General features: G+C 46.3%; 76 protein-coding genes, 9 tRNA genes and 12 rRNA genes (2 of these 97 cut by a window edge). 69 read left to right on the top strand and 28 right to left on the bottom strand.

The window, feature by feature from the left end; all coding sequences use genetic code 11:
- The 7 genes from gyrB to ACZ5V1_RS14710 form a co-directional block, all read left to right on the top strand.
- Nucleotides 1-431, top strand: the final stretch of a protein-coding gene (gene gyrB, locus ACZ5V1_RS14740; protein ID WP_464389475.1) for a DNA topoisomerase (ATP-hydrolyzing) subunit B. Its footprint begins 1,966 nt before the window's first position; the window shows 431 of its 2,397 coding nt (coding positions 1,967-2,397); the start codon falls outside the window, past its left edge; its stop codon occupies nucleotides 429-431.
- A 9-nt stretch (nucleotides 432-440) separates the two neighbouring features.
- Complete coding sequence (gene gyrA / locus ACZ5V1_RS14735; RefSeq protein ID WP_464389474.1) at nucleotides 441-2,879, top strand: DNA gyrase subunit A; 2,439 nt, start codon at nucleotides 441-443, stop codon at nucleotides 2,877-2,879.
- A gap of 3 nt (nucleotides 2,880-2,882) precedes the next feature.
- On the top strand, nucleotides 2,883-3,662 hold the full coding sequence (locus tag ACZ5V1_RS14730; protein WP_464389473.1) for a tetratricopeptide repeat protein: 780 nt from the start codon (nucleotides 2,883-2,885) through the stop codon (nucleotides 3,660-3,662).
- Between the two features lie 501 nt (nucleotides 3,663-4,163).
- On the top strand, nucleotides 4,164-4,664 hold the full coding sequence (gene def, locus ACZ5V1_RS14725) for a peptide deformylase (protein WP_464389472.1): 501 nt from the start codon (nucleotides 4,164-4,166) through the stop codon (nucleotides 4,662-4,664).
- Nucleotides 4,649-5,638, top strand: a complete 990-nt coding sequence (gene fmt, locus ACZ5V1_RS14720; RefSeq protein WP_464389471.1) for a methionyl-tRNA formyltransferase — start codon at nucleotides 4,649-4,651, stop codon at nucleotides 5,636-5,638. Before def ends, fmt begins: the two co-directional genes overlap by 16 nt.
- Nucleotides 5,639-5,651: 13 nt before the next feature.
- The gene (locus tag ACZ5V1_RS14715) at nucleotides 5,652-6,497 is read left to right on the top strand and encodes a DUF116 domain-containing protein (protein ID WP_464389470.1); all 846 of its coding nucleotides are present in this window, start codon (nucleotides 5,652-5,654) and stop codon (nucleotides 6,495-6,497) included.
- Nucleotides 6,498-6,531: 34 nt separating this feature from the next.
- Entirely contained in the window at nucleotides 6,532-7,860 is a 1,329-nt protein-coding gene (locus tag ACZ5V1_RS14710; RefSeq protein WP_464389469.1) for a transcription antitermination factor NusB, read from the top strand.
- 348 nt (nucleotides 7,861-8,208) lie between these two features.
- Here ACZ5V1_RS14710 and ACZ5V1_RS14705 read toward each other — a convergent pair whose 3' ends face one another.
- The 5 genes from ACZ5V1_RS14705 to queA all read right to left on the bottom strand — a co-directional run bounded on the left by ACZ5V1_RS14705 (nucleotide 8,209) and on the right by queA (nucleotide 12,076).
- Nucleotides 8,209-8,757: a 2-oxoacid:acceptor oxidoreductase family protein gene (locus ACZ5V1_RS14705; RefSeq protein WP_464389468.1), complete on the bottom strand. Its 549-nt coding sequence runs from the start codon at nucleotides 8,755-8,757 to the stop codon at nucleotides 8,209-8,211.
- 1 nt (nucleotide 8,758) lies between these two features.
- Nucleotides 8,759-9,517: a thiamine pyrophosphate-dependent enzyme gene (locus ACZ5V1_RS14700; protein ID WP_464389467.1), complete on the bottom strand. Its 759-nt coding sequence runs from the start codon at nucleotides 9,515-9,517 to the stop codon at nucleotides 8,759-8,761.
- 3 nt (nucleotides 9,518-9,520) lie between these two features.
- A complete protein-coding gene (locus ACZ5V1_RS14695) occupies nucleotides 9,521-10,582 on the bottom strand; it encodes a 3-methyl-2-oxobutanoate dehydrogenase subunit VorB (RefSeq protein WP_464389466.1) in 1,062 nt (353 codons plus the stop codon).
- 2 nt (nucleotides 10,583-10,584) lie between these two features.
- A complete protein-coding gene (locus tag ACZ5V1_RS14690; RefSeq protein ID WP_020001130.1) occupies nucleotides 10,585-10,812 on the bottom strand; it encodes a 4Fe-4S dicluster domain-containing protein in 228 nt (75 codons plus the stop codon).
- A gap of 145 nt (nucleotides 10,813-10,957) precedes the next feature.
- A complete protein-coding gene (queA, locus tag ACZ5V1_RS14685; RefSeq protein WP_464389465.1) occupies nucleotides 10,958-12,076 on the bottom strand; it encodes a tRNA preQ1(34) S-adenosylmethionine ribosyltransferase-isomerase QueA in 1,119 nt (372 codons plus the stop codon).
- Between the two features lie 155 nt (nucleotides 12,077-12,231).
- On the opposite strand from queA, the gene ACZ5V1_RS14680 reads away from it, so the two are divergent.
- From ACZ5V1_RS14680 to ACZ5V1_RS14650, 7 genes are all read left to right on the top strand, one after another.
- Nucleotides 12,232-12,801, top strand: a complete 570-nt coding sequence (locus ACZ5V1_RS14680; protein WP_464389464.1) for a hypothetical protein — start codon at nucleotides 12,232-12,234, stop codon at nucleotides 12,799-12,801.
- Entirely contained in the window at nucleotides 12,801-14,009 is a 1,209-nt protein-coding gene (gene coaBC / locus ACZ5V1_RS14675) for a bifunctional phosphopantothenoylcysteine decarboxylase/phosphopantothenate--cysteine ligase CoaBC (protein ID WP_464389463.1), read from the top strand. Before ACZ5V1_RS14680 ends, coaBC begins: the two co-directional genes overlap by 1 nt.
- On the top strand, nucleotides 13,991-14,839 hold the full coding sequence (locus tag ACZ5V1_RS14670) for a hypothetical protein (RefSeq protein ID WP_464389462.1): 849 nt from the start codon (nucleotides 13,991-13,993) through the stop codon (nucleotides 14,837-14,839). Before coaBC ends, ACZ5V1_RS14670 begins: the two co-directional genes overlap by 19 nt.
- 289 nt (nucleotides 14,840-15,128) lie before the next feature.
- Nucleotides 15,129-16,487, top strand: a complete 1,359-nt coding sequence (locus ACZ5V1_RS14665) for an NfeD family protein (RefSeq protein WP_464389461.1) — start codon at nucleotides 15,129-15,131, stop codon at nucleotides 16,485-16,487.
- 32 nt (nucleotides 16,488-16,519) lie between these two features.
- A complete protein-coding gene (locus ACZ5V1_RS14660) occupies nucleotides 16,520-17,281 on the top strand; it encodes a slipin family protein (RefSeq protein ID WP_464389460.1) in 762 nt (253 codons plus the stop codon).
- A gap of 71 nt (nucleotides 17,282-17,352) precedes the next feature.
- Nucleotides 17,353-18,360, top strand: a complete 1,008-nt coding sequence (locus tag ACZ5V1_RS14655; RefSeq protein WP_464389459.1) for an NAD-dependent epimerase — start codon at nucleotides 17,353-17,355, stop codon at nucleotides 18,358-18,360.
- Between the two features lie 346 nt (nucleotides 18,361-18,706).
- Complete coding sequence (locus tag ACZ5V1_RS14650) at nucleotides 18,707-19,486, top strand: ParA family protein (RefSeq protein ID WP_464389458.1); 780 nt, start codon at nucleotides 18,707-18,709, stop codon at nucleotides 19,484-19,486.
- 15 nt (nucleotides 19,487-19,501) lie between these two features.
- On the opposite strand, the gene ACZ5V1_RS14645 is transcribed toward ACZ5V1_RS14650, so the two are convergent.
- Complete coding sequence (locus tag ACZ5V1_RS14645; RefSeq protein WP_464389457.1) at nucleotides 19,502-19,942, bottom strand: hypothetical protein; 441 nt, start codon at nucleotides 19,940-19,942, stop codon at nucleotides 19,502-19,504.
- An 85-nt stretch (nucleotides 19,943-20,027) separates the two neighbouring features.
- Here ACZ5V1_RS14645 and ACZ5V1_RS14640 point away from each other — a divergent pair, with 85 nt between their 5' ends.
- From ACZ5V1_RS14640 to ACZ5V1_RS14570, 15 genes are all read left to right on the top strand, one after another.
- Nucleotides 20,028-20,921, top strand: a complete 894-nt coding sequence (locus ACZ5V1_RS14640) for a ParB/RepB/Spo0J family partition protein (RefSeq protein WP_464389456.1) — start codon at nucleotides 20,028-20,030, stop codon at nucleotides 20,919-20,921.
- 81 nt (nucleotides 20,922-21,002) lie between these two features.
- The gene (locus tag ACZ5V1_RS14635; protein WP_464389455.1) at nucleotides 21,003-22,016 is read left to right on the top strand and encodes a bifunctional heptose 7-phosphate kinase/heptose 1-phosphate adenyltransferase; all 1,014 of its coding nucleotides are present in this window, start codon (nucleotides 21,003-21,005) and stop codon (nucleotides 22,014-22,016) included.
- Between the two features lie 226 nt (nucleotides 22,017-22,242).
- The gene (locus ACZ5V1_RS14630) at nucleotides 22,243-22,629 is read left to right on the top strand and encodes a hypothetical protein (RefSeq protein WP_464389454.1); all 387 of its coding nucleotides are present in this window, start codon (nucleotides 22,243-22,245) and stop codon (nucleotides 22,627-22,629) included.
- Nucleotides 22,630-23,058: 429 nt separating this feature from the next.
- Nucleotides 23,059-24,600 (top strand): 16S ribosomal RNA (locus tag ACZ5V1_RS14625).
- A gap of 164 nt (nucleotides 24,601-24,764) precedes the next feature.
- A tRNA-Ile gene (locus tag ACZ5V1_RS14620) sits at nucleotides 24,765-24,841 on the top strand.
- An 11-nt stretch (nucleotides 24,842-24,852) separates the two neighbouring features.
- Nucleotides 24,853-24,928: transfer RNA gene (locus ACZ5V1_RS14615), tRNA-Ala, on the top strand.
- Between the two features lie 161 nt (nucleotides 24,929-25,089).
- A 23S ribosomal RNA gene (locus ACZ5V1_RS14610) occupies nucleotides 25,090-28,025 on the top strand.
- 115 nt (nucleotides 28,026-28,140) lie between these two features.
- Nucleotides 28,141-28,255, top strand: a 5S ribosomal RNA gene (gene rrf, locus ACZ5V1_RS14605).
- The 16S, 23S and 5S rRNA genes sit together here with 2 tRNA genes alongside, the layout of an rRNA operon.
- Before the next feature lie 1,064 nt (nucleotides 28,256-29,319).
- A complete protein-coding gene (locus ACZ5V1_RS14600; RefSeq protein WP_464389453.1) occupies nucleotides 29,320-29,841 on the top strand; it encodes a DUF2867 domain-containing protein in 522 nt (173 codons plus the stop codon).
- A 484-nt stretch (nucleotides 29,842-30,325) separates the two neighbouring features.
- A 16S ribosomal RNA gene (locus ACZ5V1_RS14595) occupies nucleotides 30,326-31,867 on the top strand.
- Nucleotides 31,868-32,031: 164 nt separating this feature from the next.
- Nucleotides 32,032-32,108 (top strand) — tRNA-Ile (locus ACZ5V1_RS14590).
- A gap of 11 nt (nucleotides 32,109-32,119) precedes the next feature.
- Nucleotides 32,120-32,195 (top strand) — tRNA-Ala (locus tag ACZ5V1_RS14585).
- Between the two features lie 161 nt (nucleotides 32,196-32,356).
- Nucleotides 32,357-35,292: ribosomal RNA gene (locus ACZ5V1_RS14580) — 23S ribosomal RNA — on the top strand.
- A gap of 115 nt (nucleotides 35,293-35,407) precedes the next feature.
- A 5S ribosomal RNA gene (gene rrf / locus ACZ5V1_RS14575) occupies nucleotides 35,408-35,522 on the top strand.
- Between the two features lie 837 nt (nucleotides 35,523-36,359).
- Nucleotides 36,360-36,569: a hypothetical protein gene (locus tag ACZ5V1_RS14570; protein ID WP_464389452.1), complete on the top strand. Its 210-nt coding sequence runs from the start codon at nucleotides 36,360-36,362 to the stop codon at nucleotides 36,567-36,569.
- 209 nt (nucleotides 36,570-36,778) lie between these two features.
- Here ACZ5V1_RS14570 and ACZ5V1_RS14565 read toward each other — a convergent pair whose 3' ends face one another.
- The gene (locus tag ACZ5V1_RS14565; protein WP_464389451.1) at nucleotides 36,779-39,202 is read right to left on the bottom strand and encodes a methyl-accepting chemotaxis protein; all 2,424 of its coding nucleotides are present in this window, start codon (nucleotides 39,200-39,202) and stop codon (nucleotides 36,779-36,781) included.
- Nucleotides 39,203-39,506: 304 nt separating this feature from the next.
- Here ACZ5V1_RS14565 and ACZ5V1_RS14560 point away from each other — a divergent pair, with 304 nt between their 5' ends.
- Nucleotides 39,507-41,234, top strand: coding sequence for a cation:proton antiporter (locus ACZ5V1_RS14560; RefSeq protein WP_464389450.1), 1,728 nt, complete (start codon nucleotides 39,507-39,509; stop codon nucleotides 41,232-41,234).
- Nucleotides 41,235-41,240: 6 nt separating this feature from the next.
- Here ACZ5V1_RS14560 and ACZ5V1_RS14555 read toward each other — a convergent pair whose 3' ends face one another.
- From ACZ5V1_RS14555 to ACZ5V1_RS14545, 3 genes are read right to left on the bottom strand one after another with little or no spacing between them, the layout of a single operon-like run.
- Complete coding sequence (locus ACZ5V1_RS14555; protein ID WP_464389449.1) at nucleotides 41,241-42,263, bottom strand: glycosyltransferase family 2 protein; 1,023 nt, start codon at nucleotides 42,261-42,263, stop codon at nucleotides 41,241-41,243.
- Between the two features lie 46 nt (nucleotides 42,264-42,309).
- Nucleotides 42,310-42,987 carry a DUF47 domain-containing protein gene (locus ACZ5V1_RS14550; RefSeq protein ID WP_464389448.1) on the bottom strand — a complete coding sequence of 226 codons (678 nt, stop codon included), beginning with the start codon at nucleotides 42,985-42,987 and terminating at the stop codon, nucleotides 42,310-42,312.
- Nucleotides 42,988-43,024: 37 nt separating this feature from the next.
- A complete protein-coding gene (locus ACZ5V1_RS14545) occupies nucleotides 43,025-44,260 on the bottom strand; it encodes an inorganic phosphate transporter (protein WP_464389447.1) in 1,236 nt (411 codons plus the stop codon).
- Nucleotides 44,261-44,422: 162 nt separating this feature from the next.
- On the opposite strand from ACZ5V1_RS14545, the gene ACZ5V1_RS14540 reads away from it, so the two are divergent.
- The 15 genes from ACZ5V1_RS14540 (at nucleotide 44,423) to ACZ5V1_RS14470 (ending at nucleotide 61,656) form a co-directional block, all read left to right on the top strand.
- Nucleotides 44,423-46,219, top strand: a complete 1,797-nt coding sequence (locus ACZ5V1_RS14540; RefSeq protein WP_464389446.1) for an ATP-binding protein — start codon at nucleotides 44,423-44,425, stop codon at nucleotides 46,217-46,219.
- Between the two features lie 450 nt (nucleotides 46,220-46,669).
- Nucleotides 46,670-47,428: an ABC transporter substrate-binding protein gene (locus ACZ5V1_RS14535; protein ID WP_464389445.1), complete on the top strand. Its 759-nt coding sequence runs from the start codon at nucleotides 46,670-46,672 to the stop codon at nucleotides 47,426-47,428.
- A gap of 136 nt (nucleotides 47,429-47,564) precedes the next feature.
- The gene (locus ACZ5V1_RS14530) at nucleotides 47,565-48,233 is read left to right on the top strand and encodes an amino acid ABC transporter permease (protein ID WP_160717807.1); all 669 of its coding nucleotides are present in this window, start codon (nucleotides 47,565-47,567) and stop codon (nucleotides 48,231-48,233) included.
- Between the two features lie 11 nt (nucleotides 48,234-48,244).
- A complete protein-coding gene (locus tag ACZ5V1_RS14525; RefSeq protein ID WP_464389444.1) occupies nucleotides 48,245-49,015 on the top strand; it encodes an amino acid ABC transporter ATP-binding protein in 771 nt (256 codons plus the stop codon).
- A gap of 53 nt (nucleotides 49,016-49,068) precedes the next feature.
- The gene (locus tag ACZ5V1_RS14520; protein ID WP_464391628.1) at nucleotides 49,069-49,683 is read left to right on the top strand and encodes an amino acid ABC transporter permease; all 615 of its coding nucleotides are present in this window, start codon (nucleotides 49,069-49,071) and stop codon (nucleotides 49,681-49,683) included.
- A gap of 773 nt (nucleotides 49,684-50,456) precedes the next feature.
- A 16S ribosomal RNA gene (locus ACZ5V1_RS14515) occupies nucleotides 50,457-51,998 on the top strand.
- A 165-nt stretch (nucleotides 51,999-52,163) separates the two neighbouring features.
- Nucleotides 52,164-52,240 (top strand) — tRNA-Ile (locus ACZ5V1_RS14510).
- An 11-nt stretch (nucleotides 52,241-52,251) separates the two neighbouring features.
- Nucleotides 52,252-52,327: transfer RNA gene (locus tag ACZ5V1_RS14505), tRNA-Ala, on the top strand.
- A gap of 161 nt (nucleotides 52,328-52,488) precedes the next feature.
- Nucleotides 52,489-55,424: ribosomal RNA gene (locus tag ACZ5V1_RS14500) — 23S ribosomal RNA — on the top strand.
- Between the two features lie 115 nt (nucleotides 55,425-55,539).
- A 5S ribosomal RNA gene (gene rrf / locus ACZ5V1_RS14495) occupies nucleotides 55,540-55,654 on the top strand.
- 1,583 nt (nucleotides 55,655-57,237) lie between these two features.
- Nucleotides 57,238-58,161 (top strand): ABC transporter substrate-binding protein, encoded by a 924-nt coding sequence (locus tag ACZ5V1_RS14490; RefSeq protein WP_464389443.1) that lies wholly within the window; start codon nucleotides 57,238-57,240, stop codon nucleotides 58,159-58,161.
- Nucleotides 58,162-59,232 carry a FecCD family ABC transporter permease gene (locus ACZ5V1_RS14485; RefSeq protein ID WP_464389442.1) on the top strand — a complete coding sequence of 357 codons (1,071 nt, stop codon included), beginning with the start codon at nucleotides 58,162-58,164 and terminating at the stop codon, nucleotides 59,230-59,232.
- Nucleotides 59,229-59,984, top strand: a complete 756-nt coding sequence (locus ACZ5V1_RS14480; protein WP_464389441.1) for an ABC transporter ATP-binding protein — start codon at nucleotides 59,229-59,231, stop codon at nucleotides 59,982-59,984. The genes ACZ5V1_RS14485 and ACZ5V1_RS14480 overlap by 4 nt, the downstream gene beginning before the upstream one ends.
- 23 nt (nucleotides 59,985-60,007) lie before the next feature.
- Complete coding sequence (locus ACZ5V1_RS14475) at nucleotides 60,008-60,616, top strand: FmdE family protein (protein WP_464389440.1); 609 nt, start codon at nucleotides 60,008-60,010, stop codon at nucleotides 60,614-60,616.
- 185 nt (nucleotides 60,617-60,801) lie between these two features.
- On the top strand, nucleotides 60,802-61,656 hold the full coding sequence (locus ACZ5V1_RS14470; RefSeq protein WP_464389439.1) for an alpha/beta fold hydrolase: 855 nt from the start codon (nucleotides 60,802-60,804) through the stop codon (nucleotides 61,654-61,656).
- A 137-nt stretch (nucleotides 61,657-61,793) separates the two neighbouring features.
- Here the strand turns inward: ACZ5V1_RS14470 and ACZ5V1_RS14465 are convergent, their stop codons facing one another.
- The gene (locus ACZ5V1_RS14465) at nucleotides 61,794-64,031 is read right to left on the bottom strand and encodes a vitamin B12-dependent ribonucleotide reductase (RefSeq protein WP_464389438.1); all 2,238 of its coding nucleotides are present in this window, start codon (nucleotides 64,029-64,031) and stop codon (nucleotides 61,794-61,796) included.
- Nucleotides 64,032-64,335: 304 nt separating this feature from the next.
- On the opposite strand from ACZ5V1_RS14465, the gene ACZ5V1_RS14460 reads away from it, so the two are divergent.
- Together ACZ5V1_RS14460 and ACZ5V1_RS14455 are read left to right on the top strand one after the other, a co-directional pair.
- On the top strand, nucleotides 64,336-65,532 hold the full coding sequence (locus ACZ5V1_RS14460) for an alginate O-acetyltransferase AlgX-related protein (RefSeq protein ID WP_464389437.1): 1,197 nt from the start codon (nucleotides 64,336-64,338) through the stop codon (nucleotides 65,530-65,532).
- A 270-nt stretch (nucleotides 65,533-65,802) separates the two neighbouring features.
- Nucleotides 65,803-66,090 carry an HU family DNA-binding protein gene (locus tag ACZ5V1_RS14455; RefSeq protein ID WP_160717641.1) on the top strand — a complete coding sequence of 96 codons (288 nt, stop codon included), beginning with the start codon at nucleotides 65,803-65,805 and terminating at the stop codon, nucleotides 66,088-66,090.
- A gap of 188 nt (nucleotides 66,091-66,278) precedes the next feature.
- Here ACZ5V1_RS14455 and ACZ5V1_RS14450 read toward each other — a convergent pair whose 3' ends face one another.
- Nucleotides 66,279-67,037: a TrmH family RNA methyltransferase gene (locus tag ACZ5V1_RS14450; protein ID WP_464389436.1), complete on the bottom strand. Its 759-nt coding sequence runs from the start codon at nucleotides 67,035-67,037 to the stop codon at nucleotides 66,279-66,281.
- A gap of 161 nt (nucleotides 67,038-67,198) precedes the next feature.
- Between ACZ5V1_RS14450 and ACZ5V1_RS14445 the strand changes: the two genes are divergently transcribed.
- Together ACZ5V1_RS14445 and ACZ5V1_RS14440 are read left to right on the top strand one after the other, a co-directional pair.
- Nucleotides 67,199-68,842, top strand: a complete 1,644-nt coding sequence (locus ACZ5V1_RS14445; protein ID WP_464389435.1) for a LysM peptidoglycan-binding domain-containing protein — start codon at nucleotides 67,199-67,201, stop codon at nucleotides 68,840-68,842.
- A gap of 142 nt (nucleotides 68,843-68,984) precedes the next feature.
- Nucleotides 68,985-71,813 carry an FAD-binding and (Fe-S)-binding domain-containing protein gene (locus ACZ5V1_RS14440; RefSeq protein ID WP_464389434.1) on the top strand — a complete coding sequence of 943 codons (2,829 nt, stop codon included), beginning with the start codon at nucleotides 68,985-68,987 and terminating at the stop codon, nucleotides 71,811-71,813.
- 494 nt (nucleotides 71,814-72,307) lie between these two features.
- Here ACZ5V1_RS14440 and pruA read toward each other — a convergent pair whose 3' ends face one another.
- The 4 genes from pruA to ACZ5V1_RS14420 all read right to left on the bottom strand — a co-directional run bounded on the left by pruA (nucleotide 72,308) and on the right by ACZ5V1_RS14420 (nucleotide 77,860).
- A complete protein-coding gene (pruA, locus tag ACZ5V1_RS14435; RefSeq protein ID WP_464389433.1) occupies nucleotides 72,308-75,319 on the bottom strand; it encodes an L-glutamate gamma-semialdehyde dehydrogenase in 3,012 nt (1,003 codons plus the stop codon).
- Nucleotides 75,320-75,716: 397 nt separating this feature from the next.
- A complete protein-coding gene (infA, locus tag ACZ5V1_RS14430; protein WP_160717631.1) occupies nucleotides 75,717-75,935 on the bottom strand; it encodes a translation initiation factor IF-1 in 219 nt (72 codons plus the stop codon).
- Nucleotides 75,936-76,069: 134 nt separating this feature from the next.
- Nucleotides 76,070-76,870: a prolipoprotein diacylglyceryl transferase gene (gene lgt / locus ACZ5V1_RS14425; RefSeq protein ID WP_464389432.1), complete on the bottom strand. Its 801-nt coding sequence runs from the start codon at nucleotides 76,868-76,870 to the stop codon at nucleotides 76,070-76,072.
- A gap of 66 nt (nucleotides 76,871-76,936) precedes the next feature.
- Nucleotides 76,937-77,860 carry a substrate-binding domain-containing protein gene (locus tag ACZ5V1_RS14420; protein WP_464389431.1) on the bottom strand — a complete coding sequence of 308 codons (924 nt, stop codon included), beginning with the start codon at nucleotides 77,858-77,860 and terminating at the stop codon, nucleotides 76,937-76,939.
- Nucleotides 77,861-78,145: 285 nt separating this feature from the next.
- Between ACZ5V1_RS14420 and der the strand changes: the two genes are divergently transcribed.
- Nucleotides 78,146-79,585, top strand: a complete 1,440-nt coding sequence (gene der / locus ACZ5V1_RS14415; protein ID WP_464389430.1) for a ribosome biogenesis GTPase Der — start codon at nucleotides 78,146-78,148, stop codon at nucleotides 79,583-79,585.
- A gap of 42 nt (nucleotides 79,586-79,627) precedes the next feature.
- Here the strand turns inward: der and ACZ5V1_RS14410 are convergent, their stop codons facing one another.
- Complete coding sequence (locus ACZ5V1_RS14410) at nucleotides 79,628-82,576, bottom strand: PAS domain S-box protein (RefSeq protein ID WP_464389429.1); 2,949 nt, start codon at nucleotides 82,574-82,576, stop codon at nucleotides 79,628-79,630.
- Between the two features lie 843 nt (nucleotides 82,577-83,419).
- On the opposite strand from ACZ5V1_RS14410, the gene ACZ5V1_RS14405 reads away from it, so the two are divergent.
- The 5 genes from ACZ5V1_RS14405 to rrf (ACZ5V1_RS14385) all read left to right on the top strand — a co-directional run bounded on the left by ACZ5V1_RS14405 (nucleotide 83,420) and on the right by rrf (ACZ5V1_RS14385) (nucleotide 88,616).
- Nucleotides 83,420-84,961: ribosomal RNA gene (locus ACZ5V1_RS14405) — 16S ribosomal RNA — on the top strand.
- Nucleotides 84,962-85,125: 164 nt separating this feature from the next.
- Nucleotides 85,126-85,202 (top strand) — tRNA-Ile (locus ACZ5V1_RS14400).
- An 11-nt stretch (nucleotides 85,203-85,213) separates the two neighbouring features.
- Nucleotides 85,214-85,289: transfer RNA gene (locus ACZ5V1_RS14395), tRNA-Ala, on the top strand.
- Nucleotides 85,290-85,450: 161 nt separating this feature from the next.
- A 23S ribosomal RNA gene (locus ACZ5V1_RS14390) occupies nucleotides 85,451-88,386 on the top strand.
- 115 nt (nucleotides 88,387-88,501) lie between these two features.
- Nucleotides 88,502-88,616 (top strand): 5S ribosomal RNA (gene rrf, locus ACZ5V1_RS14385).
- A gap of 1,209 nt (nucleotides 88,617-89,825) precedes the next feature.
- Here the strand turns inward: rrf (ACZ5V1_RS14385) and ACZ5V1_RS14380 are convergent.
- On the bottom strand, nucleotides 89,826-90,398 hold the full coding sequence (locus tag ACZ5V1_RS14380) for a hypothetical protein (RefSeq protein ID WP_464389428.1): 573 nt from the start codon (nucleotides 90,396-90,398) through the stop codon (nucleotides 89,826-89,828).
- A gap of 331 nt (nucleotides 90,399-90,729) precedes the next feature.
- Nucleotides 90,730-91,932: an FprA family A-type flavoprotein gene (locus ACZ5V1_RS14375; RefSeq protein WP_464389427.1), complete on the bottom strand. Its 1,203-nt coding sequence runs from the start codon at nucleotides 91,930-91,932 to the stop codon at nucleotides 90,730-90,732.
- 287 nt (nucleotides 91,933-92,219) lie between these two features.
- On the opposite strand from ACZ5V1_RS14375, the gene ACZ5V1_RS14370 reads away from it, so the two are divergent.
- Nucleotides 92,220-93,038 carry a rhodanese-like domain-containing protein gene (locus ACZ5V1_RS14370; protein ID WP_464389426.1) on the top strand — a complete coding sequence of 273 codons (819 nt, stop codon included), beginning with the start codon at nucleotides 92,220-92,222 and terminating at the stop codon, nucleotides 93,036-93,038.
- A 367-nt stretch (nucleotides 93,039-93,405) separates the two neighbouring features.
- Here ACZ5V1_RS14370 and ACZ5V1_RS14365 read toward each other — a convergent pair whose 3' ends face one another.
- The 4 genes from ACZ5V1_RS14365 to ACZ5V1_RS14350 all read right to left on the bottom strand — a co-directional run bounded on the left by ACZ5V1_RS14365 (nucleotide 93,406) and on the right by ACZ5V1_RS14350 (nucleotide 97,087).
- On the bottom strand, nucleotides 93,406-93,729 hold the full coding sequence (locus tag ACZ5V1_RS14365; RefSeq protein WP_464389425.1) for an AzlD domain-containing protein: 324 nt from the start codon (nucleotides 93,727-93,729) through the stop codon (nucleotides 93,406-93,408).
- Complete coding sequence (locus ACZ5V1_RS14360) at nucleotides 93,722-94,429, bottom strand: AzlC family ABC transporter permease (RefSeq protein WP_464389424.1); 708 nt, start codon at nucleotides 94,427-94,429, stop codon at nucleotides 93,722-93,724. Before ACZ5V1_RS14360 ends, ACZ5V1_RS14365 begins: the two co-directional genes overlap by 8 nt.
- Nucleotides 94,430-94,501: 72 nt before the next feature.
- On the bottom strand, nucleotides 94,502-96,289 hold the full coding sequence (locus ACZ5V1_RS14355) for a putative bifunctional diguanylate cyclase/phosphodiesterase (RefSeq protein ID WP_464389423.1): 1,788 nt from the start codon (nucleotides 96,287-96,289) through the stop codon (nucleotides 94,502-94,504).
- Between the two features lie 243 nt (nucleotides 96,290-96,532).
- Nucleotides 96,533-97,087 carry a tetratricopeptide repeat protein gene (locus ACZ5V1_RS14350; RefSeq protein ID WP_464389422.1) on the bottom strand — a complete coding sequence of 185 codons (555 nt, stop codon included), beginning with the start codon at nucleotides 97,085-97,087 and terminating at the stop codon, nucleotides 96,533-96,535.
- A 316-nt stretch (nucleotides 97,088-97,403) separates the two neighbouring features.
- On the opposite strand from ACZ5V1_RS14350, the gene flgB reads away from it, so the two are divergent.
- From flgB to ACZ5V1_RS14315, 7 genes are read left to right on the top strand one after another with little or no spacing between them, the layout of a single operon-like run.
- Nucleotides 97,404-97,814: a flagellar basal body rod protein FlgB gene (gene flgB, locus ACZ5V1_RS14345; protein ID WP_464384578.1), complete on the top strand. Its 411-nt coding sequence runs from the start codon at nucleotides 97,404-97,406 to the stop codon at nucleotides 97,812-97,814.
- Nucleotides 97,814-98,254, top strand: coding sequence for a flagellar basal body rod protein FlgC (gene flgC / locus ACZ5V1_RS14340; RefSeq protein WP_464389421.1), 441 nt, complete (start codon nucleotides 97,814-97,816; stop codon nucleotides 98,252-98,254). Before flgB ends, flgC begins: the two co-directional genes overlap by 1 nt.
- Nucleotides 98,255-98,278: 24 nt before the next feature.
- Nucleotides 98,279-98,605: a flagellar hook-basal body complex protein FliE gene (gene fliE / locus ACZ5V1_RS14335; RefSeq protein WP_160713927.1), complete on the top strand. Its 327-nt coding sequence runs from the start codon at nucleotides 98,279-98,281 to the stop codon at nucleotides 98,603-98,605.
- Nucleotides 98,606-98,654: 49 nt separating this feature from the next.
- Nucleotides 98,655-100,280, top strand: a complete 1,626-nt coding sequence (fliF, locus tag ACZ5V1_RS14330) for a flagellar basal-body MS-ring/collar protein FliF (RefSeq protein ID WP_464389420.1) — start codon at nucleotides 98,655-98,657, stop codon at nucleotides 100,278-100,280.
- 34 nt (nucleotides 100,281-100,314) lie between these two features.
- Nucleotides 100,315-101,265 carry a flagellar motor switch protein FliG gene (gene fliG, locus ACZ5V1_RS14325; RefSeq protein ID WP_371416021.1) on the top strand — a complete coding sequence of 317 codons (951 nt, stop codon included), beginning with the start codon at nucleotides 100,315-100,317 and terminating at the stop codon, nucleotides 101,263-101,265.
- Nucleotides 101,252-102,016, top strand: coding sequence for a FliH/SctL family protein (locus ACZ5V1_RS14320; RefSeq protein ID WP_464389419.1), 765 nt, complete (start codon nucleotides 101,252-101,254; stop codon nucleotides 102,014-102,016). Before fliG ends, ACZ5V1_RS14320 begins: the two co-directional genes overlap by 14 nt.
- Nucleotides 102,013-103,326 (top strand): FliI/YscN family ATPase, encoded by a 1,314-nt coding sequence (locus ACZ5V1_RS14315; RefSeq protein WP_464389418.1) that lies wholly within the window; start codon nucleotides 102,013-102,015, stop codon nucleotides 103,324-103,326. Before ACZ5V1_RS14320 ends, ACZ5V1_RS14315 begins: the two co-directional genes overlap by 4 nt.
- A 659-nt stretch (nucleotides 103,327-103,985) precedes the next feature.
- On the opposite strand, the gene ACZ5V1_RS14310 is transcribed toward ACZ5V1_RS14315, so the two are convergent.
- A tRNA-Arg gene (locus ACZ5V1_RS14310) sits at nucleotides 103,986-104,062 on the bottom strand.
- 471 nt (nucleotides 104,063-104,533) lie between these two features.
- Here ACZ5V1_RS14310 and ACZ5V1_RS14305 point away from each other — a divergent pair.
- The 4 genes from ACZ5V1_RS14305 to ACZ5V1_RS14290 are packed head-to-tail and all read left to right on the top strand — an operon-like array spanning nucleotide 104,534 to nucleotide 107,812.
- A complete protein-coding gene (locus tag ACZ5V1_RS14305; RefSeq protein ID WP_160713913.1) occupies nucleotides 104,534-105,097 on the top strand; it encodes a UbiX family flavin prenyltransferase in 564 nt (187 codons plus the stop codon).
- A gap of 29 nt (nucleotides 105,098-105,126) precedes the next feature.
- Nucleotides 105,127-105,846, top strand: a complete 720-nt coding sequence (locus tag ACZ5V1_RS14300) for a metal-dependent hydrolase (protein WP_373794566.1) — start codon at nucleotides 105,127-105,129, stop codon at nucleotides 105,844-105,846.
- 46 nt (nucleotides 105,847-105,892) lie between these two features.
- On the top strand, nucleotides 105,893-106,195 hold the full coding sequence (locus tag ACZ5V1_RS14295; RefSeq protein ID WP_464389417.1) for a GIY-YIG nuclease family protein: 303 nt from the start codon (nucleotides 105,893-105,895) through the stop codon (nucleotides 106,193-106,195).
- A gap of 18 nt (nucleotides 106,196-106,213) precedes the next feature.
- On the top strand, nucleotides 106,214-107,812 hold the full coding sequence (locus tag ACZ5V1_RS14290) for a DEAD/DEAH box helicase (protein WP_464389416.1): 1,599 nt from the start codon (nucleotides 106,214-106,216) through the stop codon (nucleotides 107,810-107,812).
- Nucleotides 107,813-108,031: 219 nt separating this feature from the next.
- On the opposite strand, the gene ACZ5V1_RS14285 is transcribed toward ACZ5V1_RS14290, so the two are convergent.
- From ACZ5V1_RS14285 to ACZ5V1_RS14270, 4 genes are all read right to left on the bottom strand, one after another.
- On the bottom strand, nucleotides 108,032-108,940 hold the full coding sequence (locus ACZ5V1_RS14285) for a DMT family transporter (protein ID WP_464389415.1): 909 nt from the start codon (nucleotides 108,938-108,940) through the stop codon (nucleotides 108,032-108,034).
- 289 nt (nucleotides 108,941-109,229) lie between these two features.
- Nucleotides 109,230-110,174, bottom strand: coding sequence for a DMT family transporter (locus ACZ5V1_RS14280; protein WP_464389414.1), 945 nt, complete (start codon nucleotides 110,172-110,174; stop codon nucleotides 109,230-109,232).
- A gap of 42 nt (nucleotides 110,175-110,216) precedes the next feature.
- Nucleotides 110,217-111,017, bottom strand: coding sequence for an ABC transporter permease (locus ACZ5V1_RS14275; protein WP_464389413.1), 801 nt, complete (start codon nucleotides 111,015-111,017; stop codon nucleotides 110,217-110,219).
- On the bottom strand, nucleotides 111,010-111,882 hold the full coding sequence (locus ACZ5V1_RS14270; protein ID WP_254060429.1) for an ABC transporter permease: 873 nt from the start codon (nucleotides 111,880-111,882) through the stop codon (nucleotides 111,010-111,012). Before ACZ5V1_RS14270 ends, ACZ5V1_RS14275 begins: the two co-directional genes overlap by 8 nt.
- A gap of 135 nt (nucleotides 111,883-112,017) precedes the next feature.
- Between ACZ5V1_RS14270 and murJ the strand changes: the two genes are divergently transcribed.
- Nucleotides 112,018-113,553 carry a murein biosynthesis integral membrane protein MurJ gene (gene murJ / locus ACZ5V1_RS14265; protein ID WP_464389412.1) on the top strand — a complete coding sequence of 512 codons (1,536 nt, stop codon included), beginning with the start codon at nucleotides 112,018-112,020 and terminating at the stop codon, nucleotides 113,551-113,553.
- 109 nt (nucleotides 113,554-113,662) lie between these two features.
- A protein-coding gene (locus ACZ5V1_RS14260; protein WP_464389411.1) for a hybrid sensor histidine kinase/response regulator crosses the window boundary here: on the top strand, nucleotides 113,663-115,343 show its 5' portion. Its footprint extends 1,103 nt past the window's final position; the window shows 1,681 of its 2,784 coding nt (coding positions 1-1,681); it begins with the start codon at nucleotides 113,663-113,665; its stop codon lies beyond the right edge, outside the window.

Raw genomic sequence — 115,343 nt, 5'->3', positions numbered from 1 at the left:
CCTTCCTCGTTTTTGAAGATTTGAACGGACACCGTACCCGTATCGGTACAGAGTTCTTCAACTCCAAAATGTACAAGATTCCGTACATTGCCTTTGACGATCTACGCAGCATGTGTGGTGGCTTAAACTTCACCTTACGTCGTAAAGACAATGTGTCCGAAGTGGATGACGTACTCGATCTGGTAGATACCGTTATGCAGGAAGCTCGCAAAGGGTTGAATGTACAGCGTTACAAAGGTCTTGGTGAGATGAACCCTGATCAGTTGTGGGAAACTACTATGAACCCGGAAAACCGTGTGTTCTTGCAGGTCACAATTGATGATGCGGAAGAAGCAAGTGAAACCTTTGAGAAACTCATGGGTGACAAAGTAGAGCCGCGCCGTGAATTTATTGAACGAAATGCGCTTAACGTGCAGGAACTGGATATTTAGGAGAGGTACGTGTCACTAGAACCGCAAATTACTATCGAAGAGGAACTCAAGAAAGCATATCTTGAGTATTCCCTCAGTGTTATTGTCGGCCGTGCTATTCCGGATGCCCGAGATGGTCTTAAGCCGGTACACAGACGTATTATGTATGCACAGCATGAGCTGGGCAACTCTTACGGCCGTGGCCATAAAAAATCTGCCCGTATCGTCGGTGACGTAATTGGTAAGTATCACCCGCATGGTGACTCTGCTGTTTACGATGCGTTGGTACGTATGGCGCAGCCGTTCGCAATGCGCGATCCGCTTGTTGACGGCCAGGGTAACTTTGGTTCCATCGACGGCGATGCCGCAGCGGCAATGCGTTACACTGAATCACGCATGTCCCGTCTTGCTGGTGAGTTCCTTAGCGATATCGAAAAAGAAACTGTCGAGTTCCGTGCGAACTACGATAACACTCTTCTCGAACCAAGTGTGCTACCTACCAAGGTGCCTAACTTACTGCTTAACGGTACTTCCGGTATTGCGGTTGGTATGGCTACCAACATCCCGCCACATAACCTTGGCGAATTGATTGGCGCACTCTTTCTTCTGCTTGAAGACCGAGACACCACCGTGTCCCAGCTTATGGAGCACGTAAAAGGCCCTGACTTCCCGACCGGCGGTTTCTGCTACGCGGGTAAAGGTCTTGTGGATGCATATAATACTGGTCGCGGTACTGTTAAAGTTCGCGGTAAGCTTGAAATTGAAGATCGCAAAAAAGGACTTCAGTCTCTCGTTATCAGAGAGATTCCTTACGCACTCAACAAGTCTTCACTGGTAGAAAAAATTGCTTCTCTCGTTAACGATCGCAAAATCGAAGGTATCACCGATCTTCGTGACGAATCTGACCGTAGAGGCATTCGTGTTGTTATCGACCTGAAGCGCGGTACTATTCCTGAGATTGTTATTAACTCCCTGTACAAGTTTACTCCGCTGGAAACTTCCTTCGGTATCAACATGCTGGCTGTTTATAACAACAAACCACAACTTCTTAACTTACGCACCGCGTTGCTTCACTTCCTTGATCACCGCCGCGAAGTTATTATTCGTCGTACACGCTACGATCTGCGTAAAGCAGAAGCACGCGCACACATTCTCGAAGGTCTGCGTATTGCACTCGATAACATTGATGAAGTGGTTAAAATTATTCGTGCATCTTCCAATGCACAGGATGCAAAACTTGCTCTTAAAGAACGTTTTGAACTTTCAGATGTTCAGGCACAGGCCATTCTTGATATGCGCCTCCAGCGTCTGACCAACCTTGAGCACGAAAAACTTCTTGAAGAATACACCGAGCTTCTGAAACTGATCGAATACCTCACATCTATTCTCGAAAACAGAGAAGTACTTCGTGGTGTTATTCGTGAAGAGCTTGAATATATTAATGAAAGATACACTACACCTCGTCGTACCGCTATTGAGTTCGATGAACTCGACGGTATTGAAATCGAAGATCTCATTCCTGACGATGACGTAGTAATTACCCTTTCCCGTCGTGGCTACATTAAGCGTACTACACTTGAAGTGTACCGCGCTCAGCGTCGTGGTGGTAAAGGTATTGCCGGACTGCATACAGGTGACGGAGACTTTGTTCAGGACTTCCTGACTACCTCCAACCATCAGCATCTGCTTCTCTTCAGCAACAAGGGACGTATGTTCCAGATGAAGGTGCATCAGGTTGCAGAAGGTTCCCGTACTGCGAAAGGCGTACATATCGCGAACTTGTTGCCGCTCGAAAACAGCGAGTGGATCACAACAGTTCTGTGCGTACGTGACTTTGAGCCGGATCGTTTCTTCCTCTTTGCTACCAAGAACGGCATGGTTAAGCGTTCCAGCGCTGAACTGTACAAGAAAAGCCGTCGAACCGGCATCATTGCTGTTGGTCTTAAAGAAAATGACGAACTGATCATGGTTCGTGAAGTTGACGACGGCTGTCAGACTGTTCTGACAACAGCATCCGGTATTGCTATTCGTTTCTCATGCACCGATGTTCGTGCAATGGGTCGTTCCGCAACCGGCGTAAAAGGTATTGCTCTCAAAGGCGAAGACAAGGTTGTAGCTTGTGTAACCCTGCGTGAAGATACTGATTGCGAAATCATGACTGTTGCAGAAAACGGCTACGGTAAACGTACCCGTATTGATCTTTACCGTATCCAGACTCGTGGCGGTAAAGGTATCATCAACTTCAAGGTAACACCGAAAACCGGTAAAGTGCTCGGCGCAATTCCGGTACTCCTTGAAGATGAACTGATTCTTTTGACTTCCGATAACAAAGTTATCCGCATGGGAGTTAAAGAAATTCGTTCTGTAGGTCGCGCAACACAGGGTGTACGTCTGGTTAATATGGCCAAAGGCGGACATGTTGTTGGGTTTGACCGTGTTCTTGAACAACAGCAGGACGATCAGGAATAGCGAATGAACCGAAGCGTTCTCTTGCTTCTTGTGATGGTAATCATCCTCATCTCCGGCTGCATGCAGTCGGAGACTGAGGATGAACTTTCCAGAGCTCGTAAAGCATTTATTAATAAAGAGTACACGGAAGCAGAGCGGTTTTATCAACGCTACCTGCGAGACAATTATGACGGTGCAGAACGCTGGAAGGTCTGGAATCGTCTTGTTGAAATTACCGGCACAGTTCGGGGAAATAAAAATAGAGCCATCGAGTTGCTCGATGCAATGTTGCTGGAATATTCAGGTGACTCCGTACGTTACAGACAAATTCTCATAAGCAAAGGGAATATGTTTATAGAGAGCGGGCTCTGGTCTGAAGCAACAGTAGCTTGGTCGCAGTTATTAAGTGCTCCTGAAGTTACAATCGATGAAGAAGCCACAGCCTACGCAAACCTCGGCAAAGCGTATCTTATGCGCGGTGATTACGGGCTGGCAGTGGATGCATTTAAAGATTGTCGCGAGCTTGAGTATAATAACCCTGAGCACAAACAATACTGTATTTACGACCTGTCACAGGCGTATGCCTATCTCGGTAATTATATTGAAGCAGAACAGAACCTGAATAATTTGTTGCAATATGAGGGCGTCGAAGTAACACTCATGGCGCGTGCTAAGTTGCTGCTTGCAGATATCTATGAACAGCAGGAAAAGCCGCGAAAGGCTATAACTCTGTTGCAGGAAATTCGCGATACCTACCCGAACCCGCGAGTCGTGGAGTTCAGGTTGAAGAATTTACAGAAATAAATTTACTGATTTAGGTAGATTTATTTTTTGCCTCCGGCGGGCAGAGGGGGAACCCCGTTTTTTAAAAAAACGAGGTTCCCCCTCTGCACTCCCCCTCCTGAAAAATAGTAAGGGGGGTGAGAGGATTGTCTATTTATTGAAAATATATTGCCTTTTGGAGAGCCTCCGAAGGGATACAGTACATACCTTTTCAGCGAGTAAAATCGTGCTTATGTTTAAAAGAGGTATGGCTATTAATAAAATGAATTGCTTTCGATAGCTAAAAAGAGCCTTCCCAATGAATTATGTTAGGAGTATTTCCTTCTATTACAGGATGTAACTCTAGTTATATTTATGGGGTCAAGGGGGCAGTGCTCCCTTGCGGGGGTGTTGGGGGCGGAGCCCTCCAGCCCGTCGGAGACGTCTTTTCCGTAGGCAAAAAGTTTTAGAGTGTTAAATTGTCTTTTTTGAAGACAGAGCATACAACCGTTCCGGTCGAAGAGAGACTGGGAGGAGATATATATGATTTGCGAAGTATTACATTACCCGGACAGCCGCCTTGCAGAAAAAAGCAAGCCTGTCGAAGAAGTTACCGAAGAAATTAGAGAGCTTGCTGCGAACATGGTTGAAACCATGTACGAAGAAGAGGGTGTTGGCCTTGCTGCACCGCAGGTTGGTGCGCTGCATCGTCTTGTTGTTATCGACGTATCCGGCCCTGAAGTTCGTAACGAATTGATGACACTTATTAATCCGGTTATTCTTTCTGCAGATGGCTCTTGTGATTCTGAAGAAGGGTGTCTGTCAGTTCCAGGTTACCGTACCAAGCTTAAGCGTTCAGAGACTGTAGTCGTTAAGGCGCAGGACTTGGAAGGTAATGACGTTACTATTGAAGCGGATGGCCTTCTTGCTATTTGTTTGCAGCATGAACTTGATCATCTTGATGGCGTGCTCTTTATCGATAAAATCAGCCGTCTTAAACGTTCCATGTACGACAAAAGAGTGAAGAAATGGCAGAAGCGGTAAGTAAACTTCGCGTTGTATACATGGGTACTCCTGAGTTAGCGGCAACAATTCTTGACCGTGTTTCTCAGTGGGATGGAGCTGAAGTTGTAGGCGTGTATTCACAGCCGGATCGTCCTTGCGGACGTGGTCAGGTGTGCAAGCCTTCTGCTGTAAAATCACTCGCCCTTGAAAAAGGCTTCGATATTTATCAGCCGTTGAATTTTAAAGAAGATGCGGATGTTGAGCAGCTTAAAGCACTCAAGCCGGATGTTCTTCTTGTTGCTGCGTATGGACTTATTCTTCCACAGCGTGTGCTTGATATTGCAACGCATGGCGCAATTAATGTTCATGCATCTTTGTTGCCTAAATATCGTGGCGCAGCGCCTATCCAACGCGCAATCATGAACTGTGATCCTGTCACAGGTATTACCATCATGCAGATGGAAAAGGGCTTGGACTCAGGGCCTATTCTGCTACAGCGTGCGCTTGCTATTGGCATTGACGATACAGCGGGCACCCTGCATGATGAACTTGCGGTGCTCGGCGGCGAATTGCTGGTTGAATCACTGCAAAAGCTTGTTGTTGGCGATTTGCACCCGAAAGTGCAGGATCATAATCGTTCTACCCATGCTGCAAAATTAGTTAAAGCAGACGGTCTGTTGGACTGGAGTAAATCTGCTTTGGAATTACATGCACATTTACGTGGTATTTCTCCTTGGCCGGGTGGATATTTTATCCTTGAACGTGCCGGTAAGAAGTCTATCCGTGTTGCTATTGAACCGGGTACAATCGGTCCTGATCTTGAAGAAGATGTTAAGCCGGGGACAGTACTTGGATTGCAGGATGACGCTATTGCTATCGCAACCGCTGACCGTACGTACTTAGTGCGTAAATTGCGTCCTGCGAATAAAAAAGTGATGGACGCCAAAGCATTTGCCTGCGGGTATCTTGCTCAGTGCGATGATGCAACCTGTTCAGGTGAAGGGCTTTGTTAAAATAAAGAAAAAAATGCTGTTTCATAAAAAAGATCTCGATAATCCAGAACGGTATTACGGAGCTCGTAAAAGGCTATTTATTGGCTTAATTACGGGCACTTCTGTTTTGCTGTGTGTAATTTTGCTTGCAGGCTGGATTATCCCGTTCATTGGTTTTTCTAATATTCATCCATCATTACCGTATATTTTCGGCCTTCTTTTCGGTTCGGCTATTTTTTGCATCAGCTGGGCAACCCTCGGGCTTGTTTTGCAGATTCTTAAAGGCAGAGCCGTGCTTGGAAGTGCTAAAATGCGTGGTTTGACGATTCGAATATTCCTGCCGTTAATGACGATGTTTGCCCGTTTGCTTGGCATACAAAAGTCCAAAGTTCGGCAGTCGTTTATCCGTGTGAATAATGAATTAGTGCGATCAGAGAACGGTAAGTTCGAAGCAAGCGATATTTTAATTCTTACGCCGCATTGTTTGCAGGCAAGCGACTGTTCGCTGCGCCTTTCCTACAATGTTGATAACTGTAAGCGCTGCGGGCGTTGTCCCGTGGCTATGCTGCTCAAATTACGTGATCATTACGGCGTAAAGTTTGCCATTGCGACAGGCGGCACAATCGCCCGTCGTATTGTGGTGAAAGAGCGACCAAAATTTATTATTGCCGTGGCATGTGAGCGCGATCTTACTTCTGGTATCCAAGATACATATCCGCTCCCTGTGTATGGCGTATTGAATGAACGTCCGTGCGGCCCGTGTCTTGATACAACCGTGCCGGAGCTTTCAATGGAACGCGCTTTGCGTATGTTCATCAATAATCCAGCGCCTCCGTTGCTTTTCGAAGCTGCATTCGGTCACGCTGATACAAAGTGTTAAAAGACACAACGAAAGAAATTTTCAAGGAATATATATGGTAAGACTTAAAGATTCAGCATTACCGCCAGCTCGTTCGGTTGCGCTTGAAGTTATCTCACAGGTTTTAGATAAAGGCCGCGACGTTCAGGCAGCGCTGGATTACCAGCTCAACAACCAGAAGATTACTGCACAGGACTCTGCTCTGTGTACAGAGCTGGTGTATGGATTTTTGCGCTACAAAGGGCGTATTGAAGCTCTTTTAGGATTGTTCCTGAAGGATGGTTCGAAACTGCCTAAAAAAGCCGCTAGTGTAATGGGGCTTGCAGCGTACGAAATGCTCTACCTTGACCGTATTCCTGTCTACGCATCCGTTGACTGGTGTGTAGGGTACGTAAAAAAACGTTTCTCATTAGGTCTCGGAAAACTGGCAAACGCTGTATTGCGTAACCTCGACCGTATGGGTGATAAAGTCCACGACATGGAATCGCTTCGTAAAGAAGGCATGTCAGACAACGCACTCTTGGCAGCATGGCATTCCATGCCTGAGTGGATTGTTACTTCATGGATGGATGCATACGGCGCAGAACGTACCCAGATTCTTCTCGCAAACGCTCAGAAGCATGCACCGCTCGGTATTCGCGTTAACCAGACATTTGAAGCCGGAATGGATCTCGTTAACGAGCTTTCAGACGACGGCAAAAGCACCAAGACTATTGGTTACGGTGTAATGTATCCAGCAGGTTCCCAGCCAGCAGAGCTGAAAACCATGATCAATGACGGTCTTGTTTCCCGTCAGTCCATGGCATCGCAGGAAGTTCTGCGCGAAGCTCTTCCGGAAACTTGGGATGGACCAGTTTGGGATTGTTGTTGCGGACGTGGTGGTAAAACCTACGCGCTGCTCGAACAAGATGTGGACGTTACTTTCGCTTCCGATACTTCACGCAAACGCCTTTTGGCTTTTCGCGAAGAAGCAGAGCGACTTGCAATGTATCCACCAGAATCCCTTCTTATGTCTGCTGCTGAGTCTCCAAAGAAAGGTTCTCCGTTTGAAGAAGAGCCGCCAGCGACCATTATTGCAGATGTACCATGCTCCGGTTTCGGTACTCTTTCTCGTCGTCCAGATGTGCGTTACCATCGCACAACCGAAGGTATTTCAGATCTCGTAGATGTTCAGAAAGCAATCATGGAGAACACATTCTCTGTCCTCAAAGAGGGCGGACTGCTCGTCTACATGACCTGCACAGTTAACCCAGACGAGAACGAAAAACAGGTTCAGGCATTCCTTGAACGTCATCCAGAAGCTACGCTCGAAAAAGAATGGAATACTCCAGACGATAGCGAGTACGGCGAATATTTCTACGTGGCGTTGTTGAGAAAGCCTTAGATAAATACTGGGTTGCCTCCGGCGGCTGGGCTGAAACTTTTGAAAAAGTTTCCCCCAGACCCCCTTCAAAACTTTTTAGTTTCGAGGTCTTTCTTTGTTTAAGATACCCTCGCGGCTTTTGCATCACTACCTTTCATAAAGACGAAAAGGGTGGAGTTAAAAACTCCACCCTTTTTTTATTCGCTAAAAAAGATATATACCTAATCGGGGTCAAGGGGACGCGTCCCCTTGTGGGATGCAAGGGCAAAGCCCTGCCCGCCGGAGGCAATAAAGTATTTGTCCATAAAAAAAGCCCTCACACCATTGGTGTGAGGGCTTCATTATTTCAAGCTAAGAAGTAAGGGTAACTTACTTCATCTGCTCTGCTACGTGATCCGCGCCAGCTTGAAGAGCTTCAGCGTTTTTAGGGATCAAGTGACCGTAGCGGGAGCTAATAACAGATTTAAGAGATTCTTTAACCTGTTCTAATGGCACACAGCCAGTTGCCTGCACGTATGCGCCGAGAGCAACCATGTTTGCCATACGAGTGTTACCGAGGCCATCGGCAATTTCGTTAGCTGGCACTGTGTAGGTTGTTACACGGTCTTCAGCTTTTGCTGCATCAACGAGTGAGGAGTTCAGAATTTGAATGCCGCCGTCGATGAGTTTAGGCTGAAATTTGTCGAGAGAAGGCTGGTTCATGATGATCAGAGCTTTAGGGCTCTGGATAATCGGGGAACCAATGTCGTCTGAAGAAATTACAACGGTGCAGTTTGCAGTACCGCCGCGCATTTCCGGACCGTAAACTGGGATGTAAGTAACTTCAGAGCCTGCTTCCATACCTGCATATGCGAGCAGGTTACCGATGAGCATAACGCCCTGACCACCGAAGCCGGCGATAATAACGTCCTGATACATGCTATTCCTCCCCGTCCTTGGTCACATCCTTGAATACTCCCAGAGGGAAGTAAGGAATCATTTCTTCAGTGATGCGAGTGTTTGCAGCGATTGGGTCCATTTTCCAGTTAGTAGGACATGCGGAGAGCATTTCTACAAAACCGAAGCCGGTGCCGTTAATCTGCATTTCAAACGCTTTTCGCAGAGCTTTTTTAGCGCGGCGAATGTTCTTAACAGAGTCAAGAGATACGCGTTCGCAGTAAGCTGTGCCGCCGAGACCACCGATGATTTCACTCATGCGGATAGCAAGGCCGTGTTCATCAGCAGAACGACCGTTAGGAGAAGTAGTGGTTTTCTGGCCTACGAGAGTTGTAGGAGCCATCTGACCACCAGTCATGCCGTATACGGTGTTGTTAACGAACACTACGGAGATTTTTTCGCCACGGTTAGCAGCATGAACAATCTCAGCAAGGCCGATAGAAGCCAAGTCGCCGTCACCCTGATAGGTGAAAACGAATTTGTCTTTATGTGCGCGTTTAAGGCCGGTTGCTACTGCAGGAGCACGACCGTGTGGTGCTTCAACTGCGTCTACATCAAGGTAGTTGTAGATAAATACGGAACAACCAATGGAGCCAACACAAAGGGTGTCGTCTACAAGGCCCATTTCTGTAAGCACTTCACCAACAAGGCGGTGTGCAACGCCGTGATGACAACCCGGGCAGTAATGCGTAGGGCGGTCAACCATGATTTCAGGTGCGTCGAAAACGAGTTTTTCAGACATTCCCTAGTCCTCCAAATACTTGATGATAGGTGCGAGGAAGTCATCGGAACCAGGGAGGTCGCCTGGCATGTGACCGTGGAATTCGGAATCTGCAATACCACGTACTGAAAGGCGTACGTCGTCTACCATCTGGCCGCAGTTCTGTTCAATAGTAAGGAAGCGTTTGCCTTTTTTAGCAAGATCGCGAAGTACTTCAGATGGGAACGGGTACAGAGTAAGAGGACGTACCAGACCAACTTTTTTTCCTTCGGAACGCAGGCGACGAACTGTAGATTTAACAATACGGCCAATGGAGCCGAATGCTACAATTACGAGATCTGCATCATCGCATTCGAAAACGTCTGCGCGTGCTTCTACCTGCATTGCTTCATACTTAGACTGAAGGTTGCGGTTCTGCCCAGCAAGTGCACCATCTTCGAGGAAGAGGGATTTGAGCAGACGTTTTTTGCGACCTTTTGCACCATCAATGCGCCAGTCTTCTGCGCCGTGGTTATCAGCAGCTTTCGGTTCCCAAGGGGTTACCGGTTCTTTCATCTGGCCAACAATAGCATCAGCGAGAACAAGAACAGGGTTACGGTATTTAAATGCGAGGTCGAATGCCTCGATCATCATATCGTAGCCTTCCTGACAGGTGCCTGGAGCGAGAACGAGGGTACGGTAATCACCGTGTCCGCCGCCTCGGGTAGACTGGAAGTAGTCACCCTGAGAAGAACCAATGTCTCCAAGACCCGGGCCACCACGGTTAACGTTAACAATAACACCTGGAAGCTCAGAGCCTGCCATGTAGGAAATAGCTTCCTGCATGAGAGATACGCCCGGAGAAGAAGAGGTGGTCATTGCACGCGCGCCGCCAGCAGCAGCACCGAGAAGCATGTTAGCTGCTGCAACTTCAGATTCAGCCTGAACAAATTCACCGTCGACAGTTGCCATTTCGGTAGAAAGAAATTCAGGAATATCGTTCTGTGGAGTAATAGGGTAGCCGAAGTAACAGGTACAACCAGCGGCAAGTGCGCCGCGGGACATCGCTTCGTTACCTTTAATGAAAATACGTTTTGTATCGGACATGGCTACTTCTCCTTTTTCTCTTCGCGATAGACCTTGATAACAAGGTCAGGGCAAATAAGCGCACAGGAAGTACAACCTGTACAGTTTTCCATGTCTTCTGCTTTTACCTCAGCCACTTTATACCCTTGCTGGTTAAAGCGGGAGGACTGGCAGATAATTTTCTTTGGGCAAACGGTAGAACAGAGCATGCAGCCCTTACACCGTTCTTCGCGGAATTCAACGCGCGCCATGTGTTCACCTCGACTTTATAAGTAAGATCAATATTTTGCCGTATGTTAGTTCGCAACGAACGGCTTGTTTATAGAGTAACGCGGACAATTATGTCAAAAGTGGGAGTGTATTACAATACCCATTATAATAAACATCTTCAAATGGTTAGAGAATCAGCATTGAATCCCCGTAACTGAATACGCGGAAGCCTTGTGATATGGCATCGGCGTACCCATCCAGAACGCGCTGCTTTGAAGCGAATGCGCTAATCATCATAAGCAACGTAGATTCCGGCAAATGGAAGTTAGTGATCATGTGATCCACAACATTGAATTTGTATCCGGGGTAGATAAAGATATTTGTCCACCCTTTGAACGGTGCAATGCTGCCTACTTCTCTAAAAGCGCCTTCCAATACACGGGAAGAGGTTGTTCCAACTGCGATAACTGGACGACCTTCTGCTTTTGCCTTGGCAATCTTTTGTGCAGTTTCTTCTGACAATTCAAGAAATTCTTTGTGCATCGCGTGTTCGCGAATATCATCACAACGCACTGGTGAGAAGGTTCCGTACCCAACGTACAGAGTTACTTCTGCCCATTCAATTCCGTTTTGTGAAAGCTGCTCACGCATTTCTTCAGTAAAGTGTAGACCGGCAGTTGGCGCAGCAACGGAACCAAGTTGGCTATCGTCTGCGTAAACTGTCTGATAGCGATCTTTATCCGCTGTGGTGTCCTCGCGTTTAATATACGGAGGCAGCGGCAGATGCCCTTGCTGTAAGAAATGGTCTTTCAGTTCACCACGCCAGTTTATGGTTGCTTCGCAACGTCCAAACTCAGCGGTTTCTGTGACTTCAACCCACAAATCATCGCCAAATTCTGCTTTGGTGCCTACTTTTACGCGTTTAGACATACGCATAAGGCCCTCAACAGTGGCGCTTTTCCACTCACCTTGCTCTACTGGTTTAACCAGCGGGAGCGGGGTAAGCATAAGAAATTCTACTTTACCGCCGGATGGACGGTTTCCGAACAGACGAGCAGGCAGCACTTTTGAGTTATTAACTACAAGTAATGCATTTTTTGGTAGATACTTACCAAGGTCTGAAAACATTGCTGCATGGTTCTCGCCGCTTTCTTTGTCGATAACAAATAAACGAGAACTGCCGCGCTTATCGGACGGATGTTGAGCTACCTGATCTTCAGGGAGCTCGTACGTATATGCTGAAAGCCTGAAATCATCAGGAATTGTCTGTAAATCTTTTTTGGTACAGTGGCTATCGCGTTCCATTATTAATAATCCATTCTCTGTTATTTAGGGATGGTGGAAAATTGCGGTTTATCTTGCATTGCGCTATTCATATCCCACGTAACATTATATACATGATGTGCACTCCATGTGCCTACACCTGAACTCTATAAGACTCAATCATAAAGGAGCGGCCAATGCGAGCCCGTCTATTTTTTTCCATCGTAGCTCTTTGCGTGATGCTATCCGGTTGTTCTCTTGCGAATAAATCCGGATCAGCGCAGCCTACAGGTGGAGCTCAAGCGCCAGTTGAATCTAAATTCATGTACTACAACTTCCCAGATGTTCGTGTTCCTACCGAGATGAAAGCTGATGAATCCGAGATGTTTGTTCATGGTATGGGTAACAAACAAACTGGTGTGCTAGTTTTTTCCGGTAATGTCGATTTTATGTCGCTTACAAATGCGATGATCACGACTATGCAGCAAGATGGATGGGAACTGCGTTTCCAGTTCGCCTCTCCGCGCACCTTACTGCTTTTTATCAAACCAACCCGTTTTGCTATTGTGAATATTACTGACACAAGCTCATTTAGTACTGATTTGGAAATTTGGGTTTCCCCGCGTCCAGAGCAGGATTCTATGACGATGGAAAAGCCACTTCCATTTATTGATATGCCTAAATCATCTTCAATGAGTACTCCAAGACCGAAAACTTCCGTAGCGCCGGTATCAGATATGCTGACTGAAGAAGGATTGGATAGCTAGTGAAACCACATACAGCTTTTACAGGCTTTCTTGGTAAGCGTATGCATATTGGTATCAGCGGTTCAATCGCTGCATATAAAGGGCTAGACTTACTTAGAATGTTTAAAGATAGCGGTGCAGATGTCGGAGTTACTCTTACAGATTCTGCCCAGCAGTTTATTACGCCCCTTAGCTATGAAGCTCTTGGGGCATCGCCTGTTTTTTCTAAAATGTATCCCGTGGGTGATGATGTTTTCGGGCATCTCATGCCGGGTGAAGCATGTCATGCCTTTGTAATCGCTCCTGCCTCTGCCACAACCCTTTCGCGTCTTGCTAACGGTCTGGCAGACGATATGCTTTCGTGTCAGGCATTAGCGTTTCCAGAGAAGTTGGTGATTGCACCAGCAATGAATCCACGCATGTGGCACAATGCAGCTACGCAGGAAAATGTAGAAAAGCTGCGTCGACGCGGGCATGTGATTGTTGAGCCGGGATGCGGACGCACCGCGTGCATGGAAGAAGGACAGGGGCGTTTAGCGCCTGTTGAAGATATCTATTTGCACGGACTTCGCGCCATGTCACCACAGGATATGGCTGGACAGACCGTTATGATTACGCTTGGGCCTACCCGTGAAAAATGGGACGGTGTGCGTTTTTGGTCTAATCCTTCATCCGGAACAATGGGTGCTTCTTTTGCTGTTGCCGCGTGGTTGCGTGGTGCAGATGTTCATGCAATATGCGGAGCTGGTACTCCGGAGTTGCCGTCTGCCATTACACGCCACGACGTAACCAGTGCTGCTGAAATGTACCAAGTTGCTGATTCCTTATGGAAAGATATGAACATTGGTGTGTTCACAGCAGCTGTTGCAGATTATGCTCCAGTGCCTTTTGGTGATTCTAAATTTAAAAAGGGTGGAGATGATCTCACTGTTTCCTTTACACGGACAGTAGATATTCTTAAAACCCTCGGCAATGCAAAGCGCGATGACCAGCGGGTTATCGGATTTGCAGCAGAGACTGACAACATTCATGAGAATGTTAAGAAGAAGCTTGTTGCAAAGAGCGCTGATATTGTTGTTGGAAATAATGTTGCTAAAAGTGGTTCCGGATTCGGATCTGCGACCAATGAAGTCTGTATTGCCGATCGAAACGGCAGGCAGGAAGATTGGCCAGTAGCCCCAAAACCGGAAGTTGCATGGAGAGTTTTTGATTGGCTGCTTCAACTGTAGTTCTTAGCGAACAAATACGTCCATGGCATAATGCCGGACTTCGCTTTCTTTTTGATGAGGATGGTTCCATTGCACAGGCAATGACTGACGCACAAGCAGCAGCTTCTGCACAGCCAGCGCCAGCTGTACAACCTGTCTCGTCTCCAGTTGCGCCTGCGCAGCAGGCACCACAGCAATACCAACAGACTACTCAACAGCAGCCAGCACCAAGGCAATCGCAACAACAGCCCCAGCAAAAGCCACAGGCGGCACCTTCTGCCCAAGCATCACAGCAGCGTCCGCAACGCCCTGCCCAGCAGGCACAACGTACGCCAGCGGTGCCACCGCGCGCCATGCCGTCTCTTGTTATTCATCCGACCAATAAATCGCCGGAAGAATGGCCGCAGCAGTGGCAGAATTATTGGAGCAAGGTTCAAATTCCAAGTCCGGTTGTTTGGACATATTGGGCTCTTGGCGACGATCTTTCAGGACATGCTGATCCGAAACGCCGTGAAGTGTTGAAAAAGCTTATTAGCAGTCTTAACCTTCCGCGCGGAACCAGTTCGTTCTGGCCAGTTGCAGCAAGTGGTGAAGTGGCAGATGATTTAACACCTGCACCGGAAATTTTTCTTGCAGGACTTAGACGTTTGCGACCGCGATATAGTGTTGTCTTCGGATCAAAAGCTTTAAAAAGCTTTATGCCGGATTCCACGTTGCGTCCGTATCTGTTTACACAGTTTCTCGGACACAGAGTTATCGCGCTGCCGGATGTTGATTACCTTGTTCGATCGCCAAATATGCTCGCACCTGTGTTTGCATATCTTCGAACTGCGATCCGATTGACAAAATAGCTGTAGGGATTTTTTCCTCGTGAGGAATTTCCCTCTTCTTTGTTATTCTGTTGTGAAGTGGTCAAATTAAAATACTGATCGCGGTTTTTCATTATTTAGTCATTCATTATGAACTCCCTCTTCTTTTTAAGAAGGGGGAGTTTTTTTGGGCGTGTTTCACGTGAAGCTTTTTTGTTATTTATAAAAAACAATTTATTTTTCTCCCATACTGGTATTATCTCGTAATAGAATTACTATTGTAATAGTTCTTAGGAATTATTCCTCTTTAGCTCCTATATAGGGGGTCAAAATGAGCCATTTGCGTTTTATTGCCATTATTAGCCTGTTTGCGGCGTTTTTAGCCTTTTTGCAAACAAACACTCTATCTGCTGAAGAAAAATCGCCCATAGAGACCTCTCAAAATGAGCAAAATTCTACTGTGAAAGTTTTGCATTACTCAATTGAGGGTGGAATCGGGCCAGCACAGGTAGAGTTAACTGAAAGCGTCCTACGTCAAGCCGAAACAGTAGGGGCTCAGTTTGTAGTGCTTCAGTTGGATACTCCGGGGGGTCTTGTGTCTTCCATGCGGGACATTGTAAAAGAAATGTTGAACTCATCCATTCCAGTTTTGGTTTGGGTTGGACCTCGTGGTTCCCGTGCTGCCAGTGCAGGTGTATTTATAGTCGCTGCTTCTTCGTTTGCAGGGATGGCTCCACAGACAACAATGGGAGCAGCGTCACCTGTTGATGTCGGAGGCAAAAATATTGATTCGACCATGAGCAAAAAAGTTGTGAATGATCTTGTCAGTCTTATTCGTACCGTAGCAGCAAGGCAAAACAGAAATTTAAATTGGTACGAAGATGCAGTGCGGAGCAGTACGACAATCACAAGCGAACGGGCAGCTACTGCCAGAGTTGTGGAAGTGGTTGCACCATCTGTACAGGATTTCCTTATTCAAGCCGGCAAGCACGGAATTGTATCACTTGATGGCACAGTACATTTTTCTCCAGATCAATTGGAGATAGTCGAATACGAACCAACATTCCGATACAATGTGCTGTCATGGCTTATTGATCCACAGATTGCGTACCTGCTGCTGCTTGCAGGCGTTGCCTGTCTTTTTATCGAATTTACACACGCCGGAGCTATGATTCCGGGAATTATCGGTGCATTTTGCTTACTTCTTGGCTTGTACGCCATGTCTATTCTTCCAACAAATATAGCAGGTCTTCTTCTTATCCTATTCAGTATTGTTCTTTTTGCTCTAGAAATCACAGTTACGAGCTACGGGTTGCTATCTATGGGAGGGGTAGCAGCGCTCCTTATTGGGTCATTGATTCTGTTCCCGGAAGAAGGCGGGCATATGGCGTTGCCAATCTCACTTATCCTCGGAACAACAGGATCTATTGCTGTAATTATGAGCGGGACTGCATATCTCGCAGCAAAAGCTTTGAGGAAAAAGCCAGCAAGTGGTCTGGAAACGATGATTGGTGAAAAAGCTGAAGTAATTTCGTGGAAAGGTACAAAAGGGAAAGTTTTTATATACGGAACTCTCTGGTCTGCAAAAGTAGAGAAAGAAAAATATCCTGATGGGCTTGAATTGGAAAACGGATCGCTTGTGATCGTTAAGTCCATTGACGGACTGACTGTGACCATTGATATCGAATAAATTTGGAAAATTAAAAGTAAACAGGAGAAGTTATGTATACGATTTCAGCGATAATTGGTGTTATTGTGGTCTTCTTAGTCCTGTCGATTCGAGTTTTGAACGAATACGAACGGGCAGTTGTTTTTCGTCTTGGCCGCGTTCTTCATTCCAAGGGGCCGGGGCTTATTATCCTCATTCCTGTGATTGACCGAATGATTCGTGTTTCTTTACGTGTATTAACTCTGGATGTTCCATCTCAGGACGTTATTACCCGTGATAACGTATCTGTTCAGGTAAGTGCGGTTGTATATTTTAAAGTTGTCGAACCTACAAAATCCATCATTGAAGTTGAAGATTTTCTCTTTGCTACATCACAGCTTGCCCAGACCACATTACGTAGTGTTTGTGGTGGTGCTGAGCTTGATGGGCTTTTGGCGCATCGCGAAAAGATGAATATGCAGATTCAGGATTTACTCGATAAACAGACCGCGCCTTGGGGTATTAAAGTTAACTCTGTTGAATTGAAACATATCGATTTGCCGCAGGAAATGCAGCGCGCTATGGCGAAACAGGCTGAGGCAGAGCGTGAGCGTAGAGCGAAAGTTATTAATGCAGAAGGTGAATATCAGGCAGCAACAAAGCTTTCCGAAGCCGCAGAAATTATTGCTCGCCATCCTCAGGCATTGCAGTTGCGCTATCTGCAAACCATGCAGGAAATGTCCAGCAATGCTGGGGCAACTCTGATTCCAATACCACTAGACATTGTGACCAAACTCATGCCACAAAAAGGCGTTGAACCAACTGACAATAAATAATTCTGAGCACAAGGACTACCAAGCCGGCAGCTCGGATTACATAAACATTACAGCACCGTTAGGAGCTTTGAATGCATATTCTTGTAACTGGAGCTGCCGGTTTTATCGGCTCTGCACTATCCCAGCGTTTTCTTGCTGCAGGTCATTCTGTGGTTGGTCTTGATAACTTGAACGATTACTACAGCGTTCAGTTAAAGAAAGATCGTATCGCCCCTCTCATTGCTAATCCAAATTTCCGCCACGCTAATTTTGATCTTGCCGATCGCGTATCAATGCGCGAGATGTTTGCCGCTGAAAAGTTTACCCATGTTGTAAACTTGGCGGGACAGGCTGGCGTTCGTTACTCAATCGAAAATCCAGATTCATATGTTGATGCTAACCTTGTTGGTTTTGGCAACATCCTCGAAGGTTGTCGTCATAACGGCGTTAAGCATCTTGTGTATGCATCATCCAGTTCAGTATATGGTTTGAATACAAACATGCCTTTTGATACCCATAAGGCCGTTAACCATCCGGTTAGCCTCTATGCTGCAAGCAAAAAAGCAAACGAGCTTATGGCGCACACCTATAGCCACCTTTACGGATTGCCTACAACCGGTCTTCGTTTCTTCACTGTGTATGGCCCATGGGGTCGTCCAGATATGGCGCTTTTCTTGTTCACTAAAGCTATCCTTGAAGGTAAGCCGATTAACGTGTTCAATCATGGTAAAATGAAACGTGACTTCACCTACATTGATGACATTGTAGAGGGCGTTGTTCGCGTTACAGACAGAACAGCTGCACCGAATCCTGAATGGGATAGCAATAATCCAGATCCTGCATCCAGTTCTGCTCCGTATCGTGTGTACAACATTGGTAACAACAACAGCGTAGAGCTTGGTCGATTCATCGAAGTTCTTGAAGAAAAGCTTGGCAAAAAAGCTGTTAAAAACATGATGGAAATGCAGCCTGGTGACGTAGCAGCTACCTATGCAAACGTTGATGATCTTATGAACGATGTAGGCTTTAAGCCGAATACACCAATTGAAAAAGGTGTTGGTGCTTTTGTGGATTGGTACCGCGAATACTACAAAGTTTAGTTCAACGTTTCACGTGAAACAGAAAAGCAGCTCTCAATTGAGGGCTGCTTTTTTTGTGCATGTACATTGTCACGATAAACCGTGTTTCACATGAAACATGAAAAAAGTTTAAATAAATTTTCTAATTAGTTTACCGTCGTGAATCTAGTATAACGGGGGAAATGAGATCTCTTTTACCTTCAAGGTTACATTGATGAGTGTTGACATAGACACAATAATTTAACTAGCAATGTAAAGTTACTACGCAGCGTTGTATTTAGAGAGGGTGGGACAGGGTGTTTTTGCGACGTTTCACGTGAAACATATTGCAAAATTATCCTACTTTAACTGTACAAGAGAGGTTCATGTGGCACGGATTATTGCTGTAGCTAACCAAAAAGGTGGAGTAGGTAAGACTACGACATCTGTAAACTTGGCAGCGTCTTTGGCTGTAATGGAAAAACGGGTTTTGCTCGTTGACTGTGACCCCCAAGCAAACGCGACAAGTGGGATCGGCCTTGATGCGGATAGTTTACCCAGCAATTTGTACCAAACCTTCTTTACACCAGAAAAAGCGTTGCACGCAATTTATCCTACTCGAACCCCGTATCTTTCCGTACTTCCTGCATCAACGGATTTGGTAGCTGTTGAGCTGGAACTGGTTGATAAGATGGGACGCGAATACTATCTGCAGGATGTACTTAACAACGTGGCCTCACGTTTTGATTACATCATTATTGATTGTCCGCCTTCACTTGGGCTTATTACCTTGAACGCTCTTTGTGCTGCGCAGGAAGTTCTTATTCCACTTCAGTGTGAATTTTATGCGTTGGAAGGTATCGTAAAATTATTGCAAACATATGAGCAGGTCAAAAAGCGTTTGAATACAAACCTCTCGCTTCTTGGTGTTGTGCTTACTATGTTTGATACGCGGAACAAGCTTTCTGCTCAGGTTAAAAATGAAGTAGAACGTTGTTTCCCGGAGCACGTTTTCAAGACGATTATTCCTCGAAACGTACGTCTTTCTGAAGCTCCAAGCTACGGAAAATCAATCATCCATTATGATATCAAATCAAAAGGCGCAGCAGCATATCTTGCACTTGCTAAAGAAGTAGCAATGCGAAATGCCCCTGCGCCTGTCAGATAGGTTTAGTCGAAGTAGCTATTCAGGATAGATACATTCCGGTTCACAAGATTCACCGGATTGTGTTGAAGCCTCAAGACAGATGTGATCTTTAAAATGCTTTTTACGCACTGTGCCACCACATTTTTCGCAATGAAAAACGAGCAGGCCGCTTAATGAAGCATTTGTGAGATGGAAGATTCTAGGTGTATCCTCTTCCCAGTTTTCAGACTTGGCACCACATGCTCTGCATGTAACTTTTGGGTTGAAAGGGTACTTAAAATCCCAGTAGTCTTTAAACGTCTGCCAGTCTTCAAGAGGTTCTTGATGAATCTCAGAAGCAGGTTTGTCCTGAGCCTGATCAAGAATCTCTGATATTTTTTTCCCAGCTTTTTTCCAAATTTCAGGGCTAAGCAATACGCCGTGCAGGTTACCTTTACTGTCGTAAAGCTGCTTAACATGGGTTTCATATTCTGACATTTCAGCCTCCAATAACGTGTCGATTTTTTGTGAGTGTGAATATCCAAGAGTCGTGTTCAAAAGACATATTGTCAAGGAGATATATATGGCGGGCGCACAGAGAGGGTTAGGTCGAGGGTTAGATGCACTGTTTAAAAATACAGAAACTGTAGAGGATAATGAAAGCCCGAATATGCTTCCATTACGTCTTCTTCAGGCTAATCCAAACCAGCCTAGAAAACAGTTTGATGATGCTGCGTTGGAAGATTTGGCAGCTTCAATTAGAGAAAAAGGTGTGCTTCAGCCATTGCTTGTTCGACCACGGATCGTAGGCGGCCAAAGTATCTATGAAATTGTTGCAGGCGAACGTAGATTCAGGGCAAGCCAGCTCGCGGGTATTCGCGAAGTCCCAGTAGTCATCCGTGAACTTGATGATATGGAGACATTGGCAATCGCGTTGATTGAAAATTTACAGCGTGAAGATTTAACACCGCTCGAAGAAGCAAAAGGTCTGCAAGAGTTAAAAGATCAGTTCAACCTTTCTCAGGAAGAGTTGGCTAAACAGGTTGGTAAAAGCCGTTCTGCCATTGCAAACACATTGCGTCTTCTACAGCTTCCAGATATGGCACAGAACGCGTTATCAACGGGAACTATTACAGCAGGGCACGCACGAGCCATTCTCTCCGTTGATGATGTTGCCCAAATCGATTTTCTTGGTATTATTGTCTCTCAAATGCTTACCGTGCGCGAAGCTGAAGCTTTAGCAGCTTCATGGAAGCAGCATAAGAGCTTTAAAGCTCTTGAAGAGGTAAAAAAAGAAAATCCGAAGGCTGAAAAGCCTGCGGTATTAAAAGAATTTCAAACCCGCTTAAGCAACCTTTTTTCCAGTAAAGTCATTATGAGCGGTACTGAGAAAAAGGGCAAAGTAACGTTGGCTTATAGTACAGAAGAAGAGCTTCACGAATTACTTAACAAGCTGGGTATAGAACAAGCAGGATAGCGCTGAACCTGTGGGCGCAATGCACATGTGACCACGTAAGGCAAAAATGACAGCGTCATTATTCTGGGGATGACATTATATATGGTAAATAAAGATACACTTGCAGGGCGCGTTGAAAGCTTTGCCGGATCAAAGGTACTTATCATCGGTGACATCATGATAGATGAGTACTTGATGGGTAGCGCAGATCGAATTTCGCCAGAAGCACCAGTCCCTGTTGTCCACGTCAGCAGCGACAGACATGTCCTTGGCGGAGCAGGTAACGTCGCTAAGAACGTTCGCACTCTGGGCGGTGCTCCAAAGATTATTACTGTTTCCGGTGCGGGAATGGGAGCTGACCTGTTGAACGCTTTGCTGGATTCAGAAGGGATCGAGCATGATATTCAGCAGATAGGGACTCGTAAAACAACCCGTAAGACACGAATTCTTGCGAGTAATCAGCAAATGATTCGTATCGACCGTGAAGATACTGCAACTATTTGTGGTGAAGATCTCGATAAGCTTATGGATCGGGTCGAAAGCTGCATTGCAGAGTATGAAGTAGTCATTGTTTCGGATTACGGTAAAGGCATAGTAAGTAGAGAGTTTATGGAGCGCTTGAGCTTTCTGTGCGACGCGCAGGAAAACCGGCCAAAGATTTTTGTCGATCCAAAAACTCGAAACTTCAAGTTGTACCAGAACGTATTTATTCTTACACCAAACTCCAAAGAGACAAGCGAAGGTGCAAATCTTCCAGTTGGGAGTCGTGAAGAAATTCTTGAAGCAGGACGCGAAATTTTCCGCCTTCTGGGATGTGACAAGCTCCTCACTACATTGGGACCGCTTGGTATGGCACTGTTTGATGATGACAATACAGTGTGGCATGTCCCAACAATGGCGCAGGAAGTATTCGATGTAACTGGTGCCGGTGATACTGTTATTGCCACAGCAGCCCTCGCGGTTGCAGCCGGTTGTACACTTGTTGATTCATGCGTACTTGCAAACTATGCAGCTGGTGTTGTCGTTGGGCATGTTGGAGCTGCGTCTGTAACGCCTGAACAGTTAATAGAAACAATTCATACTTTGCCTTTACCACCTGTTGAAAAATGGACTTAAATTATAGTTAAGTGTACTACTATTCTGGAACGTTAGTTCAGGGATATGTTTTATACTTATGTCGCAAAGCGGCATACTATCAGTTGATAGTCACAATAAGCATAAAAAAAGCCCGGAGTTTGTTCTCCGGGCTTTTTTTGGTACGCACATGAAGATGATAAGAATTCCATTAGTACGCACTATACTGTTATGCGTCTGTGCGCTGCTCATTACAGGGTGTGCATCAATGTCCAAGCTCAAAAATTATAGTGCTAATGAATTGTATAGAGGATATTTGGCGAAGGATAAGGTTATCCTCGCTCTTGATGGAAAGATCATTCATGTGGAAGGTAGAATAACTCGAATTGACCAGAGTAAGCTTAATGACATGTTTATAGAGCTTAATTCTCGAATTATTGTGATTCTGCGAAATGATGAGATCATTAAGATCTCAAAAATCGGATTAAAAAATGGCGATACTATAACAATCGTCGGTAATTTTGACGGTGAAGGCGTATTGTCTAAATGGCTTACGAACGCCGATAACAGAGTGCTTGTTATCGAAAACGCACAGATCATCGATAAAGACTGCTGGTATGATCTCGAAAACTTCGAAAACCCGCTGTTCTTTTAGAATAAATTGAATTTTTATTACTATATAAAAAATCTGTCATTATAAATAAAATCATACAGTTATCTGTTAGTGCTATGAGTTTTTAAGAAAAGAACACAAAAAATCTCAAAAACATGTTGACGAAGAGGGCTGGTTTACATAGAACCTCTCTCGCTGCAACGAAGCGGCCCGCACGGGTCGGAACGAAGCAGATTGTTCATTTTCAATTAACGACGCAAAATCGAAAGACAACTTCTTCGAATTTAAATTCAAAAAGAGGTTGACTCCCGAAGTGAGATAAGGCAAAACGCTTTTCGCACCTCGGAAGACAACTGGTCTTTTGTCGTCGCTTTGAAACTCTTTGACAATTAAATAGCGAATCGGATTGATTTAGAGATCAGCTAGCGTTGTTCGTTGCTTCGGTAACGGACAATTCAATACAGAATTATTAAACTGGAGAGTTTGATTCTGGCTCAGATTGAACGCTGGCGGCGTGCCTAACACATGCAAGTCGAACGCGAAAGTCTCTTCGGAGACGAGTAGAGTGGCGCACGGGTGAGTAACGCGTGGATAATCTACCTATTGGTACGGGACAACAGTTGGAAACGACTGCTAATACCGTATACGCTGGAAACGGGAAAGGGGGCCTCTTCTTGAAAGCTCTCGCCAGTAGATGAGTCCGCGTTTCATTAGCTAGACGGTGGGGTAACGGCCTACCGTGGCAACGATGAATAGCAGGCCTGAGAGGGTGGCCTGCCACACTGGGACTGGAACACGGCCCAGACTCCTACGGGAGGCAGCAGTGGGGAATATTGCGCAATGGACGAAAGTCTGACGCAGCGACGCCGCGTGGAGGATGAAGGTTTTCGGATCGTAAACTCCTGTCAAGAGGGAAGAAACCTATTAAGAATAATACTCTTAGTAATTGACGGTACCTCTAGAGGAAGCACCGGCTAATTCAGTGCCAGCAGCCGCGGTAATACTGAAGGTGCAAGCGTTAATCGGAATCACTGGGCGTAAAGCGCTCGTAGGTGGCTTTGTAAGTCAGATGTGAAAGCCCACGGCTCAACCGTGGAATTGCATTTGATACTGCATCGCTAGAGTATAGGAGAGGGAAGTGGAATTTCTGGTGTAGGAGTGAAATCCGTAGAGATCAGAAGGAACACCGGTGGCGAAGGCGACTTCCTGGACTATTACTGACACTGAGGAGCGAAAGCGTGGGGAGCAAACAGGATTAGATACCCTGGTAGTCCACGCCGTAAACGATGGGTACTAAGTGTCGGAGGCTTGACCTTCGGTGCTGTAGTTAACGCGTTAAGTACCCCGCCTGGGGAGTACGGTCGCAAGGCTGAAACTCAAAGAAATTGACGGGGGCCCGCACAAGCGGTGGAGTATGTGGTTTAATTCGATGCAACGCGAAGAACCTTACCCAGGCTTGACATCCTGCGAATGTCCTAGAAATTAGACAGTGCCCTTCGGGGAATGCAGTGACAGGTGCTGCATGGCTGTCGTCAGCTCGTGCCGTGAGGTGTTGGGTTAAGTCCCGCAACGAGCGCAACCCCTATCCTTAGTTGCCATCAAGTAATGTTGGGCACTCTAGGGAGACTGCCCGGGTTAACCGGGAGGAAGGTGGGGACGACGTCAAGTCATCATGGCCCTTACGCCTGGGGCTACACACGTACTACAATGGTGCATACAAAGGGTTGCGATACCGTGAGGTGGAGCTAATCCCATAAAGTGCATCCCAGTCCGGATAGGAGTCTGCAACTCGACTCCTTGAAGTCGGAATCGCTAGTAATCCTGGATCAGCATGCCAGGGTGAATGCGTTCCCGGGCCTTGTACACACCGCCCGTCACACCACGAAAGTTGGTTCTACCCGAAACCAGTGAGCTAACCAGCAATGGAGGCAGCTGTCTACGGTGGGGCTGATGATTGGGGTGAAGTCGTAACAAGGTAGCCGTAGGGGAACCTGCGGCTGGATCACCTCCTTTAAAGAAAAAAAATCCGATTCGCTATTTAATTGCAAAGAGTTTTGCGTTGACCAACTTATGGTCGCATGCTCTTTACAACTAAATGACACAGCAACTTCCTAATGAGGAAGACTGCTGTAACTAAAGTACCGCCGGCAGGCGATTCTTTTGTCATTAGGCTGAATGGGCCTGTAGCTCAGTTGGTTAGAGCGCACGCCTGATAAGCGTGAGGTCGGAAGTTCAAATCTTCCCAGGCCCACCATCTACCCAAGTGGGGGCGTAGCTCAGCTGGGAGAGCACCTGCCTTGCACGCAGGGGGTCAACGGTTCAATCCCGTTCGCCTCCACCATTTTGGTGGAACAGCTTACAGTTCTTTTACAAGTAAATTTTTGGTAGTGGTCATTACTTAAATGATAAGTAGTGGTAACAATCCAAGTATTATACTTGGCTGAAACCTTCGGGTTTCTGCTCTTTTACAATCGATAGGGACGGAAAAGAATGTCCGTAGAAAAATAAGTTATTAAGGGCAACTGGCGGATGCCTTGGCACTAGAAGGCGATGAAAGACGTGGTAGGCTGCGATATGCTATGGTGAGGAGCCAAACATCCTTTGACCCATAGATTTCTGAATGGGGAAACCCAGCGGGAGTTATGTCCCGTTATCTCTTTACTGAATACATAGGTTTAGAGAGGCTAACCGGGGGAAGTGAAACATCTCAGTACCCCGAGGAAAGGAAATCAAACGAGACTCTCTTAGTAGCGGCGAGCGAACGGGGAATAGCCCAAACCGTCATGTTTCGACATGGCGGGGTTGTAGGGCAGTCATCAAGTGATTCATTATTAGATAGGGGAACAAGCTGGGAAGCTTGACCGTAGAGGGTGAAAGTCCCGTACCTGAAGTCGAACATGACACTGACTGTTCCTGAGTACCGCGGAACACGAGAAACTCCGTGGGAATCTGGGAGGACCATCTTCCAAGGCTAAGTACTAACTAGTGACCGATAGTGAACCAGTACCGTGAGGGAAAGGTGAAAAGAACCCCTGTTAGGGGAGTGAAATAGAACCTGAAACCAGTTGCCTACAAGCTGTGGGAGCATCCTTGAGATGTGACCGCGTGCCTTTTGCATAATGAGTCAGCGAGTTAATCTACTGTGCAAGGTTAAGCGAAAGTGGAGCCGTAGCGAAAGCGAGTCTGATAAGGGCGACAAGTACAGTGGATTAGACCCGAAACCAGGTGATCTATCCATGAGCAGGTTGAAGCTCAGGTAAAACTGAGTGGAGGACCGAACCAGTATCGGTTGAAAACGATTTGGATGACTTGTGGATAGGGGTGAAAGGCCAATCAAACCTGGTGATAGCTGGTTCTCTCCGAAATATATTGAGGTATAGCCTCGAGGTAGTTTAACGGGGGTAGAGCACTGACAGGGCTAGGGGGCTCACCAGCTTACCAAACCCTATCAAACTCCGAATACCGTATAAATGATCCTCGGGAGTCAGACTGCGACTGAGAAGGGCCGTAGTCGAAAGGGAAACAGCCCAGACCGACAGCTAAGGCCTCCAAATCCATACTCAGTGGAAAAGGCGGTGGAATTTCCTAGACAGCCAGGAGGTTGGCTTAGAAGCAGCCATCCTTTAAAGAAAGCGTAATAGCTCACTGGTCTAGAGATTCTGCGCCGAAAATGTAACGGGGCTAAGTATGGTGCCGAAGCTTCGGATCAGCACTTTGTGCTGGTGGTAGGAGAGCGTTCTCTACTGGTTGAAGGTGTGCTGTGAAGCATGCTGGACGGTAGAGAAGTGATTATGCTGACATGAGTAACGATAAGATGGGTGAGAAACCCATCCGCCGTAAGCCCAAGGTTTCCGGGGTAAAGGTAATCTGCCCCGGGTTAGTCGGCCCCTAAGGCGAGGCTGAAAAGCGTAGTCGATGGGAAACAGGTTAATATTCCTGTACTTGTATAGATGTGCGATGGAGGGACGGAGTAGGATAGACACGCTGGCTGTTGGAATAGCCAGTGCAAGTGCGTAGGGTTGAGGTATAGGCAAATCCGTACCTCTACATGCCTGAGACACGATGCGGAGTTCGCAAGAACGTAAGGTGTTGAGTCCATGCTTCCAAGAAAAGCTTCTAAGTTTAGTCTATGCAAACCGTACCGCAAACCGACTCAGGTGGGCGGGATGAGTAATCCAAGGCGCTCGAGAGAACTGTAGTTAAGGAATTCGGCAAAATGACCCCGTAACTTCGGGATAAGGGGTGCTCCTTGTTGTTAGTTTCCTCGCGAAGCAAAGCAACGGAGAGCCGCAGAGAAATGGCGGTGGCGACTGTTTACTAAAAACATAGGTCTATGCAAAGTCGTAAGACGACGTATATGGACTGACGCCTGCCCGGTGCCGGAAGGTTAAGGGGAGTTGTTAGCTTCGGCGAAGCAGCGAACCGAAGCCCCGGTAAACGGCGGCCGTAACTATAACGGTCCTAAGGTAGCGAAATTCCTTGTCGGGTAAGTTCCGACCTGCACGAATGGCGTAACGATCTCCGCACTGTCTCAACTACAGACTCGGTGAAATTGAATTCGCGGTGAAAATGCCGTGTACCCGCAGCAAGACGGAAAGACCCTGTGCACCTTTACTATAGCTTGACATTGGGTTTTGGGCTAGCATGTGTAGGATAGGTGGGAGGCTTTGAAGCAGGCACGCCAGTGTTTGTGGAGCCAACCTTGAAATACCACCCTTGCTAGTCTAAGGCTCTAATCCTCTACCGTTATCCGGTTAGGAAACAGTGTCTGGTGGGTAGTTTGACTGGGGCGGTCGCCTCCTAAAGAGTAACGGAGGCATACAAAGGTTCGCTCAGACTGATTGGAAACCAGTCGTTGAGTGCAAACGCATAAGCGAGCTTGACTGTAAGAGAGACATCTCGAGCAGGAACGAAAGTTGGTGTTAGTGATCCGGTGGTTCCGCATGGAAGGGCCATCGCTCATTGGATAAAAGGTACGCCGGGGATAACAGGCTGATCGCGCCCAAGAGTTCACATCGACGGCGCGGTTTGGCACCTCGATGTCGGCTCATCACATCCTGGGGCTGAAGCAGGTCCCAAGGGTACGGCTGTTCGCCGTTTAAAGTGGTACGCGAGCTGGGTTTAAAACGTCGTGAGACAGTTTGGTCCCTATCTGCTGTGGGCGTAGGAGATTTGAAAGGAGTTGCCCCTAGTACGAGAGGACCGGGGTGAACGAACCTCTGGTGGGTCAGTTGTCGTGCCAACGGCATAGCTGAGTAGCTACGTTCGGAAGGGATAACCGCTGAAAGCATCTAAGCGGGAAGCCTCACTTAAGATAAGATCTCCCTCTCATTTATGAGCTAAAGGACCCTGGTAGACCACCAGGTTGATAGGCTGGGTGTGTAAGGGCAGTGATGCCTTCAGCTAACCAGTACTAATAGTCCGTGAGCCTTATTTTTCTACACTAAATCATTCTTTTCCTCCCTATTAGATTAATATTTTAGGGTTCGTCCTTTGACGTGGCAGTAAGGTAAATATTACCGCCTTTCCAAAGCACTGACCCGACATATTTTTCTTGGTGGCCATGGAGGTTGGGGTATACCCGATCCCATTCCGAACTCGGAAGTCAAGCCAACCATCGCCGATGATACTGCAGGGGAGCCTGTGGGAAAGTAGGTCGCTGCCAAGATTTATTTCAAAAAGCCCGTTAGCTTTATAGCTAACGGGCTTTTTCTGTTTGCATAACTAACCCTGCTTTCCCACAGGCGATAAGAGCCGCGGCGAAGCCGAAGAGCGCCCATCGGGCGCGAGGTTTGGTCCAAGGCGGAACGCCGCCAGCCAAACTATTCTATGACATCAGAAAGTGTTGATGCCTGTAGAGTGGAGCTTGGTTGATTCTTTGCTTTTCTCTTTGCTTTATTCTCCGCATTTCGTGTTTGAATAGGCAGTTGGGTTCTGATAATTGCATTTCAAGTTTTTTGGATTAAGAAGAAATTGATTACGTTGAGTTGTACGAAAGCCGTCTATCTTAAGATAGACGGCTTTTGTTGTTTTGATCTAGCTAGTATTGTTTTCATTTTTCAGTGCACAAGATGCTTCGGCTGTTTTGACTGATACCAAGTCCCAAGCTTTTCCTTTCCACGCTCCCGCGGGGGGACGGGAGATGCTAGCGCAGATCTAGCGTTGCATAAGCCATCCGTAATACTCGTTCCTCGCAAACGGCTGCCGCTACCTTTCCATTCCCCGAGCTTTAATGCGTGATCCCATGCGTCCTCTTTCTGAAATCATTCACGGAATGATCATGGTGGCACAGAATTTTTCCCAATAAAGTACTGAATACAAAAACAATGCCGTGAATAATCTCAGAAACGCAATATTTGAGTAGTAGGAGTGGGTGTAATCAGGGATGGTAGAGTCTTTCCTTTAATGTGGGAGATGAACACTTCAGATAGCATAACCATTTTTAGTTCTTTCCAGCTAACGCCTGCTGCTACCTCTCTATTTCCCGAGCTTAATATGTATGCAGGCATCGGTATCTCTTTCTTTCATGTCCCTCGGGACATCCACGGTGATTCAAAAGAAGCTCACTTTGCCTGATTAGGTAAAAAAACAAAGCTGAGAATAATGACTCAAACTCGAAAGGGGGAAGAAGGGAGACATATGTAATTGTCTAAATAGAAGTTGAAAGAGAAGTATCGCATTTCACAGTTGTTTGATGTATCAAATCGTAAACAAAAGCAGGGAGGTATCGTAATGAAAATTAAATCAAGCAACAAAAGTCCAGAGCGCTCAATAATCGCTAATCAGCTTTCAAGAGAGATTGATTATGTCGATTCATTTCAGGTGATAGTTCCTGATAAGAATGAATCAATTGATTATATAGCGACTTGCATTTTCTCATCACTGCCTGACTGGGGCGAAATGCTAATGGCTCTTCGCAATACTATTGTTAAACCATTTGGTCTTGAAGTTTCTGACGCTCGTCCGGAACGTATTAATGATCCAGAAGTGCAATACGAGATAGGTGATAAGGCTGTATTGTTTCCGGTTGTTGATAGGAATGGTTCAGAGATCGTGATGGCCAAAGATGATACACATCTTGATTTCAAATGTTCTGTGCTAGCAGAGAAGGCGGCAAATGAATTATGTATAGTTAGTCTAACAACAATTGTTTCTTTTCATAATAGGTTTGGACGACTGTACTTCAGTTTAATAAAGCCATTTCACAAACTGCTCATAAAGCAATGTCTAAAGGGCTACCTGAAGAGTGTTTAATGCTGCAACTGAAGTTTAAATTTGCTGAGTTAATCATAACAACTCGGAAAATTCACTTTAGCTCTAACTAGTCATTACAATTAATCAAAATTAAATAGTTAGTTAAATTCTATTAAAACAATAGGTTAAGAGTGTTTTTGTAAAAAGAACACAAAAAATCTTAAAAACATGTTGACGAAGAGGGCTGGTTTACATAGAACCTCTCTCGCTGCAACGAAGCGGCCCGCACGGGTCGGAACGAAGCAGATTGTTCATTTTCAATTAACGACGCAAAATCGAAAGACAACTTCTTCGAATTTAAATTCAAAAAGAGGTTGACTCCCGAAGTGAGATAAGGCAAAACGCTTTTCGCACCTCGGAAGACAACTGGTCTTTTGTCGTCGCTTTGAAACTCTTTGACAATTAAATAGCGAATCGGATTGATTTAGAGATCAGCTAGCGTTGTTCGTTGCTTCGGTAACGGACAATTCAATACAGAATTATTAAACTGGAGAGTTTGATTCTGGCTCAGATTGAACGCTGGCGGCGTGCCTAACACATGCAAGTCGAACGCGAAAGTCTCTTCGGAGACGAGTAGAGTGGCGCACGGGTGAGTAACGCGTGGATAATCTACCTATTGGTACGGGACAACAGTTGGAAACGACTGCTAATACCGTATACGCTGGAAACGGGAAAGGGGGCCTCTTCTTGAAAGCTCTCGCCAGTAGATGAGTCCGCGTTTCATTAGCTAGACGGTGGGGTAACGGCCTACCGTGGCAACGATGAATAGCAGGCCTGAGAGGGTGGCCTGCCACACTGGGACTGGAACACGGCCCAGACTCCTACGGGAGGCAGCAGTGGGGAATATTGCGCAATGGACGAAAGTCTGACGCAGCGACGCCGCGTGGAGGATGAAGGTTTTCGGATCGTAAACTCCTGTCAAGAGGGAAGAAACCTATTAAGAATAATACTCTTAGTAATTGACGGTACCTCTAGAGGAAGCACCGGCTAATTCAGTGCCAGCAGCCGCGGTAATACTGAAGGTGCAAGCGTTAATCGGAATCACTGGGCGTAAAGCGCTCGTAGGTGGCTTTGTAAGTCAGATGTGAAAGCCCACGGCTCAACCGTGGAATTGCATTTGATACTGCATCGCTAGAGTATAGGAGAGGGAAGTGGAATTTCTGGTGTAGGAGTGAAATCCGTAGAGATCAGAAGGAACACCGGTGGCGAAGGCGACTTCCTGGACTATTACTGACACTGAGGAGCGAAAGCGTGGGGAGCAAACAGGATTAGATACCCTGGTAGTCCACGCCGTAAACGATGGGTACTAAGTGTCGGAGGCTTGACCTTCGGTGCTGTAGTTAACGCGTTAAGTACCCCGCCTGGGGAGTACGGTCGCAAGGCTGAAACTCAAAGAAATTGACGGGGGCCCGCACAAGCGGTGGAGTATGTGGTTTAATTCGATGCAACGCGAAGAACCTTACCCAGGCTTGACATCCTGCGAATGTCCTAGAAATTAGACAGTGCCCTTCGGGGAATGCAGTGACAGGTGCTGCATGGCTGTCGTCAGCTCGTGCCGTGAGGTGTTGGGTTAAGTCCCGCAACGAGCGCAACCCCTATCCTTAGTTGCCATCAAGTAATGTTGGGCACTCTAGGGAGACTGCCCGGGTTAACCGGGAGGAAGGTGGGGACGACGTCAAGTCATCATGGCCCTTACGCCTGGGGCTACACACGTACTACAATGGTGCATACAAAGGGTTGCGATACCGTGAGGTGGAGCTAATCCCATAAAGTGCATCCCAGTCCGGATAGGAGTCTGCAACTCGACTCCTTGAAGTCGGAATCGCTAGTAATCCTGGATCAGCATGCCAGGGTGAATGCGTTCCCGGGCCTTGTACACACCGCCCGTCACACCACGAAAGTTGGTTCTACCCGAAACCAGTGAGCTAACCAGCAATGGAGGCAGCTGTCTACGGTGGGGCTGATGATTGGGGTGAAGTCGTAACAAGGTAGCCGTAGGGGAACCTGCGGCTGGATCACCTCCTTTAAAGAAAAAAAATCCGATTCGCTATTTAATTGCAAAGAGTTTTGCGTTGACCAACTTATGGTCGCATGCTCTTTACAACTAAATGACACAGCAACTTCCTAATGAGGAAGACTGCTGTAACTAAAGTACCGCCGGCAGGCGATTCTTTTGTCATTAGGCTGAATGGGCCTGTAGCTCAGTTGGTTAGAGCGCACGCCTGATAAGCGTGAGGTCGGAAGTTCAAATCTTCCCAGGCCCACCATCTACCCAAGTGGGGGCGTAGCTCAGCTGGGAGAGCACCTGCCTTGCACGCAGGGGGTCAACGGTTCAATCCCGTTCGCCTCCACCATTTTGGTGGAACAGCATACAGTTCTTTTACAAGTAAATTTTTGGTAGTCGTCATTACTTAAATGATAAGTAGTGGTTACAATCCAAGTATTATACTTGGCTGAAACCTTCGGGTTTCTGCTCTTTTACAATCGATAGGGACGGAAAAGAATGTCCGTAGAAAAATAAGTTATTAAGGGCAACTGGCGGATGCCTTGGCACTAGAAGGCGATGAAAGACGTGGTAGGCTGCGATATGCTATGGTGAGGAGCCAAACATCCTTTGACCCATAGATTTCTGAATGGGGAAACCCAGCGGGAGTTATGTCCCGTTATCTCTTTACTGAATACATAGGTTTAGAGAGGCTAACCGGGGGAAGTGAAACATCTCAGTACCCCGAGGAAAGGAAATCAAACGAGACTCTCTTAGTAGCGGCGAGCGAACGGGGAATAGCCCAAACCGTCATGTTTCGACATGGCGGGGTTGTAGGGCAGTCATCAAGTGATTCATTATTAGATAGGGGAACAAGCTGGGAAGCTTGACCGTAGAGGGTGAAAGTCCCGTACCTGAAGTCGAACATGACACTGACTGTTCCTGAGTACCGCGGAACACGAGAAACTCCGTGGGAATCTGGGAGGACCATCTTCCAAGGCTAAGTACTAACTAGTGACCGATAGTGAACCAGTACCGTGAGGGAAAGGTGAAAAGAACCCCTGTTAGGGGAGTGAAATAGAACCTGAAACCAGTTGCCTACAAGCTGTGGGAGCATCCTTGAGATGTGACCGCGTGCCTTTTGCATAATGAGTCAGCGAGTTAATCTACTGTGCAAGGTTAAGCGAAAGTGGAGCCGTAGCGAAAGCGAGTCTGATAAGGGCGACAAGTACAGTGGATTAGACCCGAAACCAGGTGATCTATCCATGAGCAGGTTGAAGCTCAGGTAAAACTGAGTGGAGGACCGAACCAGTATCGGTTGAAAACGATTTGGATGACTTGTGGATAGGGGTGAAAGGCCAATCAAACCTGGTGATAGCTGGTTCTCTCCGAAATATATTGAGGTATAGCCTCGAGGTAGTTTAACGGGGGTAGAGCACTGACAGGGCTAGGGGGCTCACCAGCTTACCAAACCCTATCAAACTCCGAATACCGTATAAATGATCCTCGGGAGTCAGACTGCGACTGAGAAGGGCCGTAGTCGAAAGGGAAACAGCCCAGACCGACAGCTAAGGCCTCCAAATCCATACTCAGTGGAAAAGGCGGTGGAATTTCCTAGACAGCCAGGAGGTTGGCTTAGAAGCAGCCATCCTTTAAAGAAAGCGTAATAGCTCACTGGTCTAGAGATTCTGCGCCGAAAATGTAACGGGGCTAAGTATGGTGCCGAAGCTTCGGATCAGCACTTTGTGCTGGTGGTAGGAGAGCGTTCTCTACTGGTTGAAGGTGTGCTGTGAAGCATGCTGGACGGTAGAGAAGTGATTATGCTGACATGAGTAACGATAAGATGGGTGAGAAACCCATCCGCCGTAAGCCCAAGGTTTCCGGGGTAAAGGTAATCTGCCCCGGGTTAGTCGGCCCCTAAGGCGAGGCTGAAAAGCGTAGTCGATGGGAAACAGGTTAATATTCCTGTACTTGTATAGATGTGCGATGGAGGGACGGAGTAGGATAGACACGCTGGCTGTTGGAATAGCCAGTGCAAGTGCGTAGGGTTGAGGTATAGGCAAATCCGTACCTCTACATGCCTGAGACACGATGCGGAGTTCGCAAGAACGTAAGGTGTTGAGTCCATGCTTCCAAGAAAAGCTTCTAAGTTTAGTCTATGCAAACCGTACCGCAAACCGACTCAGGTGGGCGGGATGAGTAATCCAAGGCGCTCGAGAGAACTGTAGTTAAGGAATTCGGCAAAATGACCCCGTAACTTCGGGATAAGGGGTGCTCCTTGTTGTTAGTTTCCTCGCGAAACAAAGCAACGGAGAGCCGCAGAGAAATGGCGGTGGCGACTGTTTACTAAAAACATAGGTCTATGCAAAGTCGTAAGACGACGTATATGGACTGACGCCTGCCCGGTGCCGGAAGGTTAAGGGGAGTTGTTAGCTTCGGCGAAGCAGCGAACCGAAGCCCCGGTAAACGGCGGCCGTAACTATAACGGTCCTAAGGTAGCGAAATTCCTTGTCGGGTAAGTTCCGACCTGCACGAATGGCGTAACGATCTCCGCACTGTCTCAACTACAGACTCGGTGAAATTGAATTCGCGGTGAAAATGCCGTGTACCCGCAGCAAGACGGAAAGACCCTGTGCACCTTTACTATAGCTTGACATTGGGTTTTGGGCTAGCATGTGTAGGATAGGTGGGAGGCTTTGAAGCAGGCACGCCAGTGTTTGTGGAGCCAACCTTGAAATACCACCCTTGCTAGTCTAAGGCTCTAATCCTCTACCGTTATCCGGTTAGGAAACAGTGTCTGGTGGGTAGTTTGACTGGGGCGGTCGCCTCCTAAAGAGTAACGGAGGCATACAAAGGTTCGCTCAGACTGATTGGAAACCAGTCGTTGAGTGCAAACGCATAAGCGAGCTTGACTGTAAGAGAGACATCTCGAGCAGGAACGAAAGTTGGTGTTAGTGATCCGGTGGTTCCGCATGGAAGGGCCATCGCTCATTGGATAAAAGGTACGCCGGGGATAACAGGCTGATCGCGCCCAAGAGTTCACATCGACGGCGCGGTTTGGCACCTCGATGTCGGCTCATCACATCCTGGGGCTGAAGCAGGTCCCAAGGGTACGGCTGTTCGCCGTTTAAAGTGGTACGCGAGCTGGGTTTAAAACGTCGTGAGACAGTTTGGTCCCTATCTGCTGTGGGCGTAGGAGATTTGAAAGGAGTTGCCCCTAGTACGAGAGGACCGGGGTGAACGAACCTCTGGTGGGTCAGTTGTCGTGCCAACGGCATAGCTGAGTAGCTACGTTCGGAAGGGATAACCGCTGAAAGCATCTAAGCGGGAAGCCTCACTTAAGATAAGATCTCCCTCTCATTTATGAGCTAAAGGACCCTGGTAGACCACCAGGTTGATAGGCTGGGTGTGTAAGGGCAGTGATGCCTTCAGCTAACCAGTACTAATAGTCCGTGAGCCTTATTTTTCTACACTAAATCATTCTTTTCCTCCCTATTAGATTAATATTTTAGGGTTCGTCCTTTGACGTGGCAGTAAGGTAAATATTACCGCCTTTCCAAAGCACTGACCCGACATATTTTTCTTGGTGGCCATGGAGGTTGGGGTATACCCGATCCCATTCCGAACTCGGAAGTCAAGCCAACCATCGCCGATGATACTGCAGGGGAGCCTGTGGGAAAGTAGGTCGCTGCCAAGATTTATTTCAAAAAGCCCGTTAGCTTTATAGCTAACGGGCTTTTTCTGTTTGTATAGCTCAACCTACTTTCCCACAGGTGGTGAGCGCCTGCCAAGGCGCGAGGTTTGGTCTAAGGCGGTACGCCGCAAGCCAAACTATTCTATGAAATCAAAAAGTGTTGATGCCAGTAGAGTGGAGCTTGGTTGATTCTTTATCTTTGCTTGTCCGTGAATTTTTGAAAAGCCGTCTATCCTATGATAGACGGCTTTTGTTGTTTTAAGTGCACAAGATGATCCAGCTGTTTTGACTGATTCTGAGTCCCAAGCTTTTTCTTTCCACGCTCCCGCGAGGGGACGGGGTGAGCAAGCTCTCACCCCTTTCCATTCCCCGAGCTTTAACGCGTGCTCCCATACATCCTCTTTCCGTCAAGATTCTCGGAATATTCACGGTGACTCAAGAGAAGCTCGTTTTGCATCCTCAGGTACGAAAAACAATGCCGAGAATAATGACTCCAACCCGAAGGAGTAAATTAGAGGGAGTTCGTCCCATTTATGAAGATCCTTTGCGTGGTTGCTGTTCAAGATGTGTGTGATCGCTTCACAGTGTTAATAGTCATTGCAATGGCCGTTCGGAGCTAGAGAATGCCTGAAACCTCTCAACACCCCCCGCTTTAACACGTGATGCCATACGTCCATTTTCTAAGATTCGTAATTGAATGATTACGATGGGCAGCATTTTTCCAATGGAGTACTGAACACAAAAAACAATGCCGTGAATAATCTCAGAAACGCGATATTCGGGATAGTCGTAGAAGTGAGTGTCATCAGGGATGGTAGGGTGTTTCCTTTAATGAGGGAGATGAACTCACCAGTTAACATAACCATTTTTAGTTCTTTCCAGCTAGCGGCTGCTACTACCTCTCTATTTGCCGAGCTTAATACGCATGCAGGCATCGGTATCTCTTTCTTTCATAGCCCTCAGGATATCCACGGTGCCTCTAAATATGTTCACCTTGCCTACTCAAGTACTATAAAGATTATCTATAATACTGACTCCAAGTCGAAGTAACTGATGTGGAGAAGCGTCTTGTTTCTGAAGTTGTTATCGGGTGTGCTTCTAGCTCAAGGTGGGGCATTGTGCATGTTCTGGAAGCGTTGCATCCATTTCTATCCGATTTGATGAGGCACCCTTCTCGTCATATATTTAGTATTTAACTCCATCCATCAAGATGGCATTCACTTAATATAAAAAAAGGCAGACCGAGGTCTGCCTTTTCATTATTTCATAGCATAGATTATATTTCGTAACTCTTCGAAGGATGCCTTAACCTCCGTTATTCGTAGTGTCGCGCTTTGCATTGCGGTGTACGTTTCTTCGGCTATTGTTCCGATGTCGCTTGCAGTTCGAGCCACTTGCTCGGTTGCAGCCGATTGCTGTTCTGCTGCTGTTGCAATACCGGTAACCATTTGACTGGTAGATTCTGTCATGGTGCGGATTCCAGTAAGTGCTTCTTCTGTATCCTTGGCTCGCGCTACGTTGTTTCCAGCTTCAGTATCAACTTTTTTAATAGAAGCTGCACAATTTCTTGTTCCGTTTTGAATAGCGGTCACAGCCGAGTCAACCTCGCTGGTTGCAGACATGGTTTTCTCTGCCAGTTTTCGTACTTCGTCAGCAACTACAGAGAAGCCTCTTCCAGCTTCGCCAGCTCTTGCTGCTTCGATTGCAGCATTAAGAGCAAGAAGGTTGGTCTGGTCGGCAATGTCGTTGATGATTTCCATTACATTACCAATGCCATCGGCGTGCTCTGTAAGTTTGTCGATATCGTCACTCATAGTTGCAATAAGCTTCTGCAGCGAATGAATTGAGTGCATGGACTCCTGTACTATTCCTGCACCGTTATCTGCATTTTCTTTTGTAATTTGCGCTGTGTTAGCTGTTTGGCTTGAGTTGGAGGCAATCTCCTGCACAGTTGCACTTAATTCATCGATGGCTGTAATGGTTTCGAGAAGATATGCTTTTTGTTTTTCGGTTCGAGTATTAGATTCTTCAACATTTTCTGTGAGCAGACGTAAGATATCTTCTGTTTTGTCTGAAAGTGCATGGGCATGAGTGGCTGCAGTTTCAATTTCTTTTTTGTTCGCTTCCATTTCTTTCTGACGCGCTTTTAATTCTGATACGTTGTTCCAGAATGTAATGCCGCCGGTTACATTTCCTTCTGCGTCTAGCAATGGCACAACATCTATGACCAACTCATAATTTTTTCCAATTGCGTTAGTGTATGAGAAGTCTCTGTTGATACATGGTGCTTTATCCTTCATTACGTCGATCAGAATTACGTGGTGACTAGGATCATCAAAAAGGAATTTTGAAATGTTCCAGCCTGCAAAATCTTCAACATTGCCATTTCGACCCGTAATCTCAATCATGTAGTTGTTGCAGCTTTGTAATTCCATTTTTGCGTTAACAACTGCATATGGATTTTGAATACCGTTCAGAAGCCCCTGCATGAAGCTCATTTTATCCTGAAGTTCGCCAATGACTGTAACGTTCATATTTCGAAGAGAATCTGCAAGAGTGCCTAGCTCTGTTGTACTCTTAAAGGCGAGTTGGGCATTGAGGTTACCGTTTTCAATCTGACTTGCGTATTCGCCTATTTCGGCAAGCGGCTTCGTAACGAAAAATCTTGTGAGTAGGTACAATAGCAGACCAAGCGCAATGAGCAGCCCAGCACCTGCGTACTGCATGGCGATTGCGGTCTTATGAGAGCCTGCAGTAATTTCACTTTCAGCCTGAGTGGCGCATAAAATCCACTCATGTAGAATATTACCTTTTGAGATTGAAATTGGCTGTACGAGGTATTTGTACTTTTCTGAGGTGGCGTCTGTTGAAAAGAAGTTATCCTGCCCGCCCAGAATCTTTTGGATATAGCCGGTGTGATCTCCAAGGTCTTTTTTGAGGATCATGTCGGGATTTTTATGAGCAATAAAGATCCCTCTGGAGTCGATGAAAAAGAGCGAGCCGGTTTTTCCGATTTTTGAGTTATTGATAAACTTGTTCGTAAAGTAGTCCATTTGCGGCGCAAGAATAACACTGCCAACATGCTTGCTGTTGTCATAAACCGGAATTGATATAACAAAAATAGGATTACCACGAAGAATGCTCGGGTAGACCTGGCTAATGAAATACTCTTTTCCGGATCGGGATGCTTTAATAAATGAAAGCTGTGCGCCACCCTTGCCAATTGTTTTTCCGCCTACTGTATCAGTAAAGAATGTGCCGTCTTTAATGACACGGCTTTTTCCATTTACTGTGACAGAAAAGCTTTTTCCCTTGGGTAAATGCGCGGCAAGTGGAATGTTTTCATAAAAACCGTATTTATTGTGATAGGTTTGAAGATATTTTTGTGCTTTATCAACCAGCTCACTGTCTTCCGGATTTTTACATGCTTCTATTACAGTAGGCGACTTGGCCATGATCTGTGCAAGATTTATCTGCGCATTTGTCCAATCTTCTAATACATTGGCTACATGTTCGAGTGTTCGTCTGTTAGAAGTAGTGTTTTGAGCGAGTTCCGTCTCTTGTTGAGATCTTAAAAAGTAAGCACTTACTATAGATATAGACAATAATAAGATACAAAAGACGCACCCGATGTACCGAAATGCTAATGTTTTCCAAAAATTACCTTTCACTACACCCTCCATGAAAGACTTTTATAATACAGTTTTTAGTTATGTCCCATATTCACTAATGTAATTAATATAAGTATATTAGTGTCCTATGTCATATCGGCAGATGGACTGTTTTGTTAAGGGGAATGCAAGTAATACTTCCCAATTTGCTGTAAATACTTCCTTCGTGTGAAAGGTATAACATTGCTATTATCCTATAGCGTTGAGCAAATGTTGTGGTTCAACATATCCTTGGGACTCTTTTAAATCCCTACTAGTATGAGATGTTGGTAGGTTTAGAACTTTTTCGGTGGGATATTTTGCAAAGGGTTCCTTAATGGGTATAGCAACTGACCTTATTACCGTAATGCTTGCTGCGCTGTTGGGCGCTATTATTGCTCGTGCGCTGAAGCAGCCATATATTCTCGGCTATATCCTTGGTGGGATGCTTGTTGGTCCATACACTGCCGGTCCGACAGTTTCTGGTGACGGGCAACATAATATTGAGTTGCTTTCTAATATTGGCGTTGCGCTTTTGTTGTTTGCCTTGGGGCTGGACTTCACTTTGAAGAAACTGAAGCCGGTTCGAGTCATTGCTCTTATCGGAACTCCAACTCAGGTTGCCTTGACCATGGCGGCAGGGTGGGGAATTGCTTACTATGTTCTAGAGTGGACAAGCATTCAGGCTGTGTGGTTTGGCGCGTTCATGGCGTTTTCCAATACTATGATGATATTGAAGACACTTGAGAACCGTGGGCAAATGGGGACGTACATCAGCGCAATCATGGTCGGTATCCTCATCATGCAAGATATCTGTACTATTCCGCTGCTCGTTATCTTGCCTACACTGAGTATGGTGGGCGAAGGACTGCTTCCCGTTGCATGGGCGTTAGGGAAGGGAGCACTTTTTCTTGTAGCGATGTTTGTTTTAGGAACACGGCTTATTCCTTGGGTGCTCTCCATTGTTGCGAGTGCTCAATCGAGAGAGTTGTTTATGCTTGCCTGCTCTACAATTGGGCTTGGTGTCGGGTATGCTACCTTTTTGCTTGGGTTGTCTTTTCCTTTCGGTGCGTTTGTTGCAGGCGTGCTTATTAGTGAATCTGACTATGCGCGTCAGGCTCTGGGGGATATTGCCCCCATGCGCGATCTGTTCTGTATGCTTTTCTTTGCTTCAATAGGCATGCTCATTAATTTTGGATTCATCATCGAGAACATAATTCCAGTATTGGAGCTTACCGTTGCCATTATTCTTGTAAAAGGCTTCATCTTCTGGCTGGTAGCTACCATATTAAGAATACGTCAGCAGAAGGCGTTGATGATTGGTTTTGGGATGTATTCAATTGGTGAGTTGTCTTTTTTGCTGGCGAGTATTGCAGAGGAATCTCAAATCATAACGGATAAACAGTATTCGTTGATACTCGCGGCAGCCATATTAACAATGTTGCTCACTCCGTTGACGTTTAAGATTGCGCCTTTGGCGTACAAGCTATGTAAGAAAGCATTTCGTCTCGAAAACATCGAAACAGAATCCTATCAGGCTAGTGGTAGAAAAGATCATGTAATTATTGTGGGATCAGGACGGGTGGGGGTTGCTATTGCGAGTATTTTAACAGAATTCTTAATTCCGTTTGTGATGATCGAATATAATCTTCCGGCTTTTTTGGCCGCAAAACAGAAAGGGTATCCCATTATCTTTGGCGATGCCGCTGTACAGGAAGTGTATGACACTGCTGATCCAGCAGATGCTCAGCTGACTCTTGTGACAGCTCCGGCTACAACTGGTTGTTTTCCGCTTATTCAGAATATTCGTTCCAGATATTCGAATATGAAGATTATTGCGAGCGTGAACTCGGATGATCAGATTGAACAGTTAAAGGCGTGCGGTGTCGACGTGATGATTAATCCAATACTTGAAGCGAGTCTGGAAATGACAAGGCTTGCGCTGGAACATTTTGATGTCGAGGACAGGAATATTGGAAGCATGCTCTCAGCGTATCGAATTAAACAATACACTTCAGGGCAGTTGCTTCCGCAGATCGATGAGACGGAGGGAAATAGTTCGTAAATGCGGCTATGAGGCCAGAATATAATCTCTTCCAAGGGTATATCCCTTAGTTTTTAAAAATTCTTCAAGCTGATCGTTCGCATCATGTCCTGCAAGATACGCCACAGCAAAACAATGTTCCTGATCCAGAATTTCCCTGCCTGCCACACGCTTTCCATTTACAATGTTGCCTATCTTATTTGGGTCAACATCAATCCACCCCGTGATGACAACACCGCTTTGCTCAAGCAGAAGCGCACGGTTCCGGCTGGTTTTACTTGCGCCGATGACGTAAATCTTTCTGTCTGGTGAAACATTGTTATGAAGCCAGTCCGCAAGGTAGGGAGATTTCATTTTATAGAAGTTATCTGTTGTGCACTGTTCGCCGGTACGGGAAAGCCTGTTCGGGGGATCATTCCATACGACTAACGTGGACGGAAGCTTTGCAGCTTTGATTCCAAGGGACATCCAGCGGAGCCACAGTTCGTAATCTTCCGGTAAGTTGCCGGTTTTGTACCCCCCGAAACGTTCTACGAGTTCGGTTCGATACATGGTGCTGGGGTGTGCAAAAGGTGCTTCCTGAAAACGTCTCAGTCTAAGCTCTTCTGGCTCCAGGAGAGTATTCGTCCAATCCACGTAGCGGGCATATCCTGCCGCAGTATCTCTGTTACCACCAAATTCTACACGCGTACCTAAGATGCCTATCTCCGGATGTCCGTGCATGTAGGCAACTTGTTGTGCCAGACGTTCCGGCATGGAGTAGTCGTCAGCGTCCATGCGTGCGATGAGTCGAGCACGAACTTTGGACAGTCCTGCATTGGCAGCAGCGGCTACGCCGGAGTGCGGTATGGTGAAGCCCAGCACGCGTTCATCCTGCGCAACATATCCTTTGATGATCTCCAGTGTGAAATCTGTGGAGCCGTCATCAACGAGGATAAGTTCAAAGTCGCTGAATGTCTGAGCGAGAATGCTGTCTATAGCTGTGGCAAGAGTGTCTGCACCATTAAAAACGGGCATAACGACGGATACGGAGGGGGTATATGTATTCATAGAATAAAAAAATGCCTGCGATGCATGGCATCGCAGGCATTATGCTTTATCTAACGATCATAGCGCGCAGCATGTCGCTACAATTTTCAGAGTTGTGACTCATGTCGAAGAGACAATCTACAAACTTCATGAGCTGGTAGACTTCTTTAAAGTCACGATCGAGGTCATATAGTTCCGCCATGACGTTTTGTTTCATGCGGAATACGTTGCGCTGCTGTGCGCGGATGCCTCGGAAATGTTCTTTAGTCTTCTGGCGGTTTACAGCGACAGTACCTTGAACGAGGTCGATGGTTGCTTCAAGAGCTACCTTCAACATTTCAATGGTTTTAGCCACTTCGTACAGGTAATCAAGAAGAAGCTTCTGCATGTCTTCTTCAATTGCCAGACGGTGCATACCAAGCCAGTTCAATGCTTCCTGACCAGAGTCGAGGATGTTATCCTGACTGCGGGTGTAGTTGATGAACAGAGTCTTATCCACTGGCATAAACAGGCCATGCGGAAGGTGGTTACGGATATTACGTTTAATCTTATCCGCATGGTATTCAGCATCATCCACTTCTTGCTGCAGGGAATAGAATTCTCTGCAAGCGCCACCGGTAATGTAGCATTCCATGGATTCGTGAATAAGCCCCATGCCTTTCTCAATCTGCCCGTAGTGCTCGAGCAGTCCGCTCATCGGAGTGCGGTCGGATAACATTCCAAAGAATGGAACGCGAAATTTCATTGCAGTTTCCTCCTAAGAATCTAGCGGTAAAAAACTTTTAAAGAATCGTCCACTTAAGCAACTGGAAAATAACAATACTGCTCAGTGCTGCAATTGGCACTGTGAGTACCCAGTAGAGAACGATTTTAAATAAAATCTGAAAGTTGACGGTACCAAAACCGCGGGCCACACCAACACCTACAATTGAGCCAACAGAAGCATGTGTTGTAGAAACAGGCATGCCGAGGTTGGAAGCAATAAGTACAGTGGTTGCTGCGCCAAAATCTACGGCAAAGCCACGAGTGTTGTTAAGCGTGGTAATTTTGGTGCCTACGGTGTCCATAACTTTATAACCCAGAACTGAAATACCAAGAGTGATGCCTAGACCACCTATGATAAGCAGCCAAAGAGGAACCTCTGCAGTGCTGAGCAGTGCATGATCGCGTGCAATCATATAGATAGCAGCTACTGGACCGATAGCGTTTGCGACGTCGTTGGCGCCCTGAGAAACCGCAACGTAGCAGGAGGTGCCCACCTGCATTTTACGGAACAGTCCTTCAACAGCTTCAGATTCTTCGTCAACTTTTGGAATAAGTTTATGAATAAAGCTTCTGGCAATACACCAGAAAAATGCGGTAACAACAGGGGCAATGTAGGAAGCATCCCACCATGTAAGGTGCAGGTTCTTGCCGAATGGTGTCTTAAACAGGAAAGATAAGAACACCAAGGTACATGTAAGTGCAATCCAGAACGGAGCCCACTTGCGCGCTTGCATAAGCATTTGGCTTCGAAACAGGATTCGTTTGCGGATTGATGAGAAGATAAGTCCAGCAATTACAGCACCAAATAATGGTGATATAATCCAAGATAGAACAACAAAGCCCAGTGTGCCCCAGTTAACCACTTCCGGCCCGCCGACAACTATACCAAAGCCGAGGATAGACCCGACAATAGAATGAGTGGAAGAAACAGGAAGTGCTGTGAGCGTTGCAACGAGAACCCAGAGTCCTGCAGATAATAATGCTGCAAACATACCGACCATAAGAACCTTAGGGTCAGTAATCATTTCCGGGTTGATAATCCCTTTAGAAATTGTCTTGGTAACCTGAGCACCAAGAAAAACTGCGCCTGCGAAGTTAAGAACACCCGCAATAAGCACAGCTTGTTTGACAGTGATGGCTTTAGCACCAACTGCAGACGCCATTGAGTTAGCAACGTCGTTTGCACCAAGGTTGAACGCCATCATAAAACCGGCTAGTACAGCCAGTACAAGGAAAACAGTATATATATCCATACTTTTGGAGATTCCGAATGTTTTGTTTTCTTTCGCAGCAAACCGATACTTTTGAGTAAGCTGGAAAAGGCAACACTATTGTCAAAATCAATTCCGCACCGTACTGTCGCGATGTAACATAACAGCCATACAATTGCCACAATGTAGCGGATAATAAATACCATGAACAACTATTCCATCCGTAACAGACTCTTAACAGGAATGTTCCTGCTTTTAATGGTCGCGCTCATTCCTCCGTTTTACTATTTTGATTCGTCATTACGAACAGATATCCTTCGCGATGCCAAAGGTAGAGCGGTTACCTATCTAAATACGGTCGCGTGGACGACGCACGGAAATACTTTCACCAGCATACAGGAATTTGATGGCTGGCTAAAGGCGCTTTCTCGTCATCTGAATGTACGCGTGACCTACATTGCTGAAGGTAATGTCATTGCTGATACAAATGTTCCGTATGCTGAAATTTCTCAGTTGCCTTCTCACGCCAATAGACCGGAAGTGCTCACGGCACTGAGCGGTAAAACGGGTGTTGAAGTGCGTTATTCCACTACAATCCGTAAAGATTTAATCTATGCAGCGCAAATTGAAGAAGCTCAGGGAATTATTCCTGCTGGCGTATTGCGTGTTGCTATTCCGGCATCTTCGGCAAGCGAGCGCTTAAACAGGCTCGAAGCGGGGATGATATGGGTATTTATTTTCACCACGTTCGGCACGGTTCTTTTCGGATACCTTGTTACAAGGCCATTCCTTATTTCTATCCGACGGCTGGCAAGTACAGCACAATCAATCGGACTTGGTCAGTATCAGCGGCGAATTCGAACATATCCGGGGACGGAGTTTGAACCTCTAGTCACTGCTATTAACGACATGGCGCAGAATATCGAAATGCATCTGCGGATGGTTGTTGATCAGAAGAACCGTCTGGAAGCTGTGTTTGACGGGATGACGGAAGGCGTTATGGTGCTGGATGAACGCGGTAGGATTCATTCCTGCAATACGGCGTTTATTACCATGTTGCGTTGTATGGATGGTTGTGAAGGCAGAAGTGTTATCGAAGCCACAATGCAGCCGGACTTGCAGCAGGCAGTGGATGACATTCTGGCATCTCCTATTCCTAAAAATGCTAATCTGGTTCTGGAATTACCGGATTCAGTCTATCTTTCTGTGAACCTTGTACCGTTCCGTGACCGTCAGGAAGCCCGAAAAATGGTTCTGGTGTTCCATGATGTGAGTGAGCGTGAGCAACTGGAGCGGGTACGCCGTGACTTTGTGGCAAACGTTTCCCATGAGCTTAAGACACCGCTTACGAGTATTAAGGGATACGCAGAGACGTTGATTGATGCGCCAGAGGCTCCGCACTCCACAGCGGTGAAGTTTCTCAATACGATTTTACGTAACGCTGACCATATGACCAAAATGGTGAACTCGTTACTTGTTCTTGCTCGTTCCCAGCATAATAAAGATAGCAGTCAGCTTACAGCTGTCGATGGCTGTGGAGTTGTAGAAGAGACTGTGCGCGATATGCTGCCAGCGGCTTTTGAAAAGAATATTACGCTTCAAGATCATGTTGAAAAGGATGATATCGACGTTATTGCGGATGCTGACGGGCTGGGTGAGGTGCTTCGTAACCTTATAGATAACGCCATTAAGTACAGTCCTCGGGACTCAACCGTCTCTGTCGGTTTGCATTTACGCGATGGGTTGGCATCTTTTAGCGTGCGTGATGAAGGTTCAGGTATTCCAGCAGAGAGTCAGAGCAGGATTTTCGAAAGATTCTACAGGCTCGAAAATGAAGAATCTCCAGTGGCGAAAGATGGAAGTGCCGGACTCGGGCTTGCCATTTGTCGCAGGATCATTCGGTCTTATGGTGGTGACATCTGGGTTGAATCCCCAGTAAATTCCACCGAGGGCACCGGAGCTGCCTTTATATTTACGTTAAAGAAAGCATATCGCAGATAACATGCTAATCTAATTAAAAGTACCGCTAACCGCCGAGTTATATAACTCGGCGGTTTTTCTTTGTGCAGTAAGAGGCACTGCCTAAAATAAATGCGAGGGTAAAAACGCTAAAAGTGTTGCCAGTAGCGGATCAAGTGCATAAAAGGGGGCAGCGCAACCTTTGGGGTAGTGCTCTTATTGAATGTGTAAGCACGAATTCTTCTTCGTGGAGACGCTGCCTTGTGTGCAGGTCGGTCACGAGCTCAGTTCAAAAACGAGTGTAAGAGTTTGAAATGAATACTACATCTCAATAATCGCAAAAGGTTGTTTTTGCAAAATTGTTCATTTCGTAGTTGCGGGTAAACCCAGTTTCTGCTAGCCAAGGTAGTTGTGGGTTATTGGGGATAGCAAATGATTTCAGAATGTCATTTGCGTATATTGCTTACCTGTCTTGCTAGAAGGATGAACAAAATGCTTAGAACAACACGTGTGCTTATCACAGCACTTGGTTTGGTTTTACTGTTCGGCACAGGAGCGTTTGCAGAAAAAACGTACATTAACGGTATTGATGCAAACTACCCTCCTTTTGCTTATGTTGACAAAAATGGTGAGCCTGCTGGCTTTGATGTTGATTCCTTAAACTGGATCGCCAAAAAGCTTGGTTTTAAAGTTGAGCATCGCCCTATGGAATGGTCAACCATCGTACAGAGCGTTCTCTCAAATAAAATTGATATGGTTTACTCCGGTATGACTATTACTCCGGAACGCGCTGCTAAAGTAAATTTCTCAGAGCCTTACTACTCTGTTGCAAACGTCTACGCTGTTAAAAAAGGTTCCGGCCTTACTGTAGACAAGATACAGCACGATAAAGTACGTCTCGGTGTGCAGACTGGCACCCCGCAGGTAGAATGGCTTAAAAAGCATATGGACAAAGAAGGTTGGAACTTTACTATGAAGTTCTATGACTCTGCTCCACTTGCATTTCAGGATGTCATGAACGGTCGTATTCAGGGTGTAGCAATGGATGCTGCTCCTGTTAATGATGCAATCGGTCGTGGGCTGCCGCTTGTTGTAATCGACACTTTCGGTGATCATGAAGATTTCGGTGTTGCTATCAATAAAGATAATGCAGAACTTCGCGATCTCATCAATAAAGGTATCAAACTGCTGAAAGCTGACCCTTACTGGGAAGTTCTCAAAGAAAAGCATCTTAAAGGTGGCAACCACTAATCAGGTTGTTGCTCAGTTTTAAAGATACATTTCGGCTGAGGGCGTGTTCCATTAAAACGCTCTCAGCCTTTTTTATTGCGTGCTGCAAGGCACACCTAAGGAGGAAGGACAGGCTTAATTGTTTGTCCGACATTGTATGCTAGAACAGTTAGCAGTAATATTAGACGCGCTGCCATACATTTTGGAAGGCGCGCTCGTGACGTTGGCGATAGTTGGCGGGGCTATGAGCCTCGGACTCGTCATGGGCATTCCTATGGCGGTTGGCTTGGTCTACGGGCCTCGTTTTGTTCGCTTGATTCTGGGATTATATGTGTGGTTTTTCCGTGGGGTGCCGATTCTGACACTCATGTTTCTTTTCTACTTCGGCATTTTCGATTTATTAGGGCTTAACTTATCTGCCCTTGCTGCCACATCGATTGTGTTGGGGATGACAAGTGCCGCCTACCAGTCACAAATTTTCAGAGGCTCTATCGAAGCCTTGCCGCAGGGACAGCTTAAAGCTTCCCGCGCTCTCGGTATGTCGGATATGCAAGGGGTTTGCACCGTCATTCTGCCGCAGGCGCTGCGTTTGTCTATTCCTGGATGGTCCAACGAATTTTCTATTATTCTTAAAGACTCTGCATTGGCCTACGTCGTAGGTGCTATGGATATGTTCACACGCACCCATTTCGTTGCGTCCAGAACTTACGAGCATCTCACGCTGTTTATTACCGCCGGTGTAATTTACTTTATTATTACTATGGTGGGCGTAAAGCTGCTGCTCACTCTTGAAAAGAAAGTCCGCATTCCGGGCTACACCACGTAAGGGATATACACATGCCAAGTAAGAACAATACCCCAATCCTGCAGATGCAAGACATCAGCAAGAATCTTAGCGGGAAAGAAATTTTACGATCTGTTTCTCTCGATATTAATCGAGGGGAGCTTAAGGTGCTCATCGGACCTTCCGGTGCGGGTAAATCTACCTTTTTGCAGTGTATCAACTATCTGCTTATGCCGGAAAAGGGACAGATTGTTCTTGAAGACAGAATTGTAGACACCAACAGCAAGAAAGAGCTGTACGGTTACCGCCAGCAGGTAGGTATGATCTTTCAGGACTTCAACCTCTTCGATCACCTTAGCGCTATAGACAACGTTTCCATAGCGTTGCGTAAAGTAAAAGGCATGAGCAAGAAGCAGGCTATGGAAATTGCCAGGAAAGAGCTCGACCGTGTAGGTCTTTCCGACAAAGGTGATTTATATCCTGCGGAGCTTTCCGGTGGCCAGAAGCAGCGTGTGGCAATTGCCCGTGCGCTTGCAATGGAGCCAAAAGTTCTCTTGCTGGACGAGCCTACATCCGCGCTTGATCCGGAATTAGTAGGTGAAGTTCTTTCTGTTATCCGTGATCTGGCAAAAGAAGGTCTTACCATGATCATGGCGACCCACCAGATGGATTTTGCACGAGCATTAGCAGATGAAATTGTATTTATGCAGCAGGGCGAGATTATTGAACGTGGTTCTCCGGCATCGCTTCTTAAAGAAGGTTCCGGCACTCGTACTGCTGACTTCTGTAATAAGCTGTCCGATATGTGCGAGGAGCTTGACTAGTGGATCCGTTTTATACTGAACAATTGCTCCCTGCAGTAAACAGGGGGCTGGTCATGAGTGTTATGCTCATCGTGCCATCTGCTATAATGGGCCAGCTGCTCGGCATTGGTGTTGGCTGTTGTCGTGTATTCGGCAATAGATTTGTACAAATGCTGATGAACTTCTACACTTCGCTCTTCCGTGGTGTCCCGCTTATGGTGCAGCTTTTTATCCTATATTATGGACTGCCAAAGGTCGGTATCTACTTAGAACCGGAATACGCAGCCATTGCAGGTTTTACGCTGTGTAGCGGGGCGTACAACTCGGAGTACATCCGTGGTGCATTGCTTTCTATCCGTGACGGGCAGCTTAAAGCTGCATCGGCATTAGGTATGAGCAAGTTCCAGACTGTATTGTGGATAGTGGTTCCGCAAGCATTCCGCAGAGCTTTACCGGGGTGTGGTAACGAAGTTATCTATCTAATTAAGTACTCATCCCTCGCCTACATCATTACATGTATCGAACTGACGGGTGAAGCGCGCGGCATTGCAGCGCACACATTCCGTTTCACAGAAGCATTTATGGTTGTAGGAGCATACTACTTGTTCCTCGTAACCATCGCAGGCTGGTTGTTGAAGAAATTCGAACAGCGTCTTTATATCCCGGGCTTTGGTGTCCTCAAGGGATAAATCGGACTATATAATGTTAGTAGAAAGGGTGAGCCGCTTCGGTTCACCCTTTTTTTTGAACTTCGGCGTGGTCTTAAGATCTTTTTTCCCGACAGGCGCGTTTGCCTTCGGCGACTCGTTTCACCATCTTTATCCGTAATCTTTCATTCTTCAAGAACGGCTAAAGTTCCGAGGGGCAAGGCACTCCCCTGCGCTCGCAAGGGGGACGCCCCCTTGACTGCGAATATGTTTTTAAAGGAGTCGGGGAACAAGTGAGAGCGTATAATTGTGGGAAGTCGTTCTGCGCCAAGGGGTAAGGCGGAAGTAGGGTAACGTTCTCTCAATATGAGTAAAAATTAATACAAAAAATCTAAAAAAGCTGTTGACGGCGGGGGGCAAAAGCCATAGAACCTCCTTCCTCGCTACGAAGAAGCAGTTCTTGAAGCGAGGAAAGTTCATTTCACAATCGGTAGTTACCCAAGTCGTAAAGCTCTTCAAAAAGGTTTTTTAAAAAACTTTTAAAAAGGGTTTGACAGCGGAGAGAGGAAAGCCTAAACACTCCCTCCACGCCGCGAGACAAGGGTTCGTCGCACAACGGAAGAAATTAAATTTCAGAAAGTTGTTGACAGCTTAGCGGCCGGGTGGCATAAACGCCAACTCGACACAAGGCTAACTAGCCAAGTGGAGCTTTTATTAAAAAGCTCTTTGACAATTAAATAGCGAATCGGATTGATTTAGAGATCAGCTAGCGTTGTTCGTTGCTTCGGTAACGGACAATTCAATACAGAATTATTAAACTGGAGAGTTTGATTCTGGCTCAGATTGAACGCTGGCGGCGTGCCTAACACATGCAAGTCGAACGCGAAAGTCTCTTCGGAGACGAGTAGAGTGGCGCACGGGTGAGTAACGCGTGGATAATCTACCTATTGGTACGGGACAACAGTTGGAAACGACTGCTAATACCGTATACGCTGGAAACGGGAAAGGGGGCCTCTTCTTGAAAGCTCTCGCCAGTAGATGAGTCCGCGTTTCATTAGCTAGACGGTGGGGTAACGGCCTACCGTGGCAACGATGAATAGCAGGCCTGAGAGGGTGGCCTGCCACACTGGGACTGGAACACGGCCCAGACTCCTACGGGAGGCAGCAGTGGGGAATATTGCGCAATGGACGAAAGTCTGACGCAGCGACGCCGCGTGGAGGATGAAGGTTTTCGGATCGTAAACTCCTGTCAAGAGGGAAGAAACCTATTAGGAATAATACTCCTAGTAATTGACGGTACCTCTAGAGGAAGCACCGGCTAATTCAGTGCCAGCAGCCGCGGTAATACTGAAGGTGCAAGCGTTAATCGGAATCACTGGGCGTAAAGCGCTCGTAGGTGGCTTTGTAAGTCAGATGTGAAAGCCCACGGCTCAACCGTGGAATTGCATTTGATACTGCATCGCTAGAGTATAGGAGAGGGAAGTGGAATTTCTGGTGTAGGAGTGAAATCCGTAGAGATCAGAAGGAACACCGGTGGCGAAGGCGACTTCCTGGACTATTACTGACACTGAGGAGCGAAAGCGTGGGGAGCAAACAGGATTAGATACCCTGGTAGTCCACGCCGTAAACGATGGGTACTAAGTGTCGGAGGCTTGACCTTCGGTGCTGTAGTTAACGCGTTAAGTACCCCGCCTGGGGAGTACGGTCGCAAGGCTGAAACTCAAAGAAATTGACGGGGGCCCGCACAAGCGGTGGAGTATGTGGTTTAATTCGATGCAACGCGAAGAACCTTACCCAGGCTTGACATCCTGCGAATGTCCTAGAAATTAGACAGTGCCCTTCGGGGAATGCAGTGACAGGTGCTGCATGGCTGTCGTCAGCTCGTGCCGTGAGGTGTTGGGTTAAGTCCCGCAACGAGCGCAACCCCTATCCTTAGTTGCCATCAAGTAATGTTGGGCACTCTAGGGAGACTGCCCGGGTTAACCGGGAGGAAGGTGGGGACGACGTCAAGTCATCATGGCCCTTACGCCTGGGGCTACACACGTACTACAATGGTGCATACAAAGGGTTGCGATACCGTGAGGTGGAGCTAATCCCATAAAGTGCATCCCAGTCCGGATAGGAGTCTGCAACTCGACTCCTTGAAGTCGGAATCGCTAGTAATCCTGGATCAGCATGCCAGGGTGAATGCGTTCCCGGGCCTTGTACACACCGCCCGTCACACCACGAAAGTTGGTTCTACCCGAAACCAGTGAGCTAACCAGCAATGGAGGCAGCTGTCTACGGTGGGGCTGATGATTGGGGTGAAGTCGTAACAAGGTAGCCGTAGGGGAACCTGCGGCTGGATCACCTCCTTTAAAGAAAAAAAATCCGATTCGCTATTTAATTGCAAAGAGTTTTGCGTTGACCAACTTATGGTCGCATGCTCTTTACAACTAAATGACACAGCAGCCTTTCTAATGAGGAAGATTGTTGTAACTAAAGTACCGCCGGCAGGCGATTCTTTTGTCATTAGGCTGAATGGGCCTGTAGCTCAGTTGGTTAGAGCGCACGCCTGATAAGCGTGAGGTCGGAAGTTCAAATCTTCCCAGGCCCACCATCTACCCAAGTGGGGGCGTAGCTCAGCTGGGAGAGCACCTGCCTTGCACGCAGGGGGTCAACGGTTCAATCCCGTTCGCCTCCACCATTTTGGTGGAACAGCATACAGTTCTTTTACAAGTAAATTTTTGGTAGTCGTCATTACTTAAATGATAAGTAGTGGTTACAATCCAAGTATTATACTTGGCTGAAACCTTCGGGTTTCTGCTCTTTTACAATCGATAGGGACGGAAAAGAATGTCCGTAGAAAAATAAGTTATTAAGGGCAACTGGCGGATGCCTTGGCACTAGAAGGCGATGAAAGACGTGGTAGGCTGCGATATGCTATGGTGAGGAGCCAAACATCCTTTGACCCATAGATTTCTGAATGGGGAAACCCAGCGGGAGTTATGTCCCGTTATCTCTTTACTGAATACATAGGTTTAGAGAGGCTAACCGGGGGAAGTGAAACATCTCAGTACCCCGAGGAAAGGAAATCAAACGAGACTCTCTTAGTAGCGGCGAGCGAACGGGGAATAGCCCAAACCGTCATGTTTCGACATGGCGGGGTTGTAGGGCAGTCATCAAGTGATTCATTATTAGATAGGGGAACAAGCTGGGAAGCTTGACCGTAGAGGGTGAAAGTCCCGTACCTGAAGTCGAACATGACACTGACTGTTCCTGAGTACCGCGGAACACGAGAAACTCCGTGGGAATCTGGGAGGACCATCTTCCAAGGCTAAGTACTAACTAGTGACCGATAGTGAACCAGTACCGTGAGGGAAAGGTGAAAAGAACCCCTGTTAGGGGAGTGAAATAGAACCTGAAACCAGTTGCCTACAAGCTGTGGGAGCATCCTTGAGATGTGACCGCGTGCCTTTTGCATAATGAGTCAGCGAGTTAATCTACTGTGCAAGGTTAAGCGAAAGTGGAGCCGTAGCGAAAGCGAGTCTGATAAGGGCGACAAGTACAGTGGATTAGACCCGAAACCAGGTGATCTATCCATGAGCAGGTTGAAGCTCAGGTAAAACTGAGTGGAGGACCGAACCAGTATCGGTTGAAAACGATTTGGATGACTTGTGGATAGGGGTGAAAGGCCAATCAAACCTGGTGATAGCTGGTTCTCTCCGAAATATATTGAGGTATAGCCTCGAGGTAGTTTAACGGGGGTAGAGCACTGACAGGGCTAGGGGGCTCACCAGCTTACCAAACCCTATCAAACTCCGAATACCGTATAAATGATCCTCGGGAGTCAGACTGCGACTGAGAAGGGCCGTAGTCGAAAGGGAAACAGCCCAGACCGACAGCTAAGGCCTCCAAATCCATACTCAGTGGAAAAGGCGGTGGAATTTCCTAGACAGCCAGGAGGTTGGCTTAGAAGCAGCCATCCTTTAAAGAAAGCGTAATAGCTCACTGGTCTAGAGATTCTGCGCCGAAAATGTAACGGGGCTAAGTATGGTGCCGAAGCTTCGGATCAGCACTTTGTGCTGGTGGTAGGAGAGCGTTCTCTACTGGTTGAAGGTGTGCTGTGAAGCATGCTGGACGGTAGAGAAGTGATTATGCTGACATGAGTAACGATAAGATGGGTGAGAAACCCATCCGCCGTAAGCCCAAGGTTTCCGGGGTAAAGGTAATCTGCCCCGGGTTAGTCGGCCCCTAAGGCGAGGCTGAAAAGCGTAGTCGATGGGAAACAGGTTAATATTCCTGTACTTGTATAGATGTGCGATGGAGGGACGGAGTAGGATAGACACGCTGGCTGTTGGAATAGCCAGTGCAAGTGCGTAGGGTTGAGGTATAGGCAAATCCGTACCTCTACATGCCTGAGACACGATGCGGAGTTCGCAAGAACGTAAGGTGTTGAGTCCATGCTTCCAAGAAAAGCTTCTAAGTTTAGTCTATGCAAACCGTACCGCAAACCGACTCAGGTGGGCGGGATGAGTAATCCAAGGCGCTCGAGAGAACTGTAGTTAAGGAATTCGGCAAAATGACCCCGTAACTTCGGGATAAGGGGTGCTCCTTGTTGTTAGTTTCCTCGCGAAACAAAGCAACGGAGAGCCGCAGAGAAATGGCGGTGGCGACTGTTTACTAAAAACATAGGTCTATGCAAAGTCGTAAGACGACGTATATGGACTGACGCCTGCCCGGTGCCGGAAGGTTAAGGGGAGTTGTTAGCTTCGGCGAAGCAGCGAACCGAAGCCCCGGTAAACGGCGGCCGTAACTATAACGGTCCTAAGGTAGCGAAATTCCTTGTCGGGTAAGTTCCGACCTGCACGAATGGCGTAACGATCTCCGCACTGTCTCAACTACAGACTCGGTGAAATTGAATTCGCGGTGAAAATGCCGTGTACCCGCAGCAAGACGGAAAGACCCTGTGCACCTTTACTATAGCTTGACATTGGGTTTTGGGCTAGCATGTGTAGGATAGGTGGGAGGCTTTGAAGCAGGCACGCCAGTGTTTGTGGAGCCAACCTTGAAATACCACCCTTGCTAGTCTAAGGCTCTAATCCTCTACCGTTATCCGGTTAGGAAACAGTGTCTGGTGGGTAGTTTGACTGGGGCGGTCGCCTCCTAAAGAGTAACGGAGGCATACAAAGGTTCGCTCAGACTGATTGGAAACCAGTCGTTGAGTGCAAACGCATAAGCGAGCTTGACTGTAAGAGAGACATCTCGAGCAGGAACGAAAGTTGGTGTTAGTGATCCGGTGGTTCCGCATGGAAGGGCCATCGCTCATTGGATAAAAGGTACGCCGGGGATAACAGGCTGATCGCGCCCAAGAGTTCACATCGACGGCGCGGTTTGGCACCTCGATGTCGGCTCATCACATCCTGGGGCTGAAGCAGGTCCCAAGGGTACGGCTGTTCGCCGTTTAAAGTGGTACGCGAGCTGGGTTTAAAACGTCGTGAGACAGTTTGGTCCCTATCTGCTGTGGGCGTAGGAGATTTGAAAGGAGTTGCCCCTAGTACGAGAGGACCGGGGTGAACGAACCTCTGGTGGGTCAGTTGTCGTGCCAACGGCATAGCTGAGTAGCTACGTTCGGAAGGGATAACCGCTGAAAGCATCTAAGCGGGAAGCCTCACTTAAGATAAGATCTCCCTCTCATTTATGAGCTAAAGGACCCTGGTAGACCACCAGGTTGATAGGCTGGGTGTGTAAGGGCAGTGATGCCTTCAGCTAACCAGTACTAATAGTCCGTGAGCCTTATTTTTCTACACTAAATCATTCTTTTCCTCCCTATTAGATTAATATTTTAGGGTTCGTCCTTTGACGTGGCAGTAAGGTAAATATTACCGCCTTTCCAAAGCACTGACCCGACATATTTTTCTTGGTGGCCATGGAGGTTGGGGTATACCCGATCCCATTCCGAACTCGGAAGTCAAGCCAACCATCGCCGATGATACTGCAGGGGAGCCTGTGGGAAAGTAGGTCGCTGCCAAGATTTATTTCAAAAAGCCCGTTAGCTTTATAGCTAACGGGCTTTTTCTGTTTGCATAACTAACCCTGCTTTCCCGCAGGCGATAAGAGCCGCGGCGAAGCCGAAGAGCGCCCATCGGGCGCGAGGTTTGGTCCAAGGCGGAACGCCGCCAGCCAAACTATTCTATGAAGTCAAAAAGTGTTGATGCCTGTAAAGCGGAGCTTGGTTGATTCTTTTGTATTCTTCTTCTCTTAATCTGCTTTCCTATCTTCGACCTTCGCTTAGTTTTTCTTTCCCTTTCATCTATCTTTTTCTGCTTTGCCCTCTCTCTTTATTTATGTTTTCTATGACTAAGTAGAGACACTTAGGTCGAAATATTCATATGTCTAACCTTTACTTTGTTTTCAGCTTTTCTGGCTGAAGAGGCTGTTGAGCTCAGACTATAGCTTTCCAGTTCACTGAATAAAGAAGAATGCATCCAGCTTGAATCTAAAGAAAGCCGTTTATCCTAAGATAGACGGCTTTTGTTGTTTTTATCTAGCTAGTATTGTTTGTATTTTTTAGTACACAAGATGCTTCGGCTGTTTTGGCTGATACTAAGTCCCAAGCTTTTCCTTTCCACGCTCCCGCGGGGGGACGGGAGATGCTAGCGCAGATCTCCCTTTCCATTCCCTCTGCGCTTTAACACGTGATGCCATGCGTCCTCTTTCTGAGACTATTCACGGAATGATCACGGTGGTGCAGCATTATTCCCTGTGCCATATTACGCACTAAAAACAATGCCGTGAATAATCCCAGAAACGCAATATTTGGGAGAGTCGTAGAAGTGGGTATCATCAGGGATGGTAGGGTGTTTTCTTTAATGAGGGCGATGAACACTTCAGATAGCATAAGCCATTTTTGGCTCTTTACAGCTAACGCCTGCCGCTACCTTTCTATTCCTTGAGCTTTAATGCGTGATCCCATTCGTTCTCTTTCCGTTATGATTCTTGGAATATTCACGGTGGCTCAAAACAAGTTCACTTTGCATGCTCAGGTACGAAAAACAATGCTGAGAATAATGACTCCAACTCGAAGGAGTGAATGGAGTGCGCTCTTTCTGTTTGACTATTCACGGAATAATTATGACGGAGCAGCATTTTTCCTATTGGGGTACTGAGCACTAAAACGAATGCCGTGAATAATCTCAGAAACGCAGAATGAGAGAGGGAGGTAGAAGTTATGTGGCATCCCTAATGACGAATTGGTCTTATCTCGTATCGTCTGAAGTGGCAGTTATATGCTTTCATTGCAACCACATGATTTCTTTATGTTACTTGACGAGCTTCGATGCTTTGTCTAGGTTTCTCGTGTTACGAATTGTTTTTTAGTAACAACTTAAGGGTGTTCATTTGGATTTTGTATGCAGCCAAAGGTGAGTAATGAAAATATTGATACATAGTCTTATTTTTTCTTTGATGTTGATATCTTCCGCTTCGGGGAAAGAAGCAACTCGGCAGATAGTGGATGCCTTGGGACGAAATGTAGAAATACCGTCAAATAATGAGCGGGTTATTTGTTCTGGCTCTGGTTGCCTGCGATTGCTGACCTATCTTCAAGCAGAATCTATGGCTGTAGCTGTAGACGATATAGAACCACGAAAACGTAGGTATGAGGCTCGTCCATATGCTCTGGCTAACCCGCATTTTAAGACCATGCCGGTCTTTGGGGGATACCGCGGGCATGATAATCCGGAACTCATTTTGGCGTTGGAGCCGCAGCCTCAGGTTATTTTCAAAACGTATGCTTCCAGCATGGGATTTCCTCCTGAAGACTTACAAAACAAAACAGGCATTCCTGTAGTAACCCTTGATTACGGTAACCTTGGGAAAAAACGTCCGCAGCTGTATCAATCTCTTCGTACTATGGCAGACGTTATCGGCAAGCAGAAACGCGCGGAGGAGGTCATTGCATTCATTGAAAGCCAGATTTTCGATCTCAACAAGCGAACAGCAGATATTCCTGAGCAGGAACGTCCTTCCGTATTTATTGGTGGTGTCGCTTTTAAAGGACCACACGGGTACCAGTCTACAGAACCTGCGTATCCTCCGTTTGCTTTTGTAAGTGCGAATAACTTTGCCTTCAATGCAGGTGGTGTTGGCAAAGAGTTACAGCACTCTGCAATATCAAAAGAAAAAATTCTTGAGTGGGATCCGGAAATTCTTTTTCTCGATCTTTCAACTCTGCAGATGGGAGATAAGGCAGGGGGATTGTACGAACTGCAGACAGATCCATCATATCGTGCTCTGAATGCTGTAAAGAAAGGCAAAGTGTACGCTTTGCTTCCATATAACTGGTACAGTAGAAACTATGGCTCTATCCTTGCCAACGCATTTTATGTTGGAAAACTACTGTATCCAGAACGTTTTGTTGATGTGGACTCAGCTGTCAAAGCTGACGAAATATACAAATTTTTAGTTGGGAAAGATGTTTTTGAAGATATGAATACGATTTTCCATGGCATGGCCTATAAACCTGTTCCGGTGAATTAAATGCACATTTCAGAAGGACAGGTGCCTGTTGAGTATAATCGTTATATTGGTAGGAAGATGACGTTGGTTGTTACCTCTGTTGGGTTGTTGGCGATGGCGTTTGTTATTGCCATTTCTATGGGGGTTGCCAACTTATCCATAACAGAGGTTGTCAGTAGCCTACTAGGAGTTGATGTCGCCCGCAGGGTGGACATCATTATCTGGAACATCCGACTTCCTCAGGCTCTCACTGCTGTTGTTGCGGGAGGCGGGCTGGCAGTTTCAGGAGTTGTAATGCAGTCAATCCTGCGCAATCCGCTTGGGTCACCTTTTACTTTGGGGATATCTCATGCGGCTGCGTTTGGGGCTGCCTTTTCTGTGATGCTACTGAATGGCGGCATTATGGGGTCAACCAATGCAGATGCAATCACCATTACTAGTCCTTATCTAACTATTTCTTGTGCTTTTCTTTTCAGTCTGCTTGCTGCCGGTGTTGTCATATGCGTTTCTCGCCTGCGCGGGGCAACTCCTGAAGTTATGATACTGACCGGTGTCGCTATGGGGGCGTTGTTTACTGCAGGTACAATGTTTTTGCAATTTTTTGCAGATGATGTGCAACTGGCTGCAATGGTTTTCTGGACGTTTGGCGATACAGCTCGCGCTACGTGGTCTTCCTTGGCTGCCATTTCCCTTTTTGTGGTGGTTGTCGCAGGGTATTTTATGACCAATAGCTGGAATTACAATGCCATTGATGCAGGTGATGAAACTGCCAAGAGTCTCGGGGTGCGCGTTGACCGTGTACGAATCATAGGAATGGTGTTGTCCTCAATGCTTACGGCGCTGATAATTTCATTTCTGGGCATTATCGGTTTTGTAGGTCTGGTGGTGCCTCATATGGTACGGCGTGTTATTGGCTCAGATCATCGTTTTCTACTTCCGGCTTCCATTCTCATCGGTGGCTTGTTGCTTCTTGTCTCTGATACAATGGCGAGGCTTGTCCTTGCGCCGCATTTATTACCTGTTTCCGTACTAACGGCTTTTATGGGAGCTCCGGTCTTTTTGTATTTGATCATCAGGGGGCAGCACCGATGATTCTTTCTATTTCTGATGTCAATTTTAGATATGAGAGCGACTCTGTGCTTTCAGATGTGGGTTTTCAGTTGGCTGGAGGGGAATTGTTGGCAATCCTCGGCCCCAATGGAGTAGGCAAGACGACGCTGCTTAAGTGTATTAATGCCATTCACCGTCCGCACGCTGGGATGGTAATGGTCGAGAATCGTAATGTGCTTGCTATGCGTCCTGATGAGGTTGCATTGTGCGTCGGCTATGTAGCCCAGAAAAGCGAAACCGCTCAGCTGACGGTGTTCGACGCGGTGCTTATGGGGCGGAAGCCGCATATTCGTTGGAAAGCAAGCGAGCGTGATTTGAAAATTGTGGATTCCGCTATTCAGCGGCTTGGTATGCATAATTTATTGATGCGATATCTTGATCAGTTAAGTGGCGGTGAATTGCAAAAGGTTGCCATAGCCCGTGCCATGGTGCAGGAGCCTCGCTTATTACTTCTGGATGAACCGACCAGTTCTCTAGATTTGAAGAGCCAGATCGATATTCTTAGTATGCTTCGTCATGTAGTGAGCGATCATAATATTGGGGCGATAATGACAATGCATGACCTGAATCTTGCCTTGCGTTATGCGGACAATGTGTTGTTCCTTAAAGACGGGTGCATTTATTTTATAGGTTCGACCAATAGCGTGACACCGGAGGTGATTGAACATGTGTATGGTCTACCCGTTACCATGCATGTTGTGCAGGGGCACCCCGTGGTTGTGCCGACGAGTTAAACATAGAAACTGGGAGGATGACGGTGACCTGCTTTTTTACTGAAAAAACTATTGAAGATGTCATTGCTTTTCATGGACATAGTTGTCCTGGTCTGGCGATAGGCATACGAGTTTCTGAGTTAGCTTTACGTGAACTTGGTGATCCGAACAGTATTCAAATGGTTGCAGTGTCGGAAACGGATATGTGCGGGGTGGATGCTATTCAGTTTCTTACAGGGTGTACCTACGGAAAAGGAAATTTTGTCCACCGGGACTATGGAAAGATGGCCTTTTCGTTTTTTGACAGACTTTCCGGAAGAGGCTTTCGGGCGTTGCTGAAGCCCGAAGCAGGTGACGGTGTGTGGAGGCAGCTGAATGCCCTTATGGAGAGTGAGGATGATAACTCCGGGGAAGTTTATCAGCAACGCATTGATCAGCTGCGGCAGCAGTGGCAAGAACAACTGATGAGTCGTACGCTAGAAGAGTTGTTTAACATTACACCGTTGAAGAATGGAATGCCACGTCCCGCAGTGATTTTGAAGAATTTAGTTTGTGACTGTTGCGGTGAATCTGTAATGGAATCCCGTATCCGTCGTTTTAGCGGTAAGTTCGTCTGTATTCCATGCTTTGCAACAATGGAACAAAAAGTATGACGGGGTTGAAGTCATGTTGTTTCGTTTCGTGTAGTGGAAGATTATGTTTTCAAAAGTGTAAAGACTCATATGCATCAGCCTGTTAACTGAACTATAATTAGCCTGCCAATGACAATGTCGGTGTTGATGGTGTTGTTTGTCACTTGTACTAGCTAATTTGATTGGATGTTATCAGGGAGTAATGGATGTTTCACCCAAAGAGTTTTGTGCTGATTCATGGTGCTTGGCATGACCATCATTCTTGGGATCTTATCGTTCCTTTCCTCGAAAATGCTGGTCACCTAGTAACAGCACTTGATCTTCCCGGTGCTGGTGTAAATGCTAAGTACCCGTCTTCATATTTCCGTCGTCCATTTGATTTAGAGGCCTTTACAGCGGAGCATTCTCCTAATGCTAATGTGACGCAGAATGAAAGGACTGACGCAGTGATCGCAGCTGTTCGTGAGCTAAATGAAAAGAGTAGTTCTAAGGCTGTTCTTGTTGGGCATTCATTAGGTGGCTTGACTGTTTCCCATGTTGCTGAGGCAATTTCTGATGAACTTTCAGCAGTGGTGTATTGTTCAGCACTTATGCTGCCGTCGAACATGTTGCATACTCAGATGAATGCACATGAGACTATGGGTGGAAGATTAACACCGAATCTTCAGATCGGTGATCCTGTTAAGACGGGTGTAATGCGGTTTAACCCAAAGTCAGATGATCCTAATTACCGAGCCTTGGTTAAGGCAGCCTTTTATGCAGATGTGACCGAAGAACGATTTCAGTTGGCGCTGAGTTATCTAGCCACTGATGAACCAGTGCAGGTTACAACCATTCCATCTCCCATTACAAAGCAAAATTTTGGAAGAATTCCACGACACTTTATTCAATGTACTCAAGACAGAGCTATTCCATTGGCAGCCCAGCAGGAAATGGTTGATTTAGTGGATGCGGATATGAATAACGCAACAACCGTTTATCGTTTGGTGTCGAGTCATTCTCCTTTCTTTTCACATCCAGAGGAACTTGCTCAAGTTCTTAAAGAGATTGCGGAGTCTTAATTATACGGAGTAAGGGCTGTTCTTTGTTTTTCAGTCTTTACGTGATGAAAAAACAGTTGTTCCCAAGGCATAAAAAAAGCCGGTTGTTCTATGACAACCGGCTATATTTTTTATTTAAACATATTTGCTAGTTTTCACTATCCACACTTGGTGAACCCGCAACCATAGCATTTGTTGCAGCCTTCTTCGAAGACTAACTCATTACCGCATTCTGGACAAAGCTGCTTTGTGAGTCCGTTTGTGGCATGAACGGATATTGAAGATTTAAGGTAACGGTTCTCCAAAATCCATGCGATTGCATCTGGAATTGAGAGGAGTAACCCTTTCTTCTGAAATACTGGGTGTTCTCCACCAATGCCTTTGAGCTGACGAACGATATCGATCGGTTCGATACTAGCTCGAAGTGCTAACGATACCAATCTTCCGATAGCTTCAGCTTTAGCTGTGATGGATCGACCGGATTTACCGATGGTCGCGAACAGCTCAAATGGTCGACCATCAATTTCATTGATGGTCACGTAAAGCATGCCCATTCCTGTTTCAACTTTTTGAGTGAACCCGTAGACGATTTCAGGGCGGTCAACCTTAGGTCGTACCTGAGTAGACTCTTCTTCTTTCTTGGAACCTTCGGTGCAAAGAACTTGTGATTGCAGACTGCCATCACGGTATACGGTCACACCTTTGCAGCCTTGTTCATATGCCATCCAGTAGATGGAACGGATATCATCCACGGTTGCTTCTTTTGGTACGTTTACAGTCTTGGATACGGCGTTGTCTGTATACTTCTGGAATGCTGCCTGCATTTTTAGATGAGACTCAGCTTCGATGTCCATGGCGGTCACGTATACTTTACGAAGATCTTCCGGAAGATAATCAATATCTGCAATGGTGCCTTTTTCTGTGATCGAATCCATAAGCTTTTCTGAATAGCAACCTCGTTCTTCCAACGCAGCCTTGAAGAATGGGTTAGTCTCTACAAGCTTGTCACCATCCATGACATAGCGGGCGAAGGAGAGAGCAAAGAGCGGTTCGATACCTGAAGAACAGCCTGCCAGAATGGAAAGGGTGCCAGTAGGCGCGATAGTGGTAACGGTTGCGTTACGGTATGGTCCAAGATCTCGTTCGCCAAAAATTGAATCTTCGTATGCAGGGAATGCACCGCGTTCTTTTGCAAGCTGTTTGGATGCGGCTCTTCCTTCTGCTTGAATAAATTCCATGACCTTTTCAGCAAGATTGAGTGCTTCCTGACTATCGTAAGGAATATTCAACTGGAAAAGCATGTCTGCCCAACCCATGATACCGAGGCCGATTTTACGGTTGGTTGTTACCATTTCAGTAATTCGGTCAAGTGGGTAGCGCGATGCATCAATTACATTATCAAGAAAGCGCACAGCGAGATGGATGACGCGGCGAAGACGGTCCCAATCTACAGAAAGGATATTGCTGTCGTCTTGTTTCAACATCACATTCAGATTGATAGAGCCAAGGTTGCATGCTTCATATGGAAGCAAAGGCTGTTCACCGCATGGATTCGTTGATTCAATTTCTCCAAGCGCCGGTGTCGGGTTGTCGCGGTTAATGCGATCGAGGAATACGATGCCCGGGTCGCCTTTTTCCCATGCCTTCTGTACAAGAATTTCGAAGACTTCACGTGCGTTGAGTGTGCTGATGACATCTTGATTGTGCGGATCAATAAGGTCGTAATCTTCCCCGCTTTCCACGGCTTTCATAAAGTCTTCAGTGAGTGCTACAGAGAAGTTGAAGTTGTTAAATTCACCTTCACGTTCTTTTGCACGAATGAATTCCATAACATCAGGATGATCGATGCGAAGGATGCCCATGTTGGCACCGCGTCGTGTTCCACCCTGTTTGATTTGTTCGGTCGCTGTATTGAAAATACGCAGGAAAGAGACTGGGCCGGAGGCAACTCCGCCAGTTGATCCTACGCGTGAATCTTTAGGGCGCAAGCGGGAGAATGAAAATCCGGTACCGCCGCCTGATTTATGAATCATGGCTGCATGTTTTACTGCGTCAAAAATTTCTTCGATTGAATCACCAACGGGCAACACAAAGCAGGCTGCAAGCTGTCCAAGTGACGTACCAGCATTCATGAGTGTTGGAGAGTTGGGCAAAAATTCCATGTTGGCCATCATAGAATAGAAGTCTTTTGCCAAAACATCAGGAGAAACAGTGGTTTTTTCGTACTTGCTTTCTTCTGCGGCAATGGCAAATGCAACACGCCAGAATAATTTTGTCGCATCTTCGATAGGGTTACCGTCAAAATCTTTGCGGTAATAACGTCTTGCTAAAACAATTTCGGCGTTTTCATTAACTTCTAGGGACTCAATATCAGCTGGGATTTGCTGTTCAACCATGTTCGCTCGCACCTTATTGTGTATTATACGTTTATTTCTGACAAAGTCGTAATTGCTAATAGTAATTATATTAATTAACGCAAAGTTGCCATATAAAAATGATAATTAAAGGACAGTACACTTTTTTACAAAAAAAGACCTTAAAATAAAATTGTTTGAGCTTTCAGTATAGCGATTTGCTAATCAGTGTTCACCAAACAAAGTGCTGATTCTTATATTCAGACGATGACGTTTGACGGAAACTCTATGACCGCTTAGGGTTAAAGTTGGTTGCAAAACCAAACTCAGCTCATGGAAGGTAAGAATGTTAAAACAAGTTTTGATTGGTGTTGTCTGTGCAGTTGTTTTTTCTGCGACACTCGCTGTGTATGGAATATTTGATGTGCATATCATTGCATACGCATTGGCTATTTGGGCTGTGGCGTGCATTTTCATGCGCGGAAATAACGCATTGTATATTACTGGTGCATTTGTGCTGGCTACTTTTGTTGTATGGGGCGGTGTCACTGTAAGCGGCTTTGCTGAAAAGAACGCGGCAACTCCGGAACAATATCTTGCAGAATATAATCCAAGCTTAGCGTTTTACACCTTTGCTCCTGATAGGCAGGTGCAGATGGAGCAACGCGCAGGTTTGCTGGCGCGTGTAGATCCGAGAATCGCACCAGTTGCTCGAGAGATTGTTTTTGTGACTGATAAAAATGGACTCCGTAATTCAAACGGAGTGAGTAACCCTGATGTGTTGTTGATTGGTGGTGGTTTTGTTGTCGGCAACGGAAATACGCAGTCATCTTTAGTCAGCGATATTTTGCAGCAACAGTATGATGTTGCTGCGTACAACGTCGGAACCCCGGGTTCTCTTGATGAACAGGCTTTGTTGGCTTTGACGTTAGTTAAAGAACAAGGTCTTGTTAAGAATGGCATTCTTTTCGTGTTTGAAGGCGAGGATTTTAAGCATTTTAGTTCAGAAGTGCATTACCCGCTTAAACGTGTCACAAAATACTTGGGTAATAATGACCTTGGTCGACTTTTACGAGAGTACAGGGACGGATTCTTAGCAAACAGTGCGGATCAGTCCGGTGTTGTCACATATCCAATCGGCGCACGAAGCATGGCGTTTTCAGAAGCATATGTTTCGGAAACTCTTGCTACTACATATGAAGCAGATCCAAAATTAGAAGAATTACTTGCGTCTCTTAGTGATAACGCAGGACTTATAAATACTGTCGTCTTTGTTCCTACCAAGTTGCGGGTTTATGCCAATTTGTTGGGTGGAGATGTGCCACAGATACCTGAGTCTCCAAAGTTAGCAGCTCTGCGAGCCATGACTGAGAAGCATTCATTTAAGGTGTACGATTTGACTCCGCATCTTCAGGCAAAAGCAATTGTTGAATGGGGACGTCGTAAAGAACTTATATGGTGGACAGATGATGTTTATTGGAATGAATCAGGAGCTAACGTTGCTGCTGAACTGGTAAACGAATTGCTGAAGGGCAATATGTAGCATTTGAAATGGAATATATGAGTGAAGTTCTATTTTTGATGATCGACTGCTTACATATAAAAGAAAAATAAGAGTAAAAAAAACCGCGTTAAATTCCTGTGAAACAGGAACAAACGCGGTTTTTTGAGAAATATAACGAAAAAATTCAATTTTAGCACAATTCTATCTCAGAAATGATTGACATAAACGCCTTATATCTGCATAGAATCAAAGCTATACATTACAAAGGCTTGTCTAGGGGGAGAACCATTTCGCAAGGAGGATACTCTCATGCTGACAAAAGCTGAGTTTGTTGTAGCTCTTAAAGACACCCTGCCGGAAGTTTTCGAAACTAAAGTTAGTGCAGAAAAAGCGTATGACGCATTTTGCAAAGTATTAACTAAAGGCGTCGTAAGTGAACAGGGTGTTCGCCTTCCAAATGTTGGTGCATTTTCTGTTTACGACCGTGCTGAACGTACCGGACGTAACCCGCAGACTGGTCAGCCTATGACCATTCCAGCTCGCAAAGTTGTGAAATTTTCACCAGCTAAAGCGTTGATGGACAGCGTCAACAAGTAGATTGTAACCCAAAGGGCCGTCAGTTTTGGCGGCCTTTTGACTTCTTTTCCATCCTTCCTGTATTCTCTTCAAATTGTTGCAAATCCGCATGAAATCACGACTTGCAGCATTTCTCTTCAGTTTGTGTACTTATAAAAAACAGTACCGCTCAGCATAAATAATCCTTTTACAATACAGTGTATTGTAGATTAATCACAACTTGCAGCATAAAATTGAGAAAGCATCATGGCACCAGCTTGCGCTACGTTAAGCGAATCGAAGCCATGAGCCATAGGGATGAACAGAGATACATCCAGTCGCTTGGCGACATTCGGGCGGATACCTTTTTCTTCGTTTCCTAATACTAAAATTGCTGGCGTGTGTAATTTGGCTTTAAACAAATTTTCTGCGCCTTCTTTTGATTCTGCACCGTACACAAAATAACCCATCTCTTTTGCAAGTTCTAATGTGCGAGAAATATTAGTGGCTTTTGCAACTGCCAGTTTGCCAAGTGCACCGGCAGAAACTTTTGCAGCTGCTGCGCCCAGAAATGAAGCATTGTGTTTAGGAACAATCATACCGCCAGCGCCGATTCCATAAACGGTACGAGCGAGTGTTCCCGCGTTACCTGGATCCTGAACTTGGTCCAGAACAACAACAAGTGGTAATTCTGCTTCCAATGCTTCCGTGAGAACTTCTTCTTCAGACTTAAAGCCTGCTTTAAATATTTTTGCGATAACGCCCTGATGGTTCCCTTCGAACAATTTGTTCAAAGTAGGGTCCTGTACAAACATAAAACGAATTTTGTTTTTTTTGCACAGATCAGTAATTTTTGTGATTTCCGGCCCGCGCTTATCTTTACGGATGAGCACGGAGTCAACTTGCTCTGGTGAAGACGCAAGTTGTTCGGCTACCGGTTTTACGCCAGGAAGGATGCCATCGGTGTTTTCGTCGTAATTGTCGCTCATAATTATATATCCTGAAAAAATCGCTAAATAGATGTAAGATTCTTTGTAACTGATGATTGCCTTGTACTCTCGTATAGGGTAGGTGGCATATCATTATTAGGGTGAAATACCTGTCTAAAACTAGTCTTGCAATAGCTACACCCCCGCTAAATGGAAAATAGATGCAGAAAAACTCTGATACTCACAAAATGACTTTCCAAAAGATTCTTCTTTTGTGCCTTGCGTGCATGCTGCTTGGAGCATGTGCACCTAAACCGAGCAAGAGCACGGCCACACTGCCAGTTCTTATTCCGGATGAACCTACCATGATTTCAGAGCTTGTAGAGCTTGAAGTCGGTGGTGAACCGGCAGATGAAGTTGTGGATGTGCAGGTACCGCCTGCAGATGACGCAGAGCCATTGTCCAGTGATGAGATTGAAGCGCTTGAAACTCGCCTTAACATCGATATTGAGATGGATGAGAGTGATCGTAAGGTCGTTGAGCAATATTTCAAGTATTTCACTCACAGAGGTCGCAAAACATTCCAGCGCTACCTAGCCCGTTGTGGCATGTTGCTTCCACATGCAACGGAGATTTTTAAAGAAAAAGGTCTGCCAGAAGAAATAGTATATCTGGCCTTCGTTGAAAGTGGATTCAATGCAAAAGCATACTCCCGTGTTGGGGCTGCTGGTGTATGGCAGTTTATGCCTTACACAGGTAGAGTCTATGGTTTACACCAGAACTGGTGGATTGACGAGCGACGCGATCCCTACAAATCCGCATCTGCCGCCGCAGATTATCTTCTAAAATTATATAACGACTTCGGGGACTGGTACCTCGCTATTGCTGCATACAATGCAGGTGAGGGCAAGATTGGTCGTGCTATTAAAAAAACCGGCGCAGAAAGCTTTTTTGAATTAACACAAAAAAACCACAAGCTGAGCTACCGAGCAAGACTCCGCAAAGAAACTAAGCATTATGTTCCTAAGTTTCTTGCTGTCGTGAAGATCATGCGTAACCTTGAGAAACTCGGTTTTGAACCTGTTAACGAGATCCCTTGTGAAAACGTCACACCAATTAAGGTAAAGGGCGGTACGGATCTACTTGCTCTTTCCAATGATCTTAATCTTAAATGGCGTGCATTTTCTGACATGAACACTGCGTTCCGTCGTCAGGTAAGCCCTCCAGACTATGTGTCGACTGTTTATGTTCCATCGAATAAAGCCGCTAAGGCTACTGCCTTCCTTGAAAGTGATAAATCCCGACCATATGCTGGTTGGCTTGCTTACAAGGTTCGTAAAGGCGATTCATGGTACCGTATTGGTCGAAGACATGGTGTACCGATTTCGGTACTTAAAAAGATCAACAACCGCAGAAGTAATCTGCTGAGACCGGGACAGCGCTTAATGATTCCCGGCAGTAACTCTACTCAAGTTGCATGGCGCAGCCCGCGTGCTAAAACCCGTGCAATTGCGCAGAAACGCGGCAATTACATCGTTCAGAAGGGTGATACCTTGTATGATATCTCCCGCGCGACTGGTGTGAGTGTAAAAACACTCCTGTCAGCAAACGGATTACGTTCCGCTAAGCGACTTCGTGCCGGTAACAAACTGTACATCCCGAACCAGTCTAAGGCTACTGTTGCTAAGAGATCATCTAGCAAGAAAAGTACTAAGACTGTAGCGTATCAGGTTCGCAGAGGTGAATCTGTATGGACGATCGCGAAAAAGTTTGGCGTATCATATAAAGATGTTCTCCGTTGGAACAGACTGAGCAAACGCTCTATTCTTCGTCCTGGTGATAATCTGAAAATTTACGCGAACTAGTAACAACACATTCCTTTGGAATTCTAAGCCCCCGCTTTCTGCGGGGGCTTTTTTTGTAATGATAGTAAAATTTTCATTTATTGCAGTGGGCGGTAATGCTACTGTGCTCATACTATTTGAAAACTAAGTAGGAGTACGCGCCATGCATGTAACGCCGCATACAGCTTTTTATAATGACTTACTGTCTGTAATTCCAAAACAAAGAATTTATAAAGATCCGTTACAGGTTCTGGCGTATGGAACTGACGCCAGCTTTTACCGCCTTATTCCAAAAATGGTTGTAGATGCCGAATCTGAAGAAGAAGTGCTGCATATACTCAAACTAGCGGATACCCATAGGGTGGCCGTAACGTTTCGCGCTGCGGGAACCAGTCTTTCCGGTCAGGGTATATCGGATTCAGTTCTGGTACGAATCGGTGACTCTTGGAGAAATTACCGCATCACAGAAAATGCGACTCGTTTTATTGTTCAACCGGGGCTTATCGGTAGTCAGGCGAACAGGGCTTTACTGCCGTTCGGCAGAAAAATCGGTCCGGATCCTGCGTCGATTGATAGCGCAAAAATTGGTGGTATTGTTGCCAACAACGCCTCCGGTATGTGTTGTGGCGTAGCAGAAAACAGCTACAAAACTCTTCATAGTATGCGCCTTGCCATGTATGACGGTACATTGCTCGATACTGCGTGTGAAAATAGCAAAAAAGCTTTCGCTGAAAAGCATCCGGAAGTGGTGAAAGGGCTTGAGGATATTCGTGAACGCGTAATGGCAGATAAAGGTTTGTCCGGCCTCATTTCCAAAAAATTCAAAATTAAAAACACCACAGGTTACAGCCTGAACGCGATCGTTGATTTTGATGATCCGTACGAAATTTTACAGCACCTCATGGTTGGTTCTGAAGGTTCGCTAGGATTTATATCAGAAGTCACCTACCGAACAGTTATTGAACCTAAATACAAAGCTACCACGCTTGCGATGTTCCCGAGCTTGCAGGATGCGTGTCTTGCAACAATGGAATTGAAAAAGCAGCCTGTATCGGCTGTAGAGCTTATGGACGAACGTTCGTTACGCTCCGTAAGTGATAAGCCGGGGATGCCGGATTCAATTAAAGATATCGCCAAAGGCACGACGTCACTATTAATTGAAACTGCTTCAAATGATCCATTTGAAATCGAAAAGCAGGTGCTGGCAATTGTCGCGTCTATCGACCATATTAATAAGCTTGAGCCTGTGGAATTTTGCCATGATCCAATTCAGTGTGCGAAATTCTGGGCAGTGCGCAAAGGTTTGTTCCCAGCCGTTGGTGCCGTTCGTGATACAGGAACCACGGTTATTATTGAAGACGTAGCCTTCCCGCCGGAAAGCTTTGCAGAAGGCGTAGCGCGTCTTGATGAGTTGCTGAAAAAGTACAAGTACGATTTGGCAATTATGTTTGGTCACGCGCTGGAAGGAAACTTGCATTTTGTTTTTACACAGGACTTCAACATAGCGTCAGAAATTGACCGGTACCAAGGTTTTATGGATGAAGTTTGTACGATGGTAGCAACCGAGTACAAAGGTTCGCTTAAAGCAGAACACGGAACAGGGCGTAACATGGCGCCGTTCGTAGAGCTAGAGTGGGGCAAGCAGGCGCATGATCTTATGCGTGAGCTTAAAGAACTGCTCGATCCATATAACTTGTTGAACCCGGGTGTAATCATTAACGACGATCCGCGTGCGCATCTGACAGCACTCAAACCGTTGCCAGCCGCTCATGATATTGTTGATAAATGTATTGAGTGTGGATTCTGTGAACCAATCTGTCCGTCAGCAAACGTAACGTTTACGCCGCGCCAACGAATTACAAGTTTGCGCGAATTACATCGACTTAAAGATATTCCGGAAGAACAGCATCGGCTTAAAAAAATGTGGGCAGAGTTCAACTACCTTGCCATGGAAACCTGTGCGACAGACGGGTTGTGTCATACCCGTTGTCCTGTAGATATTAATACAGGAAGCATGATTAAGGACTTACGTGCAGAAAAGGCATCCTCTTTTGCAAACACCGCAGCGGATTGGGTAGGGCGCAATTTCAGCACTGTCGCAAAAGGCGTGCAAGGAGCACTTACAGGTGCAAACCTAGCGCACCGCCTGCTCGGCACCCGCGTAATGGATTCTGGAGCAAACGTACTTCGTGTTGTTTCCATGAAAAAAATTCCGCTTTGGAACAAAGAGATGCCAACAAGCGCTGGCCCGATTAATCCTGTGCCGATCAATGACGGAAATCCGGACAAGGTTGTGTACTTCCCAAGCTGCATAAGCAGAACAATGGGACCTTCAAAGGGTGATCCTGAAACAACAGATATTCCGCAGAAAACAATTCAGCTCCTTTTAAAAGCTGGATACGAAGTTCTGTTCCCGTCTAACATGAAGAATCTTTGCTGTGGTCAGGCGTTTGCTTCAAAAGGCTACACCGCACAAGGCGAAACGAAGTCGAAAGAGCTTTCCGATGCACTGCTGGATAGTTCAGAAAATGGCAAATATCCCGTTCTCTGCGACACCAGTCCGTGTCTGCATCGTATGCTCGATCATATGGACAAGCGTCTTACGCTCTACGATCCAATTCGTTTCTGTTTGGAATGCTTGCCGGAAAAACTCGAGTTCGTAAAACTTCCTCGTAAAGTGGCGATTCATCCAACATGTACTGTGCGTGAAATGAATCTAGTAGAGCCGCTCGTACAGCTTGCAAATATGTGTGCAGAAAAAGTTGTGCTTCCTGAAGACGTATACTGTTGCGGCTTCGCCGGTGACAGAGGCTTCTCGTTCCCAGAACTTAACAAAGCAGCACTAGCAGATCTACCTAAGCAAGTTGAAGATTGTGACGAAGCCTACTCAACAAGCAGAACATGTGAAGTCGGACTTAGCCTACACTCCGGTCTCAAGTACCGGAACATTATGTATCTGGTTGATGATGCGACAGTAGTAAAAAAAGGATAGTGAAGCGGGAGTGCCTGCGGCGCTCTTTTGAACGTGTTTTGCCTGCGGCGCTTTTTATTTTCTTTTTGGGTTTTTTATGCCTTCGGCGAGCAAGGGCTCCGCCCTGCACCCGCAAGGGGGAATCCCCCTTGACCCATTTAGCGAGGGGCGCACGTTAAGTGAATGAATCACGGCTTAATGAAGAAATATAAGGAGGATGCCCCGCTTGGGTCATCCTCCTTTGTTGTTTTTGAAATAATTTGAGTAAATAAAAAGGGTTGGCACTACTGGTGCCAACCCTTTTGTGTTTATTTAGTAACGTATGAGGCTACTGTATGGAGGAAAACCTTCTTACACCATAACCTCAGGGTAGTGGTGCATAGCCGCGTGAAAACATATTCAACGGGCTTACCTCGCAGTTAAAAGTTTTTGGAGAGTCCAGAGAACCTTGTTTCAACAAGGTTCTTTGGCCGCCGGAGGCAAGCCCCGCAGGGTTGCCAAAGGCACAGCACACACTAAATCCAGTCATCATCCTCTTCGATAGGCGCGAAGCCACGGCGCATGGTGTTTTCTGTAACCACACGCGGATCGAGGAATTGAAGGAGATAGTCTGGGCCACCGGTTTTGGAGCCGACGCCGGACATTTTGAACCCACCGAACGGCTGACGTTCAACGAGAGCGCCAGTGTTGTTGCGGTTGAGGTAAAGGTTGCCGACGCGGAATTCTTTCCGTGCTTGTTCGAGATGCTCTGGTGAACGGGAGAACACGCCGCCTGTGAGGGCAAAGCGAGTACCGTTTGCAATATCGAGTGCTTCATCGAAGGATGCTGCACGCAGAATTGCGAGCACAGGCCCGAAGATTTCCTCTTGTGCGATACGGTCATCCGGCTTGATGTCACCTACGATGGTTAATGGAACGTAGGCACCTTCTGTTGGATGATCTTCACGCTTGAGAAGGATTGTTCCTTCTTCTTCAGCGAGTTTGATGTAATCCATAACAGTTTTCTGACACGAAGCGTCTGCAAGAGGCCCCATGTAGTTTTCAGGATCTTCGGAACGACCGATTTTGATGTCCTGACATGCTTTGACGAGCCGCTCAATGAAACGATCGTAGATCGGGTCGAGAACGATAACGCGTGAACATGCGGAACATTTTTGTCCTTGGAAAGCAAAGGCAGAGTAGACCACATGCAACACTGCTTCATCGAGGTCGGCATCGTCATCAATGATGATGGCGTTTTTGCCGCCCATTTCAGCGATAACGCGCTTGCACTGGAACTGGTTTGGCTGAACTACAGATGCTTTGTTCTGGATGCGTAAGCCAACTTCCATGGAACCTGTGAAACAGATCATGGATACTTTTGGATGCTCGATGAGATAGTCACCCATGACGGAGCTTCGACCCGGGCAGTAGTTGAATACGCCATCCGGCAGTCCGGCTTCACGGAAGATTTCTACAAGGTTGTAGCCAACTCGTGATGATATGGATGCAGGTTTGTAGACGACAGGGTTACCTGTCACGATGGCAGCGGAGCACATGCCGATTGCGATTGCAAACGGGAAGTTCCATGGTGAGATAACAGCTGCAACACCTTTTGGTTGGTAGAAGAGCTGGTTGTGTTCACCCGGAGCACGTCCCATTTTGCGCGGCTTGTCGAGACGCAGCATTTCGCGGGCATAGTATTCGAGGAAGTCGATACCTTCGCCGACATCATGGAATGCCTGATCCCATTGCTTGCCAATTTCTAGAACCTGCCATGCTGACAGTTCGTATTGACGCTCGCGAGCAAGCTCTGCGGCTTTAAGCAGGCATTCTGCACGCTCTTTTGCTGGCGTATTACGCCATGTGAGAAATGCTTTGTCTGCGGCTTCGAGTGCTGCATCAATTTCTTCTGTTCCAGCCTGACAGACGTCAGCAAGTTTTTCTGTGTAGTCAGCCGGGTTTGTTGTCGGGATAACGTCGTCAGTAATAACTTCTTTGCCGTTAATGTAGAGCGGAATAATGCCGCCTGCTTCACTGCGTATTTTGCTGATAGCATTCGGGAACGCGGTGCGGCAGCGTGGAATTGTAAAGTCGATCATGGCGTCGTTTTTAAAGACTGGCAGACCGTCTACAAGTTCTTCCGGCTTAGGTTCAGGGCGTGCGGCTAGTTCACGATCCAGTGATATTTGTGGATTTTCAAGAAGGCGTGTGACTTCCGCACCGTCTGCAAAGGACTGGCGAAGGAAAGATTCGTTCGCGGTGTTTTCGAGAAGACGACGCACAAGATACGCCATACCCGGGATAATATCACCGTACGGGCAGTAAAGGCGTACACGACCTGCTACTTTGAGCAGACCTTTACGAACAGGTTCTGCCATGCCGTAGAGTACTTGGAACTCGTACCGTTCTTCAGGTACGTTCATGGAGTTTGCCATTTCCATTGTGGCAGAGATGGAGCGAATGTTATGGGAACCACAGGCAAAGTATACGATGTCGTGGTTTTCGAGCAGAATCTTAGCAACACGTTCGAATGCAATGTCAGATTCCGGCTTGTACATCCACACTGGGAAGTCCCAGTTGTTTTGCTTAGCCAGTACCGATTCCATATCCCAGTATGCGCCTTTTACCAGACGGACTGCGATAGGAAGCTGTTCTGTACGTGCCCATTGAACAAGCTGTTCAGCGTCATGTTCTGTGCTGCGTAAGTATGCCTGTAATACGATAGAAAGATGTGGATAATGGCGGAATTCCTGAGCGCTACGTAAACGACGGTACAGCTCTAGAGTAATTTCGCGGTATTTGAGCGATTCCATATCAATGCACAGGAATGCACCCATTTCAATAACTTTACGGTAAACAGGCTCAAGGCGTTTGTAGATGCCTTGGACAGAGCCTTCAATATCAACAGGTTTTGCCTGAGAATAGAGTGCAGAAGGTTTAATAGATACGTTAACTTTTGGTGTGTATCCCCAGTCCATGTTTCCATCGCCGCCCTTGCCGGCGTGTGCTTTCCATTTAGACTGCTCTTCAGCGATTGCATCAAGTACTTCAAGGTAACCGTCACGGTATGCGTCAGCTTCTTCTTCGCTCACGGTTGCTTCACCGAGTAAGTCGACCGTAAAGGTAAAGCCTTCCTTGCGTAGCTTTGCAAGCCCCTTCACTGCTTCTTTGGTGTTTTGACCAACAATAAATTGGCGTCCCATGTTCTCAATGTTGGAGCGGATGGTTTTTTCCATAATTTTAGCGGTAAGTTTACCGCCAAAACTTGCTTTGCCTGCACCCCATTTAAGAACGGATGGAACTTCGTGGTCATCACCGGAGAAGTATTCGCGAATATGCCGAGACAGCGACTCCGAAGTGTTCAGATAAGGAAATACGTCTACAAAACGGAATAGCTGAACTTTGAAGTCTTCATTCTTCATAGCCCAGTCCATGACTTTACCGGTCCACCATCCCTTATTAAAAATGGATGGTGCCTCGCCACTGATGCTGGTGAAGAACTCTTTACCCCGTTCAACAATCTTCGCCTCTAGCTGTGTATCCATTCAGGCCTCCTGAAGTGTACAAGTTATCAATCGATAGATTTTTCACTCTGTATTGCTCGAACCTGTTAATCTACCACCTTTATTTTATGTATAGTTATAAAAAACGTTGTACAGTCTTAGCAAAATAGTGGCAAGCATCTGTGCGAATTTACAATATAATCTTACGAAAGAAGCTGGATATGGGGGATGGGGAAGCTGGTTGTTTACACAACTCTCAAAAGCAGAAGCATTATTTTTGCAGGCGTTACTACAGTTCGTTGAATATAAAAAAAGCGGCGTGCAAAAGCACACCGCTTTAGAATACAACTCTACATTGAACGTACTGTAGTTAACATTCGCGTATTGTAAAAATTACAACGCGTGGGAACAATGCATGACATGTGAAGTGGCAAGAATTTTATTTACTGCGGTAAACAATCCGCCCTCTGGTAAGATCGTATGGAGAAAGCTCCACTTTAACCGTATCTCCAGGCAGAATACGAATATAATATTTACGCATTTTACCAGAAATATGAGCAAGCACCTTGTGGCCGTTGCTCAGCTCTACTTTAAACATTGCATTAGGTAATGCTTCCTGCACTGTGCCATCAACTTCAATGGCCTCTTCCTTAGCCATGATTCCTCCATATAAAACAGTTGGTAATATGAATCTTTACAGTAAAAATTCTTTTTATTGCTACTATGCGTGGATAGCGACAAATATACCCTGCTGTCAATGGGGGAAACGGCTTTAACTTATCTGCAACGTTATTATTTTCTATCCGTAGGATATTGATTTCGTTTGTAAGCAAGCGAAAGAAGATAGAAACCAAAAAGCACCATAGGCACGCATAGCAGCATTCCCATAGTGAGCCAGTTGAAGGCGATAAAGCCTAGCTGCGGGTCTGGTTCGCGGAAAAATTCTACAATAAAACGGAACAGTCCGTAGAAAATGAGAAATAATCCCGAAACAGCGCGGGTTGGGCGAGGTTTAGCAGAAAATCCCCACAGGATGATGAACAGCAGTATGCCTTCCAACCCTGCTTCGTACAGCTGGGATGGATGGCGCGGCAGTGGGCCGCCACCGGGAAAAACCATTCCTGTTGCTGCGTCTGTTGTTCTGCCCCATAGCTCTGCGTTGATGAAGTTACCCATTCTTCCGAAAAATAATCCCGGAGGAACCATGGGCGCAAAAAAGTCGCCTATTTCAAAGAGTGTCATTTTGTTTTTACGGGCAAAAAGTCCGAAACAAATGATGACGCCGAGTAAGCCGCCGTGGAACGACATACCGCCGTTCCATATTGCGAATATCTGTTGAGGGTTGGAAATGTAGAACGGCAAATCGTAAAAAAGTACGTAGCCGAGCCTGCCGCCGAGTACAACGCCGAGCACGCAAAATGTGACTAAGTCGTCGACCATTTCCGCGCTCCAGACGTTCGTTGGCTTGGAGGCACGATATCTGCCTAGCAGCCATGCGGACAGGAATCCGAAAAGGTACATCAGGCCGTACCAGTGTATACTGAGTGGGCCGATAGAAAAGACCGTCGGGTCTATGATTGGGTATGTAAGCATATATGTCTCCGTAACAGTATGATGCTTTACTGGTCGAGATTTATTGCGTCAATATTTGTTCGGCAGTTATTCAGGTGCCCCGGATTCGCCAGGATAAATGACGCTTGCGGAGCGTTTTAGATCATACCCGCCAAGCTTTTCAGCGTGTGCTATTATCCGTGGATCACGTAACAGGCTGATGAATGCCTGAATGTTTTTGTCGAAATAGCGGGATTTCGGAATGATGAGATCATACCGTTCCCACTGCACTGGGATAAAATCAAGGTTCAGTGAACGCGCAACTGCACGAATACCAAGCCCTGCATCTGCATTACCGTTGATGATTTCAAATCCTACATCAATATGGCGAGCCACACAGTTGTCGTATCCGGGAATGGTTTTACCTTCCGCTCCTGCTGCGGCTAGTTCTGCATCAAAAAGCAGTCTGGTGCCTGTGCCGGCGGTACGGTTAACAACAGTAACGTTACCGGAAGCGATATCTTTGGTACTTTTAATTTTTTTTGGATTTCCCTTCGCAACAATATATCCCTGTTCGCGAAAGGAAAAGTTTACAACCGCAGGTGGTTCCTGCATTTCATTTTGGGTAAAGGAGAAGTTGTAGTCACTCTCGTCTCTATCCATAAGATGGCTTGTGGCGATATGTGCTGCGCCGTTGTGCACTGCGCGGATTCCGCCAAGGCTGCCGAGATTGCAGAACGCGGCATAGGAGCCTTCGTTTTCCTGCATGTAAATTTTCATAGCGTAATCAACAAGCATGTCATTACTGCCTGCGATAATGAGTGTTTTTTCCATAGCAGAGTTTGTAGGCACGTGCTCAGGAAAGTTCATAGTGCGGGCTTCAACCCACTGTTCCACAAGGTGTGCGGGAAACAGCCATTTCCCGGTAGCTTTGGTGGCCGGTAAATTTTTTTCAGAGATGAGCGTGTAGATCATCTTTTCGTTTACACCAAGGTATAGCGCAACTTCTTTCGTGGATAAGAGCTTCTTCATGGGGGAATCCTCCGCAGTTATTATTAGAGAACTGTAGTTGATGTGTCTGTAGAAAATCAACCAAACAACTATTTTTCCCCGTATCATGTTTTATATTGCGAGTAAGTTTGATATCAGCTTACTTGCATACTACAAACTATTAAGGTATTGCCTCTTGCCTTCTTGTGTATTCTATAGATTGAAGGCATCACCTGCCGCAGACCTCTGTCATTGTCTGCTAACTATTGAATACTAAGCACCTAGGCGGACCAAGCTCCGCTATCCTATATTTTTTCGGAAACAATCATGACTTTCAAAATCGCACTTATCGGACGCCCAAACGTGGGTAAGTCCACTCTTTTTAACAGACTCATTCGTAGTAACCGTGCAATCACCCATGACCGTCCGGGCGTTACCCGTGACCGTATGGAAGGCTTTGTACGCCGTGAAGGCGAAGAATGGACCGTCATCGACACCGGTGGTGTAACTCTGGATGAAAACCAGGTCACAGCTGCTCAGGGTCCTAATGAACTTCGTGGTTTCGAAGAAGAAATTCTCCGCGGCGTAAATGAAGCACTTGGTGAATGTGAAGCACTTTGTCTTGTTGTAGACGGCCGTGACGGCCTGATGCCATTTGATAGACGCCTTGCAAGTTTTGCACGTAAAACAGGGTTGCCTGTTCTGCTGGCTGTTAACAAAGTAGATGGTGGCGAGCTGGAAGAAGAGTTCACCGCGGAATTCCATGAACTTGGTTTCCCGATGATCGCTATTTCCGGTGAACATGGCTTCCAGATGCGTACTTTCGAACTCATGCTTCGTGAGATGCTTCCAATTGGTAAAGCCGACGATGAAGACGAAGATACAGAAGAACTTTCTGAAGAATTCGGAGACGAATTTGTACCGCCGGAAGATTACGTGCAGCTCGGTCTTAAGATCGCAATGCTCGGTCGTCCTAACGCTGGTAAGTCATCTCTCATCAACGCACTCACTAAATCAGAGCGCATGATTGTTTCTGACGTTGCGGGTACAACCCGTGACTCCGTTGACGTTACCTATGACGCTGATGACAAGCGCTACACGTTTGTAGACACAGCAGGTGTTCGTCGACGTACCAAAATTACTGACACTGTTGAGCGCTACTCTGTAAACTCCTCTATCAAGTCAACGACTAAAGCAAACGTTACGTTGCTTGTTCTTGATGGCTCGGAAGGTGTTACCTCTCAGGACAAACGTCTTATGAAGCTGCTTGATGAGCGTAAAACTCCGTTTATGGTGCTCATCAACAAAGCTGACCTTGTTAACCCAAGGCAGATGCAGGAAGTACGTAAAGAATACAAGCACGAGCTTGCCTATTGCGGCCATGTGCCTGTTATTCACGTTTCCGCGCATACCCGTATGGGGCTGAAACAGATTCTTCCTTTGGCTCAGCAGATTTGGGATGAATGTTCAGTTCGCGTTCCAACAAGCGTACTTAACCGTACACTGGACGAGGTTCTTACTAAACACCAGCCGCCAGTTGTTAAACGTGTTCGTCCAAAATTCTTCTACATGACTCAGGCAGAAACTCTGCCGCCTACTTTCGTATTTTTCTGTAACGACCATGAACGCCTGAAAGAGCATTACATTCGTTACTTGGAAAAAGCGGTACGTAAGGCCTTTAAGATTGTTCACGCACCGATCAGGCTTAAGTTCCGCTCAAGCCATTCGAAGCGTACCTTCGCGAAGAAGAAAAAAACAAAACGCTAATAAAAAAAGCCCGCACAAACTGTGTGGGCTTTTTTTTTGTAACTATGCAACGCGGGTGTTGTCTGCTTTGCCTCGTAGCGCCGAAATGTGAGTAAGCAGCTCGCTGGGCTCTGTATTCGCTTTGAGAATAAGCGTATATTTGTCTACGTACTCTGGGTCCGTTGCGTATTCCTGACTGATAAACATGATAATGCGCGACGGTTCAAGTTGTTCAGCTTCTTCCATTTCCCTAATTTTTTTGGTCAGCCAAAAACTGTCCAGTGTCACGTATCCAGTATCTAGCAGGATAAGTTCAGGCTGGTACAGCTGCCGTGCATCAACGCCCTTCATGACGTCTTCAACCAGAATCGCTGTGTAGCCTTGTTGCTGTAGGTTGTTCAGTAAAAATTCTGTCTGATTAGTTTTTTTCGCGATGATGAGTGCGAGTCTGGATGTTAGCGAACTTTTTGTGACCGTGTAGTCTTGAACTGCAGGAAGCAGCTTGTTGCAAAGCTTTGCAAGTAATTCGTTTACCATGACAGGCTTGCGGAGCGATTCCACTTTAGGGTGGGTATACGTTGGCTCCCAGTATGAATGGGTTACTGTGTATAGTGTTGTTGTAAGCTGCTGGCAGTAGTTGCGGGTTTCATTTTCCGAAAGAGCTTCGAAAGCGCAGCCGCAGCTGATGATGACATCGTAAGAGTCTTGTACTTCGATCACATGCTTGCAGTACTCATCTTCAACGGGGCTGAATACGCAGGTTGCCCCTAGTCTGCTGAGAGTTTTTCCAATAAAATTAACTGTGTTGTGTTCGCAGTAGGTTAGCAAGACTGTTTTGTCTTTAAGCAACAAGTGAAGGTTGTCGCGCAGCGGGTAGCGGGTCGTAATGTTTACTTCGAGGGAAAATACATGAACATCTGCTGGGGTGACGTGTTGTTCCAGTTCAATGGAAAACATCTTAATCATGCGCTCGATAATTGCGAGACTCAGCTGCTGCCCTCTCTCTCCATAATATTCCGGCTGAGGTAACGTGGCTGTTTCTGGGATGACATCTTCATTTCTGACGGGATTTTTCTGGCCACAAACTTCAAAGACTATTTGCATTTGGTTATTCAGCACTTCACCCGCTGTGACGGTCATTGTTACAATGCCACCGTGTACTCGTTTGGCTGCGATATTAATCAAGTTACTGAGGACTTGTAGTGACTTTGAAAAATCGAACCAGATTTCTTGAGGAACAGCCGGATCAAGGTAAATACAGATGTCCGATTGCAGTTGCATAGCGCGAGAATACGTGGATGCATGAACTTGCCTGAGGAGCGTTTCAAGCTCAAAAGTTGCCCTTTCAAAAAAGATACTTCCTGTTTCCAGCAGAGCAAAGTCACGAATGTTCGTAATAAGTTCAGAAAGCAGCTCGTTATGAAATTGCAAATGTTCCATGTGGCGTTGCTGGATTTCGGTCGGCTGTGTTTCACTAAGAAGAATAAGTGATTGATTTAGTGCTTCGGCAAGAGGTTCAATTTCCTGCGTCAGCCCCATATAGAAATGATGCCTGTCTTTTGTAACTGTTTCAGCAGAGTTCTTTGCACGCTGTAATCCCTGTTCAGCAATTACGTGCTTTGTAACGTTGTAGAGCATAAATACAAGGGAAGAGCGGTTGGCATATTGTAAGTGTTTGATAACAGCTTCAATATGTTGCGAGCGTTTGCGAACTGAATTTAATCTGAGTCGTGCACGGAATACGTTGTTCGAATCAAACGGCGCATTGATAGATTGTCTGACATGGGCCATGCCTGTGATGACTCGTAGCTGATCCATACTGCTGAAAATTTCTTTGACCGGTATGCCGTAAAGATTTTTTTTGGCGCCACCTAGCAAGGTCGTTAGCTCTTCATTCCATTCAAGAATTCTTCCATCCAGATCACAGACAACAAGCGCAGTTGTACATGCTTCAAACAGAGCCGTATGCCTTTTATACTCTTCGCTTTGTATAAGCTCGTCACAATATGTAACAAGTTTTTGAGCGCCATTGCTGACTTCACTTATGAAAGAGTTCTCGGCAAGTTCCAGCATGACCTCTTTGTCTTTCCTTTTATCACCGGAAAATGATGTAAGGCACAGAATCGATTCGATTCCCTTTTTCGAAAGTTTGAGTGCCAGCCAGTATGTAATGAGAAAGCCGGGAAAGCAGAGAAGTAGCCATATGGAGAAAATGCCGAAAAGGTTGGGGGTCAGCGTTTTTGTGTATGCATATAGATAGAGCTGATTCATACCAATAGGTATGGCAAGATGCTCATGGTTGAAAAGAACAGAGTGAGAAATGCCCTGTATAGCGTCTTGTAACAGCGTAATTGGCTTGTTTATTGTTGTTCCAGAAAGGATGTCAGTAAATTTAGCATTCTCTTTGATAAGAATGCTGTACAGATTCCGATCGAGATCAATAGAATTTGTGAAAGAGGTGAAAGAAAAAATGCTACCTATAATCCCGACAATGCTTCCCTCGACTCGCAAGGCCTGAGTAATGCAAAGCAAATATTGGCCGGATGAGCTTTTATAGATGGAAAAGTTAGGAGAAGCAGTGGAATGGCGAAGGACATCTCTAACGTCCGTTGTGGTTTGCCCGAACGAAAAGATTTTGTTCGTCTTAATTGATTGGATAAAATAGATCTGATTGCGGTCGAAGTTGTGCACAGCGCTAATCCATTTCAGTATTGCGGGCTCATCATCCATCGACATAGCGTTAAGCAGGTCATTATCTTTCGCTAGATATTGAATGACGGCCTGCTGTTCTTCGATTTCATTGTTTAAATGAATGCTTAAAAGTTTAGATTTCTCAATACCCTTATCAATGAAATCTTGATGGTAATGAGACGCCTGCAAGTAGTAGCTTGCAAAGATAAAAAAACAGGAAAAGATGGCGAGAATGAGCAGTAACAGGGCGCTCCACCAGTAATATATAGAGTGCTTCTTAGAATAGAAGTTGACGGTGGTCTGTTTAAAAGGATTTTGCATTGTAGAGATTAGCCCCTTGTATACTAATGATATAACTGATGATTAATACACATTTTATTTTTACGGAATTAGAGATGAATGGAGGGGGCAGGTAAGGTAAGCAGCCAAAAGGCAGTTTGCACTATATAATGATACAAAAAGGGTGAACGCTTGGGGGTCTCCTTTTTTTTGATTTTCGGTTTGACGTCAAAGTGGTTGTTTTTGAAAGACGCTGGCCTTTGGCGACTCTCCGAGGGGCAGGCGGGATCTGCCCCCTGCACCCCCGCAAGGGGGACGCCCCCTTGACCGCGGGTATGTTTTTATGGGGAATGTATGGAAAGGGTAAATAGGGTGCATTGTGGTAAATCGTTCTGCGCCAAGGGTTGAGACGGAAGTAAGGTAACGCTCTCTCAATATGAGTAAAAATTAATGCAGAAAATCTAAAAAAGCTGTTGACGGCGGGGGGCAAAAGCCATAGAACCTCCTTCCTCGCTACGAAGAAGCAGTTCTTGAAGCGAGGAAAGTTCATTTCACAATCGGTAGTTACCCAAGTCGTAAGGCTCTTCAAAAAGGTTTTTTAAAAAACTTTTAAAAAGGGTTTGACAGCGGAAAGAGGAAAGCCTAAACACTCCCTCCACGCCGCGAGACAAGGGTTCGTCGCACAACGGAAGAAATTAAATTTCAGAAAGTTGTTGACAGCTTAGCGGCCGGGTGGCATAAGCGCCAACTCGACACAAGGCTAACGAGCCGAGTGGAGCTTTTATTAAAAAGCTCTTTGACAATTAAATAGCGAATCGGATTGATTTAGAGATCAGCTAGCGTTGTTCGTTGCTTCGGTAACGGACAATTCAATACAGAATTATTAAACTGGAGAGTTTGATTCTGGCTCAGATTGAACGCTGGCGGCGTGCCTAACACATGCAAGTCGAACGCGAAAGTCTCTTCGGAGACGAGTAGAGTGGCGCACGGGTGAGTAACGCGTGGATAATCTACCTATTGGTACGGGACAACAGTTGGAAACGACTGCTAATACCGTATACGCTGGAAACGGGAAAGGGGGCCTCTTCTTGAAAGCTCTCGCCAGTAGATGAGTCCGCGTTTCATTAGCTAGACGGTGGGGTAACGGCCTACCGTGGCAACGATGAATAGCAGGCCTGAGAGGGTGGCCTGCCACACTGGGACTGGAACACGGCCCAGACTCCTACGGGAGGCAGCAGTGGGGAATATTGCGCAATGGACGAAAGTCTGACGCAGCGACGCCGCGTGGAGGATGAAGGTTTTCGGATCGTAAACTCCTGTCAAGAGGGAAGAAACCTATTAAGAATAATACTCTTAGTAATTGACGGTACCTCTAGAGGAAGCACCGGCTAATTCAGTGCCAGCAGCCGCGGTAATACTGAAGGTGCAAGCGTTAATCGGAATCACTGGGCGTAAAGCGCTCGTAGGTGGCTTTGTAAGTCAGATGTGAAAGCCCACGGCTCAACCGTGGAATTGCATTTGATACTGCATCGCTAGAGTATAGGAGAGGGAAGTGGAATTTCTGGTGTAGGAGTGAAATCCGTAGAGATCAGAAGGAACACCGGTGGCGAAGGCGACTTCCTGGACTATTACTGACACTGAGGAGCGAAAGCGTGGGGAGCAAACAGGATTAGATACCCTGGTAGTCCACGCCGTAAACGATGGGTACTAAGTGTCGGAGGCTTGACCTTCGGTGCTGTAGTTAACGCGTTAAGTACCCCGCCTGGGGAGTACGGTCGCAAGGCTGAAACTCAAAGAAATTGACGGGGGCCCGCACAAGCGGTGGAGTATGTGGTTTAATTCGATGCAACGCGAAGAACCTTACCCAGGCTTGACATCCTGCGAATGTCCTAGAAATTAGACAGTGCCCTTCGGGGAATGCAGTGACAGGTGCTGCATGGCTGTCGTCAGCTCGTGCCGTGAGGTGTTGGGTTAAGTCCCGCAACGAGCGCAACCCCTATCCTTAGTTGCCATCAAGTAATGTTGGGCACTCTAGGGAGACTGCCCGGGTTAACCGGGAGGAAGGTGGGGACGACGTCAAGTCATCATGGCCCTTACGCCTGGGGCTACACACGTACTACAATGGTGCATACAAAGGGTTGCGATACCGTGAGGTGGAGCTAATCCCATAAAGTGCATCCCAGTCCGGATAGGAGTCTGCAACTCGACTCCTTGAAGTCGGAATCGCTAGTAATCCTGGATCAGCATGCCAGGGTGAATGCGTTCCCGGGCCTTGTACACACCGCCCGTCACACCACGAAAGTTGGTTCTACCCGAAACCAGTGAGCTAACCAGCAATGGAGGCAGCTGTCTACGGTGGGGCTGATGATTGGGGTGAAGTCGTAACAAGGTAGCCGTAGGGGAACCTGCGGCTGGATCACCTCCTTTAAAGAAAAAAAATCCGATTCGCTATTTAATTGCAAAGAGTTTTGCGTTGACCAACTTATGGTCGCATGCTCTTTACAACTAAATGACACAGCAACTTCCTAATGAGGAAGACTGCTGTAACTAAAGTACCGCCGGCAGGCGATTCTTTTGTCATTAGGCTGAATGGGCCTGTAGCTCAGTTGGTTAGAGCGCACGCCTGATAAGCGTGAGGTCGGAAGTTCAAATCTTCCCAGGCCCACCATCTACCCAAGTGGGGGCGTAGCTCAGCTGGGAGAGCACCTGCCTTGCACGCAGGGGGTCAACGGTTCAATCCCGTTCGCCTCCACCATTTTGGTGGAACAGCTTACAGTTCTTTTACAAGTAAATTTTTGGTAGTGGTCATTACTTAAATGATAAGTAGTGGTAACAATCCAAGTATTATACTTGGCTGAAACCTTCGGGTTTCTGCTCTTTTACAATCGATAGGGACGGAAAAGAATGTCCGTAGAAAAATAAGTTATTAAGGGCAACTGGCGGATGCCTTGGCACTAGAAGGCGATGAAAGACGTGGTAGGCTGCGATATGCTATGGTGAGGAGCCAAACATCCTTTGACCCATAGATTTCTGAATGGGGAAACCCAGCGGGAGTTATGTCCCGTTATCTCTTTACTGAATACATAGGTTTAGAGAGGCTAACCGGGGGAAGTGAAACATCTCAGTACCCCGAGGAAAGGAAATCAAACGAGACTCTCTTAGTAGCGGCGAGCGAACGGGGAATAGCCCAAACCGTCATGTTTCGACATGGCGGGGTTGTAGGGCAGTCATCAAGTGATTCATTATTAGATAGGGGAACAAGCTGGGAAGCTTGACCGTAGAGGGTGAAAGTCCCGTACCTGAAGTCGAACATGACACTGACTGTTCCTGAGTACCGCGGAACACGAGAAACTCCGTGGGAATCTGGGAGGACCATCTTCCAAGGCTAAGTACTAACTAGTGACCGATAGTGAACCAGTACCGTGAGGGAAAGGTGAAAAGAACCCCTGTTAGGGGAGTGAAATAGAACCTGAAACCAGTTGCCTACAAGCTGTGGGAGCATCCTTGAGATGTGACCGCGTGCCTTTTGCATAATGAGTCAGCGAGTTAATCTACTGTGCAAGGTTAAGCGAAAGTGGAGCCGTAGCGAAAGCGAGTCTGATAAGGGCGACAAGTACAGTGGATTAGACCCGAAACCAGGTGATCTATCCATGAGCAGGTTGAAGCTCAGGTAAAACTGAGTGGAGGACCGAACCAGTATCGGTTGAAAACGATTTGGATGACTTGTGGATAGGGGTGAAAGGCCAATCAAACCTGGTGATAGCTGGTTCTCTCCGAAATATATTGAGGTATAGCCTCGAGGTAGTTTAACGGGGGTAGAGCACTGACAGGGCTAGGGGGCTCACCAGCTTACCAAACCCTATCAAACTCCGAATACCGTATAAATGATCCTCGGGAGTCAGACTGCGACTGAGAAGGGCCGTAGTCGAAAGGGAAACAGCCCAGACCGACAGCTAAGGCCTCCAAATCCATACTCAGTGGAAAAGGCGGTGGAATTTCCTAGACAGCCAGGAGGTTGGCTTAGAAGCAGCCATCCTTTAAAGAAAGCGTAATAGCTCACTGGTCTAGAGATTCTGCGCCGAAAATGTAACGGGGCTAAGTATGGTGCCGAAGCTTCGGATCAGCACTTTGTGCTGGTGGTAGGAGAGCGTTCTCTACTGGTTGAAGGTGTGCTGTGAAGCATGCTGGACGGTAGAGAAGTGATTATGCTGACATGAGTAACGATAAGATGGGTGAGAAACCCATCCGCCGTAAGCCCAAGGTTTCCGGGGTAAAGGTAATCTGCCCCGGGTTAGTCGGCCCCTAAGGCGAGGCTGAAAAGCGTAGTCGATGGGAAACAGGTTAATATTCCTGTACTTGTATAGATGTGCGATGGAGGGACGGAGTAGGATAGACACGCTGGCTGTTGGAATAGCCAGTGCAAGTGCGTAGGGTTGAGGTATAGGCAAATCCGTACCTCTACATGCCTGAGACACGATGCGGAGTTCGCAAGAACGTAAGGTGTTGAGTCCATGCTTCCAAGAAAAGCTTCTAAGTTTAGTCTATGCAAACCGTACCGCAAACCGACTCAGGTGGGCGGGATGAGTAATCCAAGGCGCTCGAGAGAACTGTAGTTAAGGAATTCGGCAAAATGACCCCGTAACTTCGGGATAAGGGGTGCTCCTTGTTGTTAGTTTCCTCGCGAAGCAAAGCAACGGAGAGCCGCAGAGAAATGGCGGTGGCGACTGTTTACTAAAAACATAGGTCTATGCAAAGTCGTAAGACGACGTATATGGACTGACGCCTGCCCGGTGCCGGAAGGTTAAGGGGAGTTGTTAGCTTCGGCGAAGCAGCGAACCGAAGCCCCGGTAAACGGCGGCCGTAACTATAACGGTCCTAAGGTAGCGAAATTCCTTGTCGGGTAAGTTCCGACCTGCACGAATGGCGTAACGATCTCCGCACTGTCTCAACTACAGACTCGGTGAAATTGAATTCGCGGTGAAAATGCCGTGTACCCGCAGCAAGACGGAAAGACCCTGTGCACCTTTACTATAGCTTGACATTGGGTTTTGGGCTAGCATGTGTAGGATAGGTGGGAGGCTTTGAAGCAGGCACGCCAGTGTTTGTGGAGCCAACCTTGAAATACCACCCTTGCTAGTCTAAGGCTCTAATCCTCTACCGTTATCCGGTTAGGAAACAGTGTCTGGTGGGTAGTTTGACTGGGGCGGTCGCCTCCTAAAGAGTAACGGAGGCATACAAAGGTTCGCTCAGACTGATTGGAAACCAGTCGTTGAGTGCAAACGCATAAGCGAGCTTGACTGTAAGAGAGACATCTCGAGCAGGAACGAAAGTTGGTGTTAGTGATCCGGTGGTTCCGCATGGAAGGGCCATCGCTCATTGGATAAAAGGTACGCCGGGGATAACAGGCTGATCGCGCCCAAGAGTTCACATCGACGGCGCGGTTTGGCACCTCGATGTCGGCTCATCACATCCTGGGGCTGAAGCAGGTCCCAAGGGTACGGCTGTTCGCCGTTTAAAGTGGTACGCGAGCTGGGTTTAAAACGTCGTGAGACAGTTTGGTCCCTATCTGCTGTGGGCGTAGGAGATTTGAAAGGAGTTGCCCCTAGTACGAGAGGACCGGGGTGAACGAACCTCTGGTGGGTCAGTTGTCGTGCCAACGGCATAGCTGAGTAGCTACGTTCGGAAGGGATAACCGCTGAAAGCATCTAAGCGGGAAGCCTCACTTAAGATAAGATCTCCCTCTCATTTATGAGCTAAAGGACCCTGGTAGACCACCAGGTTGATAGGCTGGGTGTGTAAGGGCAGTGATGCCTTCAGCTAACCAGTACTAATAGTCCGTGAGCCTTATTTTTCTACACTAAATCATTCTTTTCCTCCCTATTAGATTAATATTTTAGGGTTCGTCCTTTGACGTGGCAGTAAGGTAAATATTACCGCCTTTCCAAAGCACTGACCCGACATATTTTTCTTGGTGGCCATGGAGGTTGGGGTATACCCGATCCCATTCCGAACTCGGAAGTCAAGCCAACCATCGCCGATGATACTGCAGGGGAGCCTGTGGGAAAGTAGGTCGCTGCCAAGATTTATTTCAAAAAGCCCGTTAGCTTTATAGCTAACGGGCTTTTTCTGTTTGTATAACTAAACCTGCTTTCCCGCAGGCGATAAGAGCCGCGGCGAAGCCGTGAGCTCCCGTAGGGGGCGAGGTTTGGTCCAAGGCGGTACGCCGCAAGCCAAACTATTCTATGAAGTCAAAAAGTGTTGATGCCTGTAAAGCGGAGCTTGGTTGATTCTTTTGTATTCTTCTTCTCTTAATCTGCTTTCCTATCTTCGACCTTCGCTTAGTTTTTCTTTCCCTTTCATCTATCTTTTTCTGCTTTGCCCTCTCTCTTTATTTATGTTTTCTATGACTAAGTAGAGACACTTAGGTCGAAATATTCATATGTCTAACCTTTACTTTGTTTTCAGCTTTTCTGGCTGAAGAGGCTGTTGAGCTCAGACTATAGCTTTCCAGTTCACTGAATAAAGAAAACATCTAGCTTGAATTTAAAGAAAGCCGTTTATCCTAAGATAGACGGCTTTTGTTGTTTTGATCTGGCTAGTACTGTTTGTAGTTTTTAGTGCACAAGATGCTTCGGCTGTTTTGACTGATACCAAGTCCCAAGCTTTCTCTTTCCACGCTCCCGCGGGGGGACGGGGTGAGCAAGCTCCCACCCCTTTCCATTCCCCGAGCTTAACTGCGCGATCCCATGCATCCTTTTTCTGAAATCATTCACGGAATGATCACGGTGGTGCAGCATTTTTCCCAGTGCGATATTACGCACTAAAAACAATGCCGTGAATAATCCCAGAAACACAATGTTTGGGATAGTCGTAAATAATTGGATGCCATTTGTGTATGATCTTTCTTTTCATCTAGTTCGTGGGACAAGGGATATAGAGCATAAGCCATTTTTAGCTCTTTCCAGTTAGCGGCTGTTACTATCTTTCAAGCCCTCGAATGCATAGCGCGATGTTTCCATTCGTCCTCTTTCCGTTATGATTCTTGAAATATTCACGGTGACTCAAATGAAGTTCGCTTTGCATGGTTAGGTACTAAAAACATGCCGAGAATAAATGCTTTTCATTTATGGAGATCCTTTGTCTAGTTGCTGTTTAAGCTGGAATGCTTTGTTGATTCCATAACCACGACCGTTAGTCTTTAATAGAACCTAAAAAAGCCCCGCATGCAGTGAAATGCATGGCGGGGCTTTGTCGTATGCTAATGACTAGGAACGGAGGTATTACATTAGCGCTACTTATTGATTTCTACGTAATAACGATTGGTTGCTTTAGGAACTGCTGGAAGTTTTTCTGTTGCCTGTGGAGTAAATGTAAGAACACGGATGATACTGGTAGGGCTCACAAGATGATCGAACATTTCTACGGTGTAGTCAGTTGCTTCAGTCAGGGAGTGTGCTTTGATGAAGTTGTTATACTGGTTAAATTCTCGTGTGGTGTTGGCAACATTCATGCTGTAGCTGTTTTTGAACCAGTTTTTGCCCCATTTGGCAACGCTGGTTCCACTAAGTGGTTTGAAGTAGTTGTTTGACACTGGAGCGGACATACGCTGGACAAATAGGATAGTCTCGCCGTCAGTGTATACTTTTGAATGCATTGAGCTGTGCGGGAACCGGCCACGAACTTCTGAATTTAATGGAATAGAAACTGAGAGCTGACCTACATTCTGAAAATCAGATGGAATGGTCACTGAATATGAGCCGTGCCCGATTGTTTTCGTTGGAGTGGTTGTTTCAGCTTGAGCTGATAATGCAAAAAAAGAGACGCAGAGGAGAGCGAGAACAAATTGTTTAATTACGGTATTCATAAAAACCTCACTTTTTTTCGTTTTGGTAGAGTATAAATAGCAGCCTATTGTTCTCTGAACATTCGCTATTTGTTTAAAATTCATCCCGAAAAATTGAGGAGGCTTCTATAAAATTGGACTACGTAGATTATCTGACTCTGTTGGACTCTTTTATGTACCCTTTTTGTTTCATTAATTTCTATTGTGTCCGCTAATATGAACTTTACACTCTGATTATACAGAGCATAAATTCTCAACGTGGATCATTGTATGCACTATGTGTAGAAAATAAAAAAAGCCGGTTATCCTGAGATAACCGGCTACAATTTATTATATCTAGTGTGTACTGAACTTAATCTTTTGCACAACCTGGATTGAACGCTAATGTTGCTTCCGCAATTTTGTGTCCATATTCAATACAGTCTTTAAGCTGTGCTTCGTCTGGTACAAATTTGATGCGCAATCCGTCGTCTACTCGTGTAATCTTCAGATCATCAAGCGTACTGTTGATCTGACGTACACCCTCGCCACCCCAACCATAGGAGCCAAAAGATGCACCAATTTTATTCTTAGGCTTGAGACCTGTTATGTAGTGCAGAAATGCTGCCATGCTTGGGATTACCCCGTTGTTGATGGTCGGGCTTCCCATGACTATGGTGCTGGCAGTAAGGAACTCTTCCATAATTGCACCGCGATGCCATGTTTTTAAATTGCAAAGCTGAATAGGAACATTTTTCTCTTCGATTCCCTGTGCAATGGCATGTGCCATGATTTCAGTGGACTTCCACTTAGTGTCATACACAACAAGCGCTTTTTTAGAATGCTTCTGACAACTCCACTTTGCGTATGCTTCAAGAATCTTGTCAGGATGGCTACGCCAGATGTATCCATGATCCGGAGCGATCATACGCAGATCTAAATCCATCGTATCCAAAGCACGTAATGTCTTTTTGATAAGCGGTGAAAGAAGGTTGAGGTTGTTTGCATAGAAGAATTGTGCACCCTTAAGCGGTTCTGCAATGTCTACCTCGTCATCAAAACGGTCATCTGACGCAATGTGTTGACCAAAGGCATCGTTAGAGAACAGAATACCGTCTTCTTTGAGGTAGGAGAACATTGAGTCCGGCCAGTGAAGCATGCGAGTCATAATGAACTGAACAGTTCTTTCGCCCAGTGAAATCTCGTTTCCGCTTTTCACTACTTCGAACGGCCAGCTTGCATCATGGAAATGGGCAATAATAGCTTCTTTCCCTGGGGCAGAACAGAAAATTTTCTCAGGCTTAATTGTGCTGATGATCTCAGGAAAGTTGCTGGAGTGGTCCGGTTCAACATGGTTCACAATCATGTAGTCGATTTTTGCAGGATCGATAATGTTGCGTATGCGAGCCCAGAACTGGTCACGGTGAGATTTTTTTACTCCATCAACCAGAGTCACTTTATCATCAATGATCAAATATGCGTTGTAACTTGTACCTGCATAGCCGCTTGAAGGTGGGATGTCCCGATCAACAGCGCCGACCCAGTAAATACCTTTTGCAAGTTTGATATCGTTCATTTTTTGACCCCTTATCTATTTCCACTTGAAATGAGATACTAAAAATTCTAAGAAAAAAGTTATTAATAGATTTAATTACTATTACTATTAAATAGTCTATCTTGTGATTATCGCGTTGCGACATTCTTTGCAAGATTAAACTTATTCTTTTCAGATTGTTAGTTGTTTTTTTGTGATTGATACTAGCTTGTTATCGTGTGAATGGGCTAGTGTGCCTGCTCTTAGCCAAGATTTCAGGCAGGTTTGTGAATATAATTACTCCCTAGTGGGCAGAAGAAGGACCGGAAATGGAAAAAGAATACCAAGATCTTACCGTCGACGAGGTAAGAGGCTTTATGGGTAACACCAGAGAGGAAAAATACCAGTTGGTGGATGTTCGTTTTCTTGATGAATACGAGGAAGACCATATCGCCGGAGCAATTCTGATTCCGGTTGGTGAAATTGAAGAACGTATTTCAGAACTTTCTCCAACTAAAGACACCATTGTTTACTGCTTGTCAGGCAAACGTTCGGTTGCTGCGTCTGTTTTTATTGGAACACACCCAGAGTTTGAAGGAAAAGTTTACAATATGCTCGGGGGCTATCTTGAGTGGGACGGGCATTACATCGAGGATATGCCTAACTTGAAAGTTTTTGATATGGAAGGCTCTGATGCGGATTTGTTATATCAGGCAATGAACTTGGAAAAAGGTGCGCATAAATTCTATGAACTTGTTTTGGAACAGTTCCCGAATGCTCCTTTTACTCCAGTAATGGAAACGCTTGTTAAAGCCGAAGAAGCACATGCTCATATGATTTACAAATTTTGGGAAAAGTCTCAGGACAACCCGCCTTCCTTTGAATCTGTATATGCCGCTCTTCCGGGAGATATCCTTGAAGGCGGACTTGACTTCGATGAGCTTGCAGAAAAGCTGATGCAGGAAGGTACTGAATGTCAAAATGTTGTTGAAATGGCTATGGCCATTGAATTTTCTGCATATGATTTGTATCGGAACATGGCACACTTGTATAAAGACTCTGTGATGGAAAAGCATTTTCTCTCACTTTGTCAGTCAGAAAAACAGCACATGCGCATTGCTGCCGAGGCATTGAATAACTGTAGATAATGTGCGGTTAAGAATACAAAAATCCCCTGTTACGAAGATGCGTAACAGGGGATTTTTTTACTTTTTATTGATTCGTACTAGTTGTGGGCTTTTTTTGCTGGCGAGCTTAGCTATCAATAATGATGCTGAAAGAATAAATGCAAGTGCAAGTGCAAGTTCCAAGAGGCCTCCAGTGGTTATATTTGGTAAAAGAGTTCGATGTTAAAAGAAGAACTCAGTTTGCCGTGGGAGCGAGGTTGGCTCCAATTTTTTTGTCGTTACGAAGAGCGGCAATGTTTTACAGTTTTAGCTTGGAGGCTTTTTTGTTTTTGCGCAATCTAAAGATGCAATTGTGCGTAAAAGTTTTTTAGAGCCCCCGGGCAGGCTGCTAGAACAAGTATTGCATCAAATACAATGTTCCCATTCCGGTAAGAATGGTGAAAAAAATATTTCGTGTTTTATATGCAACGAGTAAGGCAATGATTCCGGCCAGCAGGCGTTCCTTACCCTGTAAAGCGTCTACCATGCCTTCATGGTAGAAAATTGCTGGTGCGACAAGTGCCGCAAGCACTGACGCTGGAATGAACTTGAGAATATCTGTAAACTTGTCACTAAGCTTGAATCGATCAGCCGTGAGGATAAAAGAACCGCGCATAATTATAGTGGCGATACCGATGACGGAAATAACAATCCAGAACGTGCTATTACTCATGACATGCCCCTTTTCTTTTGCTGACAAAATATCCGGTAAAGATACCGGAGAATGCTCCGATCATGAGCCCCATATTGTACGGAAGCGAAACCGTAAGGATAGCAACAATCGCCGCGACAACTGCGGCAAGGGCGGACGGACGGTCAACAATGTTAGGCACGAGCAGCGCTAGAAATGTGAGTGGTACTGCGAAATCAAAAGACCATTCCGGAGGGATAAGCGAGCCGAAAAAAATGCCGCTTATTGTCGAAATCATCCACGTTACGTAGAGAGACGTACACGCACCGGCGAAGAAGGGGAGCTTTTGATGCTTGCTGCTCTTTTGTGTGAATTCCACAATGGAAACCGCGTACGCTTGATCAGATAACGTGTACGAGAGATATAGTCGCTGCCAAGGGCTTAACGGACCGAGGTGCGGCGTAATTGACGCACTGTACATGACAAAGCGTAGATTGATCATGATAGCTGTAGCCACGATAATGATGGCTGAACTGTTCTCTGTCATAAGCTGGGCAACGGACACCTGTGCGGCTCCGGCGAACATGAAAATTGTCATGAAAATGGCTTTGAGCGGAGAAATTCCGGCGGCAATTGTAACTACTCCAGTAAGCATGCCAAAGGGAACAATGCCCGGCATTACTGGAATGATGGTGCTTGCGCCGGTGAGGAAGGATTCTTTAGTAGAGCGAGTTGTTGACATCCCAGCAGGGTACTATCGTAACCGTCCTCTGTCGAATTCTTTTCACGTTACAAGTAGCTATGAAGAAAGGCGTTAACCTGCCTGCGGAAGGCATTTCTGGGGGGCTTGCATGGAATTGAGAAGGATTGGAAGCTCCTGCGGAGGTATTGGGCGCGAGAATAAATACCCTTGAGAAAAATCACATCCTGCCTCTAGCAGCATTATTCGCTGTTCCTCTTCTTCTACCCCTTCAGCTACAACGGTTAAGCCTAATGCGTGTGCAAGAGCAATTACTGCTTTTACTATTTCATAGTTTGCGGGATTTTTTTCCATGTCTGCAACAAAGCTTCTGTCGATTTTTAAATTGCTGATAGGAAATTGTTGCAGGTACATAAGTGAAGAGTAGCCGGTTCCGAAATCATCAATACATAATCCCACGCCTAATGCTCGTAACCTGCGCAGGGTAATATCTGCATAGTCTGGATTTTCCATAAGCATGGTTTCGGTTACCTCCAGACGAAGACAGTCTGGTGGTAGATTGGTTTTTTCAAGAATATTGGAAACAGTGTCTGTTAGCTCTAAGTCGGAAAGTTGGCGTGCAGAGAGGTTAACGTTCACTTTCAAATTCTTGAAAAGTGGATTGCTCTTGCGCCATCCTGCAAGTGTTGAACATGCTTCATGCAGTACCCATTCGCCAAGTTGCAGGATCAGCCCTGTTTCTTCTGCCAACGGAATAAATTTTGTCGGGGAAATGATGTTGCCCTGACTGTTTTTCCAGCGAACAAGTGCTTCAAAGCCTGTCATGGCACGCGTTACGGTATCTACAACAGGCTGGTATACGAGAAAGAACTCGTCATTAATAAGAGCATTGTGGAGATCAAGTTCCATGCTGATTAGCTTGAGTGCATTGGAGAAAATTTGTGAGTCGTAGACAGCAACTCCATCTGTTCCGTTGGAACGTCCGTGGTTGAGCGCTACATGTGCGTTTTGTAGATAACGTTCTGCTGTGTCTACTTCTGAATCACCGTGCATGACCCCAAAACTGGCAGACATATGAATCTGTTTACCGTTCCATAGGATGGGGCGTTTAATACGCTTGATGAGAGTTTCGATGGAGCGGTGTACGGATTGATGATCAGTGGTGTCTTCGTAGATCAGTACAAACTCATCACCGCCAATTCTGAAGACAGATTCAAAGCCGTATGTAGAAGAGCGGAGACGGTCTGCAAGTTTGCAGAGAATAGCGTCACCGGCGGCATGACCAAGGGAATCGTTAATGTTCTTGAAACGGTCGATGTCTATATAGATGACGGAAAAGTTCCAAAGATTTGCAGCTTTGGCACGAGTAATGGCTTTTTTTATTTTTTCTATGCACTTACAACGGTTAGGGAGTTTTGTAAGGCTGTCATGCCATGTGAAGTGGGTGAGTTGTTGTACAACACTACGATGTGCTGTGATGTCGTGACAAAAAGCTCGAATACCGCAATCGCAACCATCGATGTCTGATGCGCGGCTTGCTTCAAATTTCATCCAGCGTTTTTTGCTGTCCGGCAAGCGGATTTGGAATTCTGCACATGCGTAGTTTTCCCCCTCATCCATCTTGCGCCATAGGCCATGCCATAGGGGAAGGTGTTCTTCAATGAGGATGGCTTCCATGAATCGAGAGTTACGGTAAAAGTGCTTTGCTTCGTATCCACAGCATATTTCGCAGGCGTTGGAAACGACTTCCAGTGCTCCATCAGCGGAATACCAGAATTCCCACAGCGGTGAATGAAGGACCATGTCGCGGGCGGAGTCATTGGCGTAGAAGATGGGGCGGGTGCGCTGCGTGTTGTCTACGTGCTCTGCCTCGGTACTTGTTGGAACCGTAGCTCCTGCCATATCTAACTCCCTGTTGTATTTAGATTGAGCAGGATTAATCCCGTCTAACAGACTAATAAAACATACAAATGTTATATTAAATTACGCTAGTACACGGAATAAAAAAGAACAAGTGTGATGTGTAATATTCTTTAATCTACTTACACAGAAATGTATAACGAGGAAACCGATTAAAAAATAAGGCACCCTGTTCTGAGTCTAAACTCAGCACAGGGTGCCTTACAACTTTGTGGAGGAGGGGAGCTACGCAGCGATGTGCGTGAGTACTTCTTTTGTAGCCTTATGTTCAGGATCAAGGCGTAAAATTTCGTTGAATTCTGCAATAGACTCGTCTTTACGGTTTGTTGAAAAAAGACAAGTTGCATAAGAGAAACGCACTGCTGTGTCAGTTTCGTCTTCTTCCAAAGCGCGTGCAAAAGCAGGAAGAATTTCTTCAACGCGCTCGGTGCTGTAACCCTGCTGAAGAAGGCAGTTAAGAGCTACCTTATCTACTGGATTAATGGAGAGAGCTGTAAGGAAATGGGTAAAACTTTCATCGTGCTTACCCTGTTCCGCAAGAACAAGACCGATACCGGCATGTGCGCGGGCACTTTTTTCCATAGCGGCAGCTTTCATATAGAGTGATAACGCGCCGTCGTAGTCACCAGCAAAGATGCTGACTGCGGCAAGGCCAAGAAGCGGCTCAGAAGATTCGTTATTAAGCTCCATAGCACCTTCAAAACATTCAATAGCTTTAAGAGTGTCGCCTAACGCGAGATGGTATTCGCCAAGTACTTTTAATGTCTGGTAGTCGCTCATACGGGTATCCTTATTGAGTTTAGCTACATCCCCACAAATTCATACGATTAGGCGTGTAGGAAAAATAGTTCAGCTTTTGTGTTTCTGCAGGATATTCAGCAACTACCATGCCAAAATCTATATGCCTTTTCATTCTTAGGAGTGACAATTCTCTGTCACTCCGTTTCTTTTTTTGCAGAATAAAAATGACAAATTTATAAAAGATATAATAAAACTAATTATTTGCAAGTGTGGAACGCCTTTTGCTTTGTATTCAGTACTGTTGGCTCCCTGAACAAGGGAACTAGCGGGAAATTAGTGAAAAGGAGGATCCTGCATGAAAGGTTTATTTGAAACCCATACGTTGCTTAGTGCAAAGGTTATGGACATGCAGTTACAGCGTCAGAATGTTGTCATGAGTAACATGGCAAACCTCAAAACTCCGGGGTATCTCGCTCGCAGGGTTAATTTTGAGGAAGATTTACAGAAAGCGCTGAACATTGATGGTCGTGGAAAGATGACACGCACTTCAGGCAAGCATGTTCCTGCTTCCTTTGATCCGAAGAATTTCGGACCGGAATGGGAAAAAGCAATGCCACTGCGCGTTGTTCACGGTGAAGACCGTGTTGATATGGATAAAGAAATGGCTGTGATGGCTAAAAATACCATGCGCTACAACACACTGGCAACAGTAGTTAAAAGCAACTTTGAAGGTATGAAAAGCATCATCGCAAGCGGAGCTAAATAATGGATTTCATGACAGCACTCGATATCGGAGCTTCTGCGCTCAGTACAGAGCGTACAAGCATGAACGTTATTTCAATGAACCTTGCAAACGCAAAAACCACTCGCACTCCTGAAGGCGGTCCGTACCGACGTAAAACCGTTGTGTTGCAGGCAACTGAAGTTGACCATCCGTTCAGCAAGCAGATGCAGTCTGCAATGGATAGAGACTTACGCGGGGTACGAGTCAGTCAGGTCGCACAGGATTCACGCCCGCTTAAACAGGTTTATGAACCTGGGCATCCTGATGCAAATGAAGAAGGATATGTTTTTTATCCGGATATCAACGTAGTGGAAGAGATGGCTAATCTCATGACTGTACAGCGCAGTTACGAGGCAAACATTTCCTCAATGGATGCCGTAAAAACTATGTACAACAAAGCATTGGAGCTTGGCCGCGGTTAGGCGGGCAATGTTAGGGAGTAATCCATGTCTATTCAGAATATAGGAATGAAGGCGTACTCAGAAGCCTTAAACAGTTTTGCAGCTGGTAATAAAAAGGTGCAGCAGTCCACTGCATCTGAAGAAAAAACAACCACCTCTTTTATAGATACGGTTGAAGCATCTGTGAAAAAAGTAAACGACATGCAGCAGGAAAAATCTGTTATGGTCGAATCTTTTGCTTCAGGTGAGCAGCAAAACGTACACGAACTTATGATTACGTTGCAAAAAGCAAGTGTAGCTATGAACCTTACGTCCGCCGTACGTAACAAGGTTCTTAATGCTTACAACGAAATCAGCAAAATGCAGTTCTAATTCTTACTGTTATATCGCCTTTTATTAACTGTATTTTTCGGAGTAAATAATGTCCCCCATGTTAAACGATGCTGTCGATCGCACAAAAAATTTCTGGTCGAGTATTACCCTCTCGCAACGGGTATTTATCGGTGGTCTTGCGCTTACTGTACTCGGCGTGTTTTTCGCGTTGTTGTTCTGGCTGAATAAGCCGGACATGCAGTTGCTATACTCTAATCTTGCTCTTGAGGATGCGAATAGAATCGTTAAAGTTTTGCAGGCTGAAAAAGTTCCTTACAGTCTGGAAAACAACGGCTCCACCATTCTTGTGTCAGCAGATAAAGTATACGACATGCGTATTAAGATCGCCGGTGAAGGTGGTTTAACTGGGCAGGGCATTGGCTTCGAAGTCTTTGATGAAGTAAAAGTCGGGCAGACAGAATTTGTACAGAAAATTAACTACCAGCGCGCACTTCAGGGTGAACTGAGCCGTACCATTACGGAATTCCCTGCGGTAGAATCAGCCCGTGTGCATCTGGTAATCCCTCAGAAAAGCTTGTTCATTGAGGAAGAGCTGCCACCATCTGCTTCTGTTGTTTTGACCCTCGCAGAGGGACAAAAAATGTCCAATAAAGATGTTACGGCAGTCGTTAACCTCATGACCATGTCTGTTGAAGGTTTGGAAAAAGGTCGCGTATCCATCGCGGATACAAAGGGTACTGTGCTGTATCACCCTGAAGATGAAACTTCCATCGAGGGTATGACATCAACACAGTTCGACCATAAACAGACCATCCAGCGAAATCTGGAAATGCGCATTCAGGAACTCTTGTATCCTATCATTGGCGCAGGCAAGGTTATTGCGAAAGTTAACGCAGACCTTGATTTCAATCAGCGTACTATCCGTAAAGAGTTGTACGATCCAGACAGTGCCGTTATTCGTTCCGAGCAGAAAAGCGAAGAAACAACTCGCGGTAGTGCTAACCTTGAAGCGGGAACTCCTGATGCAAACTTCAGGGGTGATGGTATCGGCGGCAGCATAAGCCAGCAGGATTCTACTCGTGAAACATCTACCCTCAACTACGAAATCAACAAAGAAGAGCAGAACATCGTAACCCCTGTGGGGCAGGTGGATCGACTCAGTATTGCGGTTGTAGTTGACGGTATGTACGCAGCAAATGCAGAAACTGGTGAGATGGTATTTACACCGCGTACTGAAGAAGAAATGACTCGCATCAGAGAGTTGGTTTCCAACGCGGTAGGTTTTGAGACAGCTCGTGGTGACGCCATTGAAGTTTCCTGTATCGCTTTCGGTGAACTGAATGTAGAACGCGAACGCAGTCTTGCAGAAGTAATCGGGGACTATGCAATGCGCATGGGTAAGCCGATTCTTAACGCAGTACTCGTTTTTCTCTTCCTCCTTCTTATTGTTCGTCCAGTTATTCTCGCACTTATTCGACCTAAGGTTGAAGCAGGCGAGGTGATGGAAGGTCTTGAAGGACTTCCAATGGGCGAAGAGCGCATAGCGCTTATTGAAGGTGAAGAAGAGATTGATGCATTGGATGCACTGAAGAAGATTGAAGACATTAAGGCGCATGCATTACAGATTTCCGAACAGAACATGGAACAGGCTGTAGGCATCTTGAAGTCTTGGCTTAAAGATACCGGAGGGCAGAAAGTTGGCCACTCAGCTTAAAGGCGCGGAAAAAACCGCCGTATTACTCCTGGCGATGGGAGACAAGTTCACCGCCGAGACATTTAAACGTCTCGACCGTGCAGACATTGCTCAAATTTCAAAAGCTATGATGGAACTGGACACAGTTCCTAAAGAAGATGTCGAAGACATTTTACGTGAGTTTCACCATTCAATGATCGCGGGCAAAGAGATGATTTCCGGTGGCGAAGAAGCCACCCGTCGTATGCTCCTGAAAAACCTTGATAGCGAAACCGCCAAGTACATTATGGATACACTGGAGCTGGATAACGGTCCGGCACCGTTCCGTGAACTTGAAAACGTAAGTCCTCGTATTCTTGCTCAGATCCTGCGTAACGAACACCCGCAGACACTGGCACTTATTCTTGGTCACCTGCATTCAGATCAGGCAGCAGAGCTTATTCAGATGCTCCCTGCCGGAATCAGACCAGAGGTGCTTATGCGTCTTGCCCGTCTTGAAGCAGTACCGGAAGATATGCTTATGGCAGTAGACAAAGTGTTGCAGAGCCAGCTCATTGCAATGGGTGGCAAGGAAGGCAAGAAAGTGGGCGGCGTTGCTGCTGTTGCGGAAATCCTCAACGCAGTGGACCGTGCTACCGAAGAAGAAGTACTCGCAGAGATCGAAGAAGAATCTGTACAGATGGCAGAAGACATTCGAAACCTCATGTTCGTATTCGAAGACGTGGCAACACTGGACGGTCGTGGTATTCGCGAGCTGCTGAAAGAAGTATCCAACGAGGATATGACTATGGCACTCAAAGGTGCTTCCGACGATATGCAGGACGTATTCTTCAGCAACATGTCCGAGCGTGCGGCAACCATGATACGGGAAGATTTGGAGATCATGGGACCTACAAAGCTTTCCGACGTAGAGGGTTCACAGCAGACAATTGTAAAGATTGTACGCCGCCTCGAAATGGAAGGACGCATAGCCATCGGACGCGGAGGCAACGATGTCTTCATCTAACATTATCTCCGGCAATATTTTATCCGACACAGCTGCACCGAAAGGTGTGGCTGCGTGGGGTACCATTTTCACCGGTCCCGGTGCTTCTAACGAGCACACTCTGGAAGGCGTGGAAGGTTCACGTTCCCAGCAGTGGGATGACGCCACAGAAGCTGCCTACATGCAGCGGGTTCGTGAGCGTGCAGCCGAACGTGCTTCAAGCATTCTTGCTAAAGCGCGTGAAGAAGCAGCTTGGATTAAAGAAAAAGCACATCAGGAAGGCTACGAGCAAGGTTGCCAGCAGGCTCAGGAAGAGCTTGCAGCATTACAGCAGCAGCATGCGGATTCTGTATCCGGTGTTCTCGGTGCCATTCAGGGACAGTGCTCCAACATTTTTAATAATTGGCGCAGCGAGCTCGTAACTATTGTCCGCTCTGCTGTTGAACGTACTTGCGCAGTAGAGATGTCAGAAAACCGACAGGCATCTTTGGAAAAGCTTTTTGCAGAAGCTGTACAGGTTCTGGACGAGCGCAGACAGCTAGTTATTACCGTGCATCCAGATGACGAAGAGATGATTACCGGCATTGTTCAAAATGCTCAGAACCACTATAGCGGTCTGGAAGCATGGAACGTAAAATCTGATCCTACAATTGTTGCCGGTGGTATTCTTGTGGAAAGTCGTGATGGCATGGTGGACAACACCATCGTCAGTCGCAAACAGGCCGTAGACGAAATTTTAGATCAGCTTGTGATTCCAGAGGATCAGATATGATCGACCCGCGTGGTGCCCTTGAGTTGCTGACAAACTTAGAGCCGAACCAGTCTTTTGGTAAGGTGAACAAAGTTGTCGGTCTCATTGTAGAAGGGTGCGGAATCAAAGCTCCTTTAGGGTCCGTATGCCAGCTTATTCCTGAAGACGGCGCAGAGCAGATTCCGGCAGAGGTCGTAGGTTTTCGTGACGGCAACATTCTGTTCATGCCGTACGGTGATATGCGCGGCATTAAGCCGGGGTCACTTATCCGAAATTCAAGCCTGCCGCCGACTTTTCCTGTGGGCAATGACATGCTCGGCAAAGCGTTTGATGCGTTTGGCAATGAGCTTGGATCAGAAATGCCGATGCACACAGCAGAAGGCTACAAGCCGTTGTATGCATCACCACCTAACCCGCTTTCCCGTGCGCGCATTGTAGAGCCGCTGGACGTTGGAGTACGCTCCATCAACAGTCTCATCACATTGGGCAAAGGACAGCGTGTTGGTATTATGGCGGGTTCCGGTGTTGGTAAATCTACTCTTATGGGTATGATGGCTCGATACACTGAAGCTGATATTAACGTCATTGCGCTGATTGGCGAACGTGGGCGTGAGGTTCTGGAATTCATGGAAAAGGATTTAGGTCCTGAAGGGATGAAGCGCTCAGTACTTCTCGTGGCAACATCCGACCAATCACCGCTTGTACGTATGCGTGCCGCTTATGCTGCAACCGCAGTGGCAGAATTTTATCGTGATCAGGGCAAAAACGTTCTGCTCATGATGGACTCAGTAACCCGATTCGCAATGGCAGCTCGTGAAGTTGGTCTTGCAACGGGTGAACCGCCAACAACCAAGGGTTACACCCCAACAGTATTTACTCAGCTTCCAAAACTTTTGGAACGCGCAGGCAACAGCGATAAAGGCAGTATCACCGGAATCTATACCGTTCTTGTTGATGGTGATGATTTCAACGAGCCAATCGCTGATGCAGTTCGTTCAATCCTCGACGGACATATCGTTTTAACGCGTGATCTTGCGGATAACGGACATTATCCAGCAATCGACGTTTTACGTTCTGTCTCTCGTCTTCGTGGTGATATTTGTACCCGTGACGTTATCGAGGAAGGACAGTCTGTAACCAAGTTGCTGGCTGCCTATAAGAAAGTGGAAGATATGGTAAACATCGGTGCATATTCCCACGGATCAAACCCAGTGGTGGATAAAGCCATCGCAATGGTGCCGAAAGTAAACGAATTTTTGCAGCAACGGGTAGAAGATCCTTGTACTATCGAGGAATCCTATTCTCAGTTGCATACTTTAGTACAACAATAAATCGGAGCAGCCGAAAGCAACGGGAAGGGACGCCCGTACTCCAGCGCACTGTACGGCGATATGACAGTACGCATCGCTGACAGGCTGTTTTGTTTAATGCAGTACACATGAAAAAGGGTCGTGACATTATGTCACGGCCTTCTTTTTGTGGTTTTGATGTAATTTGCTTTGACCTAGCTTGCACTGTTTGGAGAGATTGCCAATTTTTTTCAAGGCTCGAAAGCTTGTACTACTAACTGGTCTGAAATATGAAATTTTGTTACATTCAAAAAAGATTTATGACTTTTGGGACTGATGCTTCCAATCGTAAGAAATTTGTTTTTCCGAAAGGTTTGAGTAGGATGCCAGCGAGTGATATGGAAATGCTGTGCTTAATTGGTGTGTTATGCTGATGTTTTTAATGATCACTCATTTCAGGTGAGAGCACTGTTGAGAACGCAACGTACCCTTGAGGACAAAGGTTTCTCGTAGAGAACTGAGTGGCTGTGGGAAAAAAATATGGACAGGATGAAATGAAAGCTTGATGTAAATGTAACATCTGTTACACTCGCGTAGTTGTAGAGAAAGAATTGTGCACAGAACTGTGCAGCAGGGCATAGATAATAAAAAATCCCCTTACAAAATTGCAAGGGGACTTTTCTTTGTGATGTCTCACAAAGTGGTGGGCTATACAGGAGTCGAACCTGTGGCCTCTGCCTCCGGAGGGCAGCGCTCTATCCAGCTGAGCTAATAGCCCGTGGGCGATTAAGTAGACTTGAGAGTCTATGATGTCAAGTTATATAACGTGTTGCCATGCCCTGTCAGCATAAAATGATGTAAAGTACGTAAACGAGAATGTCAGCGGGACATGAGGCTTTTGTGCCGTGAGAGGTCTGTTTGCAGGCACTCCATTGTGTCTCGATTTGTCTCGAATTGCATCATGAAAAAGCAGAAAGTCACATATTTGTTATTTAAGACTGTTCGAGCTACAAATATTTTGAACTTGTTACAACAAATAACAAAAAAAGAAATGAAATTTAACAAAATTGTATAAAACGTGAGAAAAAACCTTTTTAAAGATTATTTCTCTAGCACTCGTATAATTAGTTTGGTAAAGCCGCTTGCAAGACAATAATGCAAAGCAAATGGTCTTTGCTGTTAGTTTGTCTTGTCTGCGTTTTTTTAATGTTACACCGGAACAGAGATGCTCCGATAGTAAGTGAGAGTCATGAAAAAGATTGTTGTAGCCGTGACAGGCGCCAGTGGCATGCCACTGTCAGTTACGCTGCTCAAAGAACTCGCCGCCACTTCTCAGGCTGAAGTACATCTTATTGTATCTGATGCAGCTAAGACAGTCCTCGAGCTTGAGTCAGGGCTTACTCTCGATCATCTTACCTCCTATGCGCACTCTGTTTACTCACAACATGAATTCGGGGCAGCACCGGCAAGTGGCTCCTGGTTGCACGACGGTATGATTATTTGTCCGTGCTCTATGGCCTCTCTTGGCGCAATCGCCAACGGTATCGGTTCTAACCTTATACATAGAGCTGCTGATGTAACTTTGAAAGAACGTAGAAAGCTTATTCTTGTTCCTCGCGAGACACCGCTGAATCGTATACACTTGCAGAACATGCTCGCGGCCGATGAAGCAGGTGCGCTTATTATGCCACCTACTCCGGGCTTTTATTCAAAGCCTGAGACGATAGAAGATATTTGTACTCATCTGGTAGGTAGAATGCTTGATCATTTAGGCATCGAGCATGCTTTAGTTAAACGCTGGAACGGCATTTAGCCGCTTCAACTTTAGCCGGAGGAAAGCACATGCAGGAATTGCAATGGAATGGACACGCGAATTTTCAACTGAAAACTCCTTCAGCGACAATATTAATTGATCCGTTTTTTGAAGGAAATCCTTCTGCCGCCAGCACATGGCAGAATGCATCGAAACCGGATGCTGTATTTGTGACCCACGATCACGACGACCATACCGGTTCAACAGTTGAAATTTGTAAATCCACAGGTGCTAAGCTTGGTGCGATTGTCGGTACAGCTGATAAGTTAGTAGCGGCAGGCATTCCGCAGGAACAGGTTATTAATGGCATCGGTTTTAATATTGGTGGTACCATTGTGGTGGAAGGTGTGAGTGTGACCATGACACAAGCCTACCATTCCACAGAATCCGGTGCTCCTGTCGGGTATATTTTCCGACTGGACGACGGGTACACCGTATATCATGCCGGTGACACAGGAATTTTCTCAGGAATGGAATTATGGGGGCGATTGTATGACATCGATCTCGCCCTGCTGCCGATAGGTGGCGTGTTTACTATGGATGCAAAACAGGCGGCGCTCGCATGCAGTCTGCTTAAATGCAAAAGCGTGATGCCGATGCATTGGGGCACCTTCCCCGTCCTTGAACAGAACACAAAAGATTTTGCTTACCAGTTAAAGAATTATGCTCCGGATTGTCGCCTATACGATTTAAAACCGGGTGATACTTTGAAGCTTGAAAACACAACTGCTGCTGACTGTAAATGTTAGCAGAAGTCAGTGAATTGCATGGACTGGTATCGGGCAAGACAAAACGATGTCGAAAAAAACAAGTTGGGTAGTCTATCTTGTGCGATGTGCAGACGGTTCGCTCTACTGCGGCATAACAACCGATATGGACAGACGCCTTGGCGAACATAACTCGGGTAAAGGAGCAAAATATACACGCTCCAGACGCCCAGTTTCCCTGATTGCCAGCGCCTTTGTTCCGGATCGGAGCACAGCTTCTAAGATAGAATGTAACATAAAAAGACAGCCCTCCGGCAAGAAAGTAGATACTCTGAACAGGTGCGTCAGAGAGTACGCTTCTTCTGCAGCGCAGTCACAAGATGCCAGTTAGTGCATAAGGAATTTTATTATGGAAAGATGTATTTTTTCTGATCTCCCGTTGTCTCCGGAGTTATTGAAAGCAGTTGAAGACATGGGATTTGAAGAAGCATCTCCAATTCAGGCTTTGGCCATCCCGCCTCTTCTTGAAGGTAAGGACGTAATTGGTCAGGCTCAGACAGGTACGGGTAAAACCGCAGCGTTCGGTATTCCAGCTTTGGAAAAAGTCGACGTGCGTCAAAAATCTCCACAGGCAATCATTCTTTGCCCTACTCGTGAACTTGCTATTCAGGTTGCTACAGAGATTACTGAACTCGCTAAGCGTAAACGTGGCGTGTTTGTACTTCCTATTTACGGTGGCCAGCCAATTGATCGTCAGATTAAAGCTCTGCGTCGTGGTGTTCAGGTTATCGTAGGTACTCCTGGTCGTGTAATGGACCACATGAAACGTGGTACTATTTCCCTTCAGGAAATCAGCATGGCTGTTCTTGATGAAGCGGATGAAATGCTCGATATGGGCTTCCGTGATGACATCGAGTTCATCCTTGAACAGGTTCCGGAAAAAAGCCAGACTGTATTCTTCTCCGCTACCATGCGTGACGAGATTCTTTCTCTTGCTAAACGTTTTCTTACAGATCCTGAGTTCCTTAAAGTTACTCAGAAAGTTCTCACTGTTCCTAACATTGAGCAGATCTACTACGAAGTTCGTCCTTTCCAGAAAATGGATGCCCTTTGTCGTGTACTCGACGTATACAACCCTAAGCTCACAATCGTATTCTGCTCCACAAAACGTGGCGTAGACGAACTTACTGCGAACCTGCAGGGTCATGGTTATCAGGCAGACGGTCTGCACGGTAACTTGAACCAGACTCAGCGTGACCGGGTTATGAACCGTTTCCGTAAAGGTAACATCGAAGTGCTCGTTGCAACCGACGTAGCAGCTCGTGGTATCGACGTAGACGACGTTGAAGCAGTAGTTAACTACGATATCCCTAACGATGTAGAATACTACGTTCACCGTATCGGCCGTACAGGTCGTGCAGGTCGTATGGGTCGTGCGTTTACTTTTGTTTCCGGTAAAGAGTTCTGGAAGCTTCGCGATATCAAACGCTACACTAAAGCACGTATCGTACAGCACCAGGTTCCTACCATTGCTGACGTTGAAAATGCGAAATCAAGCAAACTGCTTGACGAAATTCGCGACAACATCAACAAGCACGAACTTGATCGTTACCTCACAATCGTTAATGACTTCATTCAGAACGAATTTGATGGCGACCTCACTACTACTGAGATGGCAGCAGCGCTGCTTAAAATTCTCATGCATCGTGAACTCGGTGACGCAATGCCGGAAGAGAAAAAATCCTTCGGCGACACTGGCGCACAGGCAGGCATGGTACGTCTGTTCATCAACGTTGGTCGCAAAAGCCGTATCGGCGCACGTGACATCGTAGGTGCAATCGCTGGTGAATCCGGTCTTCCTGGTAAAATGATTGGTGCAATCGATATTTACGATCGCTTCACCTTCGTTGAAGTTCCAGAAGACTACGCACAGGAAGTTCTTAACGTAATGAACGGCAACCAGATTCGCGGCAACAAATTGTTCGTTGAACCTGCTTCCCGTCGATAAGACTCCTAGCTATAGAAATAAGAAAGGCTGCCCGTTTGGGCAGCCTTTTTTTATGGTCTTTTGTCTGTGAGATGTCGCTGCATATTGTTGTTGAACAATGAGCAAGCGACTTTTTTTGTAAGATGTAATCCGCGGACAGCCTGACTTTTACATGGGAAACAGGGTGCGGATTAGTACAACAGAACCAGAATCGGTATGTCGTTCTGTCTGAATATTTTGTTACTGGCTTGTTGTTACTTTTAACTTCTTAGCTGGTGAGATTTGCGTCAGAATTACGCCGCCAAGAACAAGACCGGATGCCACAAACTGTGCTGTGGAGAGCCGATCTCCAAGAAACAAAAAGCCCATGAGCATGGTAAATACAGGAATAAGGTTGGTAAATCCGGAGGCTTGTCCTGCCGGTACTTTGCTTAATCCGTAGTTGTACATACCGTATGCGCCCATTGTTACAACGCTTGCAAGATAGAGAACGGCAATGGTTGCGTCCTGCGGGTATTCTGTCGGAAAGGCATCAGGGGTGAACATAAGCAGCGGCAGAAAGAAAATAGCTCCGACCCATGCCTGCAGCGCCGTAATAAACAGCGGTGAGTAACGGTTGGAAAGGTTTTTTGCCGTAATCATGTAGCCTGTTGCAGATACCATGGCGAGAGTTTCAAGCGTGTTGCCAAGCATCGGGTTCGGTGCGTTTTCTGTTGCTGATGCTCCCCATGAGAGCATTATGACGCCGAATGCCGCAAGAATAAATCCTGCCCATACGCGCAGAGCCAGTTTTTCTTTAAGAACAAAGAACGCGGCAATGGCTACAAACACTGGGAGTGTCGCAACAATCATTCCTGCCTGTGTGGCTGATGTATATTTGAGCGCGTATGCCTCGAAAAGAAAATACAGGCCGGGTTCACATACTGCCATGAAAATAAGCTGCTTCCAGTCCTCTCGTCGGACTTTAAGACCACGAAAATTCCTCCAGAGTACAAGAAAGAGTATGGATGCAATGATCATGCGTCCAAATACAACAGCAATAGGCGAAAAGCCTGTTACAGCAATCTTCATTGCGATGAATGAACTCGCCCACAGAACCATAGCACTGAAAAGTGACAAGGTAGGAAGAAGGTGGTCTTTAGTAAGCATTGTTTTGGAATCCTGAAAATAAAATCTGAAAGGAACTGCTACTGATCAACGAACAACGAACAACGAACAACGAACAATGGATGACGAATGACGGATGATCAAAGCACAGTTAGTCGCAGTCGGGAGAGGGGAATAGTAGAGCGATAGTCCTCATGGAGTACTGCTTTTTATTCACCCGACTCAGCCTCTGGAAAGGAGAAGTAGTAGCTGTCTGAAGAACTACTATAAGTTAGACACCATGTCAGTAGTCACTTTCTTCAGTGTTGTAAATCAGATTAGTAGCTGATTTTTATTGCTCTTCAAGTACGGGGATCAGCGGTGTTTCAACTGAAGAATTTTCTACTGTTTCTCTACTGCTTCGGCGCTGGCTCATCCAGACTCCGGCAAGAACAAGAATGCAGGCTGCGTACTGCAAGAGAGTGAGAGATTCAGAAAGAATCACGTGACCAAGTCCGATGGCAATGACCGGTATAAGATTGCCGTATGCTGAAGCTTGAGCCGCAGGAACATGACGCAGTCCGTAGTTATAGAAGAGATATGCCCCGAAGCTTACGGCGGTTCCAAGATACAGGATTGCCAACACAGCGTCGGGTTGCACGTTTACGGGAATGGTTTCTCCGGAAAGAAGGAGAATGGGGAAAAAGAAGACCGTTCCTATCCATGCTTGTAGTGCCGTTAGTGTGAATGCCGAATAAGAGGCGCAAAGGCGCTTTGCAGTCAAAATATATCCCGTAGCTGACAACATGGCCATCATTTCAAAAAAGTTCCCTAAAAGGGGGTTTGGAGCCGAATCAGTGGCAATGCTTTTCATGGAGAGAAGCGCCACGCCGCCAATGGCTGTAATAAATCCAGCCCAGACTATTTTGGGCTGTTTTTCTCGATAGAGTAGATATGATCCCACAGCCACAAAAATAGGAACAATGGAGCAGATCATCCCTGCTTGTGATGCGGAGGTGTATTTCAGTGCATGTGCTTCAAAGATGAAAAGCAGGCACGGCTCACAGAGCACCAAAAAAGCAAAAGTCTTCCAGTGTTCGCGAGGGATTTTTTTGATTTCGATTCGGCGCCATTGAGTCAGTAGAACAAGTGAGGCAATAGCCATACGGCAGGAGACCACAAGCATTGGTGAAAATGCGACAATGGCGAACTTCATCGCAACAAAAGAGCTCGCCCATAGCGTCATGGCAGCGCAAAGCGAGAGTTGCGGAAGAAGTGAAGGATGTTTGGTTAGCATGATGTCTGTATCGTATAGAAGGCTGAAGGCGGAGAGTGTTTTTTAGTACAGTCCTGCCCGTTGATAGAAGCGGCGTACGGAGAGTTCTACCAGAACGAACAGTACAACCGGAACAATCAGGAATATGAGCGTGAGCGCGCTTGCCATGGCTCTATCTGCCCCTGTGATAAACGGGAACAGGTAGCCGGTGAAGGAAGGCACAACGCCGCCGCCAATGAGGAATACGAGATAGTAATCTGAAAAGGCCACTAAAAAGACCACAGAACCACCCGCGATAATGCTTGGGAGCAGGAGTGGAAATGTTACATATCGTAGTTGCATCCATAAAGACGCACCGAGATTTTTTGCGCAGAGTTCATATTCTTCGTTGTATGCCTCAAAGCCTGAAATAAGGGCGCGAAGCATGAACGGGTAGCTGAAAATAGTCAAGATGAGCACAACCCCCGTAAAGGTATCTGCCAGAGAAAATTTGATGAATACGTGATGAATCCCCATAGAGAACGTCATGGCTGGAACGAGCGCAGGTGTAAGCAAAATTCCTTGCAACACATTCTTACCTGCAAAACGAACTCGCGCAAAATGGTAAGCAGGTAAAAGGCAGAGTATAAGCGTGCAGAATGTCGTCGCCAGTGAGTACAACACTGAAACGCCAAGGTGCAGCAGGATAGGGTTGCTATGCTGCCATACCGATTGCAACGCCTTGGTGGAATACTGTGTTGGAATAATATCCGGCCATGTCCAGCCGGGGGCGAATAAGGATATGACGAGCACCGCGGTGGGCCCGACGAAAAAGAGTATAAAAAACAAGAACAATAGTTTGTGGCGCAGGGTGGTTTTAGCCATGTATTTCCTCCGGACGTGTCTTTGCTACTGATCGCAGATAGAAGGTGAGAAAGACAATGGAGAATAGAAAGATACTGATGAGGATCGCCATGGCTTGCGGGCGATGGTACAGCTCTTTTCTAAAGTACATGTTGTACGCTTCAATGCTGAGCATGGCAGGCTGTGAGCCGCCGAGTAAAAACGGAATTTCAAATGCACCGAATCCGAAAAGGAAAAGGATGCAAAATGTTGAATGCAGAGCACCGCAGATGTGTGGGTACGTGACCGTGCGAAATGTGCGGAAATGTCCTGCTCCCAGCATGTAAGCTGTTTCCAGCAGACGCATATCCAGTCGTTTGAGTGAGGCATAGACCATGAGCAACGCAAATGGAATTTGCTTGTAGGTGTAGGCGATGATCATGCCCCAACCGTCTCCCCCGAATAATATAGATGGAAAATCCTGCGGTGTGGCGGTAACTCCCGCATGGAACATGGCAGACGAAACCAGCCCTGATTTTGCCCAGAAAAAGAAAACGATAAACCCTACCGCAAGGTGCGGCAGAATGAGGGGAATTTTGTAGATAACCCCCGCCTGCTGCAATACAGACGGCATTCGCCATAATCCGACAGCCAGAACGGTACCGATGGCCACAGAAAAGAGCGCAGCCAGTGCGCCGACTTTTATGGACAGAAGAAACGAACGCAGCATATAGGGTGTAAGCAACGCTTTGTAGCTGTCGAGTAGACCGCCTTCATAGGGAAACGGTAATCCCATTCCTAAAGATTGAAGAACAGCCAGTACTATTCCTCCGACAAAAAAAAGGAAAAAAGGAATGAGTAATGGTGATAAATAGCGTAAATTCAAAAATATAGACTGGTTAGGCATGAGGTTCCATTGCTGTAGATCATATGAATACTATATCTGCACGTTACAGGAATCGCGGCTAACGTACAATTTGAAGATAATCTCAGCAAATACTATATCATATCAAATAGTTTTACATCAAACATATAGGGCCATATGGAATCTCAATCGAACTCATGGACGAGCATTTCTCTTGCTGCCGCAGTCGTTTCTGCGGGTAGTTTTCTTTCGCGTATTGTTGGCTTGTTGCGCGATGTTATGATCGCGTCGTTGCTTGGTGCTGGGCCATTGGCGGATGCGTTGATTGTGGCGTTCCGTATTCCCAATCTCTTTAGAAAACTATTTGCAGAAGGTTCGCTCTCTTCCGCTGTCACGGCAACGGTGACACATGTTCGTGAGGTGGAAGGTGAAGCAAGGGCGGCATCACTTATCCGTACTTGTCTTTTGTGGACTGTCGGCATTTTCTCATTATTGTTGGTGCTGGCAGAATATGGAAGCAAGACGCTTGCAGCGGTATTAGCGCCGGGGTTGTTCATGTCTCCGGATGTTTTTGCTCATGCGAATGCTCTGCTGACTATGACGTTACCGTATCTTGTGTGCATCGGTCTGGTAGCGTTTTTGTCTGGCGTGCTGCATAGCCGTAAACATTTTCATGCACCTGCACTTGCCCCGCTGGTGCTGAATTGTACACTCGTTCTTGGCGCAAGCATCGCGTGGATTTGTTCCTTACCCGTTGCGGAAACCCTGTGTGTGTCGCTGGTCATCGGGGGTGCGCTACAGGTTCTTTTACAACTCATGTTTCTTCGGGGTGAAGCATTTTGGCGTGGCGCTTGGACATTGCGAGACGTTCATGCCCGTTCACTGGGAAAAACGCTCGTGCCCACAATTTTAAGCGGAGCGGTGTTTCAGCTCAGTGTTGTGTTGGTGACGATGCTTGCTTCGTTTCAGGCAAAAGGCACCATTGCTAAGCTCTATTTTGCGGACAGGCTTGTACAGTTTCCTTTGGGCTTAATTGGTGTAGCCATTGGCGTTGCGGTACTTCCAACGTTATCTTCTCTTGCTGTTTCTAACGACAGGCAAAAATATGGCGAGGTGTTGGCCTCTGCTCTGCAATTTACGGTATTCTTGTCTCTTCCTGCTGCTGTCGGGTTGTATGTTCTTGCGCATCCTGTTCTTCAATTTTTCTTTGAGCGCGGGGCGTTTTCAGCCTTAGATGCTGCTGCGGCCTCTGCCATGCTACAGGCATTTTCGTTGGGACTTCCGGCTTTTGCCATTACGCGTCCTTTGCTTAGTGGGTATTACGCAAAGCAAAACAGCCGTATTCCCTTGTTGGCGGGTGGATGTAATTTGATAGTGACTGTGTTGTCAGGTGCACTTTTTATGCAGGTTTGGGGCGGAGCAGGGCTTGCGCTTGCGGTGTCATGTGGTGGTTGGGTCAACTGCATTTTGTTGTATGTCCTGTTGCAACGTGAGGGCGTTTGTCTGGCTCAACCGAGCAGATGGAATTTTGTCTACGTCTTGATGAGTGTATTTGTAGGCATTGCTTGCTGGTGGGCGGTACCGTTCGGAATTGCCAGTTTGCTTTGCATTCCCGTGGTGGCTTTGGGCTATGTCGGATGTTTGTATGTTGGACGTAGTCCTGATGCTCAGCTTCTTTTTTCACTGGTGAAGAAAAAAGGTCGCAAGCGTTAGAAATGATTAATTTATAGATTGCTTAGAAAGTCTGGCTACGCTATTTTGAAAATAGTGTTAACGTTGTTTTTCTATATGCTTAGAAGCTCCATGACCAGGCGGTAGTGCAATGCTGAAGCGGATAATCAAGCTGCAGTTTTTTCCAGACAGCTACACCAAAAATTTTATTGCAGTCAGCATTCTTTTAACAGCAATATTTCTTATTGTTTTTAATATGTTGTACTACTTGTTTGCTATTGATCAGCGTATACAAAATTTTATTCAGAATCATACAGAACATGCGCAGATACTCTCGACTCACTTAGCGACTCCTTTAAAAGAAGGGCGACTGGAGCGGGCAGACAAGTTTATTCATGAAGAGCTCTCGCATAAAAGCACATCAGGGCTCTTTTTGTACGACGCAGATGGCACACTTATCTGTGGTTGCTATAAGAATAAAGACCATGAGGTGGTTCCGCCTCTTGATTCATCAGAGTATATTATCGAATTGCCCATCTACCATGCCGACTCCCATGTTGGTAAGCTTGTCTCAATTGTGACGTTTACCCCGTCGCATCAACATTTTCTTAATCTTTTTATCCCCTCTGTTTTTGCAAACATAGTCGCAAGTTCAATGGTCGTGCTCATGGTCATTTTGCTCATTGTTAAGACGTTGCTACGTCCGCTGCGCGAACTTTCTGAGACTGCCCGTAGAGTTCGGGAAGAGCAGACGTATTCATTGCGTGCAAAACGTGAAGGAATGGGCGAGCTGGCAGAGCTTACGGATTCATTCAACAGTATGCTTGATCATATTGAAGCGCACGATATGTTCCTGCATTCGGAAAGTCGTAATCTTGAGATAGAAGTGCTTGAGCGTACGCTGGAGCTTGAGAAGGCCACGAAAGAGGCTGAAACGGCAAATAGTGCAAAAAGTGAATTTATCGCCAGTGTAAGCCATGAACTGCGCACGCCGATGAATGCTATCCTCGGCATGACAAACATGCTTCAGACCACCGTACTGACCAATAAACAGCGTGAGTATGCAGAGATTATTGCCGCATCATCGCAAAGCCTGTTGCATCTGATTAACGGTGTGCTTGATCTTTCTAAATTGGAAGCGAAGAAGCTGGAAATAGAAGAAACAAATTTCATTCTGCGTGATGTGCTGGATGAACTCTCAATTATCTTCACCGAAAAAGTTGCTGTAAAAGAAATGGATTTGGTGGTGATTGTGGATGAGGGCGTACCGCCTGTCATGCGTGGTGATTCGTTCCGCTTAAAGCAGATTCTTTTGAACCTCGTGGGCAACGCGTTTAAGTTTACAGATCGCGGCGTTATTGAATTACGAGTGGGTATGAACGGTACTGTTACAAAACCTATTCAGATTCCACATGCCCGTGAAAATGATGAAGTGGTTCAACTTGCCTTTTCTGTAAAGGATAAGGGCATCGGCATTGCCAAAGAAGCGCAAGCAAAATTATTTGATACTTTTGTGCAGGCAGACGGTTCAACTTCCCGTCAGTACGGGGGCACCGGTCTGGGGCTTTCCATTGTGGCAGAGCTTGTATCTTTGATGAAAGGCTCCATTACTGTAGAAAGTACAATAGGGCGGGGCAGTACCTTCACCATAGTGCTGCCGTTTGCTGTGGCGGAAGATGAACGCAGTTACATTCTACCTGTGTTTACAGGCTGGCGTGTGTTGGTTCTTGAGCCGTCGATTGCTGCACGTGCCATGTGGCGAAATTTATTTGCAGAGCTGGACATGCTTGTTGTTGTACTTGGTACAGAGCGGCAAATGCTGTTGCAGCTTG

This window comes from Halodesulfovibrio oceani subsp. galateae (genome assembly GCF_055397225.1).
The sequence above is the reverse complement of the archived record's forward strand: the minus strand, read 5'-3'. Positions and strand labels throughout refer to the sequence as shown.

Bases quoted from the DNA above. Each gene is read 5' to 3' on its own strand.
- ACZ5V1_RS14730 (WP_464389473.1), top strand. From the start codon at position 2,883: ATGAACCGAAGCGTTCTCTTGCTTCTTGTGATGGTAATCATCCTCATC.
- def (WP_464389472.1), top strand. From the start codon at position 4,164: ATGATTTGCGAAGTATTACATTACCCGGACAGCCGCCTTGCAGAAAAA.
- fmt (WP_464389471.1), top strand. From the start codon at position 4,649: ATGGCAGAAGCGGTAAGTAAACTTCGCGTTGTATACATGGGTACTCCT.
- ACZ5V1_RS14715 (WP_464389470.1), top strand. From the start codon at position 5,652: ATGCTGTTTCATAAAAAAGATCTCGATAATCCAGAACGGTATTACGGA.
- ACZ5V1_RS14710 (WP_464389469.1), top strand. From the start codon at position 6,532: ATGGTAAGACTTAAAGATTCAGCATTACCGCCAGCTCGTTCGGTTGCG.
- ACZ5V1_RS14705 (WP_464389468.1), bottom strand. From the start codon at position 8,757: ATGTATCAGGACGTTATTATCGCCGGCTTCGGTGGTCAGGGCGTTATG.
- ACZ5V1_RS14700 (WP_464389467.1), bottom strand. From the start codon at position 9,517: ATGTCTGAAAAACTCGTTTTCGACGCACCTGAAATCATGGTTGACCGC.
- ACZ5V1_RS14695 (WP_464389466.1), bottom strand. From the start codon at position 10,582: ATGTCCGATACAAAACGTATTTTCATTAAAGGTAACGAAGCGATGTCC.
- ACZ5V1_RS14690 (WP_020001130.1), bottom strand. From the start codon at position 10,812: ATGGCGCGCGTTGAATTCCGCGAAGAACGGTGTAAGGGCTGCATGCTC.
- queA (WP_464389465.1), bottom strand. From the start codon at position 12,076: ATGGAACGCGATAGCCACTGTACCAAAAAAGATTTACAGACAATTCCT.
- ACZ5V1_RS14680 (WP_464389464.1), top strand. From the start codon at position 12,232: ATGCGAGCCCGTCTATTTTTTTCCATCGTAGCTCTTTGCGTGATGCTA.
- ACZ5V1_RS14665 (WP_464389461.1), top strand. From the start codon at position 15,129: ATGAGCCATTTGCGTTTTATTGCCATTATTAGCCTGTTTGCGGCGTTT.
- ACZ5V1_RS14660 (WP_464389460.1), top strand. From the start codon at position 16,520: ATGTATACGATTTCAGCGATAATTGGTGTTATTGTGGTCTTCTTAGTC.
- ACZ5V1_RS14655 (WP_464389459.1), top strand. From the start codon at position 17,353: ATGCATATTCTTGTAACTGGAGCTGCCGGTTTTATCGGCTCTGCACTA.
- ACZ5V1_RS14645 (WP_464389457.1), bottom strand. From the start codon at position 19,942: ATGTCAGAATATGAAACCCATGTTAAGCAGCTTTACGACAGTAAAGGT.
- ACZ5V1_RS14640 (WP_464389456.1), top strand. From the start codon at position 20,028: ATGGCGGGCGCACAGAGAGGGTTAGGTCGAGGGTTAGATGCACTGTTT.
- ACZ5V1_RS14635 (WP_464389455.1), top strand. From the start codon at position 21,003: ATGGTAAATAAAGATACACTTGCAGGGCGCGTTGAAAGCTTTGCCGGA.
- ACZ5V1_RS14630 (WP_464389454.1), top strand. From the start codon at position 22,243: ATGTCCAAGCTCAAAAATTATAGTGCTAATGAATTGTATAGAGGATAT.
- ACZ5V1_RS14600 (WP_464389453.1), top strand. From the start codon at position 29,320: ATGAAAATTAAATCAAGCAACAAAAGTCCAGAGCGCTCAATAATCGCT.
- ACZ5V1_RS14570 (WP_464389452.1), top strand. From the start codon at position 36,360: ATGAACTCACCAGTTAACATAACCATTTTTAGTTCTTTCCAGCTAGCG.
- ACZ5V1_RS14565 (WP_464389451.1), bottom strand. From the start codon at position 39,202: ATGGAGGGTGTAGTGAAAGGTAATTTTTGGAAAACATTAGCATTTCGG.
- ACZ5V1_RS14560 (WP_464389450.1), top strand. From the start codon at position 39,507: ATGGGTATAGCAACTGACCTTATTACCGTAATGCTTGCTGCGCTGTTG.
- ACZ5V1_RS14555 (WP_464389449.1), bottom strand. From the start codon at position 42,263: ATGAATACATATACCCCCTCCGTATCCGTCGTTATGCCCGTTTTTAAT.
- ACZ5V1_RS14550 (WP_464389448.1), bottom strand. From the start codon at position 42,987: ATGAAATTTCGCGTTCCATTCTTTGGAATGTTATCCGACCGCACTCCG.
- ACZ5V1_RS14545 (WP_464389447.1), bottom strand. From the start codon at position 44,260: ATGGATATATATACTGTTTTCCTTGTACTGGCTGTACTAGCCGGTTTT.
- ACZ5V1_RS14540 (WP_464389446.1), top strand. From the start codon at position 44,423: ATGAACAACTATTCCATCCGTAACAGACTCTTAACAGGAATGTTCCTG.
- ACZ5V1_RS14535 (WP_464389445.1), top strand. From the start codon at position 46,670: ATGCTTAGAACAACACGTGTGCTTATCACAGCACTTGGTTTGGTTTTA.
- ACZ5V1_RS14530 (WP_160717807.1), top strand. From the start codon at position 47,565: ATGCTAGAACAGTTAGCAGTAATATTAGACGCGCTGCCATACATTTTG.
- ACZ5V1_RS14525 (WP_464389444.1), top strand. From the start codon at position 48,245: ATGCCAAGTAAGAACAATACCCCAATCCTGCAGATGCAAGACATCAGC.
- ACZ5V1_RS14520 (WP_464391628.1), top strand. From the start codon at position 49,069: ATGAGTGTTATGCTCATCGTGCCATCTGCTATAATGGGCCAGCTGCTC.
- ACZ5V1_RS14490 (WP_464389443.1), top strand. From the start codon at position 57,238: ATGGCTGTAGCTGTAGACGATATAGAACCACGAAAACGTAGGTATGAG.
- ACZ5V1_RS14485 (WP_464389442.1), top strand. From the start codon at position 58,162: ATGCACATTTCAGAAGGACAGGTGCCTGTTGAGTATAATCGTTATATT.
- ACZ5V1_RS14480 (WP_464389441.1), top strand. From the start codon at position 59,229: ATGATTCTTTCTATTTCTGATGTCAATTTTAGATATGAGAGCGACTCT.
- ACZ5V1_RS14470 (WP_464389439.1), top strand. From the start codon at position 60,802: ATGTTTCACCCAAAGAGTTTTGTGCTGATTCATGGTGCTTGGCATGAC.
- ACZ5V1_RS14465 (WP_464389438.1), bottom strand. From the start codon at position 64,031: ATGGTTGAACAGCAAATCCCAGCTGATATTGAGTCCCTAGAAGTTAAT.
- ACZ5V1_RS14460 (WP_464389437.1), top strand. From the start codon at position 64,336: ATGTTAAAACAAGTTTTGATTGGTGTTGTCTGTGCAGTTGTTTTTTCT.
- ACZ5V1_RS14455 (WP_160717641.1), top strand. From the start codon at position 65,803: ATGCTGACAAAAGCTGAGTTTGTTGTAGCTCTTAAAGACACCCTGCCG.
- ACZ5V1_RS14450 (WP_464389436.1), bottom strand. From the start codon at position 67,037: ATGAGCGACAATTACGACGAAAACACCGATGGCATCCTTCCTGGCGTA.
- ACZ5V1_RS14445 (WP_464389435.1), top strand. From the start codon at position 67,199: ATGCAGAAAAACTCTGATACTCACAAAATGACTTTCCAAAAGATTCTT.
- ACZ5V1_RS14440 (WP_464389434.1), top strand. From the start codon at position 68,985: ATGCATGTAACGCCGCATACAGCTTTTTATAATGACTTACTGTCTGTA.
- pruA (WP_464389433.1), bottom strand. From the start codon at position 75,319: ATGGATACACAGCTAGAGGCGAAGATTGTTGAACGGGGTAAAGAGTTC.
- infA (WP_160717631.1), bottom strand. From the start codon at position 75,935: ATGGCTAAGGAAGAGGCCATTGAAGTTGATGGCACAGTGCAGGAAGCA.
- lgt (WP_464389432.1), bottom strand. From the start codon at position 76,870: ATGCTTACATACCCAATCATAGACCCGACGGTCTTTTCTATCGGCCCA.
- ACZ5V1_RS14420 (WP_464389431.1), bottom strand. From the start codon at position 77,860: ATGAAGAAGCTCTTATCCACGAAAGAAGTTGCGCTATACCTTGGTGTA.
- der (WP_464389430.1), top strand. From the start codon at position 78,146: ATGACTTTCAAAATCGCACTTATCGGACGCCCAAACGTGGGTAAGTCC.
- ACZ5V1_RS14410 (WP_464389429.1), bottom strand. From the start codon at position 82,576: ATGCAAAATCCTTTTAAACAGACCACCGTCAACTTCTATTCTAAGAAG.
- ACZ5V1_RS14380 (WP_464389428.1), bottom strand. From the start codon at position 90,398: ATGAATACCGTAATTAAACAATTTGTTCTCGCTCTCCTCTGCGTCTCT.
- ACZ5V1_RS14375 (WP_464389427.1), bottom strand. From the start codon at position 91,932: ATGAACGATATCAAACTTGCAAAAGGTATTTACTGGGTCGGCGCTGTT.
- ACZ5V1_RS14370 (WP_464389426.1), top strand. From the start codon at position 92,220: ATGGAAAAAGAATACCAAGATCTTACCGTCGACGAGGTAAGAGGCTTT.
- ACZ5V1_RS14365 (WP_464389425.1), bottom strand. From the start codon at position 93,729: ATGAGTAATAGCACGTTCTGGATTGTTATTTCCGTCATCGGTATCGCC.
- ACZ5V1_RS14360 (WP_464389424.1), bottom strand. From the start codon at position 94,429: ATGTCAACAACTCGCTCTACTAAAGAATCCTTCCTCACCGGCGCAAGC.
- ACZ5V1_RS14355 (WP_464389423.1), bottom strand. From the start codon at position 96,289: ATGGCAGGAGCTACGGTTCCAACAAGTACCGAGGCAGAGCACGTAGAC.
- ACZ5V1_RS14350 (WP_464389422.1), bottom strand. From the start codon at position 97,087: ATGAGCGACTACCAGACATTAAAAGTACTTGGCGAATACCATCTCGCG.
- flgB (WP_464384578.1), top strand. From the start codon at position 97,404: ATGAAAGGTTTATTTGAAACCCATACGTTGCTTAGTGCAAAGGTTATG.
- flgC (WP_464389421.1), top strand. From the start codon at position 97,814: ATGGATTTCATGACAGCACTCGATATCGGAGCTTCTGCGCTCAGTACA.
- fliE (WP_160713927.1), top strand. From the start codon at position 98,279: ATGTCTATTCAGAATATAGGAATGAAGGCGTACTCAGAAGCCTTAAAC.
- fliF (WP_464389420.1), top strand. From the start codon at position 98,655: ATGTCCCCCATGTTAAACGATGCTGTCGATCGCACAAAAAATTTCTGG.
- fliG (WP_371416021.1), top strand. From the start codon at position 100,315: ATGGGAGACAAGTTCACCGCCGAGACATTTAAACGTCTCGACCGTGCA.
- ACZ5V1_RS14320 (WP_464389419.1), top strand. From the start codon at position 101,252: ATGTCTTCATCTAACATTATCTCCGGCAATATTTTATCCGACACAGCT.
- ACZ5V1_RS14315 (WP_464389418.1), top strand. From the start codon at position 102,013: ATGATCGACCCGCGTGGTGCCCTTGAGTTGCTGACAAACTTAGAGCCG.
- ACZ5V1_RS14305 (WP_160713913.1), top strand. From the start codon at position 104,534: ATGAAAAAGATTGTTGTAGCCGTGACAGGCGCCAGTGGCATGCCACTG.
- ACZ5V1_RS14300 (WP_373794566.1), top strand. From the start codon at position 105,127: ATGCAGGAATTGCAATGGAATGGACACGCGAATTTTCAACTGAAAACT.
- ACZ5V1_RS14295 (WP_464389417.1), top strand. From the start codon at position 105,893: ATGTCGAAAAAAACAAGTTGGGTAGTCTATCTTGTGCGATGTGCAGAC.
- ACZ5V1_RS14290 (WP_464389416.1), top strand. From the start codon at position 106,214: ATGGAAAGATGTATTTTTTCTGATCTCCCGTTGTCTCCGGAGTTATTG.
- ACZ5V1_RS14285 (WP_464389415.1), bottom strand. From the start codon at position 108,940: ATGCTTACTAAAGACCACCTTCTTCCTACCTTGTCACTTTTCAGTGCT.
- ACZ5V1_RS14280 (WP_464389414.1), bottom strand. From the start codon at position 110,174: ATGCTAACCAAACATCCTTCACTTCTTCCGCAACTCTCGCTTTGCGCT.
- ACZ5V1_RS14275 (WP_464389413.1), bottom strand. From the start codon at position 111,017: ATGGCTAAAACCACCCTGCGCCACAAACTATTGTTCTTGTTTTTTATA.
- ACZ5V1_RS14270 (WP_254060429.1), bottom strand. From the start codon at position 111,882: ATGCCTAACCAGTCTATATTTTTGAATTTACGCTATTTATCACCATTA.
- murJ (WP_464389412.1), top strand. From the start codon at position 112,018: ATGGAATCTCAATCGAACTCATGGACGAGCATTTCTCTTGCTGCCGCA.